Below are 115,343 nucleotides of genomic sequence, written 5' to 3' on the forward strand. Positions count from 1 at the left end.
CTGCCTGCTCTGCCTGCTCTGCCTGCTCTGCCTGCTCTGCCTGCTCTGCCTGCTCTGCCTGCTCTGCCTGCTCTGCCTGCTCTGCCTGCTCTGCAACGAGCATCGACGCGCTGGGCGCCGTGTCAAGCGGCGACGTCTCGCTAGCGGTCAACGCGGGCTGTTCGCCACCCGCCGACCCCGCTCGTTCGGCTTGCTCCTCAACGACGGGCGTTGGTGTGGCCTGCTCTTCCGGCTGCGCCTCTGGCTCCTGCTGACGGCCAAATCCCAGCCAAGAGAAAAATCCACGTTTCTTATCTTTTGCCATCTTACGACTCTACTCCCGCCTCAAATCTTGGCTATAAGCGGACTCCCACCATAGACTGGCGCGGACAACGCCGCGCGGCGAGAGACACAAATACAATTTACAAAATACCAACCGTTGAGTTTATCACTTAACCGCTGCGCACAACATGGATGTCGCCGGGTTTCGGGTGGCATTTCAATCAATAAAGGATTAGGCTGTGTCACGCAACCATCAGCGTTGTCGGAGCCGGGCCAGACCGCTCCCGCAATCATTCGCCAGATTGTCCCGTCTCCAGCGGCGTGCAACTTGGCCGCAGGGCGGCTGGTCGCCCTGTCCCCGATTTCCTCAACAACATTAACAGAATAGATGGCAAAGAAACCTCACGCACAACCCAGCGGACAGATCCGCATCATCGCCGGGCAGTGGCGCGGCCGCAAACTGCCCGTGCCCGATAGCCCAGGATTACGCCCGACCACCGACCGCGTACGCGAAACCTTATTCAACTGGTTAGCCCCGATCCTGCCCGACAGCCGTTGTCTGGACGTCTTCGCCGGGAGCGGTGCCCTGGGATTCGAGGCCATCTCTCGCTATGCCGCGCATGCCACCCTGTTGGAAGCCGATCGCCAAGTCGCGGCAGGCCTGCGCAAAAACGCCGCACGGCTAAACTGCCCACAGATTACGGTAATCCATACCGATGCATTGCGTTTCTTAGCCCAACCGGGGGAACCGTATCAGGTAGTATTCCTCGATCCCCCTTTCCGCCAAGGGCTCTTAAACGACACGCTGGCATTGCTGGAGAACCAAGGCTGGTTAGCGGACGACGCCTGGATCTACGTCGAATGTGAAGCCGAAGGGCCGGCGCTGGCCTTACCCGCGAGTTGGCACTTACAGCGCGAAAAATGCGCCGGTCAGGTCGCTTACCGTCTATACCGTCGCCAGACCGACGCCGCGCACAAGGAGCTGGATGATGTGGATTAATCTTGGCCGCCTGCTGATGTTAGGCGTATGGGGATTTATGCTGGCTAACCTACTGCACGCCTTCCCACGCCCACTGAATATCTTCGTCAACGTCGCGATGGTCTTCACCGTGTTAATGCACGGTCTACAGGTCACCCTGCTGAAAAGCACCCTACCAGCGGACAACCGTAAGCTAGGGTTCTGGCAAGAACTGCGCATCTTCCTGTTCGGTGTATTCGAGTTACTCGCTTGGCAAAAGAGACAACCGCGTAATAAGCCGTGAGCACCAGCAGCGCTCAAGCGGCGTCCGCGGTAAAACTGATAAAACGGCTGCCTTGTACCCGGAGCATACCCTGCATGCCGGGCGCTAGCTCGGCACACGCCCGTTCGGGGAGGGTAAAGCTCAGCGTACTACCGTCTGTGGTGGTGAAGCGCAGACGATAACGCAGTGTTTCGGCGACGATCTCCTCGCGTTGGCGTGAACGCAACGGCGAAGGCAATGCCTGCTTCTCGGTCAACGTCGCCCGAAAACTGTGCGCGACCGCCGCCGCATCAGCTGCATTCTGACGGCGCTGCTGAACAAAACGCTGAGCCGCCAGCAGTGCGATCACCACCACCACGATGATGAAGAATAACGGGGGCCGACTCATCCGGGTTTCTTACCAGTAAACAAAGGGAAAGCCGCCACGTTGTCCCCCAACTCGGAGATCCTAGCACTCCCCCGCTCGGTGACGGCATCGATGCGGATCACCGCCTGGATCGGAATATAGCTACGCGTCACACCGGCGAATTCATTCTTTAGTCTCTCCTCACTCGGATCCACCAACAACGTGGCCTGGCTACCAAAGACAAAATCGGCGATCTCGATGAAACCGAACAGATTGCTCTGTACGATCTCCCGCACATACAGCTGATAGTTCTTGCCGTTATTCATAAATTGGATACGGTATAGCGGCTGACTGGACATGGTGCTAGGTCGACTCTCCCGTGAATATTTCCTCTCGCGTGCTCTTCTCACCGGGACGGGGATGTCCTGCTTCAGCGCGCAGACGCGCCGTCAACACGGTAAGAGGATGCACATCATTGTTTGCCTGACACAGCCTAACATAGCTTCCCGCGCCTGGACACCAGGCACGGGAAGCCATTGTCGCCTGGCACACCTTCCCCTACACTCAAGCGATAGCTATCCCTGGCGCGCGGCGCTGCTCCCCACACCCAATGTTAGGAGGACGTATGAGTTGGGCATTTCTGGCGGTTCTTTTTTCCGGCTGGCTGTATGTCGATGCCAGCTACCGTGGCCCGGGTTGGCAACGCTGGCTATTTAAGCCATTAACGCTGCTGTTACTGTTGATGCTAGGCTGGAATGCCCCGCAACTCGGCCCTAGCGGCTACTTTATTCTATGCGGTTTACTGGCAACACTGATCGCCGATGCCTTGTTACTCCTGCCTCGCGAGCGAATGCTATACGCCGTCGGTGCCCTATTCCTCAGCCAACTGCTGTATACCATCGGCTTCGCCAGCGGAATGACCATGACGCTGTACTGGCCGCCACTGCTCATCCTGCTGGGCATCGGCGTGGTGTTACTGGCGATCATCTGGGGAGCGTTAGAGACGCTGCGCTGGCCGGTGGCCACCTATGTGGCGATGATGTTGGTGATGGTCTGGGTCGCTGGCGCGCAATACTTCGCCCGTGGCGACGATCAAGGCTTCTCTCTGCTACTCGGCGCCTGGCTGCTACTGTTAGCCAATAGCATCTGGCTGATCGACCGCTTCCGAGTCTCCTTCCGTGCCGCCAGTGCTCTCATCGCCTTCGGCTACTTCGTCGGCCTGTTCTTGATCGTCCGCTCGCTGTATCTGTGAGTATACCGCCGGCCCGTCGCCAACGGGCCGCTCGGCGATTATTCTCGGCCATACAGGCGCCGATGCATCGACTCGATGTGTCCCTGTAAAAGCCGATTCTGGAGCGTCTTCGTCCAACTGGCCGCGAGTCCAGCACAGGCCATCAGGCGACGGTACTCCCCCGCGTCAAACGGCATATGGAAGACGATAGCGATACATTCCGCCACGCTGATATCGCTATTACGTGTCACCAATACCAACGGATGGCGTTCACCGACACGCCCCTCCGCTACCACCCGGTACAGCCAACCACAACGACCACTCTGCTGCATCTGGTCAGCGAAATCCTCGGTTGCCAGTAGTTGGTTTAACTTATAGCAGGGTGAACGCGGTTGGGTCACCTGGATCAACGCCTCCCCCCAACGGTAAATATCACCGATAAAGACCGATGACTCATCCAACCCGAGAGTAGAGAGGTTCTCACCAAATAGCGCCGCTTCGAAACGCTCCGCCTGTTGCGGATAACATTGGCGCCAGTAGGCATAGTGTTCACGTGGATAGTGGCATAATGCTCGATCGGCCCCACCATGTACCCGGCGCTCCGCTTGCTCATCACCGGCCAACCCTAGACGTTGCAACACCAGTGCGTCCGCCATCTGGCGTTTGGCGATGGCGCTGCTCTTTCCCTCGAAAAAAGGGGCACTGTGGCCAACATAGACGTCGGGATAGTGCATAACGTGAACTCCTGTGTAATGAGAACCCCATCAGCGTGCTCAGAAAAGCACTATAGCGCGCGCATCATCCGGCGCCAACGCCACACGCGCAGGCACCATACAACCGTTGTGGGTGCGTAAAGATAGTCCCCTTGCCGGGGCGGCAGAAACCGACCAGCGTTAGGTTACAGCGTTCCGCCACCTCGATAGCTAACGAGGTCGCGGCAGAAACGGCAAACAGGATCTCGACACCGCACATTGCCGCCTTCTGCACCATTTCATAACTGGCGCGACTCGAAACCAGCAACGCCCCCGCTTGCCACGCTGGCTGTTTGGCTCGCAGTCCCAGCAATTTATCCAACGCCACGTGACGGCCGACATCTTCACACCCTCCTAATAGGGTACCCTGCCCATCCAGCCAGGCGGCGGCATGGGTGCACCCCGTCAGATTGCCGATCGTCTGTACATCACGCAACTGCGCCAAGGCCCGATCCAGTACGGCCAGATCGAAACGTTGGCAAAAAGGTAACGGCGCTACAGGACGTAGCGCGTCGCCGATCTGTTCGACGCCACAGACCCCGCAACCGGTACGCCCCGCCAACGAACGCCGCCGCGCCTTCAAAGCCATAAAGCAGCGACTCGACAATTCGATCTGCACCTCAAGGCCCTGGCAAGCCGCCTGCACCTCCATACCATAGATATCCTGCGGCGTACGGATGATCCCTTCGGATAGCGAGAAACCGAGGGCGAATGCTGTCAGATCTTTCGGCGAGGCCATCATCACCACATGGGAAATCCCGTTATACACCAGGGCGACCGGGACTTCATCCGCTACCCAGTCGGGATGTATCTGCGTCGGATCGGTACGCGACCAGACTTGATGCGTCGTGGCGCCACACACGCTATGTGGCGCCGGAGCTACGCGCTTATTCACGGTTCACACCCACTAACTTGACCAAAAGGGGAAAACGCCACTATCGAGCGTTCGGTAATAAAGCAAGCACGATCAATTTTAACCACATTAATTATCATGGTAAGCATGTAACGGGAGCATGAATTCAATAATTTGAATTACTTAGCAAAAGTAGCAAAAACATGGTGAAAAATGCGCATTTCGCTAGCAAAACATACTCTTATTTAAAACCTATTTGTAACATTTAAATATACTTTCATGGTAAAGTACACACAGGGAATCATACCCAAAAAAGCGATAGGCAATAACAAACAATGAAAAAGGAACGCAGCGGCAGCATCAGGCGTGTCGCTGTCTTTCAATAAACAATGTGGTTATTTGAGGAGCAATCCATGCAAGTCAGCAGAAGACAATTCTTCAGGATCTGCGCTGGCGGTATGGCAGGAACGACGGCAGCAGTGCTGGGGTTCGCCCCATCATTGGCTTTGGCACAGACCCGGCAGTACAAACTACTGCGTGCCAAAGAAACCCGTAACACCTGTACATACTGTTCCGTTGGCTGTGGACTCTTGATGTACAGCCTGGGTGATGGTGCCAAGAACGCCAAAGAGAGCATCTTCCATATCGAGGGGGATGCGGATCATCCCGTTAACCGTGGCGCGCTATGCCCGAAAGGAGCCGGCCTCATCGACTTCATTCATAGCGAGTCCCGCCTACAGTACCCAGAATATCGCGCCCCTGGCGCCAACACCTGGCAGCGCATCAGTTGGGATGAAGCCTTCACCCGCATCGCTCGCCTGATCAAGCAGGATCGCGATGCCAACTTCATCGCCACCAACGAGCAGGGCGTCACCGTCAACCGTTGGCTGAGCACCGGGATGCTGTGCGCCTCGGCCTCCAGCAACGAAACCGGCTATTTGACGCAAAAATTCAGCCGCTCACTGGGAATGCTGGCAGTCGATAACCAAGCGCGTGTCTGACACGGACCAACGGTAGCAAGTCTTGCTCCAACATTTGGTCGCGGTGCCATGACCAACCACTGGGTCGATATCAAGAATGCCAACCTGATCGTGGTGATGGGCGGTAATGCCGCCGAAGCACATCCGGTCGGTTTCCGCTGGGCGATGGAAGCCAAAATCCATAACAACGCCAAGTTGATCGTCATCGATCCGCGCTTTACGCGTACCGCCGCCGTGGCGGATTTCTATACCCCGATCCGTTCAGGTACCGATATCGTCTTCCTGTCCGGGGTGCTGCGCTATCTGATCGATAACAACCAGATCAATGCCGAGTATGTGAAGAACTACACCAACGCCAGTCTGTTGGTGCGTGAAGACTTCGGCTTTGAAGATGGCTTGTTCAGCGGCTACGACGCCGAGAAGCGCCGTTACGACAAGAGCAGTTGGAACTACCAGTTAGACGAACAGGGCTTCGCCAAGCGTGACGACACGCTGCAAGATCCGCGTTGTGTATGGAATCTGCTGCGTCAGCATGTCGCACGTTACACGCCGGAGGTAGTCGAGAACCTGTGCGGCACCCCGCGCGCCGACTTCCTACAGGTGTGCAAATATATCGCCGAAACCAGCGCGCCGGATAAGACTACTTCCTTCCTGTATGCCTTGGGTTGGACCCAGCATACGGTCGGTGCCCAGAACATCCGAACCATGGCGATGATCCAGCTGCTGTTGGGCAACATGGGGATGGCGGGCGGTGGCGTCAACGCGCTGCGCGGCCACTCCAACATCCAAGGACTGACAGATCTGGGGCTGCTCTCTACCAGCCTACCGGGATACCTGAGCCTGCCGTCGGAGAAACAACCGGATCTCGCCAGCTATCTGGCGGCCACCACGCCGAAACCGACCCTGCCCGGTCAGGTCAACTACTGGGGCAATACGCCCAAGTTCTTCGTCAGCCTAATGAAGGCCTTCTACGGCGACAAAGCACAAGCACAAAACGACTGGGGCTTCGATTGGTTGCCGAAGTGGGACAAGAGCTATGACGTCTTACAATATTTCGAGATGATGTCGCAGGGTAAGGTCAATGGTTATCTCTGCCAAGGTTTCAACCCGGTTGCCTCATTCCCTAATAAAAACAAGGTGATCGATTGTCTTTCCAAACTGAAATTCCTGGTAACTATCGATCCGTTGAACACCGAGACCGCCAGCTTCTGGCAGAATCACGGTGAGTTGAACGCCGTCGATCCGTCCACCATTCAAACCGAAGTGTTCCGCCTGCCGTCAACCTGCTTCGCCGAGGAGGAGGGCTCTATCGTCAACTCCGGGCGCTGGTTGCAGTGGCACTGGAAAGGCGCCGATGCACCGGGAATCGCCCTCAATGACGGAGCTATCCTCTCTGGCATCTTCCTGCGCCTGCGCGAGATGTACGCCAAAGAGGGCGGTGCGCTACCGGAGGCGGTACTCAACATGTCCTGGGACTATCTGACCCCGGACAACCCGCATCCGGAAGAGGTGGCGCGCGAAAACAACGGGCGTGCCCTGGCCGATCTGGTCGATCCGACCAGCGGGGCGGTGATAGTCAAGAAGGGGCAACAGCTCAGCTCGTTCGCTCAGCTACGTGACGACGGCAGTACCGCCAGTGGCTGCTGGATCTTCGCCGGCAGTTGGACCGAGGCGGGTAATCAGATGGCGCGGCGCGATAACAGCGATCCCTCCGGTCTGGGCAACACCCTCGGCTGGGCCTGGGCTTGGCCGCTCAACCGTCGCATCCTGTACAACCGCGCCTCGGCCGATCCGGCAGGGAACCCTTGGGATCCCAAGCGCGAACTGCTGCACTGGGATGGCGCCAAGTGGGTCGGTATCGATATCGCCGACTACAGCAACGCCCCGCCCAACAGCGGCGTCGGGCCCTTCATCATGCAACCGGAAGGGATGGGACGTCTGTTCGCCATCGATAAAATGGCCGAGGGACCGTTCCCGGAACACTACGAGCCGTTCGAGACGCCGCTAGGTACCAACCCGCTGCACCCGAACGTGGTTTCCAACCCGGCGGCGCGTGTCTTCAAGGACGACCTGGCGCAGATGGGCAAGGCGGAGCAGTTCCCCTACGTCGGCACTACCTACCGCCTGACCGAACACTTCCATTACTGGACCAAGCACGCGTTGCTGAATGCAATCATTCAACCGGAACAGTTTGTGGAGATCGGTGAACGTCTGGCCAACAGCAAGGGCATCGCTCATGGCGATACCGTCAAGGTCAGTTCCAACCGTGGCTATATCAAGGCCAAGGCGGTGGTGACCAAGCGCCTGCGTACCCTGAAGGTCAATGGCAAGGAGGTCGACACCATCGGCATCCCGATCCACTGGGGTTACCTGGGCGTGGCGCGTCCCGGTTTCCTGGCCAACACGCTGACACCGTTCGTCGGTGACGCCAATACACAAACGCCGGAATACAAGGCGTTCCTGGTTAACGTGGAAAAGGTGTAACGGAGGCTAACCGTGTCAATGCAATCTCAAGACATTATCAGACGTTCGGCCACCAACGCCCTGACGCCACCACCCAATGGGCGGAATCACCAGGAAGAGGTCGCCAAGCTGATCGACGTGACCACGTGTGTTGGCTGTAAAGCCTGCCAGGTGGGCTGTTCGGAGTGGAACGATATCCGTGACCAGGTCGGTCATTGCGTCGGGGTGTACGACAACCCCGCCGATTTAACGGCTAAGTCCTGGACGGTGATGCGCTTCTCGGAGGTAGAGGAGAACGGCAAGCTGGAGTGGCTGATCCGTAAGGATGGCTGCATGCACTGCGCCGATCCAGGTTGCCTGAAGGCCTGCCCATCGGCAGGTGCCATCATCCAGTACGCCAACGGCATCGTCGACTTCCAGTCCGAGCACTGCATCGGCTGTGGCTACTGCATCGCCGGCTGTCCGTTCAACGTGCCGCGCATGAATCCGGAAGACAAGCGGGTGTACAAATGCACCCTGTGCGTCGACCGCGTCGCCGTTGGTCAGGAGCCGGCCTGCGTCAAGACCTGCCCTACCGGCGCTATTCACTTTGGCACCAAAGAGGCGATGAAGACGCTGGCCGCCGAGCGCGTCAACGAACTACAGCGCCGTGGCTTCGCCAATGCCGGCCTGTACGATCCGCCGGGCGTCGGTGGCACCCACGTGATGTATGTGCTGCACCACGCCGACAAACCCGAGCTGTATCACAATCTGCCGAAGGAGCCGCAGATCGCGACGCCGATCACCCTGTGGAAAGATGTGCTCAAGCCGGTCGCCTTTGCCGGGTTTATCGCCACCTTTATCGGTCTGATCTACCACTACATCGCCGTCGGCCCCAATACGGAAGAGGAGGACGATGACGCTCAGGGGCATGACGACCAAGGCATGACGCCGCCGCACGACGCCGCTCAGACGCACGCGAAGAAGGAGGATAGCCATGAGCAAAAATAACCTCATCCTGCGCACCCGGTTTATCGATCGGGCCTGCCACTGGACGGTGGTAATCGCCTTCTTTCTGGTCGCATTGTCTGGAATCGCGTTGTTCTTCCCGACGCTCCAGTGGTTAACGGAAACCTTTGGCACACCGCAGATGGGGCGCATCCTGCACCCCTTCTTCGGCGTGTTGATCTTTGTTACTCTGCTGGTGATGTTTTTCCGCTTCGTGAAATATAACCTGTTCAGTCGCCAAGACATTCCCTGGTTTAAAGGAATCATCGAGGTGCTGAAAGGGAATGAGCACCTCGTGGCACGCGTCGGTAAGTATAACCCGGGACAAAAGGCGATGTTCTGGAGCATCATGAGCTTGATTCTGGTGCTATTGGTCACCGGTATCATCATCTGGCGCCCCTACTTCGCCGACCTCTTCCCGATCCCCCTGGTGCGTTACGCCCTACTGCTGCACGCCATCGCCGCCATCGTGCTGATCCAAGCCATCCTGGTCCATATCTATATGGCGTTCTGGGTTAAAGGCTCGATCAAGGGCATGATCGAAGGCAAGGTCAGTCGGCGCTGGGCCAGAAAGCATCATCCACGCTGGTTGCAACAGGTGGAAGAACAAGAGGCGCGTGCCAAAAAAGCGCCTCGCTAAGACGGTGCATCGACGCCGCATACGTACTGCCGCCCCGAAAGGGGCGGCAGTACAATGATTTTTCTCTTACCTATCAGATAAAACGCTATGAGCATCCGTATTCTTCCACAAGCGCAACTTGAGCACCAACGTCACGCCAGCGCCTTGGGACCGATTCCTCCCCTGTTGCTACCTCACCTCCAACATCTCTATCGTCGGCGTGCAGCGCGGCTGCGTGCCCTGTCTGAAGGCAATCCGTGGGGGGACTATCTCCGCTTCGCCGCCGAGTTGGCCGATGCCCAGCAACAGGCGTGCTTCGATCACCCGCTCACGCTGGATCTGGCACCGGCGATCGCCAACGCCGCCGCCTGCGGCACCCCACCGCTCGACAGCAAGACTTTCGCACGCACCCCACACTGGCAGCGTTTGCTGTTAGCCATCATCGCCGAGCTACGTCCCAACGCGGCGCCGCATATCTTGCCGATCCTCGAAGGGCTGGAGAAGTGCGCCGCCGGCGAGCGGGAAGCCCTGGCTAGCGCCCTGCTGGCGGGGGACTATGCCACGGTCGGCAGCGATCGCGCGCTGTTCCTGTGGGCGGCGCTCTCGCTCTACTGGGCGCAGATGGCAAGCCAGTTACCGGGGCGAGCGCAAGCCGACTATGGCGAGCAACGCCACTTCTGCCCGGTGTGCGGCAGCATGCCGGTAAGTAGCGTAGTCCACATCGGTGGCAACAATGGGCTACGCTACCTGCACTGCGGTTTGTGCGAAAGCGAATGGCATATGGTGCGCGTGAAGTGCAGTAACTGCGAGGAGAGTCGCGACCTGAACTATTGGTCGCTGGAAAGCGAACAGGCGGCGGTGAAAGCCGAAAGCTGCGGCGACTGCGGCAGCTACCTGAAGATCCTGTATCAGGAGAAAGACGCCGAACTCGATGCGGTGGCCGACGATCTCGCCACGCTGCTGCTGGACGCTAAAATGGAAGAGGCCGGCTTCGCGCGCAGCAGCCTCAACCCCTTCCTGTTCCCCGCGGAGTAAAGAGGACGCCGTCCCGCCAAACGGTGGGACGCCCCTCCAGAGAGCATCAGGCCTGATTTAAGTACATCTGACGTAGATAATGCGGTACCGCGTCATCGGCGTTACTGCCGATCACGTCACACTGCGGCAGCAGATCCTTTAAGCGTTGATGGGCATCGGCCATGACGCACCCTTTGCCGGCCATTTCCAGCATCTCCATGTCATTCATGCCGTCGCCAAAGGCGATGCAGTCGCGCAACGTATACCCCAAACGACGAGCCACATACTCCAAGGCATGCCCCTTCGACACGCCACCGGCCATCACCTCCAGACAGGTGGGCAGCGAGAAACTGACATTAACTCGATCACCCCAGCGCGCGTTGATCGCCGCCTCAAGTGGCAACAAACGCTGATGATCGGCACAGGTGTAATAGACCTTGCAGATACCATCCGTCGGTAGCATCGCCGGTTCGAAGACATGGTAATGGAATACCGACTCTTGGAAGAACTCGCGCTGAGAAGGATCTTCACGATTCATAAACCAGTCGTCGTTACGATAGACATTAGTCAGAATCGCCGGGTCATCGTGAACAATCGTGAAGAGATCATGGGCGATATCCGGGTCGACATTATGGCTAAAGATCAGTTCCCCCAGCGGGTCGTGTACCCGTGCGCCATTCGAGGTGATCATGAACGCCTTGATCCCTAGGCTATCGCGCACCTGAGCGATGTCGATGTGATGGCGGCCGGTAGCGAACACGAAGTGCACTCCCTGTTGCGTCAACAGGCGCAGGGTATCGCGGGCGAACGGGGTCAGGGTATGGGCGGGAGACAGCAGGGTACCGTCCATGTCCGAAGCTACAATGTGATACATAGAATAAACTCTAACCTCAAGAGGAGTTGGCGGCAGCAGGTGCCGATGATTCGGTAAATTGCGCGAAAAACCGCATGATGGCGGTTAACGCGGCGGCGCGCTGGCTGTCCCGCTCAAACAGGATCTCGTGGCGTGCGCCTGTGATAACCAGCGGCGCTCCGCCCCAAGGGGGATTGCCGGCGGCGGTGAGTGCCTGACAAAAACGCAGATGTGAAGCATTGTCCACCACCCGATCCTCGGCGGCCTGAAGCAACAGCAACGGCACCGCAATCTGTGAGGCATTGGCAATGGCCAGCTCGGCAGCGGCGAGACTTTCGGCGACCCAGTGATAGGTCGGTCCGCCCACCTGGAGCTGGGGGTAATCAGAATAGTAGCGTAAAAAACGGCGGTAACGTACACGGCTATGCGTCAATTCGTTGACCATGAACGGCAACGGCCGCCAATAGCCGGTTCCTAGGGCGTAACGGGTGCGCCGCGCCTCGCGGCGGCCGGCCCAGGCCAAGATGGGGCGCGCCAGCCAACGCGGCAACGGCAGGCGAATACCGGTCATTGGGGCGCAGAGCACGGCGGCGGTCAACCCAACCGGACGGCGGGCCAAAAATAGCGCACTGATGGCCCCGCCCATCGAATGGGCCAACAGGAAACGCTGGCGGTAAGGATGAGCCAACAACTCTCGCTGCCACAGCTGGTGGAGATCGTCCACATAGTCATCGAAGCGCTCCACATGCCCTCGGTGGCGATCAGCCAAAAGGCGGCCGGAGGTTCCCTGGCCGCGGTGGTCGATGATCACCACATCATAGCCGCTGAGAAATAGATCGTAAGCCAGCTCTGGGTACTTCATATAGCTCTCAATCCGCCCCGGAGCCACCAGAATAGCACGCGTATGCTGTGGCGCACGCAACGCCACATAGCGGATCGGTACGCCATCGACGCCGATAAACTCCGCCTCCTGACGCCGTTGCCAAAAGTCCAGCAATGGGCCGGTGGTAAAGGCGGCAAAGCCACGCTCACGCGTCAACCAGCCGTGACTTATGGAAGAGATCGAAGTCATTGTCATCTATCGCACAAGAGGAAAGGCTAGCCACTACGCCATGCCATCGGGGAACTATTGTGGCATAAAAAATGGACGACGGGGAGCGCCCAAGCGCGCCGGACATCGCGGCGCCATTATTAGTCACAGCCACGGATCCTGCGCGCGACATCGAATAAATTCACTTGCGCATCGCGGCACATTTTGTAAGTTTGAGCATTATCACACCGTTGCGCGACGTTTCGGCGCGCGGCGGCCGCCCTAACACTCTCACCTTCCAAGGCAGGACTGCATATGAAAAACGTTGGTTTTATCGGCTGGCGCGGTATGGTTGGCTCGGTGCTTATGCAACGCATGAGCGAAGAGCGCGACTTCGACGCCATCCGCCCGCTCTTTTTCTCCACTTCGCAGCATGGCCAACCCGCGCCGACCATCGGCGGCCATCGTGGCACATTGCAGGATGCCAACGATATCGATGCCCTCAAGGCGATGGATATCATCATTACCTGCCAGGGCGGTGACTATACCAACGCGATCTACCCGCAACTGCGTGCCGCCGGTTGGCAGGGCTATTGGATCGATGCCGCCTCAGCATTGCGCATGCAACAAGACGCCATCATCATCCTCGATCCGGTTAACCGTGCGGTGATCGATCGTGGGCTAGCGCGCGGCGTGAAGACCTTCGTCGGAGGGAACTGCACCGTGAGCCTGATGCTCATGTCTCTCGGCGGCCTGTTCGCCGCCGATCTGGTGGAGTGGGCCTCCGTCGCCACCTATCAGGCGGCTTCCGGCGGCGGTGCCCGTCATATGCGTGAACTGTTAAGCCAGATGGGGATGCTACACGGTCGCGTCGCCCCGGCGCTGGAAGATCCGGCCAGCGCCATTCTGGATATCGAGCGCCAGGTTACCGAGATGATGCGCAGCGGCACACTGCCGACGGATAACTTCGGCGTACCGCTCGCTGGTAGTCTGATCCCCTGGATCGACAAGGCATTGGATAACGGCCAGAGCCGTGAAGAATGGAAGGGCCAGGCGGAAACCAACAAGATCCTAGCCACATCGCACGCGATCCCCATCGATGGCCTGTGCGTGCGTGTCGGCGCTCTGCGTTGCCACAGCCAAGCTTTCACCATCAAGTTGAAACGCGACATTCCCCTCCCCGAGGTAGAACAGTTGCTAGCCCGTCACAACGAATGGGTCAAGGTGGTGCCCAACGATCGCGAACTCACCCTGCGGGAACTGACCCCCGCCGCCGTCACCGGCACGCTGGCTACCCCAGTCGGCCGCCTGCGCAAGTTGAACATGGGGCCGCAATATCTCTCCGCCTTCACTGTCGGCGACCAACTGTTGTGGGGGGCTGCCGAACCATTGCGCCGTATGCTGCGCCTACTGCTCTAGTCCGCTCTCATCTTCACCCGGCGTGCGCTGCGGCGACGCCGGCGTTTCCCTCGCCGTCGCCCAGGGGACACACACCACCACCCGGGTCGAGCACTCCGGCGCGCAACTGACCTGTACGCCGAACTGCTCACCATAACGCGCCTTGATGCGTTGATCGACCAAGTTCATCCCTAGACCATCTCCCCCTGGCTGAGGATGATACAAGCCGGCATTATCCTCCACGCAGATGAACACTCGCTCATCCTCACGCCAACAGTGCAACTGTACCCGTCCCACACCGAAAAGCTGAGCAGTACCATGCTTAATGGCATTCTCGACGATCGGTTGTAGGGAAAACGCGGGCAAGCGGGTCGCCAAAAGCGCCTCATCGGCGCTCACCGCCACCGTCAGATTTTCGGCGAAACGCGCCTTCTCAATAGCCAGGTAGGCATTCACATGTTCCAGCTCATCCGCCAACGTCACCTCGTCACCATTGCGTTTCAAGTTCTTGCGAAAGAAGGTCGACAGTGACAGCACCAAGCGACGCGCATGATCCGGGTCGCGGCGGATCACTGCCGACAAGGTATTCAGGGCATTGAACAAGAAATGGGGGTTTACCTGGGCGTGCAACAGCTTAATCTGCGATTGGGCCAGTAGTTGCTTCTGCCGTTCATACTTACCCGCTAGAATCTGCGCCGATAGCAAATGGCCAATCCCCTCGCCCAGGGTACGATTGATGCTGGAAAACAGGTTATTCTTCGCCTCGTACAGCTTAATGGTGCCCATCACGCGGTTATCCTCGCCGCGCAGGGGGATCACCAGCGATGAGCCCAGTTTGCAGTGCGGTGTGATGGAGCACTGGTAAGGTACTTCGTTACCGTCGGCATACACCACTTGGTTGTGTTCGATGGCGCGTAAGGTGTGATGCGAGGTGATCGGCGAGCCGACCAGATGATGATCATCGCCGATGCCGATAAAAGCCAACAGACGCTGGCGATCGGTCAACGCTACCGCCCCGACGCCCAACTCTTCGTACAGGATGCGCGCCACCTTCATGCTATTCGGACGATCGAACCCCTGGCGCAAGATCCCATCGGCCCGCGCGGCGATCTGTAACGCCTTGGCGGAGAAGGCCGAAGAGTACTTGTCGACCGTCGCCCGACGGTCTAGCAGGATGCGCATAAACATCGCCGCACCGATGCTGTTGGTGATCATCATCGGCAAGGCGATGTGCTCCACCAGCGCCTCCGCCTCCCAGAACGGGCGCGCGATCAGCAGGATGATCCCCATTTGCAACAACTCCGCCAGCAGGGCTATCGCCCCAACCACCCACGGGGTAAACAGCAGATCGAGACGATGATGGCGCAGCATTTGCCGATGCAAGAGGCCGCCCACCACCCCTTCCACCACCGTCGAGATCATGCAGGCTAGCGCCGTCATCCCGCCCATCGAATAACGATGTAGCCCACCGGTCAGCCCAACCAGAAAACCGACGCTCGGCCCGCCTAACACCCCACCGAGCACCGCACCGATGGCCCGCGTGTTGGCGATCGAGTCATCGATATGCAGGCCGAAATAGGTGCCCATAATGCAGAACATGGAGAAGGTGAGATAGCACACCAACTTATGCGGTAGGCGGATAGTCACCTGCATCAGCGGGATAAACAACGGGGTTTTACTCAGCAGATAGGCGATCACCAGATAGACACACATCTGCTGTAACAACGAAAGGATCAGATCCACTTGGCTGACGGCCATAGCGCTACTCTTTTCGATCACCAGTAATACCATTGTAACCAGCGCGGAGCGCGCAACGCTGCGCGCTGACAAGCAAAACGGCGACAAGGGACGCGTAAAAAAAAAGCCAGCACCCGAGCTGGCTAAAAATATGGAAGCAATGTGAGCAATGTCGTGCCTTCCTGGTATAGCCTGAGCCACCCGTGGAAAACACATTAATGATAATCATTATCAGTTGGTGATGTAAAGAACTTTTGTAAAAAAGTGCGTGGCGATGAAATGATTTTATTCATTGATATAAAAGCAAATTAATTTTTAGCCACGTAACTTGAGAACATAAGCATACCTTTGTTAACGATTGGTTTAAGTGTGTACGGTTTACACATTCCCAGTGCGGAACTATAGTTAGCGCACTTTTTATCGCGGGAGATATCGTCAATTGGACAGTCAGAGTCATCAGGAAAACACGCACTTATCCTTGGCAAGCTGACCATCTTCCCGATGAGCTGCTTGCCGAACCCAGGCGGGCAGCAACACTTCATCTTGAACTGCTGCATACCCCAACGAAATCATCTGCCTTGTGTGTAGCGACGCACCGGGTGAAATGCGGACAGTGACCATGTTGTTCTATACCCAAGCCCTATTTCCTCCAGGCGCATAACTGCCGACGCGGGGAGACATAACCTTACCTCGCGCTGAGATGCAGTGCGTGACGCCAAGCGAGTCACGCACTGTGTTTCTCCTTCCCGTTTTACTTATTGACACCTTTCGCCGGGCGGCGGAGGTGCGCTTAAAAATCAGCCCACGAGTACAGCGCTATGACTCAAATGATCGACCAAAACACCGCGCTCCCGCAGGGACGCCGGGAAAAACAGAAAAAAAGTTTCGCCATTGCCGACGAGGCACGCGTCAGCCTGGACGCCACCTTGGCCAATCTCTCCGCCAGTACCCAGGGCTTAGATGCGGCGGATGCCGTAGAGCGCTTGCAACTGCACGGTCCGAACCAAGTCGCCCATGAGAAGGCGCCGCCCGCCTTGCTTCAATTCGTCATGGCCTTCAATAACCCCTTCATCTATGTATTGATAGCCCTGGCCGTGATCAGCTTCTTCACTGATTACTGGCTACCGTTGCACCACGGCGAGCCGACCGATCTGACTGGTGTGATCATCATCATCGTGATGGTTTCCCTCAGCGGGTTACTGCGTTTCTGGCAAGAGTTTCGCACCAATAAAGCCGCCGAGGCACTCAAGTCGATGGTTCGCACCACCGCAACGGTACTACGACGCGCCCATCCGTTTGCCCAGAGCGAATGCCATGAAATCCCGATGCAACAACTGGTACCGGGCGACATCATCCTGCTCTCCGCTGGTGACATGATCCCGGCCGACGTCAAACTGATCGCGTCGCGCGATCTGTTTATCAGCCAGGCGGTGCTGACCGGCGAAGCCTTACCGATTGAGAAATACGACGTCACCGCCAATGTGCGGGAGAAGTCCAGCGACGCCTGCACCGGTGAGGGTAGCCTACTGGAGATGGCCAACATCTGCCTGATGGGAACCAACGTCTCCAGTGGCACCGCCAAGGCGGTGGTAGTCGCCACCGGTAACCGTACCTATTTCGGCTCCCTCGCCAAATCCATCGTTGGCACCCGTTCCCAGACCGCCTTCGATCGCGGCGTCAACAGCGTCAGCTGGCTGCTGATTCGTTTTATGTTGGTCATGGTGCCCATCGTGCTATTGATCAACGGCTTCACCAAGGGGGATTGGACCGATGCCGCCCTGTTCGCTCTGGCCGTGGCCGTCGGTCTGACTCCCGAGATGCTACCGATGATCGTTAGCTCCAACCTAGCGAAAGGGGCCATCACCATGTCGCGCCGCAAGGTGGTGGTCAAACGACTCAACGCCATCCAGAACTTTGGTGCCATGGATGTGCTGTGCACCGACAAGACCGGTACCCTGACCCAGGATCGCATCATCCTCGAGCACTATCTGGATACCCTAGGTCGGGAGAATCCGCGCGTACTGCAACTGGCTTGGCTCAATAGCTACCATCAAAGCGGCATGAAGAACCTGATGGACAAGGCGGTGATCCGCTGTGGACAGGGTAAGCCCGTTATCGAGGCGATGTCCGGCTACAGCAAGATCGATGAGCTGCCATTCGACTTCAGCCGGCGCCGCCTCTCCATCGTGGTCAGCGACGAACAGCGCAATCATACCCTGATCTGCAAGGGCGCCGTCGAAGAAATGCTCGCCATCGCCAGCCATATTGAGGAGCAGGGTCGAGTCCTGCCGCTGGATAAGGCGCGCCGCCACGCGCTGCAAACCCTGGCGGAAGCGTATAACCGCCAAGGCTTCCGCGTCCTGATGCTCGGCACCCGCGAGCTCGGGCACGATGGCTGTGCCTTCCCGCTCAGCATCGCCGACGAGCGAGATCTGATCCTGTGTGGACTGCTGACCTTCCTCGACCCGCCGAAAGAGTCCGCCGCTGCGGCGATCGACGCCTTGCGCGAGAATGGCGTCATGGTCAAGGTGTTGACCGGCGACAACCCAACGGTAAGCAGTAAAATTTGCCAAGAGGTAGGATTGACGCCGGGTGATGTCCTGCTCGGCAGCGATATCGAACAATTGGATGATCAACAACTGGCACAAGAGGCTGAACGACGTACCGTCTTCGCCAAGCTGAGCCCACTACAAAAGTCACGCGTACTCAAAGCATTACAGAATAATGGCCACACTGTGGGCTTTCTCGGCGATGGCATCAACGACGCCCCGGCGCTACGCGATGCGGATGTTGGCATCTCCGTCGATACCGGCACCGATATCGCCAAAGAATCCGCGGATATCATCTTGCTAGAGAAAGATCTGATGGTACTGGAGCAAGGGGTAATCACCGGGCGCGAGACCTTCGGTAACATCATCAAGTACCTGAACATGACCGCCAGCTCTAACTTCGGCAACGTGTTTTCCGTCCTGGTGGCCAGTGCCTTTATTCCGTTTCTACCGATGCTGGCCATCCAGCTCCTACTGCAAAACTTGCTGTATGATCTGTCGCAGATGAGCCTGCCATGGGATCGCATGGACAAAGAGTTTTTGCGCAAACCTCGCAAGTGGGACGCGAAAAACATCGGCCGCTTTATGCTGTGGATCGGCCCGACCTCCTCCCTGTTCGACATCGCCACCTATGCCTTGATGTGGTATGTGTTTGCCGCCAACAGCATCGCCCATGAGTCGCTATTCCAGTCCGGCTGGTTTATCGAAGGCTTGCTGTCGCAGACCTTGGTGGTGCATATGCTACGAACCCAGAAGATCCCTTTCATCCAGAGCTGCGCCGCCTTGCCAGTGATGCTGACCACCGGGATCATCATGGCATTAGGGATCTACATTCCTTTCTCACCATTGGGACAGGTTATCGGTCTACAGCCGCTACCGCTGAGCTACTTCCCGTGGTTAGTCGCCATCCTGTTGAGCTACTGTGTCCTGACGCAACTGATGAAACGCTTCTATATTCACCGCTTCGGTCAGTGGTTCTAACCATACTGGTGCGCCGCGATGCGGCGCGCCGTCCACATTGGGGGAAAAGGTGACGTAACCTGCCGAATAAACAAAGGAATACCATTACAATGCCAATCATGATATAAAAAATTTTTACTGTCATAATGCTTATAACTTTATGAAATACTAAGAGTAGTCCTAAGTTCGCTCCGCCTTTTGTCATCGGCAAATCAAAAAAACGTCATATTTTCCTTTTCCCCGGCCAGTCTTCTCGCCGATAATGCGCCGCGTTCATGTCCACAAACTGGCGTAACGCATATGCTACATCTCTTTGCAGGGCTAGATTTCCATACTGGCCTAATGTTAGTCCTCGCACTGCTGTTTGTGCTGTTCTACGAAGCCATCAACGGCTTCCACGACACGGCCAACGCGGTCGCCACCGTCATTTACACCCGTGCGCTGCGCTCGCAGATTGCTGTGGTGATGTCTGGTATTTTCAACTTCCTCGGCGTCATGTTGGGCGGTCTGAGCGTGGCTTATGCTATCGTTCACCTGCTGCCGACCGACCTGCTGCTGAACGTCGGCTCCTCCCATGGTTTGGCGATGATGTTCTCCCTGTTGTTGGCGGCGATCATCTGGAACCTGGGCACCTGGTACTTCGGCTTACCAGCCTCCAGCTCACATACCTTGATCGGTGCCATCATCGGTATCGCACTCACCAACGCGTTGATGACGCACACCTCAGTGGTCGATGCTCTCAACATTCCCAAGATGATTGAGATCTTCCTGTCATTGATCATCTCACCAATCGTTGGTCTGCTGTTGGCGGGCCTGATGGTGTGGTGCTTGCGTCGTTACTGGAGCGGCACCAAGAAGCGTCGCCGTATCCATATGACGCCGGCCGAGCGCGAGAAGATCGACGGCAAACGTAAGCCGCCGTTCTGGACCCGTATCGCCTTGATCGTCTCGGCCATCGGCGTCAGCTTCTCCCACGGCGCCAATGACGGCCAGAAAGGGATCGGTCTACTGATGCTGGTACTGATCGGCGTCGCTCCGGCCGGATTTGTGATGAATATGGATGCCACCGGGTATGACATCGCCCGTACGCGCGATGCCATCACCCATCTGGATCAGTATTATCGCCAGCATCAGGCCGACCTGAGCCATGTCATCAACACTGAGCCGGAGATCCCGGCCAGTGAGGAGGGCCAGGGTAGCAAGATCTTCCACTGCAACCCGGCACGGGCGCAACTCGCCATCGCCAGCGCACAGAGCATGCTGGCCAATCTGCAAAACTACGATCAGCTGACGGTCGATCAACGCAGCCATATGCGTCGTCTGCTGATGTGTGTGGCGGATACCGCCGGCAAGGTCGCTAAGTTGCCGGAAACCAGCGACAGCAATAAGCGCTTCTTAGGCGATCTGCGTAAAGATCTGCTAGCGACCGTCGAATACGCCCCGATGTGGATCATCGTCGCCGTCGCGCTCGCCCTGTCCTTGGGAACCATGGTCGGTTGGCGCCGCGTTGCCACCACCATCGGCGAGAAGATCGGTAAGAAAGGCATGACTTACGCGCAGGGCGTATCGGCCCAGATGACCGCGGCCATCTCCATCGGCGTCGCCAGTTATACCGGGATGCCCGTGTCCACCACCCACGTACTCTCCTCGGCGGTGACCGGCACCATGCTGGTCGACGGTGGCGGCGTACAGGGTAAGACGGTGAAAAACATCCTGCTGGCCTGGGTGCTGACCCTGCCGATGGCCATCGTCATTTCCAGTCTGTTGTACTGGCTGGCGTTAACCTTCGTGGTCTAACCGCCTGCCGACAAACTTACGAAGCCCGTCAACGACGGGCTTTTTTACGCTATTCAGCAATGAACCGTCTTGACGGAGGGCACCACGCCCAGCACGGCGCACCGTGTGGTGCAGCGGCTCGGTGCGCATAGCCCGCCGACATCGCTGCCCCCGCCATTAGTACAGACCATGCAACAAGATCACCCCAATGCACAGCGGAGCCGCATAACGCCAGGTAACACGCAATGCCCGGCGCCACAACGGCGACAACGTCGGCGGCAACAGGCCTTCCAACTGTGGGGACCAGCCAAACAACAGGCAGATGACGAGGGCAAACAGCGGCATCATCAGGTTCGAGGTCATAAAGTCCAGCCAATCGAACAACGTCCGCCCCGCCCAGGTGTAATCGGCCAGCGGGCCAAACGACAAGGTAACCGGGATCCCAGCCAGCATGATGCTGACACTGACCAATAAAGTCGCGTTACGGCGTGACCATCCCCAACGGCCGCTGGCGAAAGCCACGATATGCTCCAACAAGGAGATAGAGGAAGAGAGTGCCGCCAGCAGCAGTAAGACGAAAAACGCCACCGCCCACACGCTAGCGAAAGGCAGATGGTTAAAGAAGACCGGCATGGTCATAAAGGTCAGCCCCGGGCCGGCGCTCGGGTCCAGACCGGCGGCACTCAGCGCTGGAAAGATCATCAAGCCGGCCAATACGCAAACCAAACAGGACAGCGCCACCACCCATAGGCTGGAACGCGCCACGCCATCACTGCTCGGCAGATAGGCCCCATAGGTGGTATGGATCCCCAGACCGACGGACAGGGAGAAAAATGCCAGGCCCAACGCATCCAAGACGCTTTTCCCCGTCAGATGGCTGAAGTCGGGCCACAAAAAAAGATGCAGGCCCGCGGTCGCCCCCGGCAGAGTCAAGGCGATAGCGATCAGCGCCAGCATGATCACCAGTAACAACGGCATCATCACCTTTACCGCTTTCTCCACCCCACGCTGTACCCCGCCCAACACCACATAGGCGGTCAGCGCGGCGAACAACAGGTGAGTCATCACCGGCCAATAGGGGTGGCTGATGTAGTGACTAAACAGACGCTGAAACCCCTGCGCCTCCCCCCCCTGAAAGCGACCGGCCGCGGCCATCAACGTATAGCCCACTGTCCAACCGCCAACCACGCTATAAAAGCTATAGATACACCAACTGGTGATGATACCGAGCAGACCGACCCACCCCCAATGACGGCCGCACAACTGACGAAACGCCTGCACCACACTCTGACGGCTATGGCTACCCAGCAGCGTCTCGGCCATAAAGACCGCCAATCCCAGGGTAAAGCTAAACAGCAGGAATAGCAGCAGGAAAGCACCGCCACCGTTAGTAGCCGTCACATAGGGGAACTTCCAGATGGCGCCAATACCGATCGCCGAGCCGGCGGCGGCCAAGATATGGCCCACGCGCGATGACCATTGGGGAGCGCGGCTCACCGCCTGATCGCTGTCTAACGCTTGACTCATAACATCACTCCGGTTGAATGAGAGGTGCCGGAGTACGTCTTGAGGTGTCGCTACAACAAGGCCGCCATCCGGCGGCCTTGAGAAAATAGAGGGTATAAACAGGCCGCCCTAAGTGCTAAGGAGAAGAAGTAGGTTTAGCAGGCGACGCTGGACTGGCATAGTCATCAATATCCGTAATGAGAAATACTTTTTCACCCTATAACAATCCATCCAATTAGGCAACGCTCATGTTTCGTCAATGCCAAATGGCCAGCCCGATCAGGGCTAAGGTCACCAAGCCGCATAGGACGCTAGTCAGAATAAATTGGCGGCGCAGTCGCTCACAACGGCGGATAAATTCATCGTCATGATGATCGTTGTAACGACGTTCATAAATATAGCGTACCAGGCGTAACTGCTTACTGGGTTGCCCATGACTGGTAAAGAAGCCACCGCCATCGACATACTGATAGAGCAATGGATCACAACCGCGCAACACCACCAGCAGGGAGCGCAAAGAGGAGTAATAACGCAGCATGTTGACTACGCACACAATAAACAACGCCCAGAATAGTGCGACGGTATTAATCATGATCTCCCCCTCCTGGCATCCTCACGGCATAGCGCTGCCGAGGACGCGATAGTGAACTCGACAATGCCGGCGCAGCGTGCCGCCGGCCCATGGTGTTGTCATCAAGAGACGGTATTCCCTGCCCGAGGGATTACAATTATTAGTGTAGGAAATCTCACGGCAACCGTGTGAAGATCACAAAAATTATTTCTTCCCCGCCTGACACGCCCAGACCCACTACGCTATAGGTTAAAGATTTCATTATAGATTCGGCGAGGGTGCCGCCAAAATATCCACGAAACCACCTTATCTTGGGGGTAAATCAACTTTTGCGCGCAATCGGGAAACAGTGCTTGATTTACCCTGCGGCGATCCTTATAAGAAATGAGTTAAGTATATTACTAGGCTATGTCCCGCAAGGGGGTATGTGTAGCGCAGACGCCATTGCGGGACACAGCCTGACACTTTCCGGTCACGGTCTTCTCTGGGTAAACAACACGACCACCACCCTGTGAGCCGTATGACATATCTCACTACCCGGACAGTGCTATGATACAGGTATCGCCAGCACGCCCGCCGGGGCAGACGAAACCTGTGATACCCGTTAATCGGCTTTAGGAAGGAGCGCTCTTATGGCTTATAAACACATTCTGGTTGCTGTAGACCTTTCCCCGGAAAGTAACATACTGGTCGAAAAAGCCGTGTCCATGGCACGCCCCTACGACGCGAAGGTTTCGTTGATCCACGTGGACGTCAATTATTCCGACCTGTATACCGGTCTGATCGACGTCAACCTAGGCGATATGCAGAAACGCATCTCCGATGAGACCCATCATGCCTTGACCGAGCTGTCTCAGCATGCCGGTTATCCGATCACCGAGACCCTGAGCGGCAGTGGCGATCTCGGGCAGGTTCTGGTCGACGCCATCAAGAAATACGATATGGATCTGGTGCTGTGCGGCCACCATCAAGATTTCTGGAGCAAGCTGATGTCCTCTGCACGCCAGCTGATCAATACCGTGCACATCGACATGCTGATCGTGCCGTTAAAGGATGAAGAAGACGATTAATTTGTCCTGACATCCTCCCCGCTCTTCCCCCGCCACGGCATGTATGCCGTGGCGTTTTTTTATCTTTCCCGCCAATTTTTAGCAAAAGAGTGAACAAACGCTCAATTAACAAACAATCAAAATAATAATCTAATAATCGAAGCTAAATAGCGCATTTAATACAGTTGATTTGTTTATAAAATAGAATTCTATTTCACCAAAATGTATCTATGCATCACACTATCATTTTTACCAACATAACAATAATCTGAGGCCAACCACAATGAACACCACCACGCCGGGCTTACTCCATCAGCCTAAGCCATTTTTCATGATATTTTTCATAGAATTATGGGAACGTTTCGGTTATTACGGCGTACAGGGCATTCTGGCCGTCTTCTTCGTAAAACAGCTAGGATTCTCCCAGGAGCAAGCCTTCATTACCTTCGGAGCTTTCGCCGCCCTGGTCTATGGCCTGATCTCCATCGGCGGTTACGTCGGTGACCATCTGCTTGGGACCAAACGCACCATGGTGCTCGGCGCTATCGTATTAGCCTTAGGCTACTTTATGACCGGGATGTCGCTGCTCAAACCACAGATGATCTTTGTCGCCCTCGGCACTATCGCCGTCGGTAACGGACTGTTTAAGGCCAATCCGGCCAGTCTGCTCTCCAAGTGCTATCCGCCGAAAGATCCGCGCCTGGATGGGGCGTTCACACTGTTCTACATGTCGATCAACATCGGCTCGTTGATTTCACTCTCCCTGGCCCCGATCATCGCCGAACGCTTCGGCTATGCCGTAACTTATAATTTGTGTGGCGCGGGGCTGATCATCGCCCTGTTGGTCTACTTCGCCTGCCGTGGCATGGTGCGCAACCTCGGCTCCGAGCCCGATCACCTGCCGTTGAACTATGGCAAGCTGTTGCTCGTCCTGGCCGGTTCCATTGTCATGATCGCCATCTGCGCCTGGCTGATGCATAACGTTGGCGTCGCTAACATCGTGTTGATCGCCGTCTCTGTGGTGGTGATTTACTTCTTCTTCCGCGAAGCCTTCAAGCAAGATGTCCAGGGGCGTAACCGCATGTTCGTCGCCTTCATCCTGATGATCGAGGCGGTGCTGTTCTACATCCTCTATGCGCAGATGCCGACCTCGCTAAACTTCTTCGCCATCAACAATGTGCGTCACGAGATCTTCGGCTTCGCTATTAACCCGGTCAGTTTCCAGGCCCTCAACCCCTTCTGGGTGGTGATCGCCAGCCCGGTGTTAGCCTCGATCTATACCCACCTCGGTAGTCGTGGACGCGATCTGAGCATGCCGACCAAGTTTACCCTGGGAATGCTGTTATGTTCGTTAGGCTTCCTGACCGCCGCCGCCGCGGGTCTATGGTTCGCCGACGCTCAGGGGCTAACCTCCCCTTGGTTCGTCGTCTTGGTTTACCTGTTCCAGAGCCTGGGTGAGTTGATGATCAGCGCTCTGGGACTGGCGATGGTCGCCGCACTGGTGCCCCAGTATCTGATGGGTTTCATCCTCGGAATGTGGTTCCTGACCCAAGCCGCCGCCTTCCTACTCGGCGGTTATGTCGCCACCTTCACCGCCGTACCAGACGGCATCACCGATCCATTACAGACGCTGCCCATCTACACCAGCGTATTCGGTAAGATCGGTATCGCGACGCTGATTGTCGCGCTGGTGATGGCCGCCTTGGTTCCCTGGCTCAAGCGCATGATGAATACGCAAAGCGACGGCCAGAACGCCTGATTATCCTCTGTACAACAAGGCCCTGCTAGCACAGGGCTTTGTTCTTTCTCCCACCTCGGCAAACGCCTTGCATCGCTAATCGATCGCGATGTTATAGTCCGAATAGCCTATTTTTTAGGCGCCTTGCCGCCCCGCGGCCACATATGCTCTCCCCCTACTCTCACCAGGAGCCCCTATGGCATCGATCGATTCTGTCGAGCAGTTTATGCAGCACGTCCTATTACGTGACCCACACCAGCCGGAGTTTGCCCAGGCCGTGCGTGAAGTCATGACCACTCTCTGGCCCTTTCTACAACAGCATCCCCACTACCGCCAAGCCGCCCTGCTAGAGCGCCTGATCGAGCCGGAAAGGGTGATCCAGTTTCGTGTCAGTTGGGTCGACGACCACAACCAAGTACAAGTGAACCGCGCCTGGCGCGTGCAATTTAGCTCTGCCATCGGCCCCTACAAGGGCGGGATGCGTTTTCATCCCTCAGTCAATCTGTCGATCCTCAAGTTTCTCGGCTTCGAGCAGACCCTGAAAAATGCCCTCACCACCCTACCGATGGGCGGTGCCAAGGGAGGCTGTGACTTTAACCCCAAAGGGAAAAGCGACGGTGAGATCATGCGTTTCTGCCAAGCACTGATCAGCGAACTGTACCGTCATCTCGGCCCCGATACGGATGTTCCCGCTGGTGATATCGGCGTCGGCAGCCGCGAAGTGGGCTATATGGCGGGAATGATGAAGAAGCTCACCAACCATACCGCCTGCGTGTTCACCGGCAAGGGGCTCAGCTTCGGCGGCAGCCTCATGCGCCCTCAGGCGACAGGATATGGTCTGATTTACTTTACCGAGGCCATGCTACAACGCCACGGCCTCGGCATGGAGGGGATGCGCGTCGCCGTCTCCGGCTCGGGCAATGTGGCACAGTACGCTATTGAAAAGGCAATGGCGCTAGGTGCCACGGTGATCACCGCCTCCGACTCTAACGGCTGCGTGGTGGATGAAGCCGGCTTTAACGCGGAGAAACTGGCGCAACTCTGCGCTATCAAAGCCTCGCCGGACGGACGCATCGCCGACTATGCCCGCGCTCGCGGCCTGACCTATCTACCGGGCCAACAGCCTTGGCACGTACCGGTCGACATCGCTCTCCCCTGCGCCACCCAGAATGAACTGGACAACGAAGCCGCCCGGATGCTGATCGCCAATGGGGTACGTGCCGTGGCCGAAGGCGCCAACATGCCCACTACCCTCGACGCCACCGATCGCCTCTTGCAGGCCGGCGTGTTGTTCGCCCCAGGCAAGGCGGCCAACGCCGGTGGCGTCGCTACCTCGGGGTTAGAGATGGCGCAGAATGCCGCACGCCTGTCATGGACGGCCGAGCAGGTTGATCAACGCCTACGCCAGATCATGCTCGACATTCACCAAGCCTGCGTCGACTACAGTGGCGAGCCAACGGGCCAGACTCACTATGTGCGCGGTGCCAACATCGCCGGTTTTGTTAAAGTCGCCGACGCGATGCTGGCCCAAGGGGTGCTGTAATACCGGTTTCGCGCCCCGCGGGGCGCGCCTACAAGGGTAAAGAGAGGCGGAAACAGGCCCCAGGCCGCGACGCCACCAAGGCGATATCACCGTCGTGTAGCGCCAGCATCCGCTTAACGATCAACAGTCCCACGCCACCGCTTCCCGGGTGCCGCTCGCTGGATGACAGCGGACGCTGGAACAGGGCATCCTGCAACGCATCAGCGACACCGGGACCGCTATCGCACAGCTCCACCCATAAACGCCCCTGCGCCTGCCATAGCTGTACCACGATGCGCCCACCCGGCGGTGTATGACGCAAGGCGTTATCCAGCAGATTGGTCAGAACTCGCTCCATCATGTGGATATCCGCCGTGATCGACGGTAATCCCGCCACCACGTCGGTGCTCAGCGTCAAGCCACGCGTCTCAGCGGCCAGCTCAAACTTTTGAAAGACATCCTGCACTAACTCGGCAAAAGAGAAAGGCTCACGCTGTGGCTTGACCGCTCCATACTCCAGGCGCGCCAGCTCGAACAGTTGCTGCGCCAGATGCCCCACCTTCTGGCTCTGCGCCAAGGCGGTCGCCAGATAGCGCCGGCGCTCCGCTTCGCCGAGGCTATCCTGTTTCAGGCTCAGGGTTTCCAGATAGCCGTGCAACGAGGTCAGGGGTGTACGCAGATCATGCGAGACGGTGGTGATGAACTCGCGCCGCTGGCGATCCTGCTCGGCCAGACGCCGCCACTGCTCCGTGATACGCCGCGCCATACGGCCAAACGCCCGCTGCAAACGCGCCACCTCATCCTCCCCTTGCACCTGCTGCAACGCCGCCAATGTCTCCGGGCTGAGCGTCTCCAACCCCTCACGCTCCAGGCGATCCACCTGACGGGTCAAGGCATGTACCGGGCGCGTCACCCAGCGGTACACCAGCAACCAGGCCAACAATCCGCAGCTCAAGATCAAGGCGATCGACCAGCCGACCATCGGCCAAGCCGAGCTGAGGCGGACGTCGTCACTCAACCGGTTATACGCCTCCCCCTGCAACACCACATACAGATAACCACGCGTATGGCCGTTCATGGTCAACGGCGCGACGCTAAACACCTTCTTGCCGTCGAGGCTACGCGGATCGTCGCCATACAACGGCAACATCTTACCGGCTAAGAAAGCGTCGATCGGCGCCAGACTGACACGATGGCGCATGATGCGCCCCGGCGGGGCCGCGTCAGCGATAATCTGCCCCTGGCTATCCAGGAGATAAACCTCCACACTAGGATTCACCGCCATCAGTTGATCGAACAATCGTTTTACCGAAACCCGATTCACCCCGTCGGCCTGCAACAGGGCATTATGTCGGGCAATATGACTGGCCAGATCGGCAGACAAACGCTGGATCACCTGATGGCTGTAAGCGGTGTTACTACGCAGCTGCAACCAGCCGGTTAAGGCACTGCACACCAGTAGCAGCAGCGCAAACACCAGCGCCAGACGCTGCGAGAGACTCAGGTGTCTCATGCGATCCCCTTACCATCAGCGAACTTATAGCCGGCGCCCCATACCGTCAGGATCCAGACCGGCTCGGTAGGATCGTCTTCGATCTTGGTGCGTAATCGATTGATATGGGTATTAACGGTGTGCTCATAACCATCATGTTGATAACCCCAGACCTTATCCAGCAATTGGAGACGTGAAAATACCTGCCCCGGATGGCGAGCGAAGAAATAGAGCAGATCAAACTCGCGCGGCGTCAGCTCGATCGCCCGCTCCGCCACCCAAGCCTGACGCGCGATTGGGTCGAGGGTCAGGGCGCCGTGAGTCAAGCGCCCCGCCTCTAACATCAGATTACGTCCCATCGCCTCTTGGCGCCGAAACAGCGCCTTGACCCGAGCAACCAGCTCGACCATAGAGAAAGGTTTCGCCAGATAGTCATCCGCGCCCAACTCTAGCCCCAAGACACGATGCGGTTCGCTGGAGCGAGCGCTGATGATGATAATCGGGGTATAGCGCGTCATGGCGCGTACCCGACGACAGATATCCAGGCCATCCACCCCCGGCAGCATCAGATCCAGGATCAGCGCATCCCAACCGCCTTGCTCGATCAACGCCATCCCCTGATCACCATCGGCGGCATGTGTGACATGATAACCCGCATCGCTCAGATGCAGCGTGAGCAGTTCGGCGATCAAGCTGTCATCCTCCACTACCAGGATCTGTTTTCCCGTCATCGTCTCTCCTCCCCCTAGAAGTATTCAGTCTACCCGGCCTCTCATCTTCGAGTTATCACATTTTGTTTATAAAGTCGGCAACCTGACACTGACTTTCAGTCGGACTAACAACATGCCCACGCATCTCAGTGTCGACAGGTACGCCGAGAAGTGAGCGTACTCGGTCGCGCGTGAAATAATTTTCATGAAATGAAATTGCATTATCGTTTCATCTCACAAATATAAACATTGGTCATTATCCCGCGTAAAAATGCATACTTTTCCCATACCAACGCCCGCCCAATTGATAAAAAAATGTTAACAGCAATGATGTGTTTAGCGGTAAAATAACACTAAAAAAGTAATAAAATTACCTCGCTAATTAAACCACCTCAATTTTTAACCTCAATTTATCCGCGAATTAACACATCTGGGCATGGATCACATTTCACCCGCCATAGGCAGCCAAGCATTGCCATTCTTCATTACCCTTTCCACATGAATTTTCCCAGGCTCTTACAACAACAAAGGTTCAGCCATGAAATTCAAACTCGCCTTGATCTCTACCGCTCTGGCCTCTGCGTGCCTGTTTTCATCCTCTTCGTTTGCCGCAGAAAAAGCCGATAAGCATGACATTGCCGTGGTGGCCAAAGTTACCGGCATACCCTGGTTTAACCGCATGGAAACCGGGGTAAACCAGGCGGCGCAACAGTTGAATGTCAATGCCTATCAGACCGGCCCGGCAACACCGGATCCGGCGCAACAGGTTAAAGTCATCGAAGATCTGATCGCCAAGAATGTCGACGCCATCATCGTGGTACCCAACGACGCTAAGGTATTGGAGCCCGTGCTGAAGAAGGCGCGCGACAAGGGGATCGTGGTGCTAACGCATGAGTCACCGGATCAGCCGATCGGTCTGTGGGATATCGAAACTATCGATAGCCAGAAGTATGCCGAGGCCAACGTCGATCAGTTGGCTAAGGCGATGGGAGGTAAAGGCGGCTACGCCATCTACGTCGGCTCTTTGACAGTACCGCTGCACAACGCCTGGGCCGATTACGCCGTGAAATATCAGAAAGAGAAGTACCCAGAGATGTTCGAAGTCACCTCGCGTCTACCGGTAGCCGAAAGTATCGACAAATCCTACGCCACGACCCTGGATTTGATGAAGACCTATCCTCAGCTGAAAGGGATCATCGGCTTCGGCTCGCTCGGTCCTATCGGTGCTGGCCAGGCGGTCGCCAAAAAACGCGCCAAAGATAAAGTCGCCGTCGTCGGCATCGCCATGCCGTCCCAGGCCGCGCCTTATCTGATGCGTGGCGATATCAAACAAGTTCTACTGTGGGATCCGAAGGACGCCGGCTACGCGCTGGTTACCGTGGCCGACCGCCTGTTGCAAGGACAGGAGGTCACACCAGACCTGAGTATTGACGGACTGGGCAAAGCGGATGTGAACATGAAAGATCACGTTATCCGCTTCAATAAAATATTAACCGTAACCAAAGATAACGCCCAGTCGCTCGGTTTCTGATCTCGGCCAATGCCGTCATCACCAGGGAAACCTTCCCGCCGGCCGATACGGCCGGCACTCAGGTCACTTTTCTCCATCGTCATACCGTGACGCCTCACTCGGGGCGTCCGGCGGAGTATTGCCCATGAACAGCAGCGCATTCATCACGCTTGAAAACATCAGCAAACAGTTTCCCGGCGTGCTGGCACTGGACCGGGTCAGCCTAACGCTGAACAAAGGCGAGGTGCACTGCCTGGCCGGCCAGAACGGCTGTGGCAAAAGTACTATCATCAAGGTCATCTCCGGCGTCTATCAGCCGGAAAAGGGGGCGCGTATCCTGATCGACGGCAAGCTGTTCCATCAGCTGACGCCTTCGCTCTCCGCCCACTACGGTATCCAGGTCATCTACCAGGATCTCTCTCTCTTCCCTAACTTCAGCGTGGCGGAAAACATTGCCATTCATCGCTACCAGCCCGGTGGTGATCTGTGGGTACGCCGACGTGCCATGCGACAACAGGCGCTGGCGGCCATGCAACGTATCGGTGTCTCCCTCGACCCAGACAAGAAGGTCGAAAAGCTGTCGATCGCCGATCGCCAACTGGTCGCCATCTGCCGCGCCATCGCCGCCGATGCGCGTCTGGTGATCATGGATGAGCCGACGGCGTCCCTCACCCGTCAGGAGGTCAACGGCCTGCTGCGCGTGGTCAACGAACTCAAGGCCGCCGGGATCTGCGTGGTGTTTGTCAGCCATCGTCTGGATGAGGTGATGGAAGTCGCCGATCGCATCAGCGTGATGCGCGACGGTAAGCTGGTTGGCACTTGGCCCGCCAGCGAGTTAGACAGCCACGAGCTGGCCTTCTTGATGACCGGCCAACGCTTCCACTACTCGCCGTTACCGTCCTATGTCGGCACCACGGCGTTGCCGCGTCTGGCTCTGCGCCACCTCACTCGACGCGGCAAATACCATGATATCAGCCTGGCGCTGCATCCTGGCGAGATCGTCTCTATCGTCGGCCTACTCGGCGCCGGACGCACCGAGCTATGCCTGAGCCTATTCGGCATGACCCGTCCTGACAGCGGCGAGATAGATATCGATGGCCAGCGCGTGACCCTCAACGACAACCGTGACGCTATTCGCCACGGTATCGGCTATGTCTCGGAGGATCGCCTGACCCAAGGACTGATCATGGATCAGTCGATCTACGATAACACCATCGTCACCGTCTTCGACCAACTACACACCCGCGCCGGCCTGCTCGATCATCGGCGTGCTGACGCGTTGGTCCAGCGACTGATCCGCGAGCTGAACATCAAGGTGGCCGACAGTACCCTGCCGGTGAAAACCCTCTCAGGCGGTAACGCCCAGCGCATCGCCATCGCCAAGTGGGTCGCCACTCAGCCCCGCATCCTGATCCTCGACTCTCCTACCGTCGGCGTTGATATCGCCAACAAGGAAGGGATCTACCAGATCGCACGCGATCTGGCGCAGCAGGGCATGGCGGTGCTGATGATCTGCGACGAGATCCCGGAGGCCTACTACAACAGCCACCGTATTCTGGTGATGCGCCGCGGTGAACTGGTGGCCGAATTCTTACCGCAACACTGTAGCGAACACGACATTGCCGAGGTGGTCAATGCATAACTCCTTTCTTGCTCGCTTGGCGGGCCGACATGAAGCCTATCTCGGACTCTTAGTCATCGCCTTGGCGCTGGGCCTGACGCTGGCGACCGACGAGTTCTTCTCTCTGGGCAACCTGACAGACGTCGCCACCAGTTACGCTATTCTCGGTATCCTAGCCTGTGGCTTGTTTGTGGTGCTGATCGCCGGCGGGATCGACATCTCCTTCCCTGCGATGACCGCCATCGCTCAGTATGTCATGGCCAGTTGGATTATCGCCCACGGCGGTAGCTTCTCACTGGCCTTTGCCCTGGCGATCGCCGTCGGCCTACTGCTGGGGCTGTGCAACGGCTTTCTGGTCTATTGGTTACGGGTACCGGCGATCATCATCACTATCGCCACCCTTAACCTCTACTATGGACTTCTGGTCTACCTGACCAAAGGCACCTGGCTGTACGGTTTTCCCGACTGGTTTATGCAGGGAGTGAACTACTTCTCGTTCACCGCCGCCGATGGCTACGACTATGGCCTGACCTTGCCGCTACTCTGCCTGGGAGGCACCATCGCACTGACCGCACTGTTGATGAATCACACCCGCCTGGGACGGCAAATCTATGCTATGGGCGGCAACCGCGACGCCGCCTCACGCTTGGGGATGAATCTGTTACGTCTGCACTTCTACGTTTATGGCTATATGGGCATTCTTGCCGGGGTCGCGGCGGTGGTGCAGGCGCAGATCACCCAGTCGGTGGCGCCCAACTCTTTACTCGGCTTCGAGCTGACAGTATTGGCCGCGGTGGTGCTCGGCGGCACCAGCATGTCCGGCGGGCGCGGTACCCTCACCGGCACCCTCCTGGGGGTGATCCTGTTGGCCTTCCTGCAAAACGGGTTGACGCTGCTCGGCGTCTCCTCCTACTGGCATACGGTGCTCAGTGGGATGATCATCTTGATCAGTATCAGCAGCACCGCCTGGAATGAAAAACGCAAACTGGCCAAGGAGCTATAACATGAACGCCTTTGCGCGCCTGCTACCCGGCGATCGCATCATCCGCCTACAGTGCCTGATTATCGTCGTGGTCGCATTACTCTTTTCCGCCCTGCTCGGCACCCGCTTCTTCAGTGTGGCTAACTTTCAGTCCATCAGCGCCCAATTGCCGATCCTCGGAATGCTGGCCCTGGGCATGGGGGTGACCATGCTGACCGGTGGTATCAACCTGTCGATCATCGCCGGAGCCAATGCCTGTTCGCTGGTGATGGCCGCCCTCATCGTCGCCCATCCCGATCAGCCGCTGTTCCTCCTGCTGGCACTTCTGGCCGGTTTGGCCGTTGCTGTGACCATCGGGGTGCTCAATGGCGCGCTGATCGCCTGGGTCGGTGTCTCTCCAATCCTGGCGACGCTCGGCACCATGACGTTGATCACCGGTCTGAATATCCTGCTCTCTAACGGTGCCGTGATCGCCGGTTTTCCCCCGCTGATCCAACAGCTCGGTAGCGCGACCCTGCTGGGGATCCCACTGGCGCTGCTGTTGTTCCTGGCGGTCGCCGCCGCCCTGTGGCTACTGCTGGAACACACTACCCTGGGACGCAGCCTGTATCTGATCGGCTCCAACCAACAGGCGACTCGCTTCAGCGGTGTGAATACCGCCCGGGTACAGATCGCCGTCTATGTGATTTCGGCCCTGCTCGGCTGGGCAGCGGCGTTGCTAATGATGGCCAAATTCAACTCGGCCAAAGCCGGTTACGGCGAGTCCTACCTGTTGGTCACCATTCTAGCCTCAGTGCTTGGCGGCATTAACCCAGACGGCGGCTTTGGCCGTATCCTCGGTCTGGTGCTGGCGTTGATCGTGTTACAGATGCTGGAGAGCGGCCTCAATTTACTGGGCGTCAGCAGCTACCTGACCATGGCCCTCTGGGGCGGTGTGCTGCTCCTGTTTATCGCATTACAGAATCGAACAGCCTGATTTCGGGAGAATATTCATGGCGAGCTATTTTATTGGCGTAGATGTAGGAACCGGCAGCGCCCGCGCTGGTGTCTTTGACCTTAGCGGCCGTATGGTCGGCCAGGCGACACGCGAAATCGACCTCTACCGTCCCCAGGCCGACTTTGTCGAGCAGTCGTCGGACAACATCTGGCACGCAGTGTGTAACGCGGTGCGCGACGCGGTGAGCCAGGCCGATATCAACCCAATTCAAATCAAAGGAATGGGATTCGATGCCACCTGCTCGCTGGTGGTCCTCGATAAAGAGGGAAAGCCGCTAACCGTCAGTCCCTCCGGACGCAGCGAACAGAACATCATTGTCTGGATGGATCACCGAGCCATCGCGCAGGCAGAACGTATCAACACTACCCATCACCGGGTATTGGACTTCGTCGGCGGCAGCATCTCCCCCGAGATGCAGACTCCCAAGCTGTTGTGGCTGAAGCAGCATATGCCGACCACCTGGGCTAATGCCGGTTATTTCTTCGATTTGCCCGATTTTCTCACCTGGCGAGCTACTCAGGACGACACCCGTTCTCTGTGCTCCACGGTGTGTAAGTGGACCTACCTCGGCCATGAACAACGCTGGGATGACAGTTACTTCCGCGCCATCGGACTGGAGGATCTCTTGGCGCACGATGCCGCCAAGATCGGCCGTGAGGTCAAAACCATGGGCGAGCCGCTAGGTTATGGCCTGACCGAGCGCGCCGCCCGTGAGATGGGGCTGATCCCCGGTACCGCCATCAGTGTCTCGATCATCGACGCCCATGCCGGTACCCTCGGCACCCTGGGTGCCAGCGGTGTCAGCGGCGAACTGGCCGACTTCGACCGCCGCATCGCCCTGATCGGCGGCACCTCCACCGGCCATATGGCTATGTCACCCACCGCCCGTTTTATCGCAGGGGTATGGGGGCCCTATTATTCGGCGATCCTGCCAGGCTACTGGCTGAACGAAGGGGGACAATCGGCCACCGGTGCCCTGATCGATCACATCATCCAGTCCCATCCCTGTTATCCTACCCTGCTTACCCAGGCCAAAGCCAACGGGCAAACCATCTATGAGTTGCTCAACACCCTGCTACGCAAGCTGGCGGGAGAGCCGGAAAACATCGCCCTACTGACGCGCGACATCCATGTTTTGCCCTACTTCCACGGCAACCGCTCGCCGCGCGCTAACCCAACACTGAGCGGGGTGATAAGCGGTCTGAAGCTATCGCGCACTCCGGAAGATCTGGCATTGCAATACCTAGCGACCATCCAGGCGATCGCGCTGGGTACCCGCCACATCATCGAGACCATGAACCAGAGTGGTTACCGCATCGATACCATCATGGCCAGCGGCGGCGGCACCAAGAATCCGCTCTTCGTCCAGGAACACGCCAACGCCACTGGCTGTGCCATGCTACTGCCGGTCGAAGGCGAGGCGATGTTGCTGGGGGGCGCGATGATGGGGACGGTGGCGGCCGGCGTCTTCGATACCTTGCCAGAGGCGATGGGAGCCATGAGCCGTATCGGTAAAACCGTCACGCCGCAAGCTAACAGCATCAAGCAGTATTACGATCGTAAGTACCAGGTATTTCATGAAATGTATCAGGATCATATGAAATATCGTCAACTGATGCAGGGGGAAGAATGAATGCCGAATGGTGCCAGGCGCAAGACGCCTGGCAGGTATACAGCGCTGAACTGGCGCAACTGGCGACGCGCCTGGATGCAACGCGCTGGCAGCAACTGCTGGATCGCCTCGATGGTTGCCGCGGCAAGATCGTGGTCAGCGGCGTCGGCACCTCAGGGATCGCCGCGCGCAAGGTCGCGCACATGCTGGCCTGTGTGGAACGACCGGCCATCTATCTCAGCGCCACCGATGCCGCCCACGGCGACCTCGGTTTCCTGCGGGCGGAGGATCTGGTTATTCTAATCTCGCGAGGCGGCAACTCCGACGAACTGACGCGCCTGTTGCCCACCCTGCGGGCGAAGGGCGTGCCCCTGATCGCCGTGACTGAAAATCCCGACTCAGCCATCGCCCAGGCGGCACAGTTGACACTGGCCACCGGGGTTCAACGCGAGATCGATCCACTCAACATGCTGGCCACCACCTCGATCATCCTGGTGCTGGCCCTGTTCGATGCCGCCTGTGCCTGTCTAATGCAGCGTAGCGGCTACGATCGCCACACACTACTGGCAGTACATCCCGGCGGCGACGTCGGCCTCAATCTACGCCGCGCCAGCGCTCAGTCTAACGGCGCATAGAGGTCGAAGCGGTGGCTCTTGGTGAGGGTCGCATTCGGGGTGGCGACACCGGCCAGCGGCGGCGCATAATCCGGGCGCTTCACCACCACCCGCTTGGTCGCCAGTTGGCGCGCCGGCGCCAGTAGAGCGTCGGCGTCATCGTCCGCACCGACCAACGCTTGAAACACACGCATCTCTTTCTTCACCAACGCGCTCTTCTGGCGGTGGGGGAACATCGGATCGAGATAAACCACCTCGGGGCGCGGCGTTAATGTCACCAGCGCCTCGATGCTAGAGGCATGTAGCAGTGTCAAGCGCTCACGCAGCCAAGGGCCGATCTCCGCATCGGCATAGCCGCGCTGTAGGCCATCGTCCAACAACGCCGCGACCACTGGATGACGCTCCAACATACGCACCCGACAACCCAGCGCGGCCAACACGAATGCGTCACGCCCCAGGCCAGCGGTGGCATCCACTACATCGGGCAAGTAATCACCCTTGATGCCGACCGCCTTGGCTACTGCCTCGCCGCGCCCGCCGCCAAAACGACGGCGATGGGCCAGTGTCCCGCCGACAAAATCGACAAAAATCGCCCCCAGCTTCGGCTCATCCAGCTTACGCAGCTCCAGACGTTGCGGCGTCAACACCAACGCCAGTATGGCATCGGCGTCATGGCGTAGCCCCCAGCGCCGCGCCAGCGTGACCAGCGCCGCGACATCGGTGCCCTGCTCGGCCAGCAACTGAACCGACATCAGCCTTTGATCCCGTAGTGACGCAGCATGGCATCGATCTGCGGTTCACGGCCACGGAAAGCCTTGAACAGCGCCATCGGCTCGTCAGCCCCCCCTTGGGACAAGACGTTATCCAAGAAGGCCCGCCCAGTATCGACGTTAAAGATGCCCTCTTCTTCGAAGCGAGAGAAGGCGTCGGCCGACAGCAACTCAGCCCACAGGTAGCTATAATAACCCGCCGCATAACCGCCAGCGAAGATGTGGCTGAAGGCGTGAGGGAAACGGCCCCATTCCGGCGACGGAACCACCGCCACCAACGCCTTGACTTGACGCAAGGTTTCCATAATCTGAGCGCCCTGGGCCGGATCGAATTCGCTATGCAGGCGGAAGTCAAACAGACCGAACTCCAACTGACGCAGGATAAACAGCGCCGACTGATAATTCTTGGCAGCCAACATCCGCTCCAGCATCGCCTGCGGCAACGGCTCGCCACTCTGGTAGTGACCCGAGATGAAGGCCAGCGCCTCCGGCTCCCAGCACCAGTTCTCCATGAACTGACTCGGCAGTTCGACCGCATCCCACGGCACGCCGTTGATGCCGGAGACGCCCGGGGTTTCGATACGCGTCAGCATGTGGTGCAGACCGTGGCCGAACTCGTGGAACAGCGTGGTGACTTCGTTATGGGTAAACAGCGCCGGCTGATCGCCCAACGGACGGTTAAAGTTGCAGGTCAGGTAGGCCACCGGCTTCTGCAACGTACCGTCGGCGCGACGCATACGTCCAGCGCAATCATCCATCCAGGCGCCGCCCCGTTTATGCTCGCGTGCATACAGATCCAGGTAGAAGCTGCCACACAACTCACCATCGCGATCATACAGCTCGAAGAAACGCACCTCCGGGTGCCAAACGTCGACGTCGTGGCGCTCCTTGGCGCTGATGCCGTAAATACGCCGCACCACCTCGAACAGGCCGTTCAGCACCGTTGGCTCGGGGAAGTAGGGGCGCAGCTCTTCATCGCTGATGGCGTAGAGGTGCTGTTTCTGCTTCTCGCTGTAGTAGGTGATGTCCCAAGGCGCCAACGCATCGACGCCATAGTTCTCTTGGGCGAAGGCGCGCAACTGCTCCAGCTCCGCAACACCCTGATCATGAGCGCGCTGGGCGAGATCGTTGAGGAAGCTCAATACCTGCTGCGGGTTCTCCGCCATCTTGGTGGCCAAGGACTTATCGGCATAACTGGCGAAACCCAGCAATTGTGCCAGTTCGTGGCGCAGCGCCAATGTCTCCGCCATGATCGCACTGTTGTCCCACTGGCCGGCGTTCGGTCCCTGATCGGAGGCCCGCGTCGTGAAAGCTTGATACATCTCATGACGCAATTCACGGTTGTCGGCATAGGTCATCACTGGCAGATAGCTCGGCATATCCAACGTCAACAGCCAGCCCTGTTGGCCGCGCGCCGCCGCCAGCTCATGTGCTGCCGCCAAGGCACTCTCTGGTAGACCGGCCAGCTCGCTCTGCTCCGTGATTAGCTTGCTCCAGCCCATGGTGGCGTCCAGCACGTTATTGCTGAAGGCCGATCCCAGCTCGGACAGACGCATCACGATTTCGCCATAACGCTTCTGCGCCGCTGGCGGCAACCCGATGCCGGACAGTTCGAAGTCGCGCAACGCGTTGTCGACCGCTCGCTTCTGCGCCTTATCCAGCGCGGCATAACCCTCACCCGCCTTCAATTGGCGGTAGGCGTGATACAACCCCTGATGCTGGCCGACCCAGGTGCCATACTCCGACAACAGCGGCAGACACTGCTCATAGGCCGCACGCAGTTCCGGGCTATTCTGCACCGCATTGAGGTGACTCACCGGCGAAAAAATCCGGCTGAGGCGATCATCGGCTTCCGCCAACGGTTGCACCAGGTTATCCCAGGTAAAGGGGCCAGGTTGCGCCACGACGCGCTCCACCACGGCGCGGCAGTCGGCCAGCGCGGCACTCACTGCCGGCACCACATCCTGCGGCGTGATGCGGGAAAAAGGCGGGAGTACAAAGGGGGTCAGCAAAGGATTGGTCATCTGCACATGTCCTATGGTCGACGGGGCTGACGCGGCAGCCCCGGAATTCGGGTTATCCGCTGCCTGACGCCACGGATAAAAAAGAAGTAATGTGCTTAAGATGGCGACGCAGACACAGAAAATCAATCTCTGCGCATTAAATAAGAGCGGGGGCATCACGCTAAGCGGCATCGCTTCCCCGCCCCATCAGGAGGGGAGCATCTAGGCCAAGCGCGCCCCATAGCGACGGATATGGTCGGCCAATGCCGCCAGCCGTTCATCATCGGCCCGTTGCGCATCGTGCGACGAGAGGTCGCCGTCATCGCGGGTAACGACACGCTCGCTACGCGACTCGATGGGGCGCCATTCGGCTATGTTGGCCGTGCCATGCATCGGAAACAGCTTGCTATGCACGTGATCGCCTCCGAAACCCTCAAAAAATATTGCGCAACGCCCTACATCGTCGAAGGCGCTATCGAGCAGAGGTGCCACCTGCTTGGTGGCCAGGATCAGGCGCGCCAGTACCTCGTCGGGCAAGTCGAAAGCATAGCTGGGATAATGACGCTGGGGGATCACCACACTGAACCCCTCGGTATTCGGATAGATAGAAAGGCCACCAGGTGTCGGTCATCTTCCCAGATTCGATGACACGGCGCCTCACCCCGTGCGATTTGGCAAAAGATACAACTCATTTTCGTGCCTCCCGCCGCGACCGCATGTTGGGTTTATCACGCCTCCAGGCAGAAATAGGGTATACTTTCTGCAATAGCGCACCGCCCCGGCGTCGGCTAACACCGGCGACGTCAGCCTGGTTCTTTTTTAACCCGTCGACTCATCAGAAGCAATCACCCTATGTTAAGTTACCGTCACAGTTTTCATGCTGGCAACCACGCCGACGTTCTCAAACACACCGTCCAGAGCCTAATCATCACGGCGCTCAAGGAGAAAGAGAAGCCGTTCTTGTATCTCGATACTCACGCTGGTGCCGGGCGTTACTTGCTCAGCGGCGAGCATGCCGAGAAGACCGGCGAGTACTTGGAGGGTATCGCCCGCCTGTGGCAACATGATGACCTGCCGGCGGAGCTGGAGCCCTATATGACGGCGGTACATCACTTCAACCGTAGCGGTCAGTTACGTTACTACCCCGGCTCGCCGCTGATCGCCCGCCAGTTGTTGCGCGAACAGGATCGGCTGCACCTGAGCGAGTTGCATCCCAGCGACTTTCCGCTGCTGCGCGCCGAGTTCCAGAAGGATGAACGCGCCCGCGTGGTACGCGAAAACGGCTACCAGCAGTTGAAATCCCAACTGCCGCCGTTGTCACGACGTGGCTTGATCCTGATCGATCCGCCCTATGAGCTGAAGAGCGACTATCAGGAGGTCGTAACAGGGATCCAAGAAGGCTATAAGCGCTTTGCAACCGGCACTTACGCCCTGTGGTATCCGGTGGTACTACGCCAAAACATCAAACGTCTGGTACACGCCCTAGAGGAGACGGGTATCCGCCGTATTCTCCAGATCGAGTTAGCGGTACGCCCGGACAGCGATCAACGTGGCATGACCGCCTCTGGCATGATCGTCATCAATCCGCCATGGAAACTGGAGAGCCAAATGCGTGCCGTTCTGCCCTGGTTACACCAGGTATTAGTGCCAGAGGGAACCGGTCATACCAGCGTCAACTGGATCGTCCCGGAATAACGGCGGCGCGTAACGTAGCGCACTGCCCCTATCCTCAGTACGGAATTTGTGCCTTGTCGACGGCAAGATTTTGCCGTCGCCCCGTCCCAGGCGTTACACTTCTCCACGAGCTTGCCATTCATCGCCCGCCCTCGGCGGCAGGACATGGCGAGGATGCAATCCGATTCGTTGATAACGCAGGGACATCCCGATGACTAAACATTATGACTATCTCGCCATTGGCGGCGGCAGCGGCGGCATCGCCTCCATCAATCGGGCAGCGATGTATGGCCGCAAGTGTGCGTTGATCGAAGCCAAAGCGCTCGGCGGCACCTGTGTCAATGTGGGCTGTGTGCCGAAGAAAGTAATGTGGCATGCCGCGCAGATTGCCGAGGCCATCAAGTTGTATGGGCCGGACTATGGCTTGGACGCCACGCTGAACCGCTTCGATTGGCAGCGTCTGATCGATAGCCGCAGCGCCTATATCGATCGTATTCATCAGTCCTATCAGCGCGGATTGAACAATAACAAGGTCGACGTCATTCAGGGATTCGCTACGTTCGTTGACGCTCACACCGTTGAGGTCAATGGTGAGCGCATCAGCGCCGACCATATTCTCATCGCCACCGGTGGACGTCCTCTGCGCCCGGCAATCCCAGGCGCGGAATATGGCATCGATTCGGATGGCTTCTTCGCCCTTGAGGCCCTACCGCCGCGCGTCGCCATCGTCGGTGCCGGCTATATCGCCGTCGAGATCGCCGGGGTGCTCAACGCCTTAGGGAGCGAGACCCATCTGTTCGTGCGCAAACACGCTCCGTTGCGCAGTTTCGACAGCATGATCGTCGATACCCTAGTCGAAGTAATGAACAATGAAGGGCCGCAACTGCACACCCACAGCGTGCCGCAGTCCGTGGTGAAGAATGCCGATGGTAGCCTGACGCTGACGCTGGAGAACGGCCAACGCCAGACCGTCGACTGCCTGATCTGGGCCGTTGGCCGTGAACCGAATACCGACCGCCTCAACCTGGCGGCGGCCGGCGTAGCATGTGATGCGCGCGGTTATATCCCGGTAGACAAGTTCCAGAATACCAATGTCCCCGGCATCTATGCCGTCGGCGATAATACCGGAGCCGTCGAACTGACGCCGGTCGCCGTTGCCGCCGGGCGACGTCTCTCCGAGCGCCTATTCAACAACAAGCCGCAAGAGCATCTGGATTACAGCAACATTCCGACTGTGGTCTTCAGCCATCCCCCGATCGGCACCGTTGGCCTCACCGAAGCGCAGGCGCGCGCGCAATTCGGCGATGATCAAGTCAAGGTCTACACCTCCTCCTTCACCGCTATGTATACCGCCGTCACCCAGCATCGTCAGCCGTGTCGTATGAAGCTGGTCTGCCAAGGGGCGGAAGAAAAGATTGTGGGTATCCACGGCATCGGCTTCGGTATGGATGAGATGTTGCAGGGCTTCGCCGTCGCAGTGAAGATGGGCGCCAGCAAGCGTGACTTCGACAATACTGTCGCCATCCATCCGACGGCGGCGGAAGAGTTTGTCACCATGCGTTAAGCGACGCACTCAGGCTGGCATTACGTGCCGGTCTCGAGAGAATGCCACACGCCCTGCCCGCTACCGGCGGCAGGGCGTGTGGCCATCAGGCACGCGGATGCGCCGTCGGTAGGGTAAACACCGCAACGGCCTGCGCCAACCTCGCCGCCTGCTCCTCCAACGAGGCGGCTGCACCGGCCGACTGCTGGACCAAGGCCGCGTTTTGTTGCGTAACCAGCTCCATCTCACTCACCGCTTGGCTAACCTGGGAAATCCCGAGACTCTGCTCATCGGACGCCGCCGCGATCTCGGTCATAATACCGTTAACCCGTTGCGCCGCCTCGACCACCGACTGCATGGTCGCACCGGCTTGAGCCACCTGGCGCGAGCCGGTATCGATACGCTGTACCGAATCCTCGATCAGTGTCCGGATCTCCCGTGCCGCCTGGGCGCTACGTTGCGCCAAATTGCGTACCTCTCCGGCCACCACGGCGAAGCCACGCCCCTGCTCCCCAGCCCGCGCCGCCTCGACGGCGGCATTTAACGCCAAGATATTAGTTTGGAAAGAGATCGAATCGATGACGCCAGTGATGTTCGCTATCTGACGCGAACTGCCAGCGATATCGTGCATCGTCGTCACCACCCGTGAAACCTCGCTGCCACCTTGGTTAGCCGTCTCCGAGGCGTTGTTCGCTAGCTGGCTGGCCTGACGCGCATTGTCAGCATTCTGGCGCACCGTAGCCGTCAATTGCTCCATACTCGCGGCCGTTTCTTCCAATGACGCCGCCTGCTGTTCGGTACGCGTAGACAGATCGGCGTTGCCCGAGGTGATCTCACCACTCCCCAGTAGCAGAGCCTCCACCCCTTCGCGAACCTGGCTGACAATCGCGATCAATGCTTGCTGCATGCTATTGACACTATTCGCCAACTGTCCCAATTCATTGCTTCCTCCCTCCAGACGCACGGAGAGATCGCCCGCGCTCAGACGACGCAGATGCGCGTGTAACTGGGCCAACGGCTGGAGCAGAATACCTCGGGCCGCCACCGCAGTGCTGCCGATCAGCGCCAGTACCGCCAGCGCGATGGCCGCCAACATCCAGCACATCCGCTCGAAACTACGCTGGTTTTCATCGATTCCCCGTTGCAATAGCACCCGATTCTGCTCCCGCCATTGCGCGTAGCTCTGCGCCAAGGCATCCTGCGCCGCCTGCGTCTCTAGGTTGCCATAGGCCGGATAATCGCCGGCGCGCAGATAACGCGAAGAGTCACGCAACAGGGTGTAGAGCGTACGGAAACGCTGCTCAACCGCTGTCGCCAGTGCCTCATCCTGTCCCGGCAGACGCGGCGCGGCACGATAATGGTCAAAATAGCGTGCGGCCTTATCCAACGAGGCATCGGCGGCATCCAGCAGTGGCCCGATCTCGGCCTGTACTACCCCGCCGTGTTGCTGCTTCAAATAGCGGATCGCGACGCGATTGATGGTCACCCGCGTCATCACCAGCGTCTGCCAGCCATCAGCCAGTTGCTCCTGTTGGTCGCTCAGCGCCCGTGACTGAGAAAAATTGTCGCGGTCTTGAGTAATTGCCGAATAAAACAACCCGCCCGAAACCCCCTGTAACAAGGTGAATACCGCCAATAAAACGATGAGTCCTGTGATCACTCTAATGTTTTTAATCATGCCAATATCCTGAATCCCTTTGATAGTGTGGAGCTACCCAGGGGATATCGGCATCAACGGGGATAAATTCACGACGCCTATCACAAAACAGACTTATTAATTTATCTTTTTATGCAAGTGCGGCGCAGCGGCGAAAAAAAACCAATAAAAACCAATAAAAACCAATATAACTGCCGACAAAATTATACTTCATGCATGTTCTTTAACAAGAAAATCAAATAATTATGCTGAAAATATTGAATTTTATCCATTAAAACAATTTTGTGACTAACAGCACAGAATAGTAGCCTCGCTAGTCATCGGGAATAAAGCAGTCACGCGCTAGTGCTTCCGCCGTCGCATTTAACCGCGTCACGCGGATCACCCGGTCATAATCAGCGGGAAATCCCTCTGTCCCTTTTCCTTCATCTATGCCATAGAAATCGACATAGACGCGTGGATAAGCACGCATATACTGTTGTCGTTGATGCGCCATCAGGCGCTCGGCTGCCTGCAATTGCCCTCCCTTATCATAGAGCCAGGCATCGCGCCCGCCGCCACAAGGAATGAACGCACTCACCTCGAAACCCGCACTATAGATGCCGCGGAAACGTTGCTCCGCTCCCTCAGCATGACTGCCTAACAGCAAAATGATGCTCAACAACACGCCCTTACTCACCCTTCTCACACCGTGCATACATTCCCCCCCTTCTTCGATCGTGCCTGCACCCACACTGGAATACGCCACGATACCCCCTACCGCCTTAACCACGACGCAATAGAAACGGGATCAATCGCCGAGTTAACCCACGCATCGCCTAGCACAATCCCTTCAGGAAGCCGCTATTTTGTGGGATAAACGTGACAAAGGGTTGGCGTTTATCCGGTTCAGCGATATGGTAAAACCTCTTTTATTTTTGGTTAGTTATTCGGATTGAGTCATGGCAAAAATTCGCGTTGGCATCGTGTTCGGCGGTAAATCCTGCGAGCACGAGGTTTCTCTTCAATCGGCAAAAAATATCGTCGCCGCGATCGATCACACTCGTTTTGAGGTGATGTTGATCGGCATCGACAAACAGGGCTACTGGTATCGCTGTCCGGATCATGGCTATCTCAACCATGAGCATGATCCGCAACACATCACCTTGAATCAAGCCAGCGCACATCGTCTAGCTGTGCTGCCCGGAGCCCAAGATGGGCAGTTGATCGACACGGTGACCGGTGAGCGTTTGCCTTCGCTGGATGTCATCTTCCCCATCGTGCACGGCACACAAGGCGAAGATGGTTGTCTGCAAGGCATGTTGAAGATACTGAACTTGCCCTTTGTCGGTTCCGATATCATCGGCTCCGCCGCCTGCATGGATAAGGACATCTGTAAGCGCCTGCTGCGCGACGCGGGGCTACCCATCACCCCATTTATCACCCTGACTCGTGATACCCAGAATGACTACGACTATGCGACACTGAGCCGTCAACTCGGCTCAACGCTGTTCGTCAAGCCAGCCAATCAGGGCTCTTCTGTCGGCGTCAGCAAGGTACGTAACGCCGAGGAGTACGCCCGTGCCATCGCCGAAGCATTACGCTTTGACCATAAGGTGATCGTTGAACTCGCTGTCGTTGGCCGTGAAATCGAGTGCGCTATCCTCGGCAATGAGGCGGCACAGGCGAGCGTTTGCGGCGAAATCATCCTGCACAGCGACTTCTATAGCTACGATAGCAAGTACATCAGCGCGCAGGGTGCGCAGGTCGTTGTCCCGGCGCAGATGACACCGGAGAACAGCGACCGCGTCCGGCACATCGCCCTCCAGGCATTCCAGGCGCTCGAATGCCGTGGTCTGGCCCGCGTCGATGTCTTCCTGACGGCAGAAGGTGAGGTTATTATCAATGAAATCAATACATTGCCAGGATTCACCAATATCAGCATGTATCCTAAGCTGTGGCAGGCCTGTGGCATCGATTATCCGACGCTAATCACCCGCCTGATTGAGCTGGCATTAGCGCGTCACCATCAGGACCGCCAGCTATGTCAGAGCGCGGAACAACACTAACGCCGCTTCTCTGACTCATCTGAGCGATACAGAGCCTGTTACGCAGGCTCTTCTGTTATGAAATATCGTGAATAAAACTCAGGAAGTCGCTCTTACGCAACAATGATAGCTTGTCGCGAAATTGCCGAATCTTACTGTATACCGACTTATCCGCGGTATGTAGCTTAGCCGCGATGCACTTGACTCGTACGCCACTCATTATATTGTCCAAGATGGTGAAGGTCTCTTCACTCACCCGCCCCGGGCCATTCGACGACATAAAGGTATGTTTGACCTGTGGGGTAATAAAACGCCGACCGCTGAGGATCTGATGGATAGCCTGCTCCGTCTCCAATAACGAGGCTTTCTTATGAATAAAGCTGGCATTTTCAATTACACGAAGGAAATTCAGAATATGTGCCGGTTGATGCGCCGTCCAGAACACGACGCGATAGCAGGAGGAAAGTGGAGTCAAGGCACGAACAAGATGAAACAGCGGGTGGGTAAGATGATTCAGGTCGATGAACAACATCTGTTCTCGGGTATCGTCCAATATTGCTCCCTGCCCGCACGGTGCCACACGCGCCAACAGCGCACAGACCCCTGAAATAAACATCTGATCATCAGAAAGCACATAGATCGCTGTGCGATCGGTATTAATCATGAATGACTCTGATAACCACGCAGATAGTGAATCCATTTTGTTATCCCTGTCGATGCCAGGATGACCTTGTGCCATATCCGTCCCAAGGCTCCCACCTCAGAACACCTGGTAAAAAACAATTCACGGGCATATAGGGATCGTATCAATGTGCCCTCGCCAGCGACACATCCCTATCATCTTACCCGCCACAGCTATAGCGTTTAACCACATATTATTTTGCTATTTAAAATCAGCCGTAGGCATCACAACAACTCTCTCTGCCGTAAATACACTTTGCATAAAGTGAAATGTTGCTGGCTGTTGTAGAGAAAAATCGACAGATAACAATAGATAAAGTCATAGCAAGATTCAGCATATCGTATGGAGTGTAGCAGATGGCGAGTTAATCATCTGCTTTCCGCTGTCGCCGACTTCTGTGATAAGACACACAGAAAGAATTATCTGATCTCGCTAGCGCGCATCGCAATTTTTCTTGAAATAAAAAACGCCGAAGTACATTCGGCGTTAAAAAAGTATCCGTAGTTTTCCCCAATGTGGTTCAACTTAGTCAGCGGCGCCCTGTCGTAGAATAGATATCAGCTCAAGAATACTCGTATCGGTGCTGCGGCTTTTATGATAATGCGCATATACTGTACCGCGCGATTTACGCTGCGGATGATCTAATATTTGCAACGGTACCATGCGAGCAAACTCATGAGCGAACTGCTTACCACAAACCAAGACATAATCCGTGGTCGCTGCCATCATCATCAAGTTCAACAGCGAAGAGCTAGAGTAAATCGGCGCCTTACGATGGGGATTGAGTACCTCATCATCCTCGAACAATGATGGCCACATCGTTAGACTCAGATACTCCTCTTGCGCCAGTTGTTCACTACTAAATCCTGGCGCCATGCGTGGATGATCGATACGGCATACCACAACCGGACGAACATCGAGCACCGGGACATTGGTAATCATCCAATCGGCATATTTTTGCGGCGTAAAACTAAGATCGATTTTACGCGAACGCAGTCGGCTGATATCTCGCGTTAAGTCACCATCATGCGTTTCCGTCATCAATGCAACGCTATCGAACGGATAGTGATGACGACGCAACAAACTGGTTAGGTAAAACTCTAGCAGCGGCGACATACTCAACTTTAATCGCGTCTGACGGCGATCGTCTTGATGAATCCCATTGGTCAGATTCGCGGCATTCTGAATATTATTTAAAGCCTGCGCTAAATTAGGGGTGATATTGTAGGCTAACGCGGTGGGCTCTAGCCCTTGTTTCGTCCTGATAAATAGCGGATCGTTAAATGCATCGCGCATCTTTTTCAATGCTCGGCTAATCGACGCGGTTGAGCTATCCAATAACTCTGCTGCTAGGGTCACACTACGCGTATCCATCACGGTCAGAAAAGTCCGTATCACACTTACATCGACATCAAGCATATTTTTACCTTTCGTTGTCGCCGCTAGGGAACGCGTATAATTCGAGCGCTCATTGTAAATTCAAGCTATTTTTTATGCAAATATCAGCTTAATGATAAATTGATGCTATTTTAAATACATTGTCATCTGTATGATACAGAGTAAAAAATAAAGAGAATAATGGCTACGGCATCACATAAATAGCTTTATGCACGGTCTGAGTCCTGCGGAAATGATGGGCCAAAGTGCGTCTCTCCCTTCTTTTCATCCGTTGCCACCACGCGAGGAGTCTGCATGTCCATACGTCGCCGGTATCACTGTGCGCTCATTCTCTTCATCGTCGTGCTCCCGTTGGCTGGCGTACTCATACTACTCTATCGTCCGCAAAGCGATGCGCTGTGGCGCATCGTCAGCCAGCAGTGCTTACCGCATCAACGCACTACGGGCGTAGCCACTCCCTGCGTCCGTCTGAATCCACAGCAAGGTTATCTACTACTGAAGTATCGCAATCCGTCTTGTATTTCATTGATTTTTATTGTTTTTACTTTTTTTGACGTTAAAACGTATAACTAAACGTATAACCAAAACGAAAAGTCATCATGTGAGCGGCTCTTCACACCAAGGGATAATACAAATGAACATAGCAATGCTGATAAAATCGCCTAAAAAATGGCGCATGACTGCCCGAAAGGAAGCGATCCTGAATCTCTATGCACCGAGGAATTGCTTACGGGTTATTCGTGAGATTGGCGAGCCTCCCTTTAGTCTTACCGACATCATACGGCTTGTTTGCGGGAGCGAACCAGACAATAGCCAGCGTTACCGCCTATTGCGGTACTCGTTCCGCCAAACACTAGAACGGATGGTTGATGATGGCTTGTTAGAGCGGCACGTTATAGCCCACCGTAAAGACGTTCGCTACGGCTTATCTAGCTATGTGCACCTCAATTCGTACTAGGGCTGAAAAGCCAGCCAGAGGGGAGGGGCGGGTTAAATCTCTGTGGCCTATGCCTGTCAGGACTGCCCGCCTCATCGAATTTTTATGGCCGCGAAAAATGAAATTTAATTTGGAACCTCATACCTCCCTTTAGGTTTTGCACTCCCCCGTTTTGGTGAGCTCAAGGTTTGCGCTACTCAAATTTGGGAAGCGCAAAATTTGTGCATTGATTCCCCAAGGCGGGGGAATCAAACCTTTAGCGCTGGTGGCTGTGGCTGTGTATTGATTTGCCAAAACTGGCACAACAAAACCTCATGAGCTGGAAGCCTCGCTATTCGGGAGCCTCACCAATCGGGGGGCTCACCAAATTTAGGGAAAGAGGGACAAATGCTCACCCCCTATGCAGGCCTGTAATCTCAGGAGCAGTATCACCTAGCGCCCACCGTTTGACGATGATCTAGCATTTTAGCGTGTGGCTGGTGGATGCGATGATATTCGCATCGGTCAACGTTCGCGGCGTTCGCCTTAAGTGTTGGCTTGTTTCTCCGTGGTGATTGCTCCCGCTCCTGCTGGCTGTTGGAGTCATGGGCTATTCAGAAAGCTATTCAAAATAGCGATGCAGGCCGCACCCTATCTGGGTTTGTATCTATTCATAGGAGGTGATTACGCCCCAGTTAAAAGCCGGCTGATGTTCGATAGGTTCTTTCCAGAGGTTTGGGCAAAGCGGGTCACACACCCCGCGATGAACATCTACTTACGAAATTTTTTGTGGTTAAGGTGTTTCCGTTCTTCTTCGCCGTAACTTAATGTTTTTATTGAAAATGCACTCTAAAAAGAAAGGAAGTGACAGGAGCTAAAAACGGGCTTTTTGGCCTCTGTCGTTTCCTTTCTATGTTTTAGGGGCAATCAACAAAAGGAGGTGCTGTAGCCTCCGCCTCATCGAGATGCATCCAATAGTGGATACACCAGCAGCACGGCACGCCAAAAGTGAGGATGTGTAATAAAAACAAAGAGATATTGCGCAATACAAGGTGGAGTGACTGTCGTCGATTTGCTGAAAAATAGTTAGCAGGATATCTAGTCGCCACCTCAATGAGTAAATTTACTTTTAAAATCATACAGTAACAAAAAATCACCTGGCGACTGTATAAAAATTATTCACCAGCTCATTTGATTGTTTTCCCTTATTAATCATGGTGTTAAGTGAGGTGCTGGTGGTGGCGATCAAATCGCAAAAACTAGCTTTTCGCCGCGAGGCTGGTGACCCGCAGTCGGGCACCCCGCAGGGAGTACCTTTTGGTTTCCAGCATTGAGCCTTGACCGTGAGCGCTTGATCTCCCCAATGTTGGGGGGATTGAATTTTAGGCAGCAAAGGGCTAATCAGAGACACGCCCAGCAAGACAGGTAGAGGGACTGGGGGAAGATGACCTCCAGCAACCGAGGAGATACGCCAATGACACCCGAACAGATAGCAGCGTTAACCGTCGCAGCAATGGAGCACGCAGGCCACCAGCTAAGCGAGGCAGACAAGAGGGAGATCCAGCGCAAGGCAACGGACAGCAGGGCACACAGAGACCGATTCAGGGAAATGATGCAATCCCCTACATATCGATGGAGAAAGCCAGACGTTCGGCGCAGATGAGTGCTAATTCATTGCTTTTATTGCGCTTCCTCACTTTGGGAGGAGCAGTAGGTATCTTTGGCTTTTAACTCAGCCATTGGCGGGGTTAACTGGTGTATGTACAGGTATGCTCAAACCTGAGCACATCCCCATAGTATCCAGATTTTAGCTACTCAAAATTGAGTAGCACAAACTCGGTTCTAACCAATTGAAAAATATCCAGAATGCAAATTTGTATTCTGACCAGCAAGGGCAAAGCATCAAAAAGTGCTTTGGGGAATAGTAAGACATTGGCTGAACGTCGAGCGCATACACGGGCTGGTATCGGCTGCGGTGGCGGTTCGCGCCGCACCAGTTGGGGATTACCCCAGAGCAAGGGAGGATTGGTTAATGTTTGAGCTCGCCAAAACGGGCGAGCGCAAAACCTAAAAGGTACTCCCAGAGGGTGACTCGACTGCGGCTAACGCGCCTTGCGGCGAAAAGCTAGTTTTTACGATTTCAGATGTGCAAAGTCACAGCATGAACCGAAGTTTTACGATGTTAAGTGTGTATTTGCAGGTTTTTGTTTTATCCTCTCGCCGGATATAACCACACTTTTTAGATGGAAATGCTACAAAGCAACGATGCCAACGAATATCAACCAGCCCCACCCATCATGACCACTGACCGCTACAGCCACCAGCCACCAGCCACCAGCCACCAGCCACGCTATGAAATGGTAGATCATCGTCAAACGGTGGGCGCTAGGTGATGCCACCCCTGAGATTACAGGGGGGCATAGATCGCCGCGCCATAAACTGAATCGCTCAAAATGGGATATCATCGTCAAACGGTGGGCGCTGGTCTTCGTCTTCCGGTGCTGGTGGTAGGCCTTGTGCTGGCTTACTGCTCTTACGCTTTCCAGCAGGGCGAACGGCCTTAGCGCTCACTACTGCATCGGCGATGACCTGATAGCCGCTTTGCGTGCTGCCATCCTGCCCCGTCCACTGGCTAACCTGCATGTTACCCACAACGCTAACCATATCCCCCTTTTCATGTCGCGCCAGCGCCTCAGCCTGTCGCCCGAACGCCACCACACCAAGCCAAAAGGTAGCCTGTCCATCCTGTGCGGCATGGCAAGGCAGAGAGACGGCTAGGCGTGCCGTTGTCATTGGAGTTCCGGTACTCGTCGTTCTTGCCTGTGGATCTGCCACCAATCGCCCATAGGCCGAAATCTGTGCTGTCATTTGTCTAGCCTCCTGTCTTGATGCCTTGACGGTCATACAGTGCAAGGCCGTTACAACTACTCGGCAAACTACCCAAAACTGGGGTAGTAATCCCGCCACCAGCATAAACGCTTTTTTAGCATAATCATCTTTTGCCCGTGGTGTTTTAAAGAAATTGGCCTCAAGGTGTTCATACTCTTCATTTCTAATTTTAAATCTTATATATCAATGAATTACACATGAACACGTGGTGTTCATGAGTGTTCACACGTATTCATATAAATTTAGCCTATATGAACACCTATGAATACCTTATGAATACTTAAAAGAAAGGTGTTCATGGCTTAACATTATGTTTTACATGGCTTTTATTGAAAGCATGAACACCATGAACACCTTTGCCCCGTGTTCTAAACACTACAGAACATTATTCTGTTTATGGCCTTTCCCCTCCTTGTGCTGGTAGCCAGTCATCAGCGTTATCTTTTAGATTAACGTTGGTAACAACCCCGTTCATTTTTCTCTCGCGCCGGTACTCGTGATCAAACTCCCGCATGGCAGAGATCATTCCCTCGGTGAACTTGTTCAGCGTTAGCGGTCTGTCATGCCCGTTAGCCTCAAGATAAGCAATGTAGGCGTGATAGAGATAGATGCGCGGCTTGTATGGCGGGTTTTTGTTACCTACAAGCATTCCAACACAGTCTGTTAACTTCTCCAGATAGGAGCAGAACGCATAAAGGGGATCGGTTTTAATCTTCACCTCTAGCGCCTCGTCGCTATCCCGCTGGGCAAGCAGCAGCTGCTTTGCAAAGTCTGGGTCAGGGAACGTTGCCAGCAATCGGCGCACGATTACGGGTATTTCTCGACCTATCTTCTCCGGCAGCTTTGGATCTTTGTCCTTGTCGGTCACACGGTTGTTGAACTGGAAAATGACCCGCCGCCGTGCCACGCCTCCCGCCCGTTCGGTGAAAATCATCGGGGCGTTGTTAGTCGCAATCACTACCGCTTGCAATATGGCGGTGTATTGGTGCTCATGCTTCGGATCTATCTCCACCGCATCGCCACCAGTAATGGCCTTAATGCCCGTTCCCTCTCCGCTGTATTTCGGCTGGTCTGGCAGGGTAATGACTCGCTTACCGACAAACTGTGCTCGGCCTCTGGCTGAATCTAACGCCGCCATACTGCCGCTCGCCGTGTTGTGCTCACCCGCCAGCAATGTCGCTACATGGGTGAAGATGCTTTTACCGCTGCCACCCGCTCCCGTAATTTCAAGGAATAGTTGCCAGTCGTAACGATTTGCCAAAACCATGTACAGGGCGGCGCAGATGGTACGCATCTTCATCGGATCGTTATTAGCTGCATGGCTTAGCCATTGGTGAAAGTGCGGCGCGTTGTCGTGCAAGTTCTCCCCGCTGGTGGCTGGGGTGTACTCAATCCCGTTATGACTGGTGATGCCGTTCTCTGGTGCGTGTGGGCTGAATGCCTCCGTCTTGAGGTCATACACCCCATTGGTAAATGCAATTACATCATTCAGCGGCTCGGGCAGTGCTGGGATCTGGATCTTTAGCGTGTCCACAATGCCGTTAATCCTACGGCTACTGTATTCGGTCTCGTTTTCCTCGTAGATAGCGACCATCTCGCGGCGCAATTCAATCAACGGAGTGCGCACCCATATGCCATTACGGTAGGTGTATACGGTTTCGCTCGCTGTGTGCATGGCTATACCGTCATAGCGTGCAGCTAGCAGGGCGGCGCGGCTGTTCTCTGTCATATGGCGCAAATCGACATCCTCCGCGCTCGATGCTGTCGCCAACCCCTTGAGCAGCTCCCTATCTGACCGCAGCCGCTCTAGTTGCTCCGTCCAGTCCTCCACCAGCTCCCCCGCATCATTAAGCAGGTAAGCCCGTTTCACCCTAGCGCTGGCTAACTTGGTGGCGATGATGGTTAGATCAGCCTCTGATAGCTCCCCAGCGCGATAGACACGGGCAGAACGCCGATCACCATCAATAATCTGTAAATCACCAAGCATGGCTAACTGCTGACTATCCAGCACAATGGGGGGCACGTCGTCGCCGTTGCGGTTGTGCTCCTGATACCGCTTGGCCTCATTCCATGCGCAATTACCAGCAAAGATCACTGCCTCTGCCGCCTTGTCGCGTGGCAAGAACTTAACATTAGGTGCTTGTCTCATTTCTTCGCTCTCGCGCTCATGGTGAATTTGCCGATTAGTGGGTGATACCAATATTTACTGCCGATCTTGCGCTTCGCCCTGCTGGTAACAATCTCCGCTGCCTCGTTAAAACTGGCCTCATGTGCAATAAGCTGCCCACTATGTCGAGCCGTAGCGACTCCCGTAACCTTAGCCAACTCCTCAGCCTTGCCCGTAGACAGCCCATACGCTCCCGCCAGTACGCTGATATGGTTGTAGCCCTCCGGTAATCCGGTTTTCTGCTGCAACGTCTCCAGAACGGCTATACGGCGCTCTATTTCATCCAGCCGCAGATAAAGAGCCTGCATTTCAGTAACGGTGATCATTTGTTTACCTCCCCGCACTGGTTTCGCTCTTTGGCAAAGCTGAGTTTTGTTTTGATAGCAAAATTAAGATTGCTTTCCGCTAAAGAGATCCCCTCATGTAATCGCGCGATTTTGGATATAAAGTCACCCAATAAAGCAATATCTGAATTATTCACTTCATCAGCTGCATCGTCTGATGTGCCCGCTATAAACAACAGCTTTCCGATAACGCCGATACCATTGATGAGGCTTTCCCGCGTTCCCGATGCTGCGGCGATACACTCCTTAGCCTCATCGGCTGAACACCGAGAAAAATCCTTCACCAGCCAGTAAGCATCTTTAGCCATGACGCACCTCCTTACCGCTAACACTCTCCTCGATCAGCCACGCCGTAACGTTGCCGCATAAACGGCGTAGCAAAGCAGCTACCGGTTCGACATCAACGTTAAACTGTTCCTGTGTACAGGCTTCCAGCATGAAGGCTATTACCTCTGCCTGGCGTGCCATCTCAACGACTTCATCAAGCGTTCTTTCATGCGCCATGACGCACCTCCTGAGCGGGTAAACGAGCGGCAAAGAACAACAACCATCCCGGATTGCTATCACGGGCTTCCTGTTCGCTAGAGGCGATGACTTGTAGAACGATGGGGGATACGTCAGGCGCACTGACCGGAACAGCCAGAAACCGCCAGATGGCTTTATTTTGGGTGTGCAAGTCCCGCCCTTGCGGGTGTGTGGTATGATTTCTCATAGCTACCTCGATAAGTTATCTATCGTTGGTGGTTAGAAGCCCGGTATGTGTTCGCGCACTGCCGGGTTTCGTCGTTTCTGCACCTTGCACCAACAAGGTGTTGAACACCAATCTAAAGCAAGGTGTTAAACACGTCAAGTGTTGAACACTTATTTTTTTTCCTGCATACTGCATTTGTTTTTTTGAGGGGGTACACCACATGGCAACAAAGGCAGTAAACGCAAAATCACAAACCGTTGCGGCAAGAGTTCCGCATGAGGTTATGAACAATGTTGAGGCAGTAAAAATGCCCGGAGAAAGTACGGGACAATTTGTTACAGCAGCATTAAAACGAGAAGTTGAATACCGCCAGCGGCGCAAGGCAAAAGAGCAGCCAAAGTAACCTGCCCACCCCTTGACCGCCGCGCGCTGGGTGGTAGAGTGGGGTTGTACTCGTTTAAGTTCCCATTGGCGGCCTCTTCTGGTCGCCTTTGTTTTATCTGTCATGCGATAACCTCCATTTTCAACCCACCAGCGGTGTAACCCTGAACCCGAACGCCATCGACACGATGGCGTTTTTTTGTGGTCTGCGTAGACATACAGCCAGCGCCCATCTAATGCGATGCGCTGGTAGGCTTTTCTTGTCCTTTGGGAGGCCTGGACAAATGGGCGTAATATGCTGTTTTTAAAGCAATCAATTGTGCCAACCCCCTTTTCGGTTGCCATGGCTGTGTTATTGCGCATGACTAACCCCAATCAGCGTGTTAGTGCTCATGAGCGCGGCGAATGCCTCCATGCGACGGGCAACCTCACGCACTGCATCGCTTGGACTCATGCCATTACGCACCGCCTCATCAAATGCCGCCTGTTCGATTTTCTGAATCACCACCAACAGCCCCAATTGCTGCTCGCCTGCGCTCCCACGCTCACCCACAGACAGCCCTGCAAGGCGATTCTCAGCGCGAGCCAGATTGATGTAGTGATGACGTTCCGCCCCAAGCGCCTTAAGACTGTTGCGGCTTTCGTGATACCCGGGCAGATATTCACGGCGCACAGGTTCGGCAGCGCGACGTTTAGCAAACGCCTTTGTCACATCCAGCTTAAAGCGGTTCATGCGCTCATTGTCACGACCGCGAACGATGCGGCACATGTAATCAAACTGGTCGCCATTCAGTAACACGAATTTATTTACTGTCGCTCCAGTTGAGTGGCTGCACGTTTCCGTTTGAAACGGAAGCGTGCCCAGTTCACGCAATCCGGTTTTGTGCTTCTGAATGAGCGAATAAAGGTTTTTGTGCTTTATGCCGATGCGCTCAGCAAACAGGCGGGAATCGATACGCGGCTCCGATTTGTGATTAATTAAAATATCGCTCTGGCTGGCTACAGGGTGAGCGAATCCCTGCCCGTTGAGGGCATTAATCTTTTTCATCTCTAATTACCTGTAGTTAATTAAACGGATTGGCGACGTTCGACGCTGTTATTTCCCGCTGGTGGAATGCGTGATTCCTTGATCCGGTCTTCCAGCCATGCGCTAACTTCATCCTCAAACCACCCAACACGGCGTAGACCAATGCGGAAACCGCGCGGGAACTCCCCTGCGTTGATCATGTCTTGAAACGCGCTATCAGATTGCAAGCGCAGAATCTTTTTTACTTCTCGTTTGAGTAGAATCTTTCGTTCTGTCAGTGACATAAAGCAAGTCTCCATTAAATCCGGTCAATTCCGGTGTGTGGGAAATGCTGCCACTGTTAGCGCTGGATGGAAAGAAACGGACGGCTTAATAAGCTATTTGCCCCCTTAATGCGCTATCACGCCACCTTACCTTTCCTGCCTTGTGCTCCCTGATACCATCGGGCAACGGTGTCCTTGCTGAACATGACCGAATACCCTTGTTCGTGGGCTATTGCTGTAAGCATGTCGGCTGCTTTTGTCATGTTGGTAGCTACTGGAAGGCCGCATCGTTCCATGAGGGCAGAAATAGCGATTTTTGAGGCAGAAGAAACGCGCTCGTTAGTTGCTCTTGTTTGCGTTTGAGATATTGGGGGAAATAATTTCTGGTGATCGACATTTACCGCGTCTAAACGCTTTATTAGAGCCTTTCGGTTAACGTAATCAATAATAGAGCAGCTTACTGCGTCCCGATAAGCACAATCCCGTAACTCGTCTAGGATAAACTTTAGATCCAGTGGCTCTACTGGCTGAAACTCATCAAAGGGTAGGCAATTAAACGGCTTTCGATAAACCTTTAGCGGGGGAAATAACTCACTGCCTTTTATCAAGCGATGCACGTAAGAAAAAGCATGAACGCGATCCATCAGCCCATTGTTAATAAGCGCTTCGATTAAATCCGTTATGCACACATATGCATAATCACAATGCTCAATAACAAATAACTCATCCATTCCCGCAGGACTCCTAGCGCTTTATGGTGAGGGGCGTCGGGATAAATTATACGTCTGTTTCCTCCTGTTTTATAGTTATTACTGTTGTTATATACAGTTGTCTGGCGGTGGTGATGGCACTGTAAATACATACAGCGCCATGCAGTTACTACACCAGCCTAATCCCCCGCGCACCTCTGGCAAGCATTACCCCTGTGGCTGCCGTTTCGACAAACTCACCCCACCAGCGCATAAGCACGGCGCGTTTTTCGAGATAGTTACTGCGGTTGTATGCCCGTCGCACTTCGTTCGTGTCAACGTGGGCTAAGGCAGCTTCGATCACATCAGGTTCGAATCCCTCTTCGTTGGCTGCGGTGCTAAATATGGCGCGTAGCCCATGCGATACTAATACCCCCTTGTAGCCCATACGCTGTAGAGCTGCGTTTGCACTCCTGCTATTCATCGGGTATTTGGGATCTTTGAAACTGGGGAAAACATAGTCTCTATGTCCGCTGATAGGCTTCATTTCATCCAGAACGGCAAGGGCTTGCTTACACAGAGGGATCGTGTGTTCTCGGCGCATCTTCATTCTGCCAGCGGGGATTGTCCATGTGTGTGCCGTCAGATCTATTTCATTCCATTTAGCCTCTGCGGCCTCGGCAGGGCGTGTAACGGTCAGTAGCTGCCATTCTATGAGAAGTCGTGTCTGTCGCTCTATTCTGGCAATAGACAGCGCATACATGAGATCTGGTAGCTGCTCTGGCCGAATGGTTGGCCTATGTTGCCTTGCAGGGGCTGGGAATGCCTTCCTGACGTTTGCGGCTGGGTTCGTTTCGATTAGCCCACTATTAGCGGCATAGTCCATCACTTCGTTGATGCGCTGCAAGACACGCCTCAAGACTTCGAGCCTGCCACGCTGCTTTAGAGGTTCTAACAGAACGACAAATCGCCGTGCTGTTAGCTCATGGATGGGAGTATTTCCGATGTACGGGAACACATACTTTTCCAGTGACCGCCAGATATTTGCTGTCGTTTTTGGGGCAAGATGCAGGCTCCTTTTCATCTCGAACCAATCACCCGCCACCTTGCCAAAAGTTGCCCCGCGCTTCTGGATCTCTGCCTCTCGCTGCTGCCTCTCGTAGTCTTGGGGATCGATACCTTGCGATATGAGCGCCCTATAGGATGCTCTCCGCTTCCTAGCCTCTGCTAGTGATACATCACTCAATGCGCCAAGGCTTACCAGCGCTCGCCGCTTATCTGTTGGGCGGTAGTAGGAAAAACGCCAGATCTTCGAGCCGGATGGTTTTACCAGCAGGAACAGCCCGCCGCCGTCCTGCAAGCTGTACTCTTTTTCGGCTGGTTTGGCAGCCTTAATTTCTGTATTGGTAAGTGGGGTAGTTATGCGAGCCATTTTTAACGTTTTATCAGTGTGTTAAGTCGGTTTTAGCTATACGGCCTTAGCTATACAGCTCTAGCGTATAACTAAACGTATAGCTAAAACTTCCGGCTGCAAACGGTCAACCCCGAATATTAGAGAATACTAAAAAATAAAATATCCATCATTTTCATTAATTTATACTTCAAACAGGTTTTATCCGGTCTATTCCGAAAGACGATTACAATACTACTGAAGGATCGCAACGGCGTCTTGCAATATCTCTTATTGCCCACCCGGCGTAACCGTGGCATCGACGATCCGCAACTCCTCAATCCCGCCACCCCCAACTACCTGGCGGCAGCCTGGTACAACCGTGACCTGCTCAGCCAACATTATGGTGCTATCATTCCTGACCGTCACCTCTCGCTGACCGTCAACTCCCGTTACGGGCGCAGCCAAGATCAGCTGCACATTCACCTATCCTGTACTCGTCAGGCCATCGTCACGCGCTTATGGCGCATCTATCCGACCCTAGACACCCAATGGCGACGAATTGAGGATATTGAAGGGAAACGCTACTGGGCTAGACGCCTAAGCAACGCGACACTGGCGCGCACGAGCCCTTTTATTCTACTCGCCCAGCTCGCAGGTACGCCCGATGCGATGGCCGACTATGGGCTGGCGCTACTGCCAGCCCCGGATGGTCAATTGATCTTATTGGCGACCCGCCGCGCGCTATGGCGCGGCAACCTCGCCTCGATCGAGTCGATCCAAGATCACCGTTGCCCACAGCTTTATCCTCAGCGCGCAGGGACTCCCTAGTCCTAACCGGCGAAACGTTGCGGTAACAACGGTAATCGCTCGAATTGTAATGGGCGAGAGAGGTAGTAACCTTGAGCCGCACAAGCGTCGGAACGTTGTACCAGATGCCAGGCCTGGGCGTTCTCGACCCCCTCGACGATCACTCCGCGTGAATATTGGCGCATCATCGCCACCAGCGCCATAAATAGCTCGGTGCCTTCGTGGGTTTGGCATAACAGTGCGAACACCGCACGGTCTAACTTCACAAACTCATAGCGCACATCGATCAGTGAGGAGAAATTGGCCAGGCCGCTACCGAAATCATCCAGCCACAGGCGATGGATCTCCGCCAGCCCGTGGATCGGCGCACTCCCCTGCACATGCTCCAAGACCTCGAAACGTAAGAAGGGTAACTGTTCGATTAAGGCTGCCGCCGCCGATTCCTTCTGTAAAGCATGCAAGACTTGCCCATCGACGTTAATCGAGACGAACAAGTCGCGCTGCCTGAGAAAATGGCGCCAGCGATATACCAGACGGATCTGCTCTATCAGCACTTGCAGGCGCAACGATAACGGAATATGGGCGAAATAGTGCTCCGGGGAGAGGGCGCGTTCAGGCTGAGTCGGGTGGACGATGCGGGTCAATAGCTCGATGGCTAAGGGACGACCACAGGTATAGTAAATCGGTTGGAAGGTGTATTCGCGCACACAATCTTGCCAGTAAGCGCTTGTCGTCAAGTCGCTACGCAACGCGGGTGCCACTCCTGCGCTACCAGACACGATATTACCAATGTTCATACCTCTCCCATCCGTTCATGTCTGAATAACTCTCATCCTGTGCCCCAGCGACTGGCGTACTGCTCAGTTATCGGCATGTATGACAAAAGCTTTAACCGTCGCTCCTGATCGCACGATTCTCCCTCTCATCGGTATTTTTAGATCCGAATCATATAAAAACAGAACATTGTTTTATTTTTATTGACGAGGCTATTTCCCCTCGACAAACTAAAGATCATTTTTCTCTGATTACCACGGGCTGACTTCCCATGACGAGCGCAAAGATTGCCATTATTGGCGAATGCATGATTGAACTGTCCCAGAACGGCGCGGATCTGGCGCGCGGTTTCGGCGGCGATACCCTGAACACGGCCGTCTATCTGGCTCGTCAGGTGCCGGCCGAACGTCTGTCCGTCCACTACGTCACGGCGCTGGGGTGCGACACCTTCAGCGGTGAGATGATCGCGGCCTGGCAGCAAGAAGGCCTGGAAACCGATCTGATCCAACGCATGAGCGACAAGCTGCCTGGTCTGTATGTCATCGAGACCGATGCGCATGGGGAGCGCACCTTTTACTACTGGCGTAACGACGCCGCCGCCCGTTATTGGCTAAAAAGCGTCGAGGCTGACGCCATCTGCGATCGCTTGGCCGAGTTCGACTATCTCTATCTCAGCGGCATCAGCTTGGCCATCTTGGACGATACCAGCCGCGCGCGCCTCATGCTGTTACTGCAACGTTGCCGCGACAAGGGTGGCAAAGTGATCTTCGACAATAACTACCGCCCGCGCCTGTGGGCCGATGCCGAACAGGCGCGTATCGCCTATCGCGCCATGCTAGCCTGCACCGATATCGCCTTCCTGACGCTGGACGACGAAGATCTGTTGTGGGGTAAGCAATCACTGGATGCGGTACTGGAGCGTACTCACGCACTGGGTGTCAGTGAAGTGGTGATCAAGCGCGGCGCCGACGCCTGTCTGGTTTCCATCGGCGCTCAGCGCGATGAGATCCCCGCGGTAAAACTGGCGCGTGAGCAAGTGGTGGATACTACCGCTGCTGGGGACTCCTTCAGCGCCGGCTATCTCGCCGTCCGACTCTTGGGAGGTGGGGTACACTCTGCCGCAGTCCGTGGTCATCTGACGGCCAGTACCGTCATCCAACATCGCGGCGCCATTATCCCGCGCGATGCCATGCCAGCCTGACTCACACGGGACGAAGACGATAACGCCGGCATTTGCCGGCGTTATGCATGCTGAGCGCTGAATTACTGCGCAAGGGGTTGAGCGGGACTCTCCGCGGCGGCGGGGTGCGATGGCACCTCGGCCATCTCGGTGGCAACATTGGCATTACTCTCCTCACCAACTAGCCCCATGATCTGGTTATAGCTCTCCAACATCTTACCGACATTCTCCTCCGTCTCACCACGTGGCTGGCGCAATACCATCGCCGGTTCACGCGATAAGATGGCGTGCAGCTCCTGATTCAAATCATCCAGAGTCATGCCATTCAAGAACGCCTGACGCAGCTTCTGGTACGCCTCGGGCGCAATATCCACCACGCCGCTCTGCTGAGAGCGCAGACGCTGGCTCATCAGCACATCGGTGTTGGTACGCGCATAGGTCGCAAACAGGTGGCTCAACTGCTCGTGTTTCTGTGCCAACAGCAGCTCAAACTGCTGTTGACTCACACCACCGTTGCGCACCGCCGCCATCTTATCGGCGATGAAAGCCAAGGTCTTACTCAGCGTCGCCTGGGCGGTATCCAGATGGATCGCGCATTGCGAACGCTGGTATTGTACTTGGCAATTAAAGCTCAGATTAACCACATCCTTCAGGGCGCTGTTAGCCAACGCCTGTTGCAAGTGCCAGAACAGCACCTCGCGCGCCAGATCGCTCCTCCAGTAGCGTAACAACATCTGGGAGTCTCGGATCGGTTGCCACGGCGTATCCCAGATCAACGACAAGGTATCCTGTTTGGCGTCGTCAGTGATCAGGTTAAGGGGAGCCGCAGCCAACGCCGGCAGTGCCGGTACGGTAGCCGGCGTTTCCCGCTTACCCGGTAATGAACCGAACGACTGATTGATCTGCTCACTCAACGCCCGGGCATCCACGTTACCGACCACATACAGTGTCATCGCGTCTGGGGTATACCACTGGTGATAAAATTGCTTCAGTTGTGCCGCCGCTAATGGCAGCGTAACCGGCCGTCCCGGCTCGTGCCCCAAGAGGTTGGAGCCTTTCAGACGGTAACGCCACCATGCATCACCCGCCTCACGCGGTAAGGTTGCCACGCGTTTATCCTGCCCCTGCAACGCCGCCTCGACCGTTGTATCATTAATCTCAAGATCCGCGGCGGTATTCGCCAACCAACGCAGGGCCTCTTTCAACAGCTCAGGACGGTTATTCGGCAAACTAAGGTTATAACTGGTGTAATCATAGGAGGTGATCGCCACCGGCAGCGGATGCACCGGATCGATCGCCTGTTGCCAAAAGGCGAGTAACGCCGTGGCGCTAAACCCCTTACTATCCGCCAACGCCAGGCGCGGCAGCAAAGCGGCATACCCGGTCTGTGGCGCGGACTCGGACAACGACCCGGTGTTAACGATCATTCGTAATTCAATACGATCGGATGGACGTTGCGGAGTCGCCAGAATTTGCCAAGAGAAACCGTTCGCCAGTTTGCCTTCTTGCCATGCGGGGTCGGGCTGTAGCGTTTCAGAATGCACGCCAGTGCCAACCATGGCCAGCGCCAGCCCACCAATCATGAGACGCCATTTGGTGTATTGCATGTGAACCCCTACTTAAATCGGTCAAATACGTAACAGTAGCGTATAAGTGCTGTTCCGTTAGACCACGGGAAACAGACAAAATCGCAAACGTTAGAAAAAATTCTACCTAGCAGAATAGATGGACTTATTATAGAGATGCCCCCGGCGGCATCAAGCCGCGGGGGAGAGACATTCACCCCCAGTAACAAAAAGCCGGGGGATTCGAATGATCGGGGAGGAAAGATTAAGCGATAGGCTGCTTCAACGCGCCGGGGTTACTCCCCAACACCGCCTGCATTTGCTTCTCATCCAGTTGGCGGCAACGCTTGGCCACCACAATGGTGGCGACGCCGTTACCGATCAAGTTGGTCAAGGCGCGCGCCTCAGACATAAAGCGATCGATGCCCAGGATCAGCGCCAACCCGGCGACAGGCAGGTGCCCCACCGCCGACAACGTCGCTGCCAACACGATGAAACCGCTGCCAGTCACCCCAGCGGCCCCTTTCGACGACAGCAGTAAGACCACCAACAAGGTAATCTGATGCCAGATATCCATGTGGGCGTTCGTCGCCTGAGCGATAAAAACCGCCGCCATGGTCAGATAGATCGAGGTACCATCCAAGTTAAAGGAGTAGCCGGTCGGGATCACCAAGCCAACCACCGACTTCTGGCAACCGACCTTCTCCATCTTGTCCAGCATGCGCGGCAATGCCGACTCCGAAGAGGAGGTGCCCAGCACGATCATCAGCTCTTCCTTAATGTAGCCGATGAAACGGAAGATACTAAACCCCGTCGCCCGCGCGATGCTGCCCAACACCAAAACCACGAACAGAATACACGTCAGATAGAAGCACAGGATCAGCTGTCCCAGTTGCACCAGTGTGCCAACACCGTACTTGCCGATGGTGAAGGCCATAGCGCCGAATGCACCGATGGGCGCCAACTTCATGATCATGTTGATCACGCCGAAGATGACCTTAGAGAAGCTGTCGATGACATTGAAGATCAACTGCCCCTTTTCACCCAGATGATGCAATGCAAAACCAAACATGACCGCAAACAGTAATACCTGCAAGATGTTGCCACTGGCGAAGGCACCGATCACACTGCTCGGAATGACATCCAGCAGGAAAGCGACGATACCCTGTTGCTGCGCCTGATCGGCGTAGACCGCGACCGCTTTGACATCCAGCGCATTCGGATCAACGTTCATCCCTGCCCCTGGCTGCAACACATTCACTACCACCAGCCCGATGATCAGGGCCAGGGTACTCACGATTTCAAAATAGAGTAATGCGATAGCGCCGGTTCGTCCTACGGCTTTCATGCTCTCCATGCCGGCGATACCGGTCACGACAGTACAGAAGATCACGGGGGCAATGATCATCTTAATCAATTTAACGAAACCATCACCCAATGGCTTCATCTGTGCACCCAGCTCGGGATAGAAATGACCGAGCAGAATGCCGATAGTAATCGCCACCAACACCTGTAAGTAGAGGCTAGAAAAGATCTTTTTTATCATGATGTATATTCCTGGTCGGGTACGAACGCACAGCTTTTGCATCCCGATTGGCGGGTATTGCACACGATCAAAAGTAACATCAAGATAACAATATTGAAACGTAGTATTTCATTTATAAAAATTATTTAATCAAATATATGAGCTGAAGCGAATAAAGCCCTGCAAACATTAACCTTATTCATTACAAGGTTATAATATTACCTAGCGCCAGGCTGACTCAGTGATGCGCGGCGCCAGGGTAACGCGCCACAAATTCAGACAGGGAAAGCGCCGGGGAGAAGTAGTACCCTTGGGCATAATGAATACCGTTAGCTAACAGCCAATCACACTGGCTCTGGTTCTCCACCCCCTCCGCCACCACCTCCAAGGACAGCACCTCGGCGATCGAGCCGACGATGCGAACCAGCGCCTCATCCAGTGGGATCGGATCGATAAAACTCTTATCTATCTTAATAATATCGATGGGCAAATGACGTAAATAGTTCAGTCCAGCATAACCCATACCGAAGTCGTCCAGCGCCACCCGTACGCCTTGCATACGCAAACGCTCCAGCAGCTTGGCCGCCTGATGGATATCGTCAATATAGGCCGTTTCCGTGACCTCCAGATGCAAGCGATGTGGATCGATCCCATGCTGCTGTAACAGCTGCATCACCCGCTGAATAAAACGCCCATCAACCAGTTGCAACGCCGACACATTCAGCGACAGTGGGATCATCAGTCCGCAACGCTGCCAGGCAAGCAAAATGCGTATCGCTTCGTCGAGCATCCAGTCACCCAGCGCCACGATACCGCCAAGCTCTTCGGCCAACGGAATAAACTGCGAAGGTACGCTGCAACGGCCATCCTGATGATGCCAACGGATCAAGGCCTCCGCCCCCGCTAACTGTCCACTGCGCAAATCGATCTGAGGCTGTAAATAGAGTGCGAAGTCGCCTCGCCGCAAAGCATCCAGAATCGCCGTCTCCTGGGTCAGGCGCCGCGTCACCTGTTCGGCCAACTGAGGCTCAAAAAAACGGATACCGTTTTTCTCCTCGGCCAAAGCCCGGTGTAGCGCGGAATGGGCCTGCGCCAATAACCGCTCCGACGGATGCGCGTCCCCTGCGGCATGAGACGCGGTCGCATGACCGAAGGCGATACCAATGGCTGCTACCGGGCGTAGCGCCAGATTATCCAAGGTGATCGGCTGGATCAGCCGCGTCAGCAATTGATGCGCCTGCTGCCGGATGATCTCCGGCTGTGACGTTTCCCACAACGCGATGAAGAAACGATCCTGACTCGCCTGAGCCAACATCCCATCCGGCGAGATCGCCGCGCGCAGGCGAGCGACCAATGTCGCCATCAGTTGCTCACGCTGCCCGACATTCAACACCCCCATCGCCTCTTGTAAAGTCGGGATAGCCACCATCAACACACACGGCTCTCCGCGCCGCGCCTGGCGCTGTTGCTCCAGCGACGAAACGAATAACCCAGCATTAGGCAAATCGGTCTGCGGGTAGCACGTGGCTGGCTGGCTCAACCTCTGACGCGCCTTCTCCCATGCCTGTTGATGACGATTATAAGCCCGCACCAATTGTCCCAACTCATCGTCATGGTGGTGGGGGGGAAGCGACAGCGGAAGATGACTAGGCGTATCCAGCGGCATATTGCGCAACTCGCGTGCCAGCGCGCGCAAGGGGTGGACCAGCAACCGATTCATGCACCAACTTACCGACACGGTCAGGATCAGCGCCAGCAACAGATAGGTCGACACCAATGTTGCAAAGGTGCTAACGATGAAACGGTACAGACGGAAAGTGTCGACCTGCAACACCAGATAGCCCAGCGGCTGAGTCGAGGCAGCGTGTGCCCGATCCGCCCGATACAGCGGTGTACTGACCTGCAACGGCAATTGGAACAAACGGCTCACCCAACTCGGCACTGCTCGGGCGTTGGGGAGCGATACCTGCGATAGCAGCGGCATACCCGCAGGCGATCGAATCTCAGCGCGCGCTAAAATCGCGCCGGGTTGTAAGCCTGCGAGTAACTGCTGTGCCTTAGCCATGTCCCGATTCGATATCGCCTCGGATAAAGGCTGACGTACCGATGCGGCAATGCTCACTAATTGCTGGCCATAGTCATCCTTACGCTGCTGCACAAAGTGAAACAGCTGAATCAGTGTGAAGACGCAGATCGTCGTCAACGCCACGACGAAAACCAGCGTCATCTGTTTTATGGTTAAGGAACGACTGACTCGCAAACTCTCTCTCCGCACACAAAATCCGCTTAAGGCCGCTCGGCCGCACCCCTGTACGGCCCCACGCCTCAAACGGGCTGAGTATACTGGATTCACTCGCGTTATTAACTAGGATAAAAGGCGTTAACGGTCTTTGCGCCCCCCTTTTTCTCGCACCAGCGCCCTCCCCGAGACTCGAACCCGCGGCGGCGCGGCGCCAAAGAAGCGATGCGCGCCGCCAGCTAGCCGACGCTGCTGGCGGCGGCTCATACGTTAAAAGTCGGCATATGGGCGCAATGGCTGCGGTGGTAGATCCATATCGCCTTGCCATCCCTGTACTGAGTAGCGGAGATAAATCAAGGCATGGCTCGGCGTATAATCTTTCGCCTGTTGAATATCGACGCCTGCACCAACAAACCAGTGGCTCGTCAGACGCCGCTCTACAATAGCGCGTAAGGTGTAGCCGAAACCATTGCTACTCCCCCCCGCATCAACGGCGTCATAATCAGGCACCCGGCGACTATCGATCATGTTCTGCAACGGATAACGTCGCTGATCCGATGTGCGGGCATAAGACCAAGAGACGGAGCCACCCAGTTCCCACGACCAGTTCTCCGTACGCTGGCGATAATTCAACGGAATTGCCAACGAGAGATACCGCTGTGGGCTGTAATAGCCCCCTTGCCCCAGGGTATAGCCACTCAAATCCTTCGCGTAATGCCAAAGCATATTGTTCAGCCCGACACTCACCCGACGATGATCCTCGTTGACTAGTTTATAATAGTAACCGCCCATCCAGCGCACGCTGCTATTGCTCTCGACATTTTTCCCCGTCAGGTAATCGGCACTCAATGTCCCCCACAGGCCCGATGGACCGCCACGATCATAGCTGGCGCTAAGCGCCACCCCATTGCGCCGCACACCACCCCATTCCGTACCGCTAACGGGATCACGCTGGCCCCCCAACGCCAGCAATGAGCTGGAGACAGGGCGCCGATGAGCCTCCAGCGTCCAGCCGATGTGGCGCCAATCACCGTTGTAGGCGATGCCGCCCACCCAATCCACCACGCGCATCCCTATCGGGGTCGAGCCCAAATCCAACTGCCAATCTGCATTCTGCCAGCCGATAGCCAGGCTGGTACCGGTGCTGCGTTGACGTTCACCGGGTGGGCAACCCTTAACGTAACAGGTCGCGAACTTATCCTGATAAGCGCCCCCCGCCAGGCGTCCCTCATCCATATCGACCAGATCGCCACGGGCAAATAGCCGGCCATCATAGAGCGGCATATCGGCCTGTAGCATCGTCGTATGCGCTTTAAGATCGGAGTAACCACCGCTACCACTCGATCCCCAGTAGTCGTGCTCCAGGGTGAAGCGCAGTTCCTGTTGTCGATACAGATCGGCGCTATCGGCTCGAATGCTGCGTTTAAGCCAATCATCTTGGCCATCGATACGTGTCAGACGCGTAAAACCGTCGTTATCCTGCGCCTTAACCTCGCCGATCGCCGCCACGCCCATCGCCGCACGCAGATCATCCTGCGCGCGCGAGCTCTGCCCCAACTGGCGCGCCAGACGCGCATCATCGCGCAACAGCAAGGCGCCGTTCATCCCCGGCGTACGCCTCGCCTCGGACAGCAGAGGATCGAAGAGGCGCTGCGCCTGCGCAGGGTCACCACTGGCGGCCCAGGCGTTAGCGAGACGCCGTTGCGTACTGAGATCCATCGCTACGCTCGACGGCGGCTGACTTTGCAAGGCCGTCCTGGCGGCCGAATAGTCACCCTGCGCCACCCGTGTTTCGATCACGCCGAGGCGGGCATCGGCATTCTGTGGGTCACTGGCCAATACCTGCTGATAGCCCTGTAAGGCCGCATGATAATCATCGCGCGCCAAGGCCCAATCGGCCAATGTCAGATCGATGGCCAAAGAGGTGGGCTGACGCTGTAAGTAAGCGATCGCTTGCGTCTCATCGCCCGCATCGCGTAGCTGGTTGGCGTGCGTCAAGATACGATCCGCCTGCAAACGTAACGCCAGGGCCTGCATACCGTCGCTCCATTGGTCGCGCGGGATCTGCCGTAACACCGCCTCCGCCTGCTGCGGCTGAGCGCGTGACGAAAGATAGAGGGCATAAGCATAACGCTGATCGCGATCGTGTGGGAAACGCTGTGCCATCCGCTGCATCAATGCATCAGCGCGTGCTGGCTGACCCGCGCTGACCAGCGTAGAGGCCAATCGATAGTTCAACCAAATATCGTCCGGCGTCAGTTGCTGCGCCGCCGTCAGTTTATCGAGCGCCGCGCCCCAGGCCTGCTTACCGGCAAAGATAGCGGCCTGCTGTTGCAGTGCATCGCTCTGTAGCACCTGATAATCGGCCTTTAAGGCGCGACGTTGCGCACCGGGCAACTGTTGTAAGTATGCCAGCGCTTTATCGGGCGACTGGCGTTGGTAAAGACTTGCTAACTTACGCAAGGCACTACCGTTGCGGTCATCGAGCTGTAATGCTCGCCGATACGCCTGCTCGGCACCGGCAAGATCGTCCTGCGCTGCCGCCACATCGCCCAAGCCTATCGGCGCATAGGCCTCCTGACCATCCAGTGCCTGTGCTTGGCGGTACTTCTGGCGCGCCTCATCATAACGGCGCGCCGCCAGTGCCTCATCACCCTGCTTCAGTAACAACCAATAACGATTGGTCTGCAACAGACTCTGCCACTTTCCCAGTTGGTCGCTATCCGGTGCGGCGGCGATGGCTCGCTCAAAGAGCGCGATCGCCTGTTGGCGTTCCCCGCGACGCGAGTACGTTTCCGCCAATGCGCCCAAGGCTTCGCCATTATTTAGCGCAGGAGAGGGCGTTGCGTACTGTGCGGCGACATTCGCTGGGGTAGCCGCGGGCGCCGCTGTCTGCTCAATACTGGCCTGAGCCGCAGCCAGTTGCGCCTGTTGCGTCTGGAGCAGCGCCTCAGCAGCGACCACCAGCGGTGGCGTAGTCTGAAAACGTTGTATATAACGACGCAACGCAGCGATACTGTCGGCGCTCGGTGGCATACGCTGGATCTGCTCCAGCCAGATCGCCGCCGCACGAGGGCGAGTCGCGTCGTGCTCCGCCATGCGCTGCAATAATGCATCAGCCGCCTGCGGTTGATCGTTAGCCAGTAACAACCTCGCCAAGGTTTCACCAACCGCCGCATCGTAGGGATAGCGCTGATTTAACGCTTGAAGTGCGGCGATCGCGCGCGCTATCTGCCCGGGAAGATGGGCGACGGTACGCCAATACTCGACAGCCTGCTCCAAGGGCGGCCCCGCTCCCTGCCATAGGGCATCATAGGCCGCCACCGCCGCCGCATACTGACCGGCAGTAGCCAACAAATGCGCCTGCTGTAGCGCCTGACGCCCCTGTGGGGTAGTTAGCGCCAATAGTGTGCGAGCACGATGACAGATCTCGGCATCGTTCGCGGGCAGACAGAGCTTATCGGCCAACTGCCCGGCGCCCTGCGTATTGCCCTGGCGCAACAACAAACGCATCCGCGCCATGATGACATCGGGATCATTTGGGGCGATCATCATCAGCCGATCGAGCGACTGCATCACCAAATCATAGCGCTGTTCAGCCTCGCCGATACGCACCTGATCCAACAGCCAGTCGGTGGCATTCACCTCGCGGGCACTCAGTGGACTACTCAGCGCTAACGCGATCGGCAATGCACTCAGACTCAATGGGAAACAACGCATGCGGCACCCCAATTTGGCACCAGTTCACCCTGTAGATTAAAACGATAACGCTGTTGATCCCAACCGAGACCAAACAGCATCAGGACTGAACTGTAATAGTTATCTTTACCCGGCGGGTTATGCTCTACCCGCTGGCGCATCGTTGCCAGCAAGGGACTCTCGCTAGCCGCTAAAAATGGCAACATGGCGGCAGAAAAGCCGACACTTCCCTCGCCTTGCGGCAAACCATCAAGAACGCCGACCTTTTCTGGGATATAACCCAGTTTTTCGCTCAATTGCGCCATTGGCTGCCAATGCTTGATCAGTGTGCGCTTCGCCGGCGCGTCATCGGCCAGCATGCCAGCCCAGAGGTAGGCGCGAATCGCGTCATAACCGCTGATATAGGCACGTCCCGGCGTCGGTAACCAGCCTTTGTTACGCTGCCAATTGGTCCAATCCGGTACGATGCCGCGCGGCGACGTGACTTGCAACATCCGTAACGCACTGTACTGCAAACGGTTCCAAGGGCCATGCAACGGCGCTAGACGAGCCAGAATCTGCGGCGGCAGATAACTGGGATTGACGGTCCACAACGCACCACGCCGGAAGCCGTGACGCCCGGGTAACAGCATCATGCCGAAGCCGGGCAATGCGACCACTTCTTCGCGGCCGATGCGGGCCAGCAGGGCGATCCCCAACCGTTGATAGCGCTCCTCCCGCCATAACCGCCCTGCCTCCAGTAGCGTGTAGGCGATCCACAGATCGGCATCTGACGCCGAGTTATTGTCCAACACCCGCCAATGTCCGTCGTCGTGGCGTCCCCAGAGCCAAGCCGGTAAGCGCTGCGTTAAACTGCCCTGCGCCAGGTTGTCCTGAGTCCAAGCCAGCAACTGAGCGAACAACGCCCGATCGTTATTCACCAGTGCAAAGAACAACGCGTAGCTTTGCCCCTCCGAGGTGGTGACTTGGCGGGGGGTACTGGGATCGATCACCCGCCCGTCGGAACTGATGTAATCCTGGCGAAACTGCGCCCAAGCCGGCCACTCACAGGCCGCCGCCAAGGCAGCGCCGGCGCTGCTGCCCAGCAAGGCTGCGGCCATAAAGATACGGCAGACATATTCCCTCATGCATTATCTCCTCTCGTCAGACTCCAGACGGCGGCGACGCAACCGGCTCGGTACGCGCCACAGCACTAGGCTCACCAGTACCACCGCCAACAAGGCCAATGCGGCTAAAATGTACGGGTGTGAGGAGAAGGTATACCACAGCCGCTCCCACCACGGCAGATGACCAACATAGTAAATATCACCGACGCGCAGACTGTTAACGCCAGAGCTTCGAATGACGGCGACCGAACCGTACATGGCGGCAGTTTTACCTTTATCGATCAACGCCTCATTGAGCAGCCCATAGCCTGCTTGGTCATCCGCCAACAGCGCCACCACACTACGCTGTGCGCTGAACGGCGATTCGAAGCCGACGATCACCGCCAGCGGTGCCTGAGCACTGAGCGTAGTTTTCACCGCCGGATGTTGGGCGGCAGGATCGGGAATAGTGTTGTCCGGTGCCGTATTATTCATCGGACTAATCAACCAGCTCTGGGTCGCATTGACCAGCTGTGCTACCCGATCGGCATCACGCAGTGTCGGCGGGATACGCCCGATCAACAGGATGTCGCGATCCTGCGCGCTTGCCTGAGAGAGGTCATCGCTCAAGGTGACCGCCAACGCCGGATAACCGGTCTGTGCACCAATATTTCCCAGGGTCGCTAACAAAGTGCTCACCTGAATCGGTGACGGCTTCGGCGCCACGACCACTAGGGTCTGCGATAAATCGGCCAGTCGGCTAAAGGGGAAACCGGCATTGGCAAAACTGCGCAAGTTAGGCATGGCGAGGAAATGACGGAAGCCGGAGAGATTGAGGGTCGAGTCCTTGTCGATAGCTACCGTATTCGGTAATGGCTGGTAAGAGACACACTCACCACTCGCGGGCGTCAGATAAGGCACCACATAATCGAAATCGAAGCGCAGATTGTTTTCAATGCCTAACTTCACCGCCGGAATGGTGACCTGATCCAGTTTATCGATCAGGCCCTGGATTAAGGGGATATGCAATACCGCCTTCCCCTCATTCTCACTCGGCAGTAAAGGAAACGCCTGAACGAACTGGCGGTTGATGCTGACCGCCATCCGCGAGCCATCTTTAAACGGCGGCTGGGTATAGCGATACTTGAGATTCATATCCACGTAGGCGTTGCGCGGCAGAAACAGATCGGGCGGCAGATTCAGCGTCAACGAGATCGGGGCGGGGCGGATCCCGACAGATTGCAATTGCTCGTCGTAGCTTTGCAGCTCGGCGAAAGTCACCGGACGATCGGTAGGAACCCAGTTAGGCGCATCGTAGGGCTGGCGGGGAGCCAAGGTCTCAACCTGATCGATAGCGACACGTTCACCACGCAATAGCGCATTGCCTTGAGCAAGACCGCGTACCGCCGTCATCAAGTCGTTATCGTCGCGTCCCAGGATCAGCAACAGTTTGATATAGGGGTTATCCGGTGATGAAATCATCGCCACCGTCGGCCCTTTCACCGCCGGATAGTCGCGTAAGAAATCGGGACGGGTACTATTGGTGGCAAACACCACGCCGTGACGATCCGGCAGCTGGTTATACAGTACCGGAAAACGTTGACCGCGCCACTGCGCCTGAACCCCAAACCAAGACGCCAGCACCGCGGCGGCTTGCTGCTGAGCCAAGTCCGGCTGAGCAGCAAACACCATCGGCAAAGTCAACGGCGCCTTACTAAACCGATCAAAGAAGGGGCGCGGGAACAGCGCCAGATCGTTTTGTACCGCCAGCGCCTGAGTCTCCAAGGTCAAGCTGCTGTTCTTACCGATGGCTAACCATAGCGTCGGATGCCACTCGTTTTCACACATCCGATACGGCTGATAACGGCCGACAAACGCCAGGCGTATGCGGTTAAAGTCGGTGATATAGTGAGCATCAATGGGGATTTGCAGTTGGCTCGCTTGACCTAACTGGGCCTTATCCACCGGGATCACGCTGATCAGCTCATCATTCAAGAACAATTGCATCTGAGAGATCAGCGGAACCAGCGACGGCGAAGGGGTAAACGCCAGGTTAAGCACGGCGCGCGTCACCAACTGGTCGCGCGCGACGCCAAACTCCATATAGGCATTGGGATTGTCGGCACGCAACACCGTTGGCTCCGAGGATAACTGTGCCAAATCCAAGGTCTGGGTCATCCGAGGTGCCGCTACCTGGGCTGACGCGGCGAGCGTCGCCGTCGGCGGCGCCACATCTGCGACCTCGCTCACCGAGGAGGGCGGCGCCGTCACCGGCGTGATATCCGTCGTGCTCTCCGTAGCCAAGGGCAACGGAGACTCTGCCTGTGCCGGCATACTCGCGCCTAACACCATCGCGGCCCACAATAGGGGAAAGATCTTCATCATGGGTATCTCCGTAGCTCCATTAGTTAATACCTACTCACGCTATATCGACCGTCGAGACTACGCACTCGGCTGACGAGCAACCGGGCGCGGCAGGAAAGAGAGCAACCACGCGCTCAGACGGACCAGCGCCACGATCGGCGTACTCCAGGGGGCCGGGGCATACTCCGCTAGGTTGCGATAGCCTCGGCCGACCAAACGTAAAATACGGATAAATCCTCCGCCCAAATGATCCTCCGGGATCGCCTGTTGCCACAGCGCCCAGGTATCGGCGCGGGCGAAGGTACACTGAACAAAGGCAATATGCTGCGCCACACTTAACCCCGTCAGGCGCAACCCGGCGCGGCGGCCCAATACTCGCGTGACGGTGATGGGAAAGACGAAACTTTCCGTGCCCTTTTGCAACAGCAGGGAAATAGGTTCACCTTCCTGTAAGACGAGACGATCATCGGCGAGCTCGATACCGACACCACCGTCGGAATAATCACGCAGCGTACAGGGATAGAGGTGCCCGTCATGGCGCATCAACACCGCGGGCATCGCCATTTCAACACGATGCGCCTGACGCAATTGTCGAACCTCGACAGCAACCGCCGCCGCCCCGCCGAGAATGATCAGGTTATATATCACCCAGGCGATGGTCAGCAGTACCGTAAACCACTCATTCTGCGGCCCCCAGACCAGACGCCAGACGCCAAACGCCAGCCCTAGCACATTCAGTAACACCAGGATTAGATAGGGCGATGAAATAACCCAATCCATGTGATTCTGCGTAACCAACCCCCCTTTCTGGGTCACATTAAAGCGACCTTTACGCGGGTTAATTAACGCCACTAAAGTGGGACGCGCGATATACCAGGCCAACACCGTCTCATAAATCTCATTCCAGTAAGAATGGCGATAGCGCCCCTGTAGGCGAACCCGCGCTAGACTGGAGTGATACATGTGCGGAAGGACATACAGAAGGATCGCCAACGCCGGCGCAAAGATGACGTAGGTGTGAAACAACAGAAACGCTAATGGCGCAAGCAAGAAGATCAAGCGTGGGATACCGGAAAGAAAATGCAGCATGGCGTTGGCGTAGCACAGGCGCTGCCCCATGCTCAATCCGCGCCCTAAGAAGGGATTATCAATACGGAAGATCTGCGTCATGCCCCGCGCCCAACGCATACGTTGACCGATATGGGCCGACAGGCTTTCCGTCGCCAAGCCGGCGGCCAACGGAATGCGGATGTAGGCCGATGACCATCCCTTACGATGTAGACGAAGCGAGGTATGCGCATCCTCGGTGACAGTTTCAACGGCGATGCCGCCGACCTCATCCAGCGCACAACGGCGTAACACGGTACAGGAGCCGCAGAAGAAGGCGGCATTCCACATGTCGTTGCCATTCTGCAACAAGCCGTAAAACAGGTGGCCTTCGTTCGGCGTCCGGCGAAAATTCCCCAGATTGCGCTCGAAAGGATCGGGAGAAAAGAAATGGTGGGGAGTCTGCAAGATAGCCAACCGCTTCTCACGCAGGAACCAGCCCATGGTCAATTGCAGAAAGGTCCGTGTCGGAACGTGGTCGCAGTCAAATACCGCGACAAACTCCCCCGTGATCCGCTTCAACGCATAATTCAGATTCCCCGCTTTAGCGTGTTCGTGCGTCGGGCGGGCGATGTAGTGAATCCCCACTTCTTGGGCAAAGCTGCGAAAATTCTCGCGATTACCGTCATCCAATAGGTAAATATTGATGCGATCCCGCGGCCAATCGATACCTAATGCGGCGTAAATAGTCGGTTTGACGACGCGCAAATCCTCGTTATAGGTGGGAACCAGGATGTCAACGCTCGGCCACTGCGCCATCTCTTTCGGTAAGGCCACGGGGGGACGATTTAATGGCCAGATCGATTGGAAGTAACCCAGCACCAGCACCACCCAGGCATAGGTTTCCGCCACCAGCAACAGGAGCCCACAGAGCAGACTAAAGGGGTCATCCCAGTTCAAGGTCGCGGTATAGCGCCACCAGATGTAACGGCAGGAGACGGTGAGCGATAACAACACCAGCAACGACGTCGTGAAACGACCTGGAATATGGCGGATCACCATGGCGCATCCCCACAGCAACACCACGAAGATGGCTTGTGATACCAGATCAAAAGGCTGGGAGATACATAACAGCGTCAAGGCCGATGCGAGTAAAATCACACCAGCGAGCGCCACGCGACGTACCGTTCTGGGCAAAGCCGACCAGATCGGTGCCTCATCCTCGCCATGCGGAGCCAGACGGGAGGCCGAGGCCGCCAGCCAGTGCAACACGCGCCGATAGCCATAACGCACCCTTCCCAGTCGGGTGAGCGTGGTCGGTTGGCCGATAAACAGCAGCCACACGCCTTGTAGCAGATAACGTAGCGGATCGAGCAGGCGTGGCCGTAACGGATCGATATGCGGGAAGCAACGCGTGCGCTGCTGGCATAGCGCCTGCCATGCAGGTGACTCCAGGCAGAAGAATACCCAGGCCAGCGTTGTCCAACAGCAACCGATCACCGCCGCCAACGACGAGGCGCCATGCGCACGGTACGCGCGATAGCGATGAACCCATGCTCGCCGGGCATCGGCCGCTAATAGCATATCCAGCATATGCGTCATAGTGTCTGCCCGCCCTTATCCCCATTCGGCCCCGCTAGCGCCTGTAACAGACACCATGCGGCCAAATTCGTGATCTCTTGCGCCACCAACGAATGGGGGGCGAACTCGCCCACGGGCTGTTTACTGGCGGCAGCCTCCGCCATCGCCTCATCACGATGTAGTACCAGCGGGATCAGCGCTGGCAACGTTTGCTGCCAGAGTAAGTAAATGTCTTCCTGCAACACGCTAGTGGGTACTAACTGCGTCACGAGAAGGTGGGCCTCCCGGGGCAACGCCTGACGATGTAAGCGCACATGGCAGTTCGCCTCGGCGACCACCAGCACCATCAAGAGTTCACTCCATGCCGCCATCTGACGCGTTAAGGCATGCTCACCACTACCGATATCTAGCACGATCCAATCATAAGCATCACGTAATGCCGTGAATGCGGATAGACCATCAGGTTGCTGGAGACTCGCCTCCAACGCCGGCAATTGCTCGACAGCCAAGGCACCGAAGGGAAGAAAGTCTAACCCTTCGGCATAACGCCACGCCGTCTCTTGCCATCGCCCGCCGGATAAATACGCCGAGGCCCAGCCGCCACGCTCAGATAAAGGCAAATTAAAATGCATCGATACTTGATCGCCAGGATTGGCATCCACCACCAAGACCCGTTTTCCCAATCGATGAAGCGCCCAGCCCAGCGCCACAGCCGTACAGGTCGTACCGACTCCACCATGTAATCCCTGTAGCGCTACGATCGTCATGGAGATCAATCCTTTTGTTGAGCCTGATTACGACATTCGGCCAACAATGGCCAACGTTCAAATACACTATTGACGTGCTCCATTCGAACAATATTGACATAATCAATCTCCATCGCGCCGTAAATCTTATACAACGCAGACAGATCTTCCGATGCCGATGGATCGCTATCCAGGCGAGAGTTTCTTTGTTCACGCATTCTACTAACCAGAAAAATTCAGCTATGGTTTAACTGAGTATAGCAAGGTCAAGAAAGGACGCAGTCCAAATGCAAAACAGAATTCATAAGCATGTTTATTATTATTTAATATTTTAGTTAGGCGAGATGTTCCTCTGATATTAGGTACGGATTAACCCTTTACTCACGCGAAGTCGATACGCCATGGCACAATCATTTACTCTCGGCATCTCGCAACTGTGGGACGAGCTGCAAACCGCGCAGATACATGGCCTTTACTGGTTAGGGTGCGATCGGGCTCAAGATGCACTCAGCCTCTGCGGCCAGACGATCCAGGCGCAGCACGCGACCACCCGCGTTACCCTCATCGACGTGGGTAGCGATACGCCGTCTATACTGGCAGAGGGCTATCAATCAGGGCCGGAATCATTAGCCATTTATCGTCTGATACCGACGCCAGCAGCGCTGATGGCCTTACCCGATGAATTGCACCGTCTGCTCAGTCCACGCCCTCACCTACTGATTATCCTACTTCCGGTAGCGGCATTACTTCACCAACCGATGGATTGGATAACGAATTGGCTCCACCATCTTAGCAACGTATTACAGCGCCACAATGCCACCTTACTCATTTTCAACCACGGTGCGGGTAACGATGTATTACGCAATCAATTAATTCCATTAAATCGACTACTTTACGGATTAGTTAGCCTACGCTGGCAATTAGATTGCTGGCGTTATGATCTCGCTTTCTGGAGTAATGCGCTGGGGGTTTCCGCGCAGCAAAATATCGAGCTGATCACCACGCCGCAGGGCTGGCAAGTTACTAGCGATGCCTCGATAACGCTACAGTCTCATCAGGATGAGCATGAGTATCTCGCGCATGTCGCCGCGCTAGAAGGTGCGCCCCCCCTCTCCGAACACTGGCATCTCTTTGCGTCGAATCAAGAGTTGTTTACGGCGGCGCTGACGGCCCAGGCTGCCACGTTGTTGTTTTCGCTTTCACAAAACGATCAAGTTGACGATTTGGCCCGCCAAATCCATACATTACGCCGTCAGCGAGGCAATGCCCTGAAGATCGTCGTGCGTGAGTTGATGACCATGCAGCGCAGCAGCGATGAACGTCTGCTACTGGCCTGTGGCGCCAATAGCATCATTCCCTTATCTGCGACGCTCTCCAATACCTTAGTGATCATCGAAGGATTACAGGGGCATATCTTTCCCCATCACGTGCCAGCCAATATCACCACCCTACTCAACTCGCTCCGCCCGCTGAAGCTGCGTGGCTACCAGCCTTATTCACGCTTCTGTGCACTGCTGCTCGACCTGCTCGATAACCCCTTGCTACCACGCAATGGGCGCGGAACACTGGTCTCCTTACAACCCATCGCAGGGATGGAGGCAGAACAGCTGCTCGCCCTCTGTCGCCTCCGGCGTGACGGCGATCTGATCACGCTCGACCAGCAGCGCTTAGTACTGTTCCTGGCCTATTGTCGCCCTCATGAACTCAAAACGGCCTTACGATCTGTTTTCCCCTTATCGATCGCCGAACTGTTCAGTAGCTACCGCGTCTGGCACCAAGATAGCGAATTGCTTCTGGAGCTGACGCGTATGCGTGATCAGGCGCCAGCGCCCCAACAAACGCTCGATGCGCCGCCGCCCTCGTCCAGCGATAGGCCTGCACCGCGCGAGGTGCCCGCGCCACGACGCCTACCCACGCCCATCGTCTTGGGACAGATCCCACAGGAGCCTACGCAATGATCACCATAACGGACATCCTGCAACTGATCGCCTTATGCGCCCTGGTGATGCTGCCCGCCGGATTTTACTTACACCGCTGCTGTCCCCACCCATTGCGCGCCCTGCGGCGGCGGCTATTTCCTACACGTTATCTTAAACCGGTTACGGTGCTACACCGCCGTCCTCTCTCAGCAACGGTAGATAAGCATGACAAAACACACTGAACAGCAGAGCCTTTTATCCGATCGTGGCTACCACTGGCGCGGGCTAGGCGGTTGGAATCTCTACTTCCTACTCAAGCTGGCACTGCTGTGGTACGGCTATCTTCACTTTCATCCTTTCGCCAACTTGGTGTTTCTGGCCTTTCTGCTGTTTCCCTTACCGTCGAGCCACCTACACCGGCTACGCAACTGGCTGGCATTACCCATTGGCCTCGCCCTGTTTTACTACGACACCTGGTTGCCAGGGCTGAATAGCATCATTCATCAACGCGCGCTGTGGAGTCATTTCAGCGCCCCCTATGTGTTAGATCTTGCCCAACGTTTCATCAACTGGAATATGCTCGGCGCGGCGTTGGTGATCAGTGTTGCCTATCTGTTTCTCTCCCAATGGCTACGCATCACCACCTTTACCATCGCCGCGCTGCTCTGGGTCAATCTCGGGGCGCTGGGGGTACCGCAGCTCAGCCTGTCTGTCGGCGCGCGTGAAGCACAAGCGACCTTCGCAACGCACTCAGCAACGGTGGTCGCAGGCAGCAACGGACCTGCTGGAGAGAGCCGCAATGCCGACATCCCGCCACAGAGCGCGCCGCCGAGCAATCAAAACCTCAACGACTGGTTGAATCGTTTTTATGCCAGCGAGCAACAGCGGCAAACCCATTTCCCCGCGCGCTTACCTGCTGACGCTCAACCCTTCGATCTGTTGATCCTCAATATTTGTTCACTCTCTTGGAGCGATATCGATGCCGTTGGCCTGCGGGATCACCCGCTGTGGAAACGCATGGATATTCTATTCAGCAACTTTAACTCCGCCACCGCCTATAGCGGGCCGGCAGCTATTCGCATCATGCGTGCCAGCTGTGGTCAGTCCTCGCATAAGGCGCTCTACAGCCCTGTCTCGCCCCAATGCGATCTGATGGCCAACCTGGCTCGACTGGGATTCCATCAAGAGCTCGCGCTGGATCACGCCGGGGTGTTCGGCGACTATCTGAAGCATCTGCGTCAATACGGCAACATACAGGCGCCTCTCAGCACCAATACCGGCCTCCCCGCCGCACTGACCGCGTTCAATGGTGAACCCATCGCCAACGATCTCGCGCTCCTCCAGCGCTGGTTAAACAATACCGAGCAACAGGGCGATGTACGTAGCGCCAGTTTCATCAACCTGATCACATTGCATGACGGTAATCGCTTCATTGGTAGCAATCGTAGTGCGGACTTCAAGCCGCGCGCTCAGACACTCTTCGACCAGTTGGATCACTTTCTGACAGAGCTAGCGAAGTCGGGACGCCGCGTGATGGTGGTGATCGTCCCGGAACATGGGGCGGCGGTTGTCGGCGATAAAATGCAGATGGCGGGATTACGCGACATCCCTAGCCCGGCGATCACGCATGTGCCTGTCGGAGTGATCTTTAGTGGCATGAAGGCACCGGCACCAAGCACGCCAGTTATCGTCAGCCAGCCTAGTAGCTACCTGGCGCTCTCTGAACTGGTGGCTCGCACCGTTGACGGCAAGATCTTCAGCCAGCCCAGCGTAGACTGGCAGACGCTGGTACAACATCTCCCGCAAAGTGCTATCGTGTCGGAAAATGACAACGCCATCGTCATGATGTACCAAGGAAAACCGTATATCCGCCTCAACGGCGGTGACTGGGTACCTTATCCGCAATAACCCAGCGCACAATAATAAAAAAAGCGCCTTACCGCGCTTTTTTTTATTCGACGTCTTAGACGGACGGTATTAGCGCCTGCTCCACAGCGAAGCAAGCGATCAGCTGTCCATCATGATCACGCAACTGGGGTTGCAGTTGACGACAGGTCTCGAAGGCGCAGCGACACCGGGCGTTGAAAGCGCAGCCGGGTGGTGGATTGAGTGGACTGGGCAGCTCACCGCTCAGCTTGATGCGCTGCCGGCGCGCCTGCGGATTGAGGCGCGGTGTCGCCGAAAGCAACGCCTGAGTATAGGGATGGCGCGGATTGCCGAAGACCTGCGCCTTGCTCCCTTTCTCTACACACCGCCCCAGGTACATCACCATCACCTCGTCGGCGATATGCTCCACCACCGACAGATCGTGCGAGATGAATACATAGGACAGCCCCAATTCCTGCTGTAGATCCATCATCAGATTCAGTACCTGAGCCCGCACCGAGACGTCGAGCGCCGACACCGGTTCGTCGGCGATCACCACGTCCGGATTAAGCATCAGACCTCGGGCGATGGCGATACGTTGGCGCTGCCCCCCGGAAAACATGTGCGGATAGCGATCGTAATGCTCGGTTTTCAGGCCGACCCGCGCCATCATCGCTAACGCTCGCTCGCGGCGCTCGGCGGCAGAAAGCGCACAGTTGATCACCAACGGCTCCTCTAGGATCGCGCCGATCTTCTTGCGCGGGTTGAGCGAGGCATAGGGATTCTGAAACACGATCTGGATCTTCTGGCGGCGTAATTTCTGCGCCGTCGGATCGCGCTGTAACAGATCCTGACCCTGGTAATACAGCTCACCGGCACTCGGCGTCTCGATCATGGTCAACAAACGTCCCAACGTTGACTTGCCGCAACCCGATTCGCCGACCACCGCCAGCGTCTTACCGCGCTCCAGGCTAAAGGAGACGCCATCCAACGCCTTGACCAAGCGTGGAGGGGTGAAGAGTCCGCCTTTCACCGGGTAATGTTTCTTGAGATCCACCGCTTGCAGCAACGGTGCCTGTGATTTGGCTTCACTCATGCTGTCGGCCTCCCGGCATCGTCCAGTGGGGTATGACATTTCACCGCGCGTCCATTCAGGGTACCTAGCGGTGGCTCTTCTTGACGGCAGCGCTCTGCGGCATAGGGGCAACGCGGATTGAGTAGACAGCCTGTCGGGCGGTCATACTTCCCCGGCACCACCCCTGGTAGCGATACCAGACGCTCGCCATCGACGGCAAACTCCGGCAACGCCCGCAGCAGCGCCTGGGTATAGGGATGACGCGGTGTATGGAAAATCTCACCAGCCAATCCCGCCTCCACCACCTGGCCGGCATACATCACGATGATCTTATGCGCCGCCTCAGCCACCAACGCTAAGTCATGGGTGATCAGCACCAACGCCATGTTTTCCCGTTGTTGCAGCGCCAACAGTAGCTCGATGATCTGCGCCTGGATCGTGACATCCAATGCCGTGGTCGGCTCATCGGCGATCAACAACTTCGGTCGGCAGGCGATCGCCATAGCGATCATCACCCGCTGGCTCATCCCGCCAGAAAGTTGATGCGGGTAAATATCCAAGCGTGAAGCGGGATCGGGAATACCGACCTGGGTAAGCAGGTCGATGGCCCGCTGGCGTCGGGTACGGCGATTACCGCCCTGATGTACCTTCAGCGCCTCCATGATCTGGTAGCCCACCGTATAACAGGGATTTAGACTGGTCATCGGGTCCTGGAAGATCATCGCCACCTCGGCCCCCACCAGTTGACGCCGTTCGCGCTCGGAGAGGCGTTGCAGATCGGCACCGTTAAAGTGCAACTGCTGCGCCATCACGCGGCCAGGAAAATCGATCAACCCCATGATCGCCAGTGAGCTGACGGACTTACCCGAACCGGACTCTCCGACGATGCCAACCACTTCGCCCTGCTCCACCTGGTAACTGATGCGATCAACCGCGCGGAAGGGGGCGCTATCGTCGCCGAAATGTACCGATAGCTGATTTACGTCTAATAATGCCATGGCTCTTTCCTTTACTGCTTCAGCTTCGGATCCAGCGCGTCGCGCAGGCCGTCACCCATCAGGTTAAACGCCAATACCGTCAACAGGATCGCCAGTCCGGGGAAAGTCACTACCCACCAGGCGCTCTGGGCGAACTGCAACACGTCGGACAGCATGGTGCCCCACTCCGGCGTCGGAGGCTGCGCCCCCATCCCCAGGAAGCCTAACGCCGCCATGTCGAGGATAGCGTTAGAGAACCCCAACGACGCTTGCACGATCAACGGTGCCAGACAGTTAGGCAGAATATTGATAAACATCTGGCGCAACGCCCCCGCCCCGGCGACACCGGAAGCCGTCACATAGTCGCGATGCACCTCCGCCAGCACGGCGGCACGCGTCAGACGCACATAATGCGGCAAGGCGACAAAGGTCAAGGCTAACGAGGCATTAACGATGGAAGGACCGAAAATAGCCACCAATACCAATGCCAACAGCAAGCTCGGCAGTGCCAGCATAATGTCAACCACGCGCATGATCAGCGCATCGACCACACCACCGAAGTAACCGGCCAGCAGTCCCAGCACCACCCCTAACAGCAGGGACAGCATCACTACCAGGCAGCCAACCAATAGCGACAGACGGGCGCCGTAGATCAGGCGCGATAACACATCGCGCCCCACATCGTCGGTGCCGAGAATAAAGCGCCAGCTCCCACCCGCCTCCCAAACCGGCGGACGTAATAGGGCGTCTCGGAACTGCTCCTGCGGCAGGTGCGGGGCGATAAAGTTGGCCCCCAAGGCCACCAGTACCACGATCGCCACATAGATCAGGCCGACGACGGCCCCCTTATTACGGCAAAAGTAGTGCCAAAATTCTTGTAGCGGCGTCATCGGCTGTGGTGCCGCCTGCGGCGGAACCGTGGTTGGCACCGCCGTCTCGGCCATCATTCGTTCAGACATGTGTCAGCCTCCTAGTGTTTATGGCGGATACGCGGGTTAACGACGCCGTACAGCACGTCCACCAACAGATTAACCAGGATAATCATGCTGGCGACCAGCAATACCCCGCCCTGCACCACCGGGTAATCGCGGCGTTGCAGGCCGTCAATCAACCAGCGGCCCAACCCCGGCCAGGAGAAAATGGTCTCGGTCAGAATGGCTCCAGCCAGCAACGTGCCGACCTGTAGGCCGATCACCGTCACCACGGGCAATAGCGCGTTCCGTAAGGCGTGCACCACGATCACCCGCATACGGCTCAGCCCTTTGGCGCGCGCGGTACGGATATAGTCCTCGCTCAACACCTCTAACATCGCGGAGCGGGTCATTCGCACGATCACCGCCAGCGGAATGGTGCCCAATACAATAGAGGGTAAGATCAGATGCATCACCGCATCCTTGAAGTCGCCCGGTTCACCCCACAGCAGGGTATCGATCAGCATAAAGCCGGTCAGCGGGTGGCTATCGTCCAGGAACACCGTGTCGCTGATACGCCCCGAGACCGGCGTCAGGTCGAGCTGCACCGACACCAGCATGATCAACATCATGCCCCACCAGAAGATAGGCATGGAGTAACCGGTCAGCGACACGCCGACCGCCGTATGATCAAACACCGAACCACGCCTGACCGCGGCCAACACCCCGATGGGGATCCCAAGCAAGATGGCGAACAGCATGGCGCAAAAACCGAGCTCTAGCGTCGCCTGAAAGCGGGGTACGAACTCCTGCCAAACCGGAGTACGGCTCTTCAGCGACTGACCGAGATCGCCGTGCAATACATCGTTAACGTAAGTGAAATATTGTTGGTATAGCGGCTTATCTAGCCCCATCTCAGTCATCAGTTGAGCGTGGCGCTCCGCCGAGATCCCGCGTTCGCCCGCCATGATCATCACGGGATCTCCGGGGATCATGTGGACGAAGGCGAATGTCAGCAGGGTGATGCCGATAAACGTAGGGATAACCAACCCCAAACGTCGAAGAATAAACTGCAACATAGCCCGAACTCTCTGTATTCGGCCGACCTAAGCCAGCCCATGACGGCGCGCAAGGCTACGCGCCATCCGACTCTAGTTACCGCACCTGAGCCATACGGCCCGTTACCGCGCGGGGGCAGCACGGCGTCCCTCCCAAGAGAGGGACAGCCGACTTACTCCAGGGAGACCTGATCGAAGTGGTGTTTGCCCAACGGATCCACCACATACCCCTTCACTTCTTTGCGTACGGGTTCATACACCGTCGAGTGGGCGACGATCAGCGCCGGCGCCTGATCATGCATGATCACCTGAGCCTGCTTATACAGCTCGACACGCTTGGCCTGATCCGCCTCGGCGCGCGCCGGTTGGATCACCGCCTCAAACGGTTGATAGCACCAGCGGGAGTAGTTCGAGCCCGACTTAGCCGCATCGCAACTAAACAGCGTGGCGAAGAAGTTGTCCGGATCCCCATTGTCCCCGGTCCAGCCCATCATCACCGCCTGATGTTCCCCATCTTTGGCGCGCTTGAGGTATTCGCCCCACTCATAGGTGACAACTTTGGCTTTGACGCCGATCTTGTCCCAATCGGCCTGGATCATCTCCGCCATACGGCGGGCGTTCGGGTTATAGGGCCGCTGGACCGGCATCGCCCACAGATCGATGCTAAAGCCATCCGCCAACCCCGCCTCTTTCAGCAACGCCTTAGCCTTAGCCGGATCGTAAGGGTAATCCTGTAGTGCCTCGTTATAGCCCCACATGGTCGGCGGGATCAGGTTCTTCGCCGGCTGCCCGGCCTTTTGATATACCGCCTCGATGATCGCCGGCTTATTCACCGCCATGATCAATGCCTGACGCACCTTGAGGTTATCCAGCGGCTTTTTCTCAACGTTAAACGATAGGAAGCCGACATTCAGCCCCGGCTGCTCCAGCAAGTTGATACTTTTATCCTGCTTCATGCGCTCCAAATCGGCCGGGTTCGGGTACGGCATCACTTGGCACTCATTCTTTTGCAGCTTGGCATAGCGCACCGATGCATCCGGCGTGATGGAGAATACCAGACGATCGATCTTCGGCTTCGCGCCCCAGTAATCCTTGTTAGCCTTGTAGAGGATCTTGGAGTCTTTCTGATACTGCAACAGCTGGAATGGGCCGGTACCCAACGGTTCCAGGTCAATCTTTTCCGGCGTGCCGGCCTTCATCATGGCATCACCATACTCGGCGGAGAGGATCGAGGCGAAGTCCATCGCCAGATCGGCCAGGAAAGGAGATTCCGGGTGATTCAGTACGATACGCACCGTATGGTCATCAACCTTCTCGACCTTGGCGATCAGCTCCGGCAATCCCATACCCTGGAAGTACTCATAGCTGCCGCCGGAGACTTTGTGGTACGGGTGATTGACATCGCGTTGGCGCTCGAAGGAGAACACGACGTCGTCGGCATTAAAGTCACGGGTCGGTTTAAACAGTTTATTACCCTGCCACTTCACCCCCTTACGCAGGTGAAAGGTATACGTCTTACCGTCGGGGCTCACTTCCCAGCTTTCCGCCAGACCGGGCTCAATCTCAGTAGTTCCCTTTTTAAATTCGATTAGACGGTTATAAATAGGAACTGCGCTGGCATCATAGGTGGTGCCTGAAGTAAATAACTGAGGGTTAAACCCCTCCGGCGATCCCTCGGAACAATACACCAGCGTCTTAGCTTGAAGGCTACCGGCCACGGCCAGCGCCACCAGCCCAATGCCCCATTTTAGCGCGACACATCCCGCTCCACGGCCCGTGGATACATTATTCTTGACAGACATAACGTTGAACTCCGTACTGTGATGTTGTGTGAACCGGCGGATCTCTGTTTTTTGCTTTACGATCCGTCCGGCGGCGGCCTGTACGGCCAAGGCGGGGATGCGCCCCCAGTGAGGAACGACTCGCTAGGCTGCCCATCGACGTGTGGATAAGAGTATCGCGAAGCGCGCTGCCCGCCTTATACGCCTCAATTTCGCAAGTGTTCCGGTTGGCGTCAATATAACGAAGGGATGTTTATCGATTAATAAACGATCAGTTTCTTTATATAAAACGTGATAAATAAACAGCATATATAGGTTGAAATTTGTACTTAGTATTCACGTGCCACGCATTCCACTAAGTAATAAATTCTTACCAGCCGATTTCACTAATCGCCGCGGCGAAAAAATTTATCCTAAGCGCCGAATATATACTCAATTCCCCTGATGGGAGAGATATCGATAGAGAAAAATGCTAGTGGCTAGACGCCACCGGCCCGGCTATCCCCTTTTTTGCGGAATGATACACATGCGCCGACCCGTTGCGGCGTTATCATCACAGCTATTGTCATCAAGAGGAGAGAAACGGTGTCACAGGCCACATTTGAACGCTTACAGGCCCTACTGGACAGCCATGCTGCGCGCTATCGCATCGTGGAACACCCGAGTGCGGGGAGATCGGAAGAGGTAGCGAGGATCCGCGGCACGCAACTTGGCCAAGGAGCCAAGGCATTGGTATGCCACGTTAAGGGTAACGGTATCAAACAACATGTCTTAGCCGTGCTTCCCGCCGATCAGCAGGCCGATTTAAGCGCCCTAGCTCGTGGTATTGGTGGGACGCGCGCCTCGCTGGCTAGCCCTACAGAGGTCAATGCCCTGACCGACTGCGTCTTCGGTGCCATTCCCCCCTTCAGCCTACATCCCGACCTATTGCTGGTCGCCGATCCGTTACTGTTCAGTCGCTTCGATGAATTAGCCTTCAACGCCGGCACCTTGGAACGATCGCTGATCCTCAACTGCGAAGACTATCGCCGCATTGCGGCACCCCGCAGCGTAGCGTTTATCCGCCAAGCCGAGCAGGTCTAAGATGCCCTCCGCCATCGAACGGTGCGATGCAGGGAGGTAAAGCGACCCCAAAACAAAAAACCCAGCCATCAAGGCTGGGTTTCTCAGGAATTTGGTCGGCGAGAGAGGATTCGAACCTCCGACCCACACGTCCCGAACGTGTTGCGCTACCAGGCTGCGCTACTCGCCGAATGCGGTGCGCATGTTACTGCTAGCCTGCGTCGGCGTCAACACCTTAAGCGCGATGTCAATCCGGCTTTTTCTCCGCCAGGTGTTAAACGGCGCATAACGCAAAAAACCCAGCCATAAGGGCTGGGTTTTCTCAGGAATTTGGTCGGCGAGAGAGGATTCGAACCTCCGACCCACACGTCCCGAACGTGTTGCGCTACCAGGCTGCGCTACTCGCCGAATGCGGTGCGCATGTTACTGCTCGGCGCTCAGCGCGTCAACCCTCTTTTTGCATTACTTTTGCCATTTGCTGAGAAAATCGGCCATTATGCAGGGAACCCCGCTCATCGCCCGTATTTTAGCCAACCTTCTCACCATTCCATAGCAAAAAGCATGGCCGAAGCCATGCTTTTTTCCCACCGATGTTGCGCGATCACGCCTTCGCCTGCACCGACTGTCCTACGCCAGGATCTACCTGCTGAGCACGCAGGAAAGGCAGTAAAAATAGGGCGGACAGACAGGCTGCCACGGAAATAACCACGAAAAAGCCATTCCAATGCCACACTTCCATTACCCGGGCGATCGGATAACCGGAGAGCGCGGCACCGAGGTAGGCGAACAGGCCGACGAATCCGGTAGCGGCTCCGGCGGCATCCTTGTGAGAACACTCGGCCGCCGCCATGCCGATCAACATCTGCGGTCCAAAGATAAAGAAACCGATGGCGAAGAAGCAGGCGGCTTGTAAGGCATAACTACCGCCCGGCATCAACCATAGCGCGGCCACAGAAAGGAAGATACCGATGGCAAAAATCAGGTTCATCGGGCCACGATTACCCCGGAACAGCTTGTCTGACCCCCATCCTGCAACCAACGAACCGATAAAACCGCCGACCTCAAACAGCGATAGCGCCGAGTTGGCAGTCATCAGTGAGTAGCCTTTGGTCTGGGTCAAATACAGGTTACCCCAGTCGTTGATCGCCGTACGCACGATGTAAACCAGTACATAGGAGACGGCCAACAACCAGATATACTTGTTGGTCAGCACATAGCGTTTAATGATTTCTTTATTGGACAGTCCTTTACCTTCAGACTCTTGTACCAACTCCAGGGCATCGTCACGCCACTTACCCACACTCGGCAACCCCAGGGTGACCGGCTTGTCACGCAGGCGCCAGCACATCAGCAATCCCAACACAATCCCGATAATCCCCGGGATGATCATGCCGTAACGCCAGCTGAAATGCAGCGAGATGAACCCCACTAGCAACGGGATCAGCGCACCGCCGACGTTATGCGAAGTATTCCAGATGGCCCACCAGCTGCCACGCTCAGCGCGCGAGTACCAGCTTGTCAGGATCTTGGAGCAGGGCGGCCAGCCCCAGCCTTGGAAGAACGCATTCACCATCCACAGCGCACCCAGCACCAGCAGCGAGGAGCTCATGCCAAAGACGATATTGATAATCCCGGTCATGATCAGTCCTAACCCCATAAAATAACGTGGGTTGGAACGGTCACTGATCATCCCAGAGATGAATTTAGAGCAGCCATAGGTGATGTAGAACAGTGTCCCCATGATGCCGATATCGGACATGCTCAATCCCAGATCGCTGATCATCTCCGGCATGATGAAGTTGAAGCTTTTGCGCGTAAAGTAGAAGGCTGCATAGCCAACATACATCACCCACATCAGTTGGATACGCCAATATTTATAGGTGGCGTCAACCTTGGCGCGATCCTGGATCTCGGGCGCGTCGGGGCGGCTTTTCAGGAAAAACCACATGGGAAAATACCTCGTGCGTGGAAACTCATCGTTGTAGCCACTATGGTGCGATGTCAGCGCGCGGGATAACTAATACAAATCTCCTGACCTCACTAGGAAAAACTCTTAGTTCGTACGCTCTGCGGGTAAAACTGCGGGCAAGATCACAGCCAGTCGCGTCCCTTGGCCGCTCTCTAACTGGAGTTCACCACCCATAGCACAGATACGCTCACGCAGGCCACGTAATCCATACCCCGGCGTCAGCGTCGCCAAATCGATGCCGCAACCATCATCGCGAATGGTGATATGCAGCAACCCCGCAGCATCTTGCCAACCATGTAGCGCGACATGGCTGGGACGGGCGTGACGACAAGCATTAGTCACCCCCTCCTGGCATAGGCGGTACAAGGTGATCTTCAGGGTATCATCCAGTACGGACTCATCGATGCGCCAATCCAGCTGCGCCGTGATCCCCTGATCGGGCGGCAATAGGTCGCGTAGCAACGCCGCCAACGCCGCCGCCAGCGGTAAAGTGCTCAGTGACGCTGGCCACAGTTGCGCCAACAGCTCATGCACCCCGTCGTAGACCCGCAGGGCATAATTCTCTATCGCCTCTGCACTGGCCAACAGGCGCGGCTCATGACTCAAACGACGAATGATCCCCGCCTGAGTACGGATCACCGTGATGGTCTGACCGACTTCATCGTGCAACTCACGGGCGATCTCTCGCCGGGTAGTTTCCTGCGCCATCACCAGCGAACGCGCCAGTGAACGATTCTCCTCCAGACGCTGCCTCAACTGGCGGTTGAGATCGCGTTGGCGTTCGATCCCCGCGCCCAACAACATACCGGTCAGACTCTGAACCAACAGCGAGAGCAACAGATCGCGATGCGGCGCCGCTCCCTGCGGCTCTGTTGCGATCAACACCACACCGTTGAGCAGGGTCGCCAATAACGCCCCCTGCCACCCGTAACGGTAAGACATAAAGACGATAGGGATCGCCAAACAGAAAGGGACAAAACGACGCAGATCGGCATGCTGTGCCAGGTGCTGTAGCCATAAGCTCAAGGCGAACAACAGTAAGTAAGCGCCAATATGACGCAAGCGTAGATTAACCGGGCGGTGCAAGATCCCCGGCATCAGCGGCAACCAGCTCTGTTGTGCCAGATAATGCCAAATCAACAGACAGGTCGGTGCCACTGTCAAGCCGCCGCATAGCCCCAATAGCAACGCCGGTCCTGGCATGGCGCCGTCCAGCAAGGCCCAGAGCAACGCCTGCAATAGCGCCGCCAACGCCACCACGCCACCTTGCTGCAACGGCCAGCGCCACTCGGTGCCCGGAGATTGCTGACGGCGTAACCATGCACCGAGCCCCCAGGACAAAATCAGGCACGACAACAGTGCAAGCAGTGTGGCACCCAGCCACGCGCCCACACCGAATTGATTCGCTAAGAAGCATTGGATAGCCACATCGCCGGCTACGATCCCCGGCCAGTAACGCGGCGCAGTCTGTAATAAGATGCCCATCCGCAGGCCAAAGGGGAATAGCAGCAAAGCCTCGACAGGCGAGGCCACCAGTGCCGCACCGATGGCCCACAGACAAAAGCCGGCGATGGTATAACAAAAGAAGATAGCCAGGGCAGAGATCAGGTGTTGCATCACTGCCCCAACAGGCGGCGCGCCAGCTCGACGTTGTTATTCACCCCGAGTTTGACGAACAGATTAGCGCGATGGACATGAACGGTCTTCGGCGATAAACCGAGACGCTCAGCGACCTCGCGCACCTCAAGCCCTTGAGCCAGCATCATCGCCACCTCACGCTCGCGGCGTGTCAGCGGATCGATACGGGTACGCGCCAGCTGTTGCGCGATCTCTGGCATCAGATAAACACCGCCCTGGGCGACAGTACGTACCGCACTGGCTAAATCCTCGGGGCGACAACGTTTCGAGAGAAAACCGCGCGCCCCACGATCGAGCGCCAGCTCGACCAACGCCGCGCTATCATGCATCGACAACATGATCACCGCCAGCCCGGAGGGCAGATCGGCCAAAAGATCTAGGCCACTTTCATCCGGCATCGAAATATCGCAGATACAGACATGTACATCCAATCCCGGTAGACCGGCCCGCGCCTCTGCCGCCGAGCTAAACTCGCCGACGACCGCCATATCCTCCTCCAGCGACAGCAACTGGACGAAGCCGGAACGCACGATATAGTGATCGTCAATAAAGGCAATACGATAGGTCATGGTCAACTCCGGCGGGCAACAACAGTGCGCGAATTATACACATATTCGGCCACATCCCGTAACTGTGGCCCACCGAGCGCCCTCTTACGCCAGCTTGAAGCTCTCCATGCTCTGCATCAATTGCTCACTCTGCGTCTCCAGCGAGGCGGTCGCCGCAGTAGACTCCTCCACTAGCGCCGCATTCTGCTGCGCCACCTGATCCATCTGTGCAATGGCCTGATTGACCTGCTCGATGCCACGGCTCTGCTCCTGAGAGGCACAGGAGATCTCCGACATCAAAGCGGTAACGCGCACCACCTCATCGGAGATCTTCGCCATGGTATCCGCAGCAGCACTGACGCGCCGCTCGCCTTCACCCACCTGACGTACTGAATCTTCAATTAACAATTTAATCTCTTTCGCCGACTGGGCGCTGCGTTGCGCCAGATTGCGCACCTCGCCAGCGACCACCGCGAACCCCCGCCCCTGCTCGCCGGCACGCGCCGCTTCGACCGCAGCATTCAACGCCAGGATATTGGTCTGGAAGGCGATTCCGTCGATCACGCTGATAATATCGGCGATCTTCTGCGAGCTTTGGGAAATACTGCGCATCCCAACGATCGCCTCGTTGACGATGGCCGCCCCTTGATTGGCACTATGAGACACCCCATCCGCGAGCAGATTCGCCTGCTCGGCATTGGCTGCGTTCTGACGCACAGTGGCTGTCAGCTGCTCCATACTGGCCGCCGTTTCTTCAAGTGAAGCCGCCAACTCCTCAGTACGTTGCGAGAGATCGCTGTTGCCGGCGCGTAACTCGCGAGCTCCCACATCAACGTGCTCACTGGCATCGCGTACGCGACGCACAGTACCAGCCAACGCCTGCTGCATCTGTGTCAATTTCTGCCCGAGTAGGGCTATCTCGGAGCGACCGCGTAACGTCAACGACTGCGCCAGATCCCCATTAGCGATCTGCCCAACGTGCTCATCCAATTGCATCAATGGTTGCAAGATGATGCGGCGTAACGCATACCAACAGAAGCCCCCTACGCCCAGCAACAACAGGCAAGCCGATATGATCAGCGTCATCGCGCGCTGATAATCCCGAGCGGCCTTTTGCAATGCCTCTCGCCCCAAGGCATCGGCAAACTGGCGGAACTCGCGTAAATCGCGATCATATTCAGTGGAATGATGACTGACCTGATTCTCCAGCAGACTGTAATAAGCATCCAAATTCTGCTGTGCTAATGCCTGCACCATCGGCAGTAAACCATCATGAATGTAAGACTGGTAGCTCTGTTCCAGACGTGAACTCAGGCGTTGACCTTCGACGGTGACCTTCTTCAACGCGGAGAACTGCGCCATGATTTGATCGGACTCGGCGATCAACCTCTCCGCCGTCTGGCGACTGGCGTCGGCATCGGCCATGTGCGCTAACGTCAACTGCCGAGCCGCAACGGCAGCGGCGGAGCGCGCACGCAGCGTGGCACTAAACCCCGTTGAGAGCGGCCCTAACTCATCCGCCTGCAACTGATTAACGACCGCCAGAGAGTGATTACTCTGACGCAAAAAATAAATTCCCATGCTGCTGATAAAAAGCAGTAATAAGGTATAAGTACAGATTATGACTAATAATCCGCCACGAACTGTTATACGTTGATTCATCAATTATTCCCTGTAAATAACGCTTCGGCATGGGATCATCCCTCAGCCGGTCGATCGCGAGGCCGACGTTGACGTTATCGGTCATCCAGGGAAAAACTTGAAGCAGATCACATAATATCGCTGGGCGTAGAAGGGAATAGGTGACGACAGGAACTACCAGCGCCGCCGGATTCGACGCTGGATGAGAGACGTCGCCCCTTTAACGGCGACTCATCGCCTCTGATTTCGCAATACAACGGCCGATCGCTTCAATCACCGCGGCTCGCATTCCTCTCTCTTCCAACGCAGCAACCGCCTCAATCGTAGTACCGCCGGGCGAGCAGACCATGTCTTTCAATTCAGCAGGATGTGTGCCAGTCTCCAACACCATCTTAGCCGCGCCCATCACCGCCTGAGCGGCGAACTGATATGCCTGAGCACGCGGCATCCCCGCCTGTACCGCCGCATCCGCCATCGCCTCAATAAACATGAAGACATAGGCCGGTGCCGAACCGCTCACCCCGACTACAGCGTGGATCAGCCCCTCTGGCACGACCTCCGCACGCCCGAAGCTCCGGAACAGGGCGACGATACGCGCACACTCCTCGGCACTGACGCGACTGTTAGGCGTCACCGAAGACATGCCGGCATTGACTAATGAAGGGGTATTCGGCATCACTCGCACCACTTTCTGCTGTGCCGCTAACCCTTCCTGTAGGGTGGCTAACGTCACGCCCGCCGCAATAGAGACCACGATAGTTTCGGGACGCAACGCTGACTTAATCTCACCCAATAGGGCTCCCATACCATTGGGCTTCACCCCCAGAACCACGATATCCACCTCGGCTACCAGCGCCTGAGCATTCTCCGCCGCCTTTACGCCATATTCATCGACGATGGCTCTGACGCTATCCGCAGTACGGTTATACACCCAAATATCTTGCGCCCGTGCACATTGGCTGGTGAGCAGCCCTCCGAGGATAGCCCGGCCCATGTTGCCACAGCCGATAAAACCGATTTTTTGCTCCATACATCCTCCAACCCAGGCTTTCAGTATTAAGACGGGGGGTCGGCTTCAGACCCACCCTACTCGCGCCAGACTACCACCAAGCGCCAGGGAAAAATATGCCGTTCACACAAGGGCACGGAACGACCACATCGTCACTAAAATAGCCGGTTACGGCGGAGTAAGAACAGCGAAGGAACATGACGGGCAGAGAATGACAACAGCATACGCCACGGCAACTCTCCACATCACGCTGGAGCAGCGGCACTAACCTCCTTGACGAAGCGAGCGCCTTCACGCGCGCTAAAGGGAGAGGCCGGATAACGCTTATCGTGGTACTCCGCGGCCATCTCGGCATCAAGTATGGATAGCACAGCATGCACCGCCTCACCCACCCACGTGACCCACGTGACCCACGTGACTCAGCCTGGATGAGCGGCGAGATGCTGCAAGACTTGTGGCAGACAGAGACGGAACCATGGCGTGTAGTCATTCGGCTGCTGGGCCATATGCTGTAGGATCTGCTCGGGAGTACGCCAGACAAATGCATCGACTTCTGCCAGATTCATCTGTGGATTCTGCTCGCTACGGCCAACGAAAACACGAGTGAGCTCATGTTCGGTCAACCCTTGGCCAACATCCACTCGGTAATACAGCGTCATGAGCGGATCTAACGCACACTGCATCCCCATCTCTTCTTGCAAACGACGCGTCGCCGCCTGCTCGATCGCCTCCCCTGGCAACGGATGGCTACAGCACGTATTACTCCACTGCCCACCCGCGTGGTATTTACCGGCCGCACGCCGTTGCAACAACAACTCACCCCGCGCATTAAAGAGATAAACAGACAGGGCTCGGTGCAAGCATCCTTCACGGTGCGCCGCTAACTTCTCCATCCGTCCTAACGGTTTATCCTGCCGATCAACCAGAACAACCTCAATCACCCGACTCCCCTCCCACCGATGCAACATGGAACGCTACCGTGTCATCGCGGATACACGGTACAAGAGTCGGCTACCATACCTTATCCCTGCCCACCTTTTTAGTATTGAACGGCTTTTCTTGTGAAAAATCTGACAATAGCACACCTTACGCTCTATCACGCATGGGAGATAAACAGGAGAGAAATGCATTAACGACGCCCGCAAATCGCGGATCACAACGCATCTGCCACCAGGTGTAAGACGGAGAAAACGCAGCGACATCCTTGTCAAACCACACCCGCCAGCAAAAGGGAAAGCACAGAACTAGGGCAACATCACCCCATCACGATAACGATGCACATAATTCAACGGCGTCATGCCGTAATACTCCTTAAATACCGAAATAAAGTAAGAGGTGCTGCTATAACCACACAGTGCCGAAACCTGTGAAATGTTCTTATTGAAGACTAATAGCTGCTCTACCGCGTAGCGCATGCGGCAATCGGTGACAATTTTACTGTAGCTGGTCTGCTCATTTTTTAGTTTTTTCTTTAATGAGCTCGGACTCAGACACAGGCAACTGGCCACCGTCGTTAGACTCCAGGTCTTGTTGATATCGCTTTGAATAATGTTATAGACATTTGCACTGATGTTATTCCGCACCATCCGCATCAAGAAAGGAATAAAATTCTTATTGTTAAGAAAAATGGATAGCGCGGCAAACGTCAGCGAACGCTTGCGTTCATACTCGATTTCATCGATATCCCGCATCACCGAGTGGCGCGCAGCCTCTTTGAAGACATATGGCGTTCGACAAGGCTCTATCATATAGACTGGAAAATTACGCGCTATCGGGGCATAGTTAGTAAGATCTTTTTTCAGAAAGTGCAGATAGTCTTTTATCAAATCACGATTGATATACAGCACATAAGACGGCTCTAATGCCGAAAAGTCTATTGCATCACTTTCCACAGAAATCAACATCAAATGATTTGCATTAAACTTAACCGGCTCGCCTTCGCTAAATCTGACATTTACATCACTTTCTGTTAAAACTATCGCACAACATTCATCACAGCAAAGTTTCATAGCAGAACATCCTACAAAAAATGAACAAAATGCCTTATCTCACTACCACATCGTGGTGCTAGCGCATAGCATAAAAGAGAAGCCCAAAATTGGCCCCAATAATAAAATAACATACCGAATAATATTATTATTTCAATGCCAGTCGCAAATTTCAACTGTAGCGTTATCTTTACACAAAAGATTGTTCAAATCTCACCTATAAATCCATCTTACTTTTGTACTAAACAGACCTAACATTAATAACTATCGATTATATCCAAATGAAAAAAGCGCGGAGTATTCTCCGCGCAATGATTACCTAGTTATTATAATGCTACGATCTCTTTGCTACATTATCGTCAGTAGAGTACCGACAATAATTCTACCTGACGTAGGACTTATTACCGCTATCCTAGCCACATGCAGAAAAATCCGCACGCCATCCGCACCTAACGTCAATAATCCTGCATAATACCCTAGCAAATCTGCCTACAATAAAATTCTAGGCACACCACATGATGACCTTTATTATCATGCTACGCTTACCGCGATGCAAATGGTAAAAAGCAGAGGACGGGAAACAAGAATCAATGGATAATCAAAACGTTAAATAAATAAATTAGCCAAATAGCACCATGAGTATTTACTCCGAAGGCGTATTTTTTTGTCTCATCGTTGTATCGGATCGTCGCCGCTCCCAGGCAAAATCTCACATATCACCGATAAGAAAAAAGCACCGCCTAGACACGCTCAATGACGCTAGCCAATCACCTGTTACCCGCTACCATAAAGGTTAGCGCTAACGACATGGGGCTGCGCCCGTACCCCCCACGCAGCCCACCAGGCAAACACCTCAAGCCATCAAGAAACCGCGCTCCACTTTAGCGGATCACCAACACATTGGTCTTGGCATGACGGACAATAGCTGCCGCATTCGATCCCAGCAGATACGTCTTCACACTGGGACGATGTGAACCCACCACGATCAAATCGGCGCCCATCTCTTCTGCCTGCAACAATGCCTCATCACGCGGAGTACCGAAGCGAATGGTGTAAGACATTCGCTCACGAGGCAGATCGATACGATCGATCAACGTCAGTAACTTCTCCTCTGCGTTCGCCACTGCTTTATTTTCAAACTCTTTGATTCCAAAGGAGTATGCTGTGACGAATGCCTGGGCATCAGGCAACACATACAGGAAATGCACCTCGGCATCCGTCAGTTTAGCCATGTAAATCACATGCTCTAGCGCATTTTGCGTCAGCAGGTCCTCTTCGATATCGACAGGTACTAAAATGTTCTTATACATCGTCACTCCCTCTTCCTGACTCACCGTAAAACAGCACAATTCCCGCGTAGCTCAGCACACCGAGCCTCCGTCACGACTCCCCCAGGCGCTCTGGCCTAACACGCTAAGCATACTGCCTGATAAGAATAGACAACATTGTGTTACCACGCTTTTGTGAGATACCACAGGGTATGACCTCCACTCCCCATCCTACACCCTGATGAAAACGCGCACCGGCACTTCGTCATCCACTAGCGCAGTGTAAGCTAGTGCACAAGCGTAACCCGACACTTTTCATTTCACGTCAAATGATAACGCATCGCTAAGCTCAGCGCGAAAATCAACAATCAAACGAAAACACGATAATTTTTTTATTCTCCATTATTTCTTCATTTTTTATCGTACTCAGCGACAATGTGAAGGAATTATAAATAAGCCCAAATACAGAACGCTTTTTTGTTTTTACCGCACCCCTTTTGCATATTATCACATTGTATTCAACAGCACTTTACGTTAAATACGCAAGCAGACAGCATAAAAATCCCACGCTATAATCGTCGATAAATAGCACAGAGAATTTAAATACTCACGATGAGTAGGGCATGACATGCACCTAATTCTTAACAGAAGAACCCTTACCCGGAGTCCATTATGAGATATATCGTCTTATTGCTCGCCGCCCTAGCACTAAGTGGCTGCGCCCATACCCCTCCAGTCCACAACAATAATTTCGGCAATCTCGCCGATTGTGGCATGTGTAGCTACAACGATACCTTCTTTGCCAGCTTCGACGAGTAATCGTGGGCAACGAAGCCTCCCCGTTGCCCCAGCATCTGCGGCTCGCCCCGCAAGCCTCCACTAAGCGAGCCGCCCGATGACGCTTGGCGCATCTCACCGCCTCATCAGCCCGTAACCACACCCACACAGGTAATGCCGCAGAAGCCATGGGACAACCTGCTCACGCATCCAGCCACAGCAGTGGCATTTACCACTCAGCGTGTAGGCTTGCCCCATCGCGACGAAAAAAACGAAACGCTCTCAACACGCGCCGCCAAGAGAATGGCTCAGGCCCCCACCTCGCACAACCGCACCATACACCGTCGGCGACTCGACGAAAACGACACCGTCACGCTTTATCATAGCCACGTGCACTCAATCGACCAGATGTGTTGCTGCGAGCGCGTTGACAAACTCACGCTTAAGCAAAATATCGGAGATAAAAATCACCGTAATATGCTGCTCCTCTTGAATATAGGCGGCACGAAAACAGTGTGGTTTCAGCACGATTTTATATTCTAGAATAGTTTTTCCCCGATGCTTTAACCCCCAAGCTGCCTTAATCTTATGGGGGCGCTGACGGATAATCTGCGCTAATTCATGGTAGAGATTTGCTTTGACCGCCGCCTCGTCACGCGCAAATTTTTTAAAAAATGCGCGTATCGCCGTATTGTCATCAATAGTCACCGTTAATGCCGCTGCAAAGAGATCCCCACTCATGCCATCCTCCTTCATCACCCAGCTCCCCCAAAACGGTGAGTGTTCAAGTGAAATAGGGTAGCGCGCCAGCGCTGCACACGACATCTCAAATCTACTCAGCTACCTGCGAGGGAGACAATGACTAAAACCACCCGTCGCAGACCCATGGCATGCAGCATCGCGTCAATTTTCGTCTGTACCGCCGTGCCCCGCCCCCGGCTCTCCTCCACCTGCGCCCCCTGTCCAGAGGAAACACCACATTCGTCCGCCATCTTGTCCCACAGCAACGCTCCAACCTCCTGAATGATGAGAGCGCTGATACAGTGTTCTCTTTCCTCAACGCCAGTTGAATCGACGAAACTCGGAGCCCCTCATTCCGGTATCATAACCCGCGGGCAAGAGCCCCACAGGAGCCATTCATCGCACCTCGGCCAAACTGCCTTCCCTCGATACACATACGCGAATTATCGCCTGCACGTTAGGCATCGGCCTGAAATAAGGGAAGCAAATCTACGCCTGCATTTAAGGTTGCCAATTGGCGTATGGCGATCGCCGCCTCTTTCGGCGGTGTCTTGCGTGTTCTTTTCAAAAAGGCATGCAATACCACCAGATCGTTCGTACGGTTTAGCGTAAACAACACCCGCGCAGACTGCGCGCCGCAATCCACCCGTAGTTTATAAATGGTACCTTTGTACCCCCATATCGCGGGCTTGAGGATCTTCAGACCGGAAGCAGCATAGATCGTATTCTGTGCACTGAAGGCCGCCAACTTCTTGTTGATCGCCTCGGCTAATTTCCCAGATGCCTGCGCAAAAAAATACGCGAGCGGTGCCCCCGCCTCCTCAGCCGAAAGACAAAGAATTTTCATACTGTGCTTACCCATAATTGTTCTTGGGGACCCAACAGGTATTGAGCGACCATCCCACGCAATGCCCCACGTCGTAACGGATAATACGTGATTGCTTAATACACAGACCCTCCCGCGCGTTACTATTAGATAATCGGCGCATCAGCCAGTTGACAGATGCACACCCTTGGCGCAAAACAGCATGGCATGATGTGCAAGTAACCTAAGCGTACTGGACTGCCCCCAGAAACCACTTGATGCCGGTTGAAGCTGGTTGATCTCAGGATACAAAGAGGGATTGATATATAAGGGATTACAAGGGGTTTTATTGACGTCGGGAGAGTTCGGTAGAGGCTAATTGGCGGAAGATCACAGGAGTGCAAAACGATGCACAACACAATGAAATATAATGATATTACTAAAACTCAACAGTGAGGATATACACTTTCATATACACTTTCAAAGCGCCAACCAGTTTCACTTATTGCGACTAATAATTAAACAGCAAAAAAACTTTTTTTAGGAAAAACCGTTCACACTGTTCACTGTGCATTTTTATCGTTTAAATTCATTGCATTACACCGTGAATGGTTGGTGAACAGTGAACACTTTACTGTTCATTTTTACGGGTTTTCAGGCAAAAAAAGACCGGCTGCGGCTGGTCTGGATACAGATACAGGCGCCGCTGACGCGAGATGATGTTGGCATGATCAACATACACCCCCATCCGACTCCGGCAGCGCTTCATTGGAGTTCTGGTGTGACTGGAGCAGCGCGCAGGCACTCATCGGGTCACTGAGCTGCTACACCACCAGAATATAAGCATGTCATCCACAGAAAAAACTTTTTTTAGGGAAAACCGTTCACACTGTTCACTGTGCGTTTTTATCGTTTAAATTCATTGAATTACACCGTGAACGGTTGGTGAACAGTGAACACTTTACTGTTCATTTTTGAGGGTTTTCAGATAAAAAAAGACCGGCGGCTGCCGGTCTGGTTCGGTGGTATTACTCTGGCGCGTCACACTTTGGTAGCCAATCGGCGTTACTCTCCTCCCTCAGCGCAAGATTGGTCTGTATGCCCTGATTTTTACGGCGCTTCTCATAATTCACCCCGTACTCTTTCAGCATCGCGGGCAACCCCTTGCCGAACATGGTGAGGCTGAGCGTGTTCTTGTAGCCGTGTGCCTCCATATACGCCAGGTAGGCATGATACAAATACAGGCGCGGCTGACGCGGGATGATGTTGGCATTGCCAATATACATGCCATCCGGCTCTGGCAGCGCCTCAAGGTAGCCACAAAAATCAAATGCCGGATCGGCATCGCGTTTGATGCAGAGTGCCTCATCGGAGTTCTGCTGTGCCTGGAGCAGTGTGCGGGCCGTCATCGGGTCGCTGAACTGCTGCATCAACTGGCGCACAATCACCGCCAACTCGCAGGCGATTTTCTCCTTAAGCTGTGGGTCGCGCTCCTCCGGGGCAATCTGCTCCGGGAAATGCAGAATTACCCGGCGGCGGGAAACGCCGCCGCTGCGATCGGTAAAGCGCATCGGGTTATTGTTCACCGCCAGGATCACCGCCGGAATATGGGTGGAGTACGGGTTCTGGTATTTCGGATCAACAGAGACGGCATCCCCGCCGGTAATGGCCTTAAGTCCCGCGCCGTCACCGCTCCACTTCTCCTGATCAGGTAGACGTATCAGCGAGAAACCAATCAGGGATGCGCGCTTGCGCGGATCTTCCAGTGTGTCGATGTCAGCCGAGGTGGCGTTATCCGCCCCGGCCAGCAAGGTGGCAATCTCGGCCAGAATGCTTTTTCCGCTGCCGCCCGGCCCGGTCACTTCGAGAAAAAGCTGCCAGTCGTAACGGTTCGCCAGCACCATAAACAGGGCGGCCAGTATCACATCGCGTTTATCGGCACGACCACCGGCGGCACGGTCAAGCCAGCGCCAAAAATTCGGTGCATGGGTTTCCAACGTTTCACCCGCCACGGGTGGGGTGAAATCCACGTCGCACAGCGTGCGCAACCAGTGTGATTTACAGTGTGGGCTAAAGATCCCGATGCTGGTATCGAGTACCCCGTTACGAAAGCCAATCAGACGACGCGCCGGTATATCCTGCTGCGGAATAATCAGTTTCAGGGTATCAATGACCGAGGCAATTTTCCCCGACGAGAACGGCGCGCGCAGGCGCTGAAACAGCCCGGCCACATCACGGGCAAAATCGGATGATGGAATGATTTTCCATATCCCGGCCTCATAGCGTGACAATAGCTGGCCGTTAGCATCGACGGCCAACGCTTCGCCGTAATGCTCATGCACCCGCATCGCCTTTTCACTGGTGCTCATGGCGGTAAACTCCGCCTCGCTCATGGTGTTAAACGGGCTCTCCGCTACGGGGCGGATAGCGTCATAAATCGCTTTCCGCGTGGCCGCCTCGCCTTTCTGCATAAAGGCATCATTCCAGTCACCGAACACCGGCGGCTGGGCAACCATGCCCTCACAGGCTTCTGCGGCCGCGGCGGCTTTGGTCTGACCGTCGCCGTTGAGGTCACGGTCGGCTGCCAGGACAATCTGACAGGCCGGGTATTTCTGACGGGCAAGGCTAACCAGAGAAAGGAGGTTCACGGACGACAGCGCCACCATCACCGTTTCATCAGTCAGATGATGTACGGTGAGGGCCGTGGCATAGCCCTCCACAATCCACAGACGTTTCCCGGCCTGTTTCTGGCCATCAATGGTATGGCAGGTGCCTTTTACCTGTCCGCCTTTCAGCGTGCGTTTCAGGCCGTCTGTGTTGATAAGCTGGAGATTCACCAGCGATCCGCCCTCGTCATACAGCGGCACCACCAGATCCCCGGCCCGATAAATGACCCCGCCGGTTTTGTGCGTGGCTGTCAGCACTGCGCACGCATGAGCGGGGAACCCCTTGCGGATCAGGTAGGCATTCGCGGAGGCCGTGCGGGTTTTGGCCATCAGTTTTACGGCCAGCGCGGCTGCCGCTTTGCGGTCGGCATCGGTTTTAGCCTCTGCGGCCGCAATCACCTCCGGGGCAACCGGCGGCAGGGTGCCGATCACCGCGTTCACCTTATCGGCCGCGACTGATGCCGTAACACCCAATACCTTTTCGACCAGCGTCAACCCATCCCCGGCACCGCACTGGTTACAGAGCCAGGTGCCTCGCCCCTCCTTGTCATCAAAGCGAAAGCGATCTGTACCGCCGCATACCGGGCAGGGCTGATGGCGGTTTTTCACTATCCTCATCCCCAGCGCTGGCAGAATGTGTAACCAGTGGCCGCGCGCCAGATTAACGGTGTCCGTGACGTTCATGTTCATTGTTGTTTTCTCCCTCAGTGCAATACCGGCGCGTTAATGTGACGGGCGCAGAGTTCATCCATCACGATAATGCCGAGAAAGGACAGTGACGGGGCGGCCTTGAGTGGTCCGGCTTCCATTAAGTCTTCCAGTAACGCACAGGCAATCTGGCGGCCCTTCTCCTCACCGTGCTGGCGCAGGTAAAAGCCCTCCAGCTCGGTGGCAATGGCATTTTCCAACGTATCAAGGGTGAGTGCCGGATAGCGGTGCTGACGTACGCACAGGGTCAGCCAGGCGCAGGCAACGGCACGACGGTACAACGCGGCACGCAGGACAGGCGGTAATGGCGTAGTCATACATTGTCCTCCCCGGCAAGCCAATGCTGGTTACAGCGCTCGACCACGCCATCGAGCTGGGCAGTCATCAGGTAAATCAGGGAGGTAAGCTGGAGCTTTTGATCCGGGTTACGTTGAACGGTGACACACGCCTGTTCCTGCATCAGTTCACCGACCAGTTGACCAACATTGCGCAGGTGATCGAGGCATTCGAGGTCTTGCAAGGCGATAGCGGTATGTTTCATGCGCACACCCCCGCCACCGGCAGGCGACCGGCAAAGGACAGGACATACTCACGGGCAAGGGAACGGCGGGCACTGCGTTCGTTATCAGCTACGGTGCGCAGCATACAGATAGGGGAATGACGATCAGCGCGGCGGACAGCGGCGAAGACAAAGACAAACTGCGAGTGTGACGGGGTGAGGATCGTAGCCATGATGGCAACCTCCAATAAGTAGCGGTAAATGCCACCACCGGAGTTCCTACGCTCATGGGTGGTGACCCGGACGGGGGTAGGAATACCGGCCTTATTGGAAACCGGCCAGCCCGAAGGCTGCCCCGCCCGGGCCACCATTATCTGACAGGGGCCATGGTGTAAGCACCACAGCCCAGAAAATGGGTATGCCTGGACAACGACGCAAAAAAAGACGCCTGGCGCGTCTGGTGTCGCCAATAAGTAACTCGGGTTCCTACGCCCGGCTGCCGATTTTGCGACAGCGGAAAAACTATACCCAGAAACAGCCAACAGAAGCAAGCCAGAAAAAGGGGGGGTTTGCGGTGCGGGGATCATCATGCGTCGTAGCCCCGGTTACGGTCGGCGATACGATCGGCCATCCACGCGGTGATTTCTGACTGTACCCAGGCCACATTTTTTCCGCCGAGGGAGATTTGTTTCGGAAAGGCTTCCCGGCTGATGAGGTCGTAAATGGTCGAGCGGGATAGGCCGCACAGATGCATCACTTCGGGCAGGCGAATAAAGCGCTCGTAAACGGTATCAGAAACCGGCATCAGCGGCGCGGCAGGAGCAGAAGATGGGGAAGAAAAAGCGGTGTACATCAGGCTACCTCACAAAGTCCATACAGTGCCGGTCGTGTCCGTCCGGCTTCGGGTAGCTCTCTATTTTGTGAATATTTTCCCTCAGGGCAACAAGTCATTTTGTAGTGCTCCACCATACAACAGAGCGATTTTTATACAGTGGCAAACGTTGGCCGTTTTTTGGTAAACGTTGGCAAACCGGTGGCCCATTCATGATTACTTTTATTTCTATATTTTCTTTTTTTAATCGTTAAAAAATCTAAATAACAGGCAGACTGAAAAAACAGAGAGTGAACAGTAGTGAACAGTCGGTGAATAGTTTTATCTCAACTGTTCACCATTTATCTTACTGTATTACTTATCTTTTTATTTCAAGTGAACAGTAGTGAATAGTTATTTATAGAAAAACAAACAGAGAGACGTTTACCCACCCCTTTCTCTGGCTAGCCCCCCTGATTGCCGTTCTGCCCGATTCTGTTTGTGCCATCCCTGCGACAACCGTGATCGCTCGTGTGGTTGTGTGGTGCGTTGCAGAATGATTTCACCTTGATCACGCAGCAGGAGAAGACCATGAAACCAACCACTCACCCCCAACAAGAGACGGCGATCCCCGCCGTGCTGGATAAGGCATTCCAAGTGCTGGAGAGCGCCAAAACTCATCATCTGAATAACGTGCACCGGATGGATGAAATCCAGCATGCCATCGAGCAGGCCCAACAGCAGAAAACCCGTCTGGAACAAACGGGCCTCGATGATACGCAAGCCTGGCGCGAGCAATTCCTGCGCAATGGTGCCGTGCTCACCGATGAGCTCAAGCAACAGCATATGGAGCGTGTCGCCCGCCGGGAGCTGATGCAAGAGTGTGAGAACGCTGCCGAGGTATTGGCTTATGAACTCGAGCAGGGAAAGGGCACATGTTGCAGCTCAGCAAAAGCCTACCGTGATGCACACTTTTCGCTGTTAAACGACTACGTGCAGCGCGAGTTTGAGACCACCCTGTCACAGGGAGCCCCTGCACTCATCCGGGCAATCAAGCTCAAAATTTTCGCCTTGCAACAACAACGCTATCGCGCTGGCCATCATGACATTGAATCGGCCGAAAAAGAGGTTCTGGCAGAAATCAGTCGATGGCTGAAAGCGCAAGTAGACCAATATGAGATCCGTTTAAACGATGAGCCGGTACTGTACAAAATAGGGTTATCGCCCAGCCCACTCCCCCATATGGACTATGAGCTCGCCGCAACACCGGCACAGAGCATGCGTTTTTACGAAGAAATGCAGCAGCGTAAAGCCCAGCTTCAGGCGCGGGGGCTGATCGCATGATGCATTGCCCTTTTTGCGGTAAATCCGCCCATACCCGCAGCAGCCGATACTTATCGGATAACGTCAAGCAACGCTATCACCAGTGCACCAATGTTCACTGCTCGGCGACGTTCCGCACGCTGGAATCCATCGATGAAATTATCCATCAGCCAGCCAAGCCGGTAACGGCAGAACGGCCAACACCACAGGCGGAGCCGCGCCGGGTATCCGGTTGCTATCGATCTCCCTTTTCACATTAACCGAGAACACCAACATGACGACAACCCCATTACAAAAAGCGGCAATGGCGTGCCAAGCGGCCAAAACACGTTGGCAGGATAGCCGTCAGGCATGGACCAAGGCGACGCTAGAGATGGCTAGCCTACAGGCCGATAGCAGCGGCAAGTCTGGCGATCGCCTGGCCTATCTGCGTGAATTGATCGCCGTGAAACAGTGGGAGATGAATCAACACGCTGATCGATACCTACATGCCCATGATGAACTGTTGCGTGTCAGTGTGCGTACGGAGCTGCGCAGCTTCATGCAACGTCACGGCACCGAGCTGCTCAGTGCGCTGGCCCCGGAGTTAATGGGGCTGAATCATCAGCCGGAACTGTTACGCACACGGGCCGCCGATCGGGCACTGGAATACCTGCGGGAGGCGCTGGCCGTCAGTATGACCATCAGCCCGGCCATTGAGTACGCCGAGGCCAGTCGGGATATTTTAAACAGTGCGGGACTACGGCCAGAAACAGCGGCCCGGCAGGATGCCATCAGCCGCACGACGCCTGCCGAAAACCTGAAATTTATGCACCGAAAAATCGCACTGGAACAGCAGCGCCCGGCATAAAAAAATCGCCGTAAATCCCCGCATTTTTTCTCTAAAAAGCCATGCATGCATAGCGTGCATGGCTTTGCATGCGCCTTACGATATTTTCTAACCCTCGCCGTGCCAGTCCTGGCGCGCCCTGCGCCGTCTCATGCACCTGCATTAAAAGCACCCCATGAAGCGGACAGGCGAGGCGGGGAAAGCATTGCGCGCTAGGCGCTTAGCTAAAGTAATTGATTCAGAGGATAAAAACGCGTAGAAAAAGGTGTGAAACTTCCCCTATCAGTGCTCCACTTAAAGGATAAATAGAAAATGAGCATTATTCACGTAAATCAAATTGGCAGCAAAGTTCAGGCGTTATTCGCTGATAAAATTGATAGCAGTGATCTCAATCCTAACGATAAAGAAATACAAACTAAAAGATTGACTCGTTGTCTTTCTGCTTACGCTGTGTTTTGTATTGGAGATACCTCGATAGATGAGGCCGCGTCAGCAGTTGTTGATGGCGCCGATGATAATGGTATTGATGCAATTCATTATTCTCCTTCAAGTAAAAGAATGATTATTGTTCAATCCAAATGGAAAAAGGATGGAACAGGAGAGCCTGATAATGGTGATTTAAGAAAGTTTAAAGATGGTGTATTGGACCTCATTAATCTTGAGCTTGATAAATTTAATAACAAAATCAATCTAAAAAAACAGATGATTGAAACTGCTTTAGGTGAGTTTGATACAAAATTTGATCTTGTTTTAATTCACACGGGTTCAAATACTCTAAGCAAACATAACCAACAAGTAATGGATTCAATTCTTAATGAATTAAACGATGCCGGTGATGGAACCAGTGAGGATGTTGTTAGTTTCCATCATCTAAATCAAGCGATAATTCATAGTGGACTTGCTTCGGGTATGGATGGGGAACCAATCGATCTGGAAATCGGTCTTTCACAATGGGGAAAAATTGAAGAGCCACATCAAGGTTTTTTCGGGATTGTAGCTGGCGAAGAAGTTGCAAATTGGTGGATAAAAAAGGGGAAAAGACTATTTGCCAAAAATATTAGACAAATGTTAGGTGCCACTGAAGTAAATGATGAAGTTAAGAGAACAATTGAAGAACAACCTGAGAAATTTTGGTATTACAATAACGGTATAACTATTGTTGCTGAATCTATAAAAAAATCGATGGTTGGTGGAAATAGTAGAGAGATTGGTTCGTTTAAAGCGAGCAATATCAGCATTGTTAATGGAGCCCAGACTGTAAGCGTAATTGGTAAATATGCGCAAGAAGGAGGGGAAAATCTTGCTAAATTGCGTTTACCTATCCGATTAATTTCACTAGAAGGTGCGCCAGAAGGCTTTGGTGCAACTGTGACAAAAACTAATAACCGTCAAAATAAAATCGAAAGCAGAGACTTTGTTTCCTTAGATGATGAGCAAATACGGTTGAAAAGAGAACTGTCACTGGAAGGAATTGAGTATAATATAGTAAGAAGTGAGAACGTTAAAACATCTACTAGCATAATCGATTTATCTGAGGCGACCATTGCATTGGCTTGTGCGTCTACGCAGGTTGGCCTAGCAGTTCAGGCGAAAAGAGAAATCGGTCGTTTCTATGACAATCTTAATAAAGCACCATATAAAACAATTTTCAACCCGCAAACCAATGGCATTTATTTGCGAAATACTGTTTTCGCGTTACGCAGAATAGATGAAATAATCAGCTCAATGATTTCGAATATACCTAAAAAATCTGGCAAAGAATATGGTGTTCTTGTTCATGGGAATAGGATGTTGGCATTTTTGGTTTTTAGGAAGTTGGTAATACATAAAATCGCAAATAACTTTGATTTTGATATTTCTTCTATTGATTGGTATGAAACCACATCAGATATGCTTGGGAAATTAATATTTGAAATTGAAGAAAATTATAAGGATAAATTTCTTGCTAGTTTATTTAAGAATGCAAGTATTTGTAAGGCCATATCCGAGAAAATTTAATCTAACCTCTCCGCTATATTAAGAATGCCGCTTATGCGGCATTTGTCTATTATCAGAAAACTGAATAGATATAATTACTGTACCATTGCATCATAGAGCGCCTTTTCTCTAAATACTGAGCATGGTTATATGTTCCACGAATACTATTTTTATCAACATGTGCCAATTGTATTTCAATCCATGAGCTATCAAACCCTTGTTCGTGCAATATTGTTGACATGGTATGTCGAAAACCGTGACCTGTAGCACGGCCTTTGTAGCCAATCAACTCAATTACCTGTGAAACACTTTCTTTTGAGATCGGCTTGCTACGGTTGCTCCTTCCAATAAAAATGTATGGGTAATGTCCTGTAATAGGATTGAGTTGCTCAAATAAGGTAATTACTTGTGTAGATAAGGGAACAATGTGTGGTCTACGCATTTTCATTCGTTCTGCCGGTATTTCCCATATACCCCTTTCAAGGTCTACTTCATCCCACGTAGCAAAGCGCATTTCCTGCGTTCTTACACCCGTTAACATGACTATCTTAGTCGCATTTTTAGTGATGATACTGCCGGTATAGGCTTCAAGATCTCTGATAAAATGAGGCAATTCTTCGGCGGATAAGAAAGGATGATGTTTTTGCTTCGGTATGGCCAATGCGATAGCTAGATCAGGTGCAGGGTTATACTCAGCACGGCCAGTAATAATCGCGTATCTAAATACCTCTCCGCACCGCTGGCGTACTTTACGTGTTTTCTCCAGTGCTCCACGTTTCTCAATTCGTCGCAACACTTCAAGTAATTCTAACGGTTTGATCTCACCGACAGGACGTTTGCCGATGAACGGGAAAACATCTTGCTCAAAGGTCTTAATGATTTCGTCGCGATATGCCACTGTCCAGCGGTCAGCTTTGTTTGCATGCCATTCGCGGCTTATGGCTTCGAATGAGTTTTCTGTTGAAAGCTGCTGTGCCAGTTTTTGCGCCTTCCGTTCCTCAACCGGGTCGATTCCATTAGCAACTTGCTTACGGGCGACCTCGCGCTTTTCACGGGCTTCTGCAAGGCTCACCAAATCGTGGCTACCAAATGACATTAACCGCGCTTTCCCGGCAAAGCGGAAACGGAAACGCCAGCCCTTCGAGCCATCGGGATTGATAAGCAATGACAGACCTTGCCCATCGTTCAATGTGTATGGCTTGTCTTGGGGCTTTGCTCGTTTGATTTGTATATCTGTAAGTGCCATGTGTATAAGCCCAAAATGGGTATAAAAAATCTATACACATCACTATACATATTTTTCATGGATTCAGGGAGAACTTGTCGGACGGTCACGGATGAATGATTTACTATCTTATTTGAAAATAAAGGTTTTTTAGATGTTCTCGGATGAGTGCGGAGGAGGTTTGGCGGAAGATCACAGGAGTCGAACCTGCCCGGGACCGCTGGCGGCCCCAACTGGATTTGAAGTCCAGCCGCCTCACCGGAGACGACGATCTTCCATGCGGGCGGGAGTATACCCTAAAACCAAGAGCAACGCACAAGAGGATATCCCTACCCGGCGCGCCGGGTAGGGTGAGACGTTATAACAGACGCGACAGATGGTTAAGATCTGATTGAATGGCACCCGCGGTAACGTCCCGTCCGGCCCCAGGGCCCCGGATCACCAATGGATTATCACGATACCAGCGACTTTCGATGGCGAAGACGTTATCGCAAGGCAGCAACGCCGCCAGCGGATGGTCGGGCCGTACCGCTTCGACGCCAACGCGCGCCTTGCCATTGGCATCGAAACGAGCCACATAGCGCAGCACCAGCCCCATCTCATTGGCCGCCTCCAGGCGCTGGAGCATTTGCTCATCCAAAGCCTCGCTGTTTTCGAAGAAATGATCGATAGATCCCTGCTCTCCCCCGGTAGGGACCAACGACTCGACGCGTACCTGTGAGGGCTCGATGTCATAACCCGCCTCACGCGCCAAGATCACTAACTTACGCATCACATCCTGGCCAGAGAGATCGACCCGCGGATCTGGCTCGGTCAATCCCTGCTGCCAAGCCTGATCCACTAGGGCGCTGAAAGGGACCGTACCGTCAAATTGTAGGAACAGCCAAGAGAGCGTACCGGAAAAAATCCCGCTAATAGACAGGATGGTATCGCCGCTGTCCCGAAGGTCGCGCACAGTGTAATTGACTGGCAAGCCAGCACCGACGGTGGCGTTATACAACCAGTGACGCCCCGTCTTCTCGAACGCATCGCGGATCTGGCGGTATTCCTGACTCGCGGCGGCACCGGCCAACTTATTGGCACTAACCACATGAAAGCCATAGCTGGCGAAGTCACGGTACTGCTGCGCCAGCGACACACTGGCGGTCACGTCCAGCACGACCAAGTCGTCATAGGGATGGGCGCGCATCCACAAAAATAGTGCCTCCTCATCCATCGTTTGGGCCTCTTCGTCGAAGAAAGCCAATGCCCGACTGGCATCTAACCCTTCGTAATTCAATAGGCTACGATTACTGTCGACCACCCCGGCCAAGATAAACTCGAAACCACTACGCGCAGAGAGGTTGCCCTGCTCGCGGGCGAACAGTTCCAGCCAGCGCGAACCGATATTCCCCTTACCGAACAGCACCAGACCGACGCGTTTTTCCGCCCGGAACAGCGAACTATGCAGACCTTGTACCAAAGCTTCGGTCGGTCCGCAGCGCAACACCGCCACCAGGCTGATACTCTCCTCCGACTGCCAGATAAACTCGACCGGTTGCTCTTTCAGCTGTTGATAAAAACGGTGCGCATGCAGCGGATTGCGGCTTACGCCGGCACCGACCATTGCCACCAGTGCCAGACCATCGCGTAATTGCAGCAACCCAGGGATCGCCGACTCCTCCAACAACTTGAAGACGCTACCCACTACCTCGGCGGTATAGCACAACTGGATCAACCGGCGGTCGCGGTGAATACCGCGCGCCAATGGGCGCAGCTGCATACGCGTCAGGATGCGCTCCACTTCCTGCTGTACATGGTTAAACTCGTGGTCCGCCGGAACATGTAATTCAATCAGGCACACGTCGTCATGACTGGTGACAATCTTGGCGCCATTACCGCTGGCCAGTACCCGTTCAATGCGGGTCGAGCCTTGTTGTGGCTGATAGCTGCAACGCAGCTGTAAGTCGATATCGCTCGCAGAAACCGGCTGAAGCGTACGGGCATGCAATACCGGTGCCGCTAAGCGGGCCAGCTCGCTGGCCTCATCCAGGCGTAACAACGGCAGCAGACAGGCATCCTTTACCTTGCGCGGATCGGCACTGTAGACCCCAGCAACGTCGCTCCAGATGGTCACCTTACGCACACCAGCCAAGGCACCGATCTGGGTGGCAGAGTAGTCGGAACCATTGCGCCCCAGTAGCACGCTCTCACCCGCAGCGTTGCGACTGATAAAACCAGTCACCACTAGGCGCTTTGCAGGATGCTCGGCCAACAGTTTCTGCAATAAGGGGTGCGAACGCGCTTCATCGACCTGTGGCTGTGCGGCGCGCTCGGCGCAGAGAAAATCCCGTGCATCCAACCAGGCGGCTTCCATTCCCTGTTTCTGCAATACCGCCGCCATCAAACGGGCAGACCAAATCTCGCCGTGTCCTACCACCTCGGCATACACCGCGTCATCGACCGTACCGTCGAGTAGAACGGCCAGGCGCTCAAGATCTCGGATGAAACGCGCTACGAGTGGCTCTGCCATTTCTGCTGGCAATAGCCCCGTGATTAGCTCACTCTGATAACGGCGCAGGGCCTGCTGTACCTGGTGGGCAGAGATCCGATCGCTCTGGCTGAGCTTCAACCAGCTAATCAGTTGGTTAGTGGTACTGCCCGCCGCTGAAACGACCATCATGTCACCGGGTTGGCTATACTCCGCCATGATCCCTGCCACACGCAAATAACACTTCACATCTGCCAGACTGCTGCCACCAAACTTATGCAGCTGGCGCTCTGCCGCTTGCTGCCCCGTTACCGCTTGTGCACTCATCGCTTACCTCGTTGCTGCTGCCTGAAATGCCTGTTCCAGATCAGCGATTAAATCATCACCGTCCTCAATTCCCACGGATATCCGCAGCAGGCTGTCACTAATACCTGCCGCCCTGCGCGCTTCCGACGTTATGCCGGCGTGAGTCATGGTGGCGGCATGGGAGATCAGGCTCTCCACCCCCCCCAGGGACTCTGCCAGTGTAAACAGTTGCAGCGCTTTTAGGAAACGCCGTAAATAAGCCTCGCCACCCGCCAATTCAAAACTGAGCATGGCACCGAAACCACGCTGCTGGCGGCTAGCGATGGCGTGGCCAGGATGGTGTGCTAGCGAGGGATGATACAGACGCACGACCTGTGGTTGCTGTTGCAACCAGTCGACAATGCGTAAGGCATTGACCTGCTGTAAGGCGATACGTGGTGCCAAGGTACGCAAACCACGCAATAACAGGTAGCTGTCGAAAGCCGCGCCAGTTACCCCAATGTTGTTACCCCACCAAGCCAACTCCTGGGCCAACTCAGCCGTGCGCGCAATCACCGCCCCGGCCACCACGTCGGAATGACCATTCAGGTACTTCGTGCAGGAATGTAAGACCAGATCCGCCCCCAGGGAAAAAGGCTGTTGTAATATTGGAGTGAGAAAGGTGTTATCCACTGCTGCCAATGCGCCTGCCTGATGGGCGGCCGAACAAAGTGCGGCGATATCGACCACCCGCAGCAGCGGGTTGCTCGGCGTCTCGATCAGCAGCAGTTTCGGCCGTTGCGCCAGCGCCTGAGCCAGCGCCTGGGCATCGCTCTGATCGATGAAGATGACGCGAAAGGCGCCGCGCCGCGCTAAGCTATCGAATAACCGATAGCTGCCACCGTAACAATCATGCGGGGCCACCAACAGATCGCCGGGGGAGAGCAATGCCGTACACATCAGATGGATCGCGCCCATACCGCTGGCGGTGATCACCGCGCCGGCCCCGCCCTCCAGCTCGGCCAGCGCGCGCTCGGCAACATCGCGCGTCGGGTTACCGCGCCGGGCATAGTCATGAGCGCGTGGCTGGTTGAAGTCGGTGAAGTTGTAAGTCGTCGAAAGATGGATCGGGGGAACCACGCTGCCATACTGCTCATCGTCGTTCAATCCACAGCGCACTGCCTGAGTTGCCAGTTGATAGCCCACCTGGTTACACCCTCCCTGAGATAGTCGCAAGCAATGGATAGAGCGTAACCGCTGCAAAATTGGACGTCAATACGTCCAGACATCTAAAAGTCTTTGCGTATGGATTGTGGTAGCGGAGATTAGTCGCTAAAATTGACTCAATCTCATCATGGGTATCCATCGTCAGCACCGACGCATGAAACGCGATCTGCCGCTCGGATCCCCTCGAGTA

Annotated in this window: 96 protein-coding genes, 3 tRNA genes and 2 pseudogenes; 35 read left to right on the top strand and 66 right to left on the bottom strand. The window is 55.5% G+C overall.

Going from position 1 to position 115,343, the window contains the following annotated elements:
• Positions 1-304: pseudogene (locus EHO01S_RS17390) on the bottom strand (signal recognition particle-docking protein FtsY); the annotation flags it as partial.
• Positions 305-649: 345 nt separating this feature from the next.
• Between EHO01S_RS17390 and rsmD the strand changes: the two are divergent.
• Positions 650-1,261 (top strand): 16S rRNA (guanine(966)-N(2))-methyltransferase, encoded by a 612-nt coding sequence (gene rsmD / locus EHO01S_RS03575; RefSeq protein ID WP_024522675.1) that lies wholly within the window; start codon positions 650-652, stop codon positions 1,259-1,261.
• Positions 1,251-1,523, top strand: coding sequence for a DUF1145 family protein (locus EHO01S_RS03580; protein WP_024522676.1), 273 nt, complete (start codon positions 1,251-1,253; stop codon positions 1,521-1,523). Before rsmD ends, EHO01S_RS03580 begins: the two co-directional genes overlap by 11 nt.
• Before the next feature lie 13 nt (positions 1,524-1,536).
• Here the strand turns inward: EHO01S_RS03580 and EHO01S_RS03585 are convergent, their stop codons facing one another.
• Entirely contained in the window at positions 1,537-1,890 is a 354-nt protein-coding gene (locus EHO01S_RS03585) for a DUF2500 family protein (RefSeq protein ID WP_024522677.1), read from the bottom strand.
• Positions 1,887-2,207 carry a DUF1820 family protein gene (locus EHO01S_RS03590; protein WP_024522678.1) on the bottom strand — a complete coding sequence of 107 codons (321 nt, stop codon included), beginning with the start codon at positions 2,205-2,207 and terminating at the stop codon, positions 1,887-1,889. Before EHO01S_RS03590 ends, EHO01S_RS03585 begins: the two co-directional genes overlap by 4 nt.
• A gap of 266 nt (positions 2,208-2,473) precedes the next feature.
• Between EHO01S_RS03590 and EHO01S_RS03595 the strand changes: the two genes are divergently transcribed.
• Positions 2,474-3,100 (top strand): lysoplasmalogenase, encoded by a 627-nt coding sequence (locus EHO01S_RS03595; protein WP_024522679.1) that lies wholly within the window; start codon positions 2,474-2,476, stop codon positions 3,098-3,100.
• A gap of 38 nt (positions 3,101-3,138) precedes the next feature.
• Here the strand turns inward: EHO01S_RS03595 and yiiM are convergent, their stop codons facing one another.
• Both yiiM and fdhD read right to left on the bottom strand, forming a co-directional pair.
• The gene (gene yiiM, locus EHO01S_RS03600) at positions 3,139-3,813 is read right to left on the bottom strand and encodes a 6-hydroxyaminopurine reductase (RefSeq protein WP_024522680.1); all 675 of its coding nucleotides are present in this window, start codon (positions 3,811-3,813) and stop codon (positions 3,139-3,141) included.
• A gap of 64 nt (positions 3,814-3,877) precedes the next feature.
• A complete protein-coding gene (gene fdhD / locus EHO01S_RS03605) occupies positions 3,878-4,693 on the bottom strand; it encodes a formate dehydrogenase accessory sulfurtransferase FdhD (RefSeq protein WP_370447915.1) in 816 nt (271 codons plus the stop codon).
• Positions 4,694-5,097: 404 nt separating this feature from the next.
• Between fdhD and fdnG the strand changes: the two genes are divergently transcribed.
• The 4 genes from fdnG (at position 5,098) to fdhE (ending at position 10,768) form a co-directional block, all read left to right on the top strand.
• A complete protein-coding gene (fdnG, locus tag EHO01S_RS03615; RefSeq protein ID WP_115314434.1) occupies positions 5,098-8,148 on the top strand; it encodes a formate dehydrogenase-N subunit alpha in 3,051 nt (1,016 codons plus the stop codon).
• Positions 8,149-8,160: 12 nt separating this feature from the next.
• On the top strand, positions 8,161-9,117 hold the full coding sequence (gene fdxH / locus EHO01S_RS03620; protein WP_024522684.1) for a formate dehydrogenase subunit beta: 957 nt from the start codon (positions 8,161-8,163) through the stop codon (positions 9,115-9,117).
• Entirely contained in the window at positions 9,104-9,754 is a 651-nt protein-coding gene (fdnI, locus tag EHO01S_RS03625; RefSeq protein WP_024522685.1) for a formate dehydrogenase-N subunit gamma, read from the top strand. Before fdxH ends, fdnI begins: the two co-directional genes overlap by 14 nt.
• An 87-nt stretch (positions 9,755-9,841) precedes the next feature.
• The gene (gene fdhE, locus EHO01S_RS03630) at positions 9,842-10,768 is read left to right on the top strand and encodes a formate dehydrogenase accessory protein FdhE (RefSeq protein WP_024522686.1); all 927 of its coding nucleotides are present in this window, start codon (positions 9,842-9,844) and stop codon (positions 10,766-10,768) included.
• A 46-nt stretch (positions 10,769-10,814) separates the two neighbouring features.
• Here fdhE and yigL read toward each other — a convergent pair whose 3' ends face one another.
• Together yigL and pldB are read right to left on the bottom strand one after the other, a co-directional pair.
• Positions 10,815-11,621 carry a sugar/pyridoxal phosphate phosphatase YigL gene (gene yigL / locus EHO01S_RS03635; protein ID WP_024522687.1) on the bottom strand — a complete coding sequence of 269 codons (807 nt, stop codon included), beginning with the start codon at positions 11,619-11,621 and terminating at the stop codon, positions 10,815-10,817.
• A gap of 16 nt (positions 11,622-11,637) precedes the next feature.
• Positions 11,638-12,672 carry a lysophospholipase L2 gene (pldB, locus tag EHO01S_RS03640; RefSeq protein ID WP_024522688.1) on the bottom strand — a complete coding sequence of 345 codons (1,035 nt, stop codon included), beginning with the start codon at positions 12,670-12,672 and terminating at the stop codon, positions 11,638-11,640.
• Between the two features lie 273 nt (positions 12,673-12,945).
• Here pldB and asd point away from each other — a divergent pair, with 273 nt between their 5' ends.
• Positions 12,946-14,049 carry an aspartate-semialdehyde dehydrogenase gene (gene asd, locus EHO01S_RS03645; protein WP_024522689.1) on the top strand — a complete coding sequence of 368 codons (1,104 nt, stop codon included), beginning with the start codon at positions 12,946-12,948 and terminating at the stop codon, positions 14,047-14,049.
• Here the strand turns inward: asd and EHO01S_RS03650 are convergent.
• Positions 14,038-15,786, bottom strand: a complete 1,749-nt coding sequence (locus tag EHO01S_RS03650; protein WP_024522690.1) for a sensor histidine kinase — start codon at positions 15,784-15,786, stop codon at positions 14,038-14,040. The two genes, asd and EHO01S_RS03650, sit on opposite strands and share 12 nt — an antisense overlap.
• Before the next feature lie 797 nt (positions 15,787-16,583).
• On the opposite strand from EHO01S_RS03650, the gene mgtA reads away from it, so the two are divergent.
• On the top strand, positions 16,584-19,295 hold the full coding sequence (gene mgtA / locus EHO01S_RS03655) for a magnesium-translocating P-type ATPase (protein ID WP_035370204.1): 2,712 nt from the start codon (positions 16,584-16,586) through the stop codon (positions 19,293-19,295).
• A 279-nt stretch (positions 19,296-19,574) separates the two neighbouring features.
• Positions 19,575-21,071 (top strand): inorganic phosphate transporter PitA, encoded by a 1,497-nt coding sequence (gene pitA / locus EHO01S_RS03660; protein WP_024522692.1) that lies wholly within the window; start codon positions 19,575-19,577, stop codon positions 21,069-21,071.
• A 156-nt stretch (positions 21,072-21,227) separates the two neighbouring features.
• On the opposite strand, the gene EHO01S_RS03665 is transcribed toward pitA, so the two are convergent.
• Together EHO01S_RS03665 and uspB are read right to left on the bottom strand one after the other, a co-directional pair.
• On the bottom strand, positions 21,228-22,577 hold the full coding sequence (locus EHO01S_RS03665; RefSeq protein WP_024522693.1) for a sodium-dependent transporter: 1,350 nt from the start codon (positions 22,575-22,577) through the stop codon (positions 21,228-21,230).
• A 235-nt stretch (positions 22,578-22,812) separates the two neighbouring features.
• Entirely contained in the window at positions 22,813-23,148 is a 336-nt protein-coding gene (gene uspB, locus EHO01S_RS03670; protein ID WP_024522694.1) for a universal stress protein UspB, read from the bottom strand.
• A 611-nt stretch (positions 23,149-23,759) separates the two neighbouring features.
• On the opposite strand from uspB, the gene uspA reads away from it, so the two are divergent.
• From uspA to gdhA, 3 genes are all read left to right on the top strand, one after another.
• A complete protein-coding gene (gene uspA / locus EHO01S_RS03675) occupies positions 23,760-24,197 on the top strand; it encodes a universal stress protein UspA (protein WP_005290708.1) in 438 nt (145 codons plus the stop codon).
• A 262-nt stretch (positions 24,198-24,459) separates the two neighbouring features.
• The gene (gene dtpB / locus EHO01S_RS03680; protein WP_024522695.1) at positions 24,460-25,935 is read left to right on the top strand and encodes a dipeptide/tripeptide permease DtpB; all 1,476 of its coding nucleotides are present in this window, start codon (positions 24,460-24,462) and stop codon (positions 25,933-25,935) included.
• A gap of 175 nt (positions 25,936-26,110) precedes the next feature.
• On the top strand, positions 26,111-27,457 hold the full coding sequence (gene gdhA, locus EHO01S_RS03685; RefSeq protein ID WP_024522696.1) for an NADP-specific glutamate dehydrogenase: 1,347 nt from the start codon (positions 26,111-26,113) through the stop codon (positions 27,455-27,457).
• Positions 27,458-27,485: 28 nt separating this feature from the next.
• On the opposite strand, the gene EHO01S_RS03690 is transcribed toward gdhA, so the two are convergent.
• Positions 27,486-28,949: a sensor histidine kinase gene (locus EHO01S_RS03690; RefSeq protein WP_024522697.1), complete on the bottom strand. Its 1,464-nt coding sequence runs from the start codon at positions 28,947-28,949 to the stop codon at positions 27,486-27,488.
• Entirely contained in the window at positions 28,946-29,659 is a 714-nt protein-coding gene (locus EHO01S_RS03695; protein WP_024522698.1) for a response regulator transcription factor, read from the bottom strand. The genes EHO01S_RS03690 and EHO01S_RS03695 overlap by 4 nt, the downstream gene beginning before the upstream one ends.
• A 517-nt stretch (positions 29,660-30,176) precedes the next feature.
• Between EHO01S_RS03695 and EHO01S_RS03700 the strand changes: the two genes are divergently transcribed.
• The 6 genes from EHO01S_RS03700 (at position 30,177) to EHO01S_RS03725 (ending at position 36,995) form a co-directional block, all read left to right on the top strand.
• Entirely contained in the window at positions 30,177-31,169 is a 993-nt protein-coding gene (locus EHO01S_RS03700; RefSeq protein WP_024522699.1) for an autoinducer 2 ABC transporter substrate-binding protein, read from the top strand.
• Between the two features lie 124 nt (positions 31,170-31,293).
• On the top strand, positions 31,294-32,790 hold the full coding sequence (locus EHO01S_RS03705) for a sugar ABC transporter ATP-binding protein (protein ID WP_024522700.1): 1,497 nt from the start codon (positions 31,294-31,296) through the stop codon (positions 32,788-32,790).
• On the top strand, positions 32,783-33,772 hold the full coding sequence (locus tag EHO01S_RS03710; RefSeq protein ID WP_024522701.1) for an ABC transporter permease: 990 nt from the start codon (positions 32,783-32,785) through the stop codon (positions 33,770-33,772). Before EHO01S_RS03705 ends, EHO01S_RS03710 begins: the two co-directional genes overlap by 8 nt.
• Before the next feature lies 1 nt (position 33,773).
• The gene (locus EHO01S_RS03715; protein WP_024522702.1) at positions 33,774-34,727 is read left to right on the top strand and encodes an ABC transporter permease; all 954 of its coding nucleotides are present in this window, start codon (positions 33,774-33,776) and stop codon (positions 34,725-34,727) included.
• A gap of 16 nt (positions 34,728-34,743) precedes the next feature.
• Complete coding sequence (locus EHO01S_RS03720; protein ID WP_024522703.1) at positions 34,744-36,381, top strand: FGGY-family carbohydrate kinase; 1,638 nt, start codon at positions 34,744-34,746, stop codon at positions 36,379-36,381.
• Positions 36,378-36,995 (top strand): KpsF/GutQ family sugar-phosphate isomerase, encoded by a 618-nt coding sequence (locus tag EHO01S_RS03725; RefSeq protein ID WP_024522704.1) that lies wholly within the window; start codon positions 36,378-36,380, stop codon positions 36,993-36,995. Before EHO01S_RS03720 ends, EHO01S_RS03725 begins: the two co-directional genes overlap by 4 nt.
• Here the strand turns inward: EHO01S_RS03725 and rsmJ are convergent.
• From rsmJ to EHO01S_RS17400, 3 genes and pseudogenes are all read right to left on the bottom strand, one after another.
• The gene (rsmJ, locus tag EHO01S_RS03730) at positions 36,977-37,726 is read right to left on the bottom strand and encodes a 16S rRNA (guanine(1516)-N(2))-methyltransferase RsmJ (RefSeq protein ID WP_024522705.1); all 750 of its coding nucleotides are present in this window, start codon (positions 37,724-37,726) and stop codon (positions 36,977-36,979) included. The genes EHO01S_RS03725 and rsmJ overlap by 19 nt on opposite strands.
• Positions 37,726-39,768: an oligopeptidase A gene (gene prlC / locus EHO01S_RS03735; protein ID WP_024522706.1), complete on the bottom strand. Its 2,043-nt coding sequence runs from the start codon at positions 39,766-39,768 to the stop codon at positions 37,726-37,728. Before prlC ends, rsmJ begins: the two co-directional genes overlap by 1 nt.
• A gap of 201 nt (positions 39,769-39,969) precedes the next feature.
• A pseudogene (locus tag EHO01S_RS17400) lies at positions 39,970-40,439 on the bottom strand (HIT family protein).
• Between the two features lie 160 nt (positions 40,440-40,599).
• Here EHO01S_RS17400 and EHO01S_RS03750 point away from each other — a divergent pair.
• Together EHO01S_RS03750 and gorA are read left to right on the top strand one after the other, a co-directional pair.
• Positions 40,600-41,442 carry a 23S rRNA (adenine(2030)-N(6))-methyltransferase RlmJ gene (locus tag EHO01S_RS03750; protein ID WP_024522707.1) on the top strand — a complete coding sequence of 281 codons (843 nt, stop codon included), beginning with the start codon at positions 40,600-40,602 and terminating at the stop codon, positions 41,440-41,442.
• Positions 41,443-41,632: 190 nt separating this feature from the next.
• A complete protein-coding gene (gene gorA, locus EHO01S_RS03755) occupies positions 41,633-42,985 on the top strand; it encodes a glutathione-disulfide reductase (protein ID WP_024522708.1) in 1,353 nt (450 codons plus the stop codon).
• Positions 42,986-43,070: 85 nt separating this feature from the next.
• On the opposite strand, the gene EHO01S_RS03760 is transcribed toward gorA, so the two are convergent.
• Together EHO01S_RS03760 and EHO01S_RS03765 are read right to left on the bottom strand one after the other, a co-directional pair.
• A complete protein-coding gene (locus EHO01S_RS03760; RefSeq protein ID WP_024522709.1) occupies positions 43,071-44,642 on the bottom strand; it encodes a methyl-accepting chemotaxis protein in 1,572 nt (523 codons plus the stop codon).
• 292 nt (positions 44,643-44,934) lie between these two features.
• Positions 44,935-45,369: a short-chain dehydrogenase gene (locus tag EHO01S_RS03765; protein WP_232238254.1), complete on the bottom strand. Its 435-nt coding sequence runs from the start codon at positions 45,367-45,369 to the stop codon at positions 44,935-44,937.
• A 193-nt stretch (positions 45,370-45,562) separates the two neighbouring features.
• On the opposite strand from EHO01S_RS03765, the gene ddlA reads away from it, so the two are divergent.
• On the top strand, positions 45,563-46,669 hold the full coding sequence (gene ddlA / locus EHO01S_RS03770) for a D-alanine--D-alanine ligase (RefSeq protein ID WP_024522711.1): 1,107 nt from the start codon (positions 45,563-45,565) through the stop codon (positions 46,667-46,669).
• Between the two features lie 55 nt (positions 46,670-46,724).
• On the opposite strand, the gene EHO01S_RS03775 is transcribed toward ddlA, so the two are convergent.
• Together EHO01S_RS03775 and EHO01S_RS03780 are read right to left on the bottom strand one after the other, a co-directional pair.
• The gene (locus tag EHO01S_RS03775) at positions 46,725-47,312 is read right to left on the bottom strand and encodes a response regulator transcription factor (RefSeq protein ID WP_024522712.1); all 588 of its coding nucleotides are present in this window, start codon (positions 47,310-47,312) and stop codon (positions 46,725-46,727) included.
• Between the two features lie 543 nt (positions 47,313-47,855).
• Positions 47,856-48,749, bottom strand: coding sequence for a LysR family transcriptional regulator (locus tag EHO01S_RS03780; RefSeq protein WP_024522713.1), 894 nt, complete (start codon positions 48,747-48,749; stop codon positions 47,856-47,858).
• A 273-nt stretch (positions 48,750-49,022) separates the two neighbouring features.
• Between EHO01S_RS03780 and EHO01S_RS03785 the strand changes: the two genes are divergently transcribed.
• A complete protein-coding gene (locus tag EHO01S_RS03785; RefSeq protein WP_024522714.1) occupies positions 49,023-49,301 on the top strand; it encodes a CDP-diacylglycerol diphosphatase in 279 nt (92 codons plus the stop codon).
• 2,791 nt (positions 49,302-52,092) lie between these two features.
• Here the strand turns inward: EHO01S_RS03785 and EHO01S_RS03800 are convergent.
• From EHO01S_RS03800 to EHO01S_RS19255, 6 genes are all read right to left on the bottom strand, one after another.
• Positions 52,093-52,512: a single-stranded DNA-binding protein gene (locus EHO01S_RS03800; RefSeq protein WP_024522717.1), complete on the bottom strand. Its 420-nt coding sequence runs from the start codon at positions 52,510-52,512 to the stop codon at positions 52,093-52,095.
• A 415-nt stretch (positions 52,513-52,927) separates the two neighbouring features.
• Positions 52,928-54,682, bottom strand: coding sequence for a DNA primase family protein (locus EHO01S_RS03805; protein WP_024522718.1), 1,755 nt, complete (start codon positions 54,680-54,682; stop codon positions 52,928-52,930).
• Positions 54,679-55,026, bottom strand: coding sequence for a hypothetical protein (locus EHO01S_RS03810; RefSeq protein WP_024522719.1), 348 nt, complete (start codon positions 55,024-55,026; stop codon positions 54,679-54,681). The genes EHO01S_RS03805 and EHO01S_RS03810 overlap by 4 nt, the downstream gene beginning before the upstream one ends.
• On the bottom strand, positions 55,023-55,352 hold the full coding sequence (locus tag EHO01S_RS03815) for a hypothetical protein (protein WP_024522720.1): 330 nt from the start codon (positions 55,350-55,352) through the stop codon (positions 55,023-55,025). Before EHO01S_RS03815 ends, EHO01S_RS03810 begins: the two co-directional genes overlap by 4 nt.
• The gene (locus EHO01S_RS03820; protein WP_024522721.1) at positions 55,345-55,548 is read right to left on the bottom strand and encodes a hypothetical protein; all 204 of its coding nucleotides are present in this window, start codon (positions 55,546-55,548) and stop codon (positions 55,345-55,347) included. Before EHO01S_RS03820 ends, EHO01S_RS03815 begins: the two co-directional genes overlap by 8 nt.
• Entirely contained in the window at positions 55,538-55,756 is a 219-nt protein-coding gene (locus tag EHO01S_RS19255) for a host cell division inhibitor Icd-like protein (protein ID WP_051355189.1), read from the bottom strand. Before EHO01S_RS19255 ends, EHO01S_RS03820 begins: the two co-directional genes overlap by 11 nt.
• 199 nt (positions 55,757-55,955) lie before the next feature.
• On the opposite strand from EHO01S_RS19255, the gene EHO01S_RS18125 reads away from it, so the two are divergent.
• Complete coding sequence (locus EHO01S_RS18125; RefSeq protein ID WP_071990987.1) at positions 55,956-56,138, top strand: YlcI/YnfO family protein; 183 nt, start codon at positions 55,956-55,958, stop codon at positions 56,136-56,138.
• A 330-nt stretch (positions 56,139-56,468) separates the two neighbouring features.
• Here EHO01S_RS18125 and EHO01S_RS03825 read toward each other — a convergent pair whose 3' ends face one another.
• The 4 genes from EHO01S_RS03825 to EHO01S_RS03840 form a co-directional block, all read right to left on the bottom strand.
• Positions 56,469-57,164, bottom strand: a complete 696-nt coding sequence (locus tag EHO01S_RS03825; RefSeq protein ID WP_024522722.1) for a Rha family transcriptional regulator — start codon at positions 57,162-57,164, stop codon at positions 56,469-56,471.
• A gap of 20 nt (positions 57,165-57,184) precedes the next feature.
• A complete protein-coding gene (locus tag EHO01S_RS03830) occupies positions 57,185-57,427 on the bottom strand; it encodes a helix-turn-helix transcriptional regulator (protein WP_024522723.1) in 243 nt (80 codons plus the stop codon).
• Positions 57,428-57,543: 116 nt separating this feature from the next.
• A complete protein-coding gene (locus EHO01S_RS03835; protein ID WP_024522724.1) occupies positions 57,544-58,137 on the bottom strand; it encodes a hypothetical protein in 594 nt (197 codons plus the stop codon).
• A gap of 148 nt (positions 58,138-58,285) precedes the next feature.
• Positions 58,286-59,527: an integrase domain-containing protein gene (locus tag EHO01S_RS03840; RefSeq protein WP_024522725.1), complete on the bottom strand. Its 1,242-nt coding sequence runs from the start codon at positions 59,525-59,527 to the stop codon at positions 58,286-58,288.
• 216 nt (positions 59,528-59,743) lie between these two features.
• Here EHO01S_RS03840 and EHO01S_RS03845 point away from each other — a divergent pair, with 216 nt between their 5' ends.
• Positions 59,744-60,316, top strand: a complete 573-nt coding sequence (locus tag EHO01S_RS03845) for a CDP-diacylglycerol pyrophosphatase (protein WP_255209543.1) — start codon at positions 59,744-59,746, stop codon at positions 60,314-60,316.
• 2 nt (positions 60,317-60,318) lie between these two features.
• On the opposite strand, the gene pdeH is transcribed toward EHO01S_RS03845, so the two are convergent.
• A complete protein-coding gene (gene pdeH / locus EHO01S_RS03850) occupies positions 60,319-61,092 on the bottom strand; it encodes a cyclic-guanylate-specific phosphodiesterase (RefSeq protein ID WP_024522727.1) in 774 nt (257 codons plus the stop codon).
• A 248-nt stretch (positions 61,093-61,340) separates the two neighbouring features.
• On the opposite strand from pdeH, the gene kdgK reads away from it, so the two are divergent.
• Positions 61,341-62,270, top strand: a complete 930-nt coding sequence (gene kdgK, locus EHO01S_RS03855; RefSeq protein WP_024522728.1) for a 2-dehydro-3-deoxygluconokinase — start codon at positions 61,341-61,343, stop codon at positions 62,268-62,270.
• A gap of 62 nt (positions 62,271-62,332) precedes the next feature.
• Here the strand turns inward: kdgK and EHO01S_RS03860 are convergent, their stop codons facing one another.
• The 9 genes from EHO01S_RS03860 to bcsR form a co-directional block, all read right to left on the bottom strand.
• Entirely contained in the window at positions 62,333-63,856 is a 1,524-nt protein-coding gene (locus EHO01S_RS03860; RefSeq protein ID WP_024522729.1) for a M16 family metallopeptidase, read from the bottom strand.
• Positions 63,857-64,079: 223 nt separating this feature from the next.
• On the bottom strand, positions 64,080-65,360 hold the full coding sequence (locus tag EHO01S_RS03865) for a dicarboxylate/amino acid:cation symporter (protein ID WP_024522730.1): 1,281 nt from the start codon (positions 65,358-65,360) through the stop codon (positions 64,080-64,082).
• Positions 65,361-65,577: 217 nt separating this feature from the next.
• Complete coding sequence (gene hmsP, locus EHO01S_RS03870) at positions 65,578-67,614, bottom strand: biofilm formation regulator HmsP (protein WP_369400435.1); 2,037 nt, start codon at positions 67,612-67,614, stop codon at positions 65,578-65,580.
• A 234-nt stretch (positions 67,615-67,848) separates the two neighbouring features.
• Complete coding sequence (bcsC, locus tag EHO01S_RS03875; protein WP_024522732.1) at positions 67,849-71,298, bottom strand: cellulose synthase complex outer membrane protein BcsC; 3,450 nt, start codon at positions 71,296-71,298, stop codon at positions 67,849-67,851.
• Complete coding sequence (gene bcsZ / locus EHO01S_RS03880; protein WP_024522733.1) at positions 71,280-72,404, bottom strand: cellulose synthase complex periplasmic endoglucanase BcsZ; 1,125 nt, start codon at positions 72,402-72,404, stop codon at positions 71,280-71,282. The genes bcsC and bcsZ overlap by 19 nt, the downstream gene beginning before the upstream one ends.
• A 3-nt stretch (positions 72,405-72,407) precedes the next feature.
• Positions 72,408-74,747 (bottom strand): cellulose biosynthesis cyclic di-GMP-binding regulatory protein BcsB, encoded by a 2,340-nt coding sequence (gene bcsB, locus EHO01S_RS03885; RefSeq protein ID WP_035370211.1) that lies wholly within the window; start codon positions 74,745-74,747, stop codon positions 72,408-72,410.
• A 57-nt stretch (positions 74,748-74,804) separates the two neighbouring features.
• Entirely contained in the window at positions 74,805-77,375 is a 2,571-nt protein-coding gene (gene bcsA / locus EHO01S_RS03890) for a UDP-forming cellulose synthase catalytic subunit (protein WP_024522735.1), read from the bottom strand.
• Positions 77,372-78,121: a cellulose biosynthesis protein BcsQ gene (gene bcsQ, locus EHO01S_RS03895; protein ID WP_024522736.1), complete on the bottom strand. Its 750-nt coding sequence runs from the start codon at positions 78,119-78,121 to the stop codon at positions 77,372-77,374. Before bcsQ ends, bcsA begins: the two co-directional genes overlap by 4 nt.
• 5 nt (positions 78,122-78,126) lie before the next feature.
• Positions 78,127-78,318 carry a cellulose biosynthesis protein BcsR gene (gene bcsR / locus EHO01S_RS03900; RefSeq protein ID WP_024522737.1) on the bottom strand — a complete coding sequence of 64 codons (192 nt, stop codon included), beginning with the start codon at positions 78,316-78,318 and terminating at the stop codon, positions 78,127-78,129.
• Positions 78,319-78,501: 183 nt separating this feature from the next.
• Here bcsR and bcsE point away from each other — a divergent pair, with 183 nt between their 5' ends.
• The 3 genes from bcsE to bcsG are packed head-to-tail and all read left to right on the top strand — an operon-like array spanning position 78,502 to position 81,927.
• Complete coding sequence (gene bcsE, locus EHO01S_RS03905) at positions 78,502-80,058, top strand: cellulose biosynthesis protein BcsE (protein ID WP_024522738.1); 1,557 nt, start codon at positions 78,502-78,504, stop codon at positions 80,056-80,058.
• Positions 80,055-80,261 carry a cellulose biosynthesis protein BcsF gene (gene bcsF, locus EHO01S_RS18130; protein ID WP_024522739.1) on the top strand — a complete coding sequence of 69 codons (207 nt, stop codon included), beginning with the start codon at positions 80,055-80,057 and terminating at the stop codon, positions 80,259-80,261. Before bcsE ends, bcsF begins: the two co-directional genes overlap by 4 nt.
• Positions 80,245-81,927, top strand: coding sequence for a cellulose biosynthesis protein BcsG (bcsG, locus tag EHO01S_RS03915; RefSeq protein WP_024522740.1), 1,683 nt, complete (start codon positions 80,245-80,247; stop codon positions 81,925-81,927). The genes bcsF and bcsG overlap by 17 nt, the downstream gene beginning before the upstream one ends.
• 55 nt (positions 81,928-81,982) lie before the next feature.
• On the opposite strand, the gene dppF is transcribed toward bcsG, so the two are convergent.
• The 5 genes from dppF to dppA form a co-directional block, all read right to left on the bottom strand.
• Entirely contained in the window at positions 81,983-83,020 is a 1,038-nt protein-coding gene (gene dppF, locus EHO01S_RS03920; protein ID WP_370447912.1) for a dipeptide ABC transporter ATP-binding subunit DppF, read from the bottom strand.
• Positions 82,978-83,958, bottom strand: coding sequence for a dipeptide ABC transporter ATP-binding protein (gene dppD, locus EHO01S_RS03925; RefSeq protein WP_024522742.1), 981 nt, complete (start codon positions 83,956-83,958; stop codon positions 82,978-82,980). Before dppD ends, dppF begins: the two co-directional genes overlap by 43 nt.
• An 11-nt stretch (positions 83,959-83,969) precedes the next feature.
• On the bottom strand, positions 83,970-84,896 hold the full coding sequence (dppC, locus tag EHO01S_RS03930; protein ID WP_024522743.1) for a dipeptide ABC transporter permease DppC: 927 nt from the start codon (positions 84,894-84,896) through the stop codon (positions 83,970-83,972).
• Positions 84,897-84,907: 11 nt separating this feature from the next.
• Positions 84,908-85,927: a dipeptide ABC transporter permease DppB gene (gene dppB / locus EHO01S_RS03935; protein ID WP_035370212.1), complete on the bottom strand. Its 1,020-nt coding sequence runs from the start codon at positions 85,925-85,927 to the stop codon at positions 84,908-84,910.
• Between the two features lie 152 nt (positions 85,928-86,079).
• Positions 86,080-87,708 (bottom strand): dipeptide ABC transporter periplasmic-binding protein DppA, encoded by a 1,629-nt coding sequence (gene dppA / locus EHO01S_RS03940; protein WP_024522745.1) that lies wholly within the window; start codon positions 87,706-87,708, stop codon positions 86,080-86,082.
• A gap of 564 nt (positions 87,709-88,272) precedes the next feature.
• Here dppA and EHO01S_RS03945 point away from each other — a divergent pair.
• Positions 88,273-88,770, top strand: a complete 498-nt coding sequence (locus EHO01S_RS03945) for a YbaK/prolyl-tRNA synthetase associated domain-containing protein (RefSeq protein ID WP_024522746.1) — start codon at positions 88,273-88,275, stop codon at positions 88,768-88,770.
• A 92-nt stretch (positions 88,771-88,862) separates the two neighbouring features.
• Here EHO01S_RS03945 and EHO01S_RS03950 read toward each other — a convergent pair.
• The 11 genes from EHO01S_RS03950 to EHO01S_RS03995 form a co-directional block, all read right to left on the bottom strand.
• A tRNA-Pro gene (locus EHO01S_RS03950) sits at positions 88,863-88,939 on the bottom strand.
• 141 nt (positions 88,940-89,080) lie between these two features.
• Positions 89,081-89,157: transfer RNA gene (locus EHO01S_RS03955), tRNA-Pro, on the bottom strand.
• 193 nt (positions 89,158-89,350) lie between these two features.
• Positions 89,351-90,697: an MFS transporter gene (locus EHO01S_RS03960; protein ID WP_024522747.1), complete on the bottom strand. Its 1,347-nt coding sequence runs from the start codon at positions 90,695-90,697 to the stop codon at positions 89,351-89,353.
• Positions 90,698-90,802: 105 nt separating this feature from the next.
• Positions 90,803-92,335, bottom strand: a complete 1,533-nt coding sequence (gene uhpB / locus EHO01S_RS03965; protein WP_024522748.1) for a signal transduction histidine-protein kinase/phosphatase UhpB — start codon at positions 92,333-92,335, stop codon at positions 90,803-90,805.
• The gene (uhpA, locus tag EHO01S_RS03970; RefSeq protein WP_024522749.1) at positions 92,335-92,925 is read right to left on the bottom strand and encodes a response regulator transcription factor UhpA; all 591 of its coding nucleotides are present in this window, start codon (positions 92,923-92,925) and stop codon (positions 92,335-92,337) included. Before uhpA ends, uhpB begins: the two co-directional genes overlap by 1 nt.
• An 84-nt stretch (positions 92,926-93,009) precedes the next feature.
• Entirely contained in the window at positions 93,010-94,566 is a 1,557-nt protein-coding gene (locus tag EHO01S_RS03975) for a methyl-accepting chemotaxis protein (RefSeq protein WP_024522750.1), read from the bottom strand.
• Between the two features lie 199 nt (positions 94,567-94,765).
• The gene (proC, locus tag EHO01S_RS03980; protein WP_024522751.1) at positions 94,766-95,575 is read right to left on the bottom strand and encodes a pyrroline-5-carboxylate reductase; all 810 of its coding nucleotides are present in this window, start codon (positions 95,573-95,575) and stop codon (positions 94,766-94,768) included.
• A 224-nt stretch (positions 95,576-95,799) separates the two neighbouring features.
• Positions 95,800-95,925: a hypothetical protein gene (locus EHO01S_RS19260; protein WP_255209542.1), complete on the bottom strand. Its 126-nt coding sequence runs from the start codon at positions 95,923-95,925 to the stop codon at positions 95,800-95,802.
• A 48-nt stretch (positions 95,926-95,973) separates the two neighbouring features.
• The gene (idi, locus tag EHO01S_RS03985) at positions 95,974-96,495 is read right to left on the bottom strand and encodes an isopentenyl-diphosphate Delta-isomerase (protein WP_024522752.1); all 522 of its coding nucleotides are present in this window, start codon (positions 96,493-96,495) and stop codon (positions 95,974-95,976) included.
• A 303-nt stretch (positions 96,496-96,798) separates the two neighbouring features.
• Positions 96,799-97,563 carry an AraC family transcriptional regulator gene (locus EHO01S_RS03990; RefSeq protein ID WP_024522753.1) on the bottom strand — a complete coding sequence of 255 codons (765 nt, stop codon included), beginning with the start codon at positions 97,561-97,563 and terminating at the stop codon, positions 96,799-96,801.
• An 860-nt stretch (positions 97,564-98,423) separates the two neighbouring features.
• Positions 98,424-98,852, bottom strand: coding sequence for a universal stress protein (locus EHO01S_RS03995; RefSeq protein ID WP_024522754.1), 429 nt, complete (start codon positions 98,850-98,852; stop codon positions 98,424-98,426).
• Positions 98,853-99,482: 630 nt separating this feature from the next.
• On the opposite strand from EHO01S_RS03995, the gene EHO01S_RS19145 reads away from it, so the two are divergent.
• Positions 99,483-99,629 carry a hypothetical protein gene (locus tag EHO01S_RS19145; protein WP_167352250.1) on the top strand — a complete coding sequence of 49 codons (147 nt, stop codon included), beginning with the start codon at positions 99,483-99,485 and terminating at the stop codon, positions 99,627-99,629.
• 354 nt (positions 99,630-99,983) lie between these two features.
• Here the strand turns inward: EHO01S_RS19145 and EHO01S_RS04000 are convergent, their stop codons facing one another.
• From EHO01S_RS04000 to EHO01S_RS04045, 7 genes are all read right to left on the bottom strand, one after another.
• Positions 99,984-100,328, bottom strand: a complete 345-nt coding sequence (locus EHO01S_RS04000) for a hypothetical protein (RefSeq protein WP_024522755.1) — start codon at positions 100,326-100,328, stop codon at positions 99,984-99,986.
• A 457-nt stretch (positions 100,329-100,785) separates the two neighbouring features.
• Positions 100,786-101,190 carry a type II toxin-antitoxin system RelE/ParE family toxin gene (locus tag EHO01S_RS04010; RefSeq protein ID WP_232238255.1) on the bottom strand — a complete coding sequence of 135 codons (405 nt, stop codon included), beginning with the start codon at positions 101,188-101,190 and terminating at the stop codon, positions 100,786-100,788.
• Positions 101,191-102,161: 971 nt separating this feature from the next.
• On the bottom strand, positions 102,162-104,489 hold the full coding sequence (locus EHO01S_RS04025) for a primase-helicase zinc-binding domain-containing protein (protein WP_024522757.1): 2,328 nt from the start codon (positions 104,487-104,489) through the stop codon (positions 102,162-102,164).
• A gap of 14 nt (positions 104,490-104,503) precedes the next feature.
• Positions 104,504-104,824 carry a DUF5375 domain-containing protein gene (locus tag EHO01S_RS04030; protein WP_024522758.1) on the bottom strand — a complete coding sequence of 107 codons (321 nt, stop codon included), beginning with the start codon at positions 104,822-104,824 and terminating at the stop codon, positions 104,504-104,506.
• Complete coding sequence (locus tag EHO01S_RS04035; RefSeq protein WP_024522759.1) at positions 104,821-105,048, bottom strand: hypothetical protein; 228 nt, start codon at positions 105,046-105,048, stop codon at positions 104,821-104,823. The genes EHO01S_RS04030 and EHO01S_RS04035 overlap by 4 nt, the downstream gene beginning before the upstream one ends.
• Positions 105,045-105,596, bottom strand: a complete 552-nt coding sequence (locus tag EHO01S_RS18135; RefSeq protein ID WP_024522760.1) for a host cell division inhibitor Icd-like protein — start codon at positions 105,594-105,596, stop codon at positions 105,045-105,047. The genes EHO01S_RS04035 and EHO01S_RS18135 overlap by 4 nt, the downstream gene beginning before the upstream one ends.
• Positions 105,593-105,859: a helix-turn-helix transcriptional regulator gene (locus EHO01S_RS04045; protein WP_024522761.1), complete on the bottom strand. Its 267-nt coding sequence runs from the start codon at positions 105,857-105,859 to the stop codon at positions 105,593-105,595. Before EHO01S_RS04045 ends, EHO01S_RS18135 begins: the two co-directional genes overlap by 4 nt.
• A gap of 549 nt (positions 105,860-106,408) precedes the next feature.
• Here EHO01S_RS04045 and sid point away from each other — a divergent pair.
• The 4 genes from sid to EHO01S_RS04060 all read left to right on the top strand — a co-directional run bounded on the left by sid (position 106,409) and on the right by EHO01S_RS04060 (position 109,967).
• Positions 106,409-107,161 (top strand): capsid size-determining scaffold Sid, encoded by a 753-nt coding sequence (sid, locus tag EHO01S_RS04050; protein WP_051355191.1) that lies wholly within the window; start codon positions 106,409-106,411, stop codon positions 107,159-107,161.
• Complete coding sequence (locus EHO01S_RS18140; protein ID WP_071818543.1) at positions 107,158-107,400, top strand: ogr/Delta-like zinc finger family protein; 243 nt, start codon at positions 107,158-107,160, stop codon at positions 107,398-107,400. The genes sid and EHO01S_RS18140 overlap by 4 nt, the downstream gene beginning before the upstream one ends.
• A 14-nt stretch (positions 107,401-107,414) precedes the next feature.
• Positions 107,415-107,990 carry a phage polarity suppression protein gene (locus tag EHO01S_RS04055; RefSeq protein WP_024522763.1) on the top strand — a complete coding sequence of 192 codons (576 nt, stop codon included), beginning with the start codon at positions 107,415-107,417 and terminating at the stop codon, positions 107,988-107,990.
• 291 nt (positions 107,991-108,281) lie between these two features.
• Entirely contained in the window at positions 108,282-109,967 is a 1,686-nt protein-coding gene (locus EHO01S_RS04060; protein ID WP_024522764.1) for an AIPR family protein, read from the top strand.
• Between the two features lie 52 nt (positions 109,968-110,019).
• On the opposite strand, the gene EHO01S_RS04065 is transcribed toward EHO01S_RS04060, so the two are convergent.
• The 4 genes from EHO01S_RS04065 to metB form a co-directional block, all read right to left on the bottom strand.
• A complete protein-coding gene (locus tag EHO01S_RS04065) occupies positions 110,020-111,192 on the bottom strand; it encodes a tyrosine-type recombinase/integrase (RefSeq protein ID WP_024522765.1) in 1,173 nt (390 codons plus the stop codon).
• Positions 111,193-111,353: 161 nt separating this feature from the next.
• Positions 111,354-111,448, bottom strand: a tRNA-Sec gene (locus EHO01S_RS04070).
• 81 nt (positions 111,449-111,529) lie between these two features.
• Positions 111,530-113,968 carry a bifunctional aspartate kinase/homoserine dehydrogenase II gene (locus EHO01S_RS04075; protein ID WP_024522766.1) on the bottom strand — a complete coding sequence of 813 codons (2,439 nt, stop codon included), beginning with the start codon at positions 113,966-113,968 and terminating at the stop codon, positions 111,530-111,532.
• A 3-nt stretch (positions 113,969-113,971) separates the two neighbouring features.
• The gene (gene metB / locus EHO01S_RS04080; RefSeq protein WP_024522767.1) at positions 113,972-115,132 is read right to left on the bottom strand and encodes a cystathionine gamma-synthase; all 1,161 of its coding nucleotides are present in this window, start codon (positions 115,130-115,132) and stop codon (positions 113,972-113,974) included.
• Positions 115,133-115,343 lie beyond the last annotated feature (211 nt).

The sequence above is a fragment of the Edwardsiella hoshinae NBRC 105699 = ATCC 33379 genome (assembly GCF_000474215.1).
GTDB lineage: Bacteria > Pseudomonadota > Gammaproteobacteria > Enterobacterales > Enterobacteriaceae > Edwardsiella > Edwardsiella hoshinae.

Bases quoted from the DNA above. Each gene is read 5' to 3' on its own strand.
- gdhA (WP_024522696.1), top strand. From the start codon at position 26,111: ATGGCATCGATCGATTCTGTCGAGCAGTTTATGCAGCACGTCCTATTA.
- uspB (WP_024522694.1), bottom strand. From the start codon at position 23,148: ATGATTAATACCGTCGCACTATTCTGGGCGTTGTTTATTGTGTGCGTA.
- EHO01S_RS03860 (WP_024522729.1), bottom strand. From the start codon at position 63,856: ATGCAATACACCAAATGGCGTCTCATGATTGGTGGGCTGGCGCTGGCC.
- bcsE (WP_024522738.1), top strand. From the start codon at position 78,502: ATGGCACAATCATTTACTCTCGGCATCTCGCAACTGTGGGACGAGCTG.
- EHO01S_RS03715 (WP_024522702.1), top strand. From the start codon at position 33,774: ATGAACGCCTTTGCGCGCCTGCTACCCGGCGATCGCATCATCCGCCTA.
- EHO01S_RS04055 (WP_024522763.1), top strand. From the start codon at position 107,415: ATGACGACAACCCCATTACAAAAAGCGGCAATGGCGTGCCAAGCGGCC.
- EHO01S_RS03805 (WP_024522718.1), bottom strand. From the start codon at position 54,682: ATGAGACAAGCACCTAATGTTAAGTTCTTGCCACGCGACAAGGCGGCA.
- EHO01S_RS03820 (WP_024522721.1), bottom strand. From the start codon at position 55,548: ATGGCGCATGAAAGAACGCTTGATGAAGTCGTTGAGATGGCACGCCAG.
- bcsF (WP_024522739.1), top strand. From the start codon at position 80,055: ATGATCACCATAACGGACATCCTGCAACTGATCGCCTTATGCGCCCTG.
- gorA (WP_024522708.1), top strand. From the start codon at position 41,633: ATGACTAAACATTATGACTATCTCGCCATTGGCGGCGGCAGCGGCGGC.
- EHO01S_RS03585 (WP_024522677.1), bottom strand. From the start codon at position 1,890: ATGAGTCGGCCCCCGTTATTCTTCATCATCGTGGTGGTGGTGATCGCA.
- EHO01S_RS03720 (WP_024522703.1), top strand. From the start codon at position 34,744: ATGGCGAGCTATTTTATTGGCGTAGATGTAGGAACCGGCAGCGCCCGC.
- sid (WP_051355191.1), top strand. From the start codon at position 106,409: ATGAAACCAACCACTCACCCCCAACAAGAGACGGCGATCCCCGCCGTG.
- rsmJ (WP_024522705.1), bottom strand. From the start codon at position 37,726: ATGTCGGTTCAGTTGCTGGCCGAGCAGGGCACCGATGTCGCGGCGCTG.
- EHO01S_RS04065 (WP_024522765.1), bottom strand. From the start codon at position 111,192: ATGGCACTTACAGATATACAAATCAAACGAGCAAAGCCCCAAGACAAG.
- kdgK (WP_024522728.1), top strand. From the start codon at position 61,341: ATGACGAGCGCAAAGATTGCCATTATTGGCGAATGCATGATTGAACTG.
- bcsB (WP_035370211.1), bottom strand. From the start codon at position 74,747: ATGATGAAGATCTTTCCCCTATTGTGGGCCGCGATGGTGTTAGGCGCG.
- mgtA (WP_035370204.1), top strand. From the start codon at position 16,584: ATGACTCAAATGATCGACCAAAACACCGCGCTCCCGCAGGGACGCCGG.
- EHO01S_RS03815 (WP_024522720.1), bottom strand. From the start codon at position 55,352: ATGGCTAAAGATGCTTACTGGCTGGTGAAGGATTTTTCTCGGTGTTCA.
- asd (WP_024522689.1), top strand. From the start codon at position 12,946: ATGAAAAACGTTGGTTTTATCGGCTGGCGCGGTATGGTTGGCTCGGTG.
- bcsA (WP_024522735.1), bottom strand. From the start codon at position 77,375: ATGACGCATATGCTGGATATGCTATTAGCGGCCGATGCCCGGCGAGCA.
- dppD (WP_024522742.1), bottom strand. From the start codon at position 83,958: ATGGCATTATTAGACGTAAATCAGCTATCGGTACATTTCGGCGACGAT.
- EHO01S_RS03775 (WP_024522712.1), bottom strand. From the start codon at position 47,312: ATGATTAATACCGATCGCACAGCGATCTATGTGCTTTCTGATGATCAG.
- EHO01S_RS03705 (WP_024522700.1), top strand. From the start codon at position 31,294: ATGAACAGCAGCGCATTCATCACGCTTGAAAACATCAGCAAACAGTTT.
- yigL (WP_024522687.1), bottom strand. From the start codon at position 11,621: ATGTATCACATTGTAGCTTCGGACATGGACGGTACCCTGCTGTCTCCC.
- dtpB (WP_024522695.1), top strand. From the start codon at position 24,460: ATGAACACCACCACGCCGGGCTTACTCCATCAGCCTAAGCCATTTTTC.
- yiiM (WP_024522680.1), bottom strand. From the start codon at position 3,813: ATGCACTATCCCGACGTCTATGTTGGCCACAGTGCCCCTTTTTTCGAG.
- pitA (WP_024522692.1), top strand. From the start codon at position 19,575: ATGCTACATCTCTTTGCAGGGCTAGATTTCCATACTGGCCTAATGTTA.
- EHO01S_RS18135 (WP_024522760.1), bottom strand. From the start codon at position 105,596: ATGATGATCCCCGCACCGCAAACCCCCCCTTTTTCTGGCTTGCTTCTG.
- ddlA (WP_024522711.1), top strand. From the start codon at position 45,563: ATGGCAAAAATTCGCGTTGGCATCGTGTTCGGCGGTAAATCCTGCGAG.
- pldB (WP_024522688.1), bottom strand. From the start codon at position 12,672: ATGACTTCGATCTCTTCCATAAGTCACGGCTGGTTGACGCGTGAGCGT.
- EHO01S_RS19255 (WP_051355189.1), bottom strand. From the start codon at position 55,756: ATGAGAAATCATACCACACACCCGCAAGGGCGGGACTTGCACACCCAA.
- EHO01S_RS03975 (WP_024522750.1), bottom strand. From the start codon at position 94,566: ATGAATCAACGTATAACAGTTCGTGGCGGATTATTAGTCATAATCTGT.
- EHO01S_RS18140 (WP_071818543.1), top strand. From the start codon at position 107,158: ATGATGCATTGCCCTTTTTGCGGTAAATCCGCCCATACCCGCAGCAGC.
- EHO01S_RS04060 (WP_024522764.1), top strand. From the start codon at position 108,282: ATGAGCATTATTCACGTAAATCAAATTGGCAGCAAAGTTCAGGCGTTA.
- EHO01S_RS04035 (WP_024522759.1), bottom strand. From the start codon at position 105,048: ATGAAACATACCGCTATCGCCTTGCAAGACCTCGAATGCCTCGATCAC.
- EHO01S_RS03835 (WP_024522724.1), bottom strand. From the start codon at position 58,137: ATGGATGAGTTATTTGTTATTGAGCATTGTGATTATGCATATGTGTGC.
- fdnI (WP_024522685.1), top strand. From the start codon at position 9,104: ATGAGCAAAAATAACCTCATCCTGCGCACCCGGTTTATCGATCGGGCC.
- dppF (WP_370447912.1), bottom strand. From the start codon at position 83,020: ATGTCATACCCCACTGGACGATGCCGGGAGGCCGACAGCATGAGTGAA.
- EHO01S_RS04045 (WP_024522761.1), bottom strand. From the start codon at position 105,859: ATGTACACCGCTTTTTCTTCCCCATCTTCTGCTCCTGCCGCGCCGCTG.
- pdeH (WP_024522727.1), bottom strand. From the start codon at position 61,092: ATGAACATTGGTAATATCGTGTCTGGTAGCGCAGGAGTGGCACCCGCG.
- bcsC (WP_024522732.1), bottom strand. From the start codon at position 71,298: ATGCGTTGTTTCCCATTGAGTCTGAGTGCATTGCCGATCGCGTTAGCG.
- bcsZ (WP_024522733.1), bottom strand. From the start codon at position 72,404: ATGAGGGAATATGTCTGCCGTATCTTTATGGCCGCAGCCTTGCTGGGC.
- EHO01S_RS03960 (WP_024522747.1), bottom strand. From the start codon at position 90,697: ATGTGGTTTTTCCTGAAAAGCCGCCCCGACGCGCCCGAGATCCAGGAT.
- EHO01S_RS03995 (WP_024522754.1), bottom strand. From the start codon at position 98,852: ATGTATAAGAACATTTTAGTACCTGTCGATATCGAAGAGGACCTGCTG.
- dppB (WP_035370212.1), bottom strand. From the start codon at position 85,927: ATGTTGCAGTTTATTCTTCGACGTTTGGGGTTGGTTATCCCTACGTTT.
- EHO01S_RS03830 (WP_024522723.1), bottom strand. From the start codon at position 57,427: ATGTCACTGACAGAACGAAAGATTCTACTCAAACGAGAAGTAAAAAAG.
- EHO01S_RS03800 (WP_024522717.1), bottom strand. From the start codon at position 52,512: ATGACAGCACAGATTTCGGCCTATGGGCGATTGGTGGCAGATCCACAG.
- uspA (WP_005290708.1), top strand. From the start codon at position 23,760: ATGGCTTATAAACACATTCTGGTTGCTGTAGACCTTTCCCCGGAAAGT.
- EHO01S_RS03590 (WP_024522678.1), bottom strand. From the start codon at position 2,207: ATGTCCAGTCAGCCGCTATACCGTATCCAATTTATGAATAACGGCAAG.
- EHO01S_RS03990 (WP_024522753.1), bottom strand. From the start codon at position 97,563: ATGAAACTTTGCTGTGATGAATGTTGTGCGATAGTTTTAACAGAAAGT.
- proC (WP_024522751.1), bottom strand. From the start codon at position 95,575: ATGGAGCAAAAAATCGGTTTTATCGGCTGTGGCAACATGGGCCGGGCT.
- EHO01S_RS03780 (WP_024522713.1), bottom strand. From the start codon at position 48,749: ATGCTTGATGTCGATGTAAGTGTGATACGGACTTTTCTGACCGTGATG.
- dppA (WP_024522745.1), bottom strand. From the start codon at position 87,708: ATGTCTGTCAAGAATAATGTATCCACGGGCCGTGGAGCGGGATGTGTC.
- EHO01S_RS04030 (WP_024522758.1), bottom strand. From the start codon at position 104,824: ATGACTACGCCATTACCGCCTGTCCTGCGTGCCGCGTTGTACCGTCGT.
- fdhE (WP_024522686.1), top strand. From the start codon at position 9,842: ATGAGCATCCGTATTCTTCCACAAGCGCAACTTGAGCACCAACGTCAC.
- bcsR (WP_024522737.1), bottom strand. From the start codon at position 78,318: ATGCGTGAACAAAGAAACTCTCGCCTGGATAGCGATCCATCGGCATCG.
- EHO01S_RS03840 (WP_024522725.1), bottom strand. From the start codon at position 59,527: ATGGCTCGCATAACTACCCCACTTACCAATACAGAAATTAAGGCTGCC.
- EHO01S_RS04025 (WP_024522757.1), bottom strand. From the start codon at position 104,489: ATGAACATGAACGTCACGGACACCGTTAATCTGGCGCGCGGCCACTGG.
- EHO01S_RS04010 (WP_232238255.1), bottom strand. From the start codon at position 101,190: ATGGGTAAGCACAGTATGAAAATTCTTTGTCTTTCGGCTGAGGAGGCG.
- EHO01S_RS18125 (WP_071990987.1), top strand. From the start codon at position 55,956: ATGGCAACAAAGGCAGTAAACGCAAAATCACAAACCGTTGCGGCAAGA.
- EHO01S_RS04000 (WP_024522755.1), bottom strand. From the start codon at position 100,328: ATGAGTGGGGATCTCTTTGCAGCGGCATTAACGGTGACTATTGATGAC.
- prlC (WP_024522706.1), bottom strand. From the start codon at position 39,768: ATGACCAATCCTTTGCTGACCCCCTTTGTACTCCCGCCTTTTTCCCGC.
- EHO01S_RS03750 (WP_024522707.1), top strand. From the start codon at position 40,600: ATGTTAAGTTACCGTCACAGTTTTCATGCTGGCAACCACGCCGACGTT.
- bcsG (WP_024522740.1), top strand. From the start codon at position 80,245: ATGACAAAACACACTGAACAGCAGAGCCTTTTATCCGATCGTGGCTAC.
- EHO01S_RS03650 (WP_024522690.1), bottom strand. From the start codon at position 15,786: ATGGCCGTCAGCCAAGTGGATCTGATCCTTTCGTTGTTACAGCAGATG.
- EHO01S_RS03695 (WP_024522698.1), bottom strand. From the start codon at position 29,659: ATGACGGGAAAACAGATCCTGGTAGTGGAGGATGACAGCTTGATCGCC.
- EHO01S_RS03725 (WP_024522704.1), top strand. From the start codon at position 36,378: ATGAATGCCGAATGGTGCCAGGCGCAAGACGCCTGGCAGGTATACAGC.
- EHO01S_RS03700 (WP_024522699.1), top strand. From the start codon at position 30,177: ATGAAATTCAAACTCGCCTTGATCTCTACCGCTCTGGCCTCTGCGTGC.
- EHO01S_RS19145 (WP_167352250.1), top strand. From the start codon at position 99,483: ATGAGATATATCGTCTTATTGCTCGCCGCCCTAGCACTAAGTGGCTGC.
- EHO01S_RS03580 (WP_024522676.1), top strand. From the start codon at position 1,251: ATGTGGATTAATCTTGGCCGCCTGCTGATGTTAGGCGTATGGGGATTT.
- dppC (WP_024522743.1), bottom strand. From the start codon at position 84,896: ATGTCTGAACGAATGATGGCCGAGACGGCGGTGCCAACCACGGTTCCG.
- EHO01S_RS03785 (WP_024522714.1), top strand. From the start codon at position 49,023: ATGTCCATACGTCGCCGGTATCACTGTGCGCTCATTCTCTTCATCGTC.
- EHO01S_RS04075 (WP_024522766.1), bottom strand. From the start codon at position 113,968: ATGAGTGCACAAGCGGTAACGGGGCAGCAAGCGGCAGAGCGCCAGCTG.
- EHO01S_RS03760 (WP_024522709.1), bottom strand. From the start codon at position 44,642: ATGATTAAAAACATTAGAGTGATCACAGGACTCATCGTTTTATTGGCG.
- EHO01S_RS03710 (WP_024522701.1), top strand. From the start codon at position 32,783: ATGCATAACTCCTTTCTTGCTCGCTTGGCGGGCCGACATGAAGCCTAT.
- EHO01S_RS03810 (WP_024522719.1), bottom strand. From the start codon at position 55,026: ATGATCACCGTTACTGAAATGCAGGCTCTTTATCTGCGGCTGGATGAA.
- bcsQ (WP_024522736.1), bottom strand. From the start codon at position 78,121: ATGACGATCGTAGCGCTACAGGGATTACATGGTGGAGTCGGTACGACC.
- EHO01S_RS03665 (WP_024522693.1), bottom strand. From the start codon at position 22,577: ATGAGTCAAGCGTTAGACAGCGATCAGGCGGTGAGCCGCGCTCCCCAA.
- EHO01S_RS03825 (WP_024522722.1), bottom strand. From the start codon at position 57,164: ATGAAAAAGATTAATGCCCTCAACGGGCAGGGATTCGCTCACCCTGTA.
- uhpB (WP_024522748.1), bottom strand. From the start codon at position 92,335: ATGCAACACCTGATCTCTGCCCTGGCTATCTTCTTTTGTTATACCATC.
- rsmD (WP_024522675.1), top strand. From the start codon at position 650: ATGGCAAAGAAACCTCACGCACAACCCAGCGGACAGATCCGCATCATC.
- uhpA (WP_024522749.1), bottom strand. From the start codon at position 92,925: ATGACCTATCGTATTGCCTTTATTGACGATCACTATATCGTGCGTTCC.
- EHO01S_RS03595 (WP_024522679.1), top strand. From the start codon at position 2,474: ATGAGTTGGGCATTTCTGGCGGTTCTTTTTTCCGGCTGGCTGTATGTC.
- EHO01S_RS03690 (WP_024522697.1), bottom strand. From the start codon at position 28,949: ATGAGACACCTGAGTCTCTCGCAGCGTCTGGCGCTGGTGTTTGCGCTG.
- EHO01S_RS03865 (WP_024522730.1), bottom strand. From the start codon at position 65,360: ATGATAAAAAAGATCTTTTCTAGCCTCTACTTACAGGTGTTGGTGGCG.